Origin of the sequence: Streptomyces sp. BBFR25, assembly GCF_044590125.1 — a bacterium.
Lineage (GTDB): Bacteria > Actinomycetota > Actinomycetes > Streptomycetales > Streptomycetaceae > Streptomyces > Streptomyces canus_D.
In genome coordinates this window covers 4,712,590-4,825,395 of record NZ_CP172447.1, presented here as the reverse complement: position 1 = coordinate 4,825,395, position 112,806 = coordinate 4,712,590, and the positions used below count along the sequence as shown (strand labels likewise).

The window sequence follows — 112,806 nt, the reverse complement described above, 5'->3', positions numbered from 1 at the left end:
CTTACGAGCAGATCCAGCAGCGCACACACGAACAGGGCGATACCGATGAAGCCGTTGACCGAGAAGAACGCCCTGTTCAGGCGGGTCAGGTCGTGCGGACGGACGATGGTGTGCTCGTAGACGAACGCGCCCGCGACGATCAGCAGGCCCAGCCAGAAGAAGACGCCGGCGTCGGTGGCGACGGCGTACCAGGCGAACAGGGCCGTGGTGACCGTGTGGCAGGCGCGGGCGCCCCAGATCGCGGCCGGGACGCCGAAGCGGGCCGGGACGGACTTCACGCCGACCTGCCGGTCGGTCTCGACGTCCTGGCAGGCGTAGATCAGGTCGAAGCCGCCGATCCAGATGCCGACCGCGAGGCCGAGGATCACGGCCTCCCAGGACCACTCGCCGGTGATCGCCAGCCAGCCGCCGATCGGGCCCATGGCCTGGGCGAGGCCGAGGATGGCCTGCGGGAAGTTCGTGAACCGCTTGCCGTACGGGTACACCACCATCGGGATCACCGCGACGGGGGCCAGGGCCAGGCAGAGGGGGTTGAGCAGGGCCGCCGCGCCGAGGAAGACGATCAGGGCGATCAGTGCGCCGGTCCAGGCGTGCTTGACCGACATGGCGCCGGTGACCAGCTCGCGGTGGGCGGTGCGCGGGTTGCGGGCGTCGATCTCGCGGTCGATGATCCGGTTGACCGCCATCGCGAAGGTGCGCAGGCCCACCATGGCGACGGTGACCAGGAGCAGCCTGCCCCAGTGGATGTTCTCGTCCCACAGGTACATCGCGGTCAGCGCGGCGATGTAGGCGAAGGGCAGCGCGAACACCGAGTGCTCGATCATCACCAGGCGCAGGAAGGCCTTGGTGCGCCCCGGCTGCTGCGGCAGGGCGGCGGAAGCCGACGTCACAGTCCGTACTCCTTCCAGCGGCGGTCGACCTTCGCCGCCGTCTCCGGGTCGGACAGCACCATGTCCGGCCAGCCCCCGTCGCGCGTGTACCCCTCCTCGGGCAGCTTCTTCGTCGCGTCGATGCCCGCCTTGCCGCCCCAGAACTGCTGGTAGGAGGCGTGGTCGAGATGGTCGACCGGGCCTTCGACGACGGTGAGGTCGCGGCCGTAGTCGGTGTTGCCGAGCGCGCGCCAGGCGACCTCGTGCAGGTCGTGGACGTCGCAGTCGGAGTCGACGACCACGATCAGCTTGGTCAGGGACATCATGTGCGCGCCCCAGATGGCGTGCATGACCTTCTGGGCGTGCTTGGGGTACTTCTTGTCGATCGAGACGATCGCGCAGTTGTGGAAGCCGCCGGCCTCGGGGAGGTGGTAGTCCACGATGTCCGGCACGATGATCTTCAGCAGCGGCAGGAAGAAGCGCTCGGTGGCCTTCCCCAGCGGGCCGTCCTCCGTCGGCGGGCGGCCGACCACGATCGACTGGAGCAGCGGGCGCTTCCGCATCGTCACGCAGTCGATCTTCAGGGCGGGGAAGGGCTCCTGCGGGGTGTAGAAGCCGGTGTGGTCGCCGAAGGGGCCCTCGGGGAGCAGCTCGCCGGGCTCCAGCCAGCCCTCGATGACGACCTCCGCCTGCGCCGGCACCTGGAGCGGGACGGTCTTGCAGTCGACCATCTCGATCCGCTTGCCCTGGAGGAACCCGGCGAAGAGGTACTCGTCGATGTCGCCGGGGAGCGGGGCCGTGGAGGCGTACGTCACGGCGGGCGGGCAGCCGAAGGCGATCGCGACCGGCAGGCGCTCGCCGCGCCGGGCGGCCACCTGGTAGTGGTTGCGGCTGTCCTTGTGGATCTGCCAGTGCATGCCGATGGTGCGCTTGTCGTGGCGCTGGAGCCGGTACAGGCCCAGGTTGCGGATGCCCGTCTCCGGGTCCTTGGTGTGGGTGAGGCCCAGGTTGAAGAAGGAGCCGCCGTCGTCCGGCCAGGTGAAGAGGGCGGGGAGGCGCTCGAGGTCCACGTCGTCGCCGGTGAGGACGACCTCCTGCACGGGCGCGCTGCCCGGCTTCACCTTCTTCGGCGGTACGTGCGTCATCGCGCCGAGCTTGCCGAAGGCCTCGCGCACACCGACGAAGCCCTGGGGCAGCTCGGGGCGGAGCAGTCCGCCGATCTTGTCGGAGATGTCGGAGTACGACTTCAGGCCGAGGGCCTTGAGCAGGCGCCGGTCGGTCCCGAAGACGTTCATCGCGAGGGGCATGTCGGAGCCCTTCACGTTCTCGAAGAGCAGGGCGGGACCTCCGGCCTTGTTCACCCGGTCGACGATCTCCCCGACCTCCAGGTACGGATCGACCTCGGCCTTGATGCGCTTGAGGTCGCCCTCGCGCTCCAGAGCCCTGAGCAGGGAGCGAAGATCGTCGTAAGCCATGCGGTCCAGTATCCCCGAGCGGCTACCCTGGCCCTGTACCTGGGGGCCCGTGACGCGTCCCCACCCCTCGCTTGAGCTGGAGAGGCCCATGCTCCGGGTGCTGATGTTCCTCGTGCCACTGGCATTGAGCGTCTACGCGTTCATCGACTGCATCAGCACGAAGGACGCCGACATCCGCCACATGCCCAAGCCGCTGTGGGCGATCCTCGTGCTGCTCTTCCCGCTGGTCGGATCGATCTCCTGGATCATCGCCGGGAAGAAGCGGCAGCCCGCCGGCTCCTCGCCCTGGCAGGGCGGCGGCGGGCGGCGGCAGTGGGTGGCGCCGGACGACAACCCCGAGTTCCTGAAGTCCCTGGAGAAGGACGACGAGAGGGACGACGAGAAGGACAGGGACGGGGACAAGGACTAGGGCACGGGGCTAGATCCTGGTCCAGCGCTGGGAGGCCGAGCCGGTGCACGTCGTGGTCGTCAGGCCGATCATGGACGCCCGGCGGTTGAGGTCGAGGCAGCCACCCGTCGTGAGGCTCCTGAGCGAGCCGTCGGCCCCCTGACGCCACTCTCCTCCCGGCTGGCCACACGCGGCCTTGATGAGCCAGGCGTTCGCGCTCCTGGCGTGGATGCACTGGGCCGTGCCCACGTTGAGCATCCGGAAGGCGCCGTCCGAGGTGCTCTGGAAGCGGAAGACGGCGATGTCGCCCGAGCAGGCGCCGTCGTCGACGGGAGTGCCGACGTACATGCACTTCCCGCTCGATCCGTTCTTCAGCATGAAGCTCCCCGACGCGGACCCGCCGCCCTCCGAGCCGTCACCGCCGGACCCGCTCCCCCCGGACCCGCTTCCTGAGCCGGAGCCGGAGCCGGAGCCGGAGCCCGAGCCCGAGGACGACGCACCCGAGTCGGACGTTCCCCCCGAGTCGGACGACCCTCCCGCGTCGGAGGAGCCCCCCGAGTCCGAGGCGCCGCCGGACGCGCCGCCGTCGCCGTTCTTCCCGCTCTCCTCGCCCTCGCCCTCGCCCTTGACCTTGCCCTTGTCCTTGTCGTCGCCCTCGCCCTTGTCGTCCTTCTTCCCGCCGTCGGGGCTGCGGGAGGCGGAGGCGCTCGGGCCGGTCGAGGCGGTGGCGGAGGGGCCCGGGGCGGCCGTTCCGGTGGCCGCGGGCGGCGCGGCCGCGTTCCCGTCCCGGTCCGCGTCGTCCATCGCGTACGGCAGCAGCGTGAAGCCGAGCGTCGCCCCGGTCACGGCGACCGGGATCACGAACGCCAGGATCCTCGTGCGGCGCCGTCGCTCGCGCTTCTCCGGCCGTCCGCCCGCGACCACGGGGGCGGACGGCGCGTCGGGCGCCGCCTCGGCCGGCTTGCTCGGCCGGTCCGGCTTGTTCGGCTCCTCCGGCTCGCGCAGGTGCGCGGGGTCCGGGCGCTTCGCGGCGAAGGCCGCCCGCTCGGACAGCCGCTCGGTGATGTCCTCCGGCCACGGCGCGGCGGCCGACGCACCGTGCGCCGCGGCGCGTTCGACGAGTTCGGCGGCGGTGGGGCGGCCCTCGTGGTCCTTGTCGAGGCAGGCGGCGACGACGTCGGCGAGCGCGGGGTCGAGGTCCCGCAGCGGCTGGAGGTCGGGTTCCTCGTGCACGATGCGGTACAGCACCGCGTGCCCCGACTCGTCGCCGAAGGGCGGGCGGCCGGACGCCGCGTAGGCGATCACCGAGCCCAGCGCGAAGACGTCGACGACGCCGCTGGACGCGCGCTTCCCGGACGCCTGCTCGGGCGACATGTAGGCCGGGGTGCCCACCACCATGCCGGTCCGGGTCAGCTGGCTCTGGTCGGCGGCCCGGGCGACACCGAAGTCGATGAGGGTGAGGCCGTCGAGGGTCAGCATGACGTTGGACGGCTTCAGGTCCCGGTGGACCATGTCCAGGGCGTGCACGGCCGCCAGTCCGGTGGCGGCCTCCCGCAGGATGAGCCACAGCGCCTCGGCGGGCAGGGGCCCGTGCAGGTCGACGGCCTCGCGCAGGGTGAGGCCGGGCACGTAGGCGGTGGCGAACCACGGCGGCCGGGCCTCCCTGTCCCCCGCGAGCAGCGGCGCCGTCGCCTCCTCGGGCAGCCGGGCGAGGTTGTCCAGCTCGTGTCCGAAGCGGCGCAGGAAGTCCTTGTCCTCCCCGGCGACCGACGGCAGCACCTGTTTGACGGCCGCGTACCGGCCCTCGTGGACGCCCAGGTAGACGCGGCCCATGCCGCCGGCCCCGAGCCTGCCCAGCAGCGGGATCGGCCCGATCCGGCGTGGGTCGTCGTCCTCCAACGGCTCGGCACCACTGCCCGTGAGGCCGTCTCCGGCTTCCCCGCTCAACTCTCTCCCCGTTCACCGGCTGCCGCGCGTCCCGTGCGAGACCTCGCGGCCACTGATTGAGAGCTACATCTTTAGCACGGCAGACCCAACTGGCGCCTCGCGGAACGATGGTGAGGACGCATCAGTACTGTCACACGAGTCTCCCGACCTCGGCCGGGGGCAGCGCACGGTCGAAGGCGCGTACGTCCCGGACCGTGCCGGGGAAGAAGTCGGCGGGCGTTCCGCCGTAGGAGGCCCGGCCGATCATGAAGGCGCCGGTGGCGGGGGCCGCGCCGGTGTCGTCGATCTCCGCCTCCTGGACGCCGTTGACGTACAGGCGGAGCTTGCGGGTCCGGCCGTCGCAGACTCCGGTCAGGTGGGTCCAGACGCCGGCGGCCGGTGCGGTGCGGCCGACGGCGCGCAGGCCGGGACGGGAGAAGGCCCAGCCGCCGTCCTCGTGGGCGTACTGGAGGTAGAAGCCGCTGGCGGTGTCGCTGTCCTGGCTGACGGCGGTGGCGAAGGTGCCCGGTACGGCGGTCAGGCGGACCCAGGCCGCGACGGTGAAGCTCCGGCCCTCGCCGGTCTCCAGGACCGGCCCGTCGGTGACGATCTGGCTGCCGGTCCCGTCGAAGGCGGCCCCGCCCCCGTCGGCCTGCCAGGTGACGCCGGTCGCGGTGGCGTCGTGGCCGCCCGCCGTGTCCCGCGCGATCCCGCCCTCGGCCTCGTCGAGGGGCCAGAGCCCGACCGGGCCCGGGGGCGGCGGGGTGGCGGTGGAGGGCGAAGGCGCGGGGGCGTCCGAGGCGGCGGGGCGGTTGAGCCAGAACCCGGTGCCCACGCCGAGCGCGGCGACCGCGCCCGCGCCGGAGAGCAGGAAGGCCCGTCGGCTGCGGCGGCCACCGTCACCGGCCGCCGTGGGGCGCGCGCCCGCCGGTGCGGGCGGCGGGGGCATGGTGTCGACGCGGGTGTGCGGGTGCGCCACCGGCGTCCCGGGCGGCGGTACGACCATGGTGGGTACCGCGTCCGCGCGGGTCGGACGGGCCGCCGGCGTCCACTGGTGGGCGTGCGGCAGGGCCGTCGCGCTCTCGCCGCCCAGCGGGCCGATGCGGGCGAGGATCTCGCGCGGGGCGGGACGGCGGGCCGGGTCCTTGGCGAGGCAGTCGGCGATCAGGGAACGCAGAGCCGGGTCGGCGACGTCGGCGACGTCCGGGGCGTTGTGCACCACGCGGTAGAGCAGCGCGGGCGTCGGTCCGGCGCCGAAGGGATTGGCGCCGGTCGCCGCGAAGGCCAGCACCGCGCCCAGGCAGAACACGTCGCTGGCCCAGGTGACCTCGTCCCCGTTGACCTGCTCCGGGGACATGAAGCCGGGGGAGCCCGCCATGTGCCCGGTGCCGGTGAGGGAGTCGGCGTCGACGCTGCGCACGATGCCGAAGTCGATGACGCGCGGCCCGTCCTCGGCGAGCAGCACGTTGGAGGGCTTCAGGTCGCGGTGGACGAGGTGCGCGGCGTGGATCGACACCAGCGCCTCGGCCAGCCCGGCGGCCAGGGTGAGCACCGCCCGCGGTTCGAACGGCCCCCCTTCGGCCACCGCCTGCTCCAGCGACGGCCCGGCGATGTAGCTGGTGACCAGCCAGGGCAGGGGCGCGTCCGGGTCGGCGTCGACGACCGGGGCGGTGAAGGCGCCGCTGACCATCCGGGCGGCCTGGACCTCGCGTCGGAAGCGGTCGCGGAACTCGGGCCTGCGCAGCAGTTCGGCGTGCACCACCTTGACCGCGACGAGCCGGCCTCCCGGGGACCGGCCGAGGAAGACCCGGCCCATGCCGCCCGCACCCAGCCGGCTCAGCAGCCGGTACTCCCCGACGGAGCGCGGGTCGTCCGGCTCCAGCGCTGACACAGATCCCTCCCGGTCACTCCCCGCGTGCGGTCCTCGCCCTTGCGGGCGAATCCAGCATAGGGGGGCCGTCAGCGGGGGGTGTCGGCGAACTTCTCGACGGCGGCCGGGGTGACCGGGGTGAAGAAGTTGACCAGGTTGCCGTCGGGGTCGCGGAAGAGGAGCGCGCGGTTGCCCCAGGGCATGGTCGTGGGCTCCTTGACGAACTCCGCCACGAAGCCGGTCAGGTTCCGGTGCACGGCGTCCACGTCGTCGACGAGGAACTCGATGATCACGCTGTGGTTGTCGGCCGGGCGGGCGGAGCCGGGGGCGAAGAGCGGCACGGTGCGGGTGCTGCCGATCGCGAGGGTGCCCGAGGGGGTACGCAGTTCCGCGAAGTCCTCGGTGGCCCAGGTCGCGCGCAGGCCGGTGGCGCGCTCGTAGAAGTCGACGAGGCGGGCGACGTCACCCGTGATGACGCGGATCGAGACGAGATTCATGGGTTCACTCCGGTTCGGCGGTGCTGTGCTGTGCTGTGCACTGTCCCTGGCACGCTAGGGGCAATACCGGTCACAATCCGGCCGGTATCGGCGGCAGACTTGGGACATGTCCCGTCCCGTGTCCCGTGTGCTCACCCTGCTCGAACTGCTCCAGGCGGGCGGGGTGCGCACCGTGGCCGAACTCGCCGACCGGCTCGGCGTCGGCGAGCGCACGGTGCGCCGGTACGTCGACCACCTCGTCGACCTCGACGTCCCCGTGGAGTCGGTGCGCGGCCGCTACGGCGGCTACCGGCTCGCCCCCGGCCACCGCATGCCCCCGCTGATGCTGACCGACGACGAGGCGCTGGCCGTCCTGCTGGGCCTGGTCGCCGGGCGGCGGACGGGGATCACGGCGGCGGCGGGCACCGCGGGCGAGACGGCGGCGGCGAAGGTCCGGCGGGTGCTGCCGGAGCGGCTCCGGCACCGCCTGGACGCGGTGCTCGACTCCCTCACCTTCACCACCGCGCCGGCCGAGTCCGCCGCCCCGGAGGCCGCCGTGCTGCTCCCGGTCGCCGACGCGGTGCGCCATCACCGGCCGGTGGCGTTCCGGTACACCGGCGGCCGCGGCGGGGACGGCGAACGCACGGTGTACCCGTACGGGCTCGTCGCGCACGCGGGCCGGTGGTACGTGACGGGCCGGGACCTCTCGGCCGGTGCGGAGCGGACGTTCCGCCTGGATCGCGTCCGTGGTGCGAGGGTCCTGCCCGGCACCTTCGAACCGCCGCCCGGGCCGGGTCCGGCGGAGCGCGTCCTGACGGCGCTGGCCACCGCGCCCTACCGGCACGCCGTGACGGTACGGGTCCAGGGCACGGCCGAGGAGATCCGCACCCGGCTCCCGGCCAGCGTGGCGATCGTGGCCGCGGAGGCCGGAGGTAGCGCCCCCGCAGGTGCGGACCGGGCCGGTGCCGAGGTCTGGTGTCGGGTCGAGATGCGGGCCGAGCGGCTCGACTGGGTGCCGGGGGTGCTCGCCTCGCTGGACCGCCCGTTCGTCGTCGAGCGACCGGACGAGCTGCGCGGTCTCGTCGCCGACCTCGCGGGCCGGCTCCTGGACGCGGCCCGGCAGGCCCCGCCGGGGGACTGACGACGGCGCCGGGTCACAGCCAGGTCGTGGCGAGCCCGACGGTGACCGCGGCGGCGGCCAGGAGGGTGAGGTTGAGGGCGACCCGGCGGTCCCCGAGGCGCAGATGGACCCCGGTCGCGCCGAGTTGCAGGACGACGAAGCCGACGGCCGCGGCCAGGGCCAGCCCGGGCGCGACGCCGGTCAGCGGCGGAAGGACCAGCCCGGCCGCGCCGAGCAGCTCGACCGCCCCGACGGCACGGACGGCGGGCATCGGCGTGCTGTCCACCCAGGCCATCATCGGCCGCAGCCCCGCCCGGCTCCGCACCACCTTCAACGCGCCCCCGTAGAGGTAGAAGGCGGCCAGGAGTCCGGCGACGATCCAGTACGCGACGTTCACGACCCGGCGCCCCGGGCGTAGTCGGTGGCGGGCTCGGTCGCATAGCGGCTCATCGTCCGCAGGCTCTCCCGCGGGGTCGGGGTCCGGCCGTCGGCGTACAGCTCCCTCAGGTCGCGGAAGTACTGGACGTACAGGTCGGGCGTGAAGGTGCTGAGCATGCGGGCCGGTTCGCCGGTGGTGTTGGCGAAGGTGTGCGGTGCGCCGGGCGGGACCATGACGAGCGTGCCCGCCGTCGCGTCGATGTCCTCGTCCCCCACGGTGAACCGCACCGTGCCGGAGATGACGTAGAAGCCCTCGTCGTGCCGGGCGTGGCGGTGCTGGGGCGGCCCGGGGGTGTGCGGGGCGAGCACGGACTCGGCCATGCCGAGGCGGTGGCCGGTGTGGCTGCCGTCCTCGAGGACGCGCATGCGGGTGGTGCCCAGCAGGATCGTCTCACCGTCCTCCGGTCCGACCACGGAGACGGCGGGGTCCGTGCCCGGCCGCGGCGGCTCGGGCTCTCGCTCACTGTTGTGCGGTGCGTCGGTCATGTTCCGATTCCACCGCCGGGGCACCGGGAGCGTCCAAGACCTGTTCCGCGCACTCGATACCGCACGGGTATCGTCGCAGGATGGAGCTACGTACGCTGCGCTACTTCGTGGCGGTCGCCGAGGAACTCCACTTCGGCCGGGCGGCCGTCCGGCTGCACATGAGCCAGCCGCCGCTGAGCCGGGCGATCAGGGCACTGGAGACGGAACTCGGCGCCACGCTGTTCCACCGCACCTCCACCGGCGTCACCCTCACCGCTGCCGGGTCGGTGCTGCTGGACGAGGCGCGCGCCCTGCTCGACCGGGCCGACCGGGTACGCGCCCGCGTTGCCGCCGCGGCCGGTGCCGCGACCCTCACCGTCGGCATCCTCGGCGACAGCGCCGACCCGGACGTGGTCCGGCTGGCCGACGCCTACCGCCGACGCCACCCGCACGCCGAGGTCACCATCCGCGAGACCGACCTGACCGATCCCACCTGCGGGCTGCACGCCGGGCTGGTCGACGTGGCGCTCACCCGGGGCCCCTTCGACCCCACCGGCCTGACCACGCACACCCTGCGCGCCGATCCGGTGGGTGCCCTGCTGCGCGCCGACGATCCGCTGGCCGGGCGCGCGAGCCTGTCCCCGGCCGAGCTGGCCGACCGCCGCTGGTTCCGGTTCCCGGAGGGCACGGACCCCCTGTGGCAGGCGTACTGGCACGGCGGGGAGCCACGCCGGGGGCCCGTGGTGCGTACCGTCCGCGAGTGCCAACAGGCCGTCCTGTGGAACGGCACGGTCGGCATGACCCTCGTCGGCCACGTCCCCGCCGAGGGGCTCGCCGTGGTGCCGCTGACGGGCCTGCCGCCGAGCCCGGTGGTGCTGGTCTGGCCGCGGACCGACCCGAACCCGCTGGTCCGCTCGTTCGTCCGGACCGCGATCGCGGCGTACGACGCCTCGTAGGTACGCGAACGGGGCGCGGGGCGGGGGCGGTTGTCCCCCGGGGGAGCTACGGACAGGTGTCCACCGCGGGGTGACGATCCGGGGCCGGCGGATCCATAGAGTCCTTCTCAGTCGCCGAGCACGACAGGCCGACGGAGAAGGATCCCCCCCACCCGCGCCCCTACCCCGCCCTTGCCCGCTGGAGGCCCCCCATGTTCCGCACCCTCGCCAAGGCGACCGCCGTGATCGCCGTCGTCTGCACCGTGGCCGGCGCGGGACTCGTCCTCCACGAGGAGTACGGCGACGACGACTCCGGCGCGAAGGACACCGGCGCCTCCGCGGGGGCCTCCTTCACCGGTACGAAGAAGATCCGCGTCGACGGCCACACGGTCAACGTCTCCTGCTCCGGCCGCTCCGACGCCGACCGGCCCCTGGTGCTGCTGCTGCCCGGCGGCGGCGAGGGCCTGGACAACATGGCCCCCTTGCAGAAGGCGCTGAGCACGTCGGACCGGGTCTGCTCCTACGACCGCCTCGGCGAGGGCAGGAGCGACAAGCCCGCCCCCGGCGCCCTGCAGACCGTCGACGACGCCGGTGTCCTGCTCACCAAGGTCCTCGACCACCTCGCGGGCGACCGCCCGGTCATCCTGGCCGGACACTCCCTGGGCGGTTACCTCGCCGCCCGCTACACCCCCGACCACACCGACCGCGTCAAGGGCCTGGTGCTCCTGGACGCCACCGTCCCCCACCTCACCCGCGACATGAACCGCACCGTCCCCGCCGACGTCACCGGCCCGGCGGCCCAGCTCCGGGACGGCGCGATCGCCGCCAACGAGGGCCAGAACCCGGAGCGGTTCGTCATCGCCGACGGCCCGGTCCACTCCGCCGGGGACCTCCCCGTCGAGATCCTCAAGCACGAGTCCCAGTACGCCGAGGTCCCCGAGTACGGTCCCGCGCTGGAGAAGATGTGGGCCAAGGGCCAGCAGGAGTGGCAGCAGCTCTCCACCGACGCCGAGCTGACCACCGCCAAGGGCAGCGGCCACTACATCCACACCGACCGCCCCGACCTCGCCCTCAAGGCCGTCCAGAACGTCACCACCCGCGCCACCAAGGCCGCCCACTGACCCCCACCGCCCCCACAGACCGGCCCTGGGCCATGGCTTCCCCCGCCACGGCCCAGGGCCTCCTTCCGTCAGTACCTGAGCCGGGTGCCGACGATCGCGACCAGGTCGGGGGCGAGGCGGAGTTCGGTGGTGTGCAGGGCCGGGTGCTCCAGCCAGTGCAGCCGGGGCCGGTCGGGGGTGCCCTCGAAGCGGGGCGGCCAGGTGGTGGCGGGGGTGAAGTCGTCGACCACCAGAGTGCCGCCGGGGGTCAGAAGACGCGCCGGATCGGCGGCGCCGTCGCCCTTCGCCTGGCCCCCGCCGTCCAGCACCAGCAGGTCGTACGGCCCGAGTTCCTCGACGCGTCGCCAGTCCCCGTGGAGGATCTCGACCTCCGGGTGCTCCCGGAAGACCTCCCTGGCGACACGGACCCGCTCCGCGTCGCGTTCGACGCCGACCAGCCGGGTCCCCGGGCGGGCACCGGAGGCCAGCCAGGCCAGGCCCACGCCGCAGCCCGTGCCCGTCTCGGCGACGGTGTGCGGTGCTCCCGCGGCCAGCAGGTGGAGCAGGCGGCCCTGTTCGGGGCGGCACGAGTGGGCGAAGCCCTGCGCACGTGCCGCCGCCACGGCCCGGACGACCAGCGCCGGCAGGGTGGCGTCGTCGTCCCGGTAGGCGTCCGTCCCCTGAAGCGACATGCGCGCATTATGGCTCCCCACCCCGCATAGGCTGCGCCGGATGAGGAACGGTGAGCGGCGTCTGCGTACCGTTGATCTGGCTCGTGCGGTGGGGCTGTCGACGCAGCAGGTCCGCAATTACGAGGGCGCCGGTGTTCTGCCCCCGGCCGGGCGGACCGATGCCGGGTACCGGGTCTTCGGGGAGCGGCACCGGGACGCGCTGCTGACGTCCCGGGCGTTGCAGCCGGGCTACGGGGCGGTGACGGCGACGCGGGTCATGCGGGCGGTGCACGACGGGGACGTGGCCGCCGCCCTCGCCCTGGTGGACGCCGCGCACGCCGCGCTGCACGAGGAGCGGGGGTCGCTGCGGGCCGCCCGCGAGGCGCTGGAGGCGCTGGCCGGTGGGGAGACCGCCGCGCCGTCGCCGCACCGGCTGCGCATCGGCGAGGTGGCCGCGCTGATCGGCGTACGGACGTCGGCGCTGCGGGTGTGGGAGGAGGCGGGGCTGCTCGTGCCCGGGCGGGAGCACGGCACCGGGTACCGCGTGTACGGGCCCGCCGACGTGCGGGACGCGCGGGTGGTGCGCGCGCTGCGCCGCAGTCACCATCTCTTCGACCGGATCCGGCCTGTCCTCGACGACCTGCGGCGCGAGGGGAGCACCGAGGCGCTGCGGGCGGCGGTCGAGGCACGCGGACAGGCCCTCACCGCGCGGACCCGGTCGATGCTGGCGGGAGCGGCTGCCCTGCACGCGTACCTGGAGTGAGGGGTGAAGGGTGCACGGGGGAAGGGTGAAGAGGCCGCCGCCCCGGGGCCGGATCGGGGCCGGATCGGCGTTCGAGAGGCCATCCGTTCCGTTGAACAGTGCCGACACAGCAGGTGCGCGGCCGTAAAGACGGCATTCCCTTGGTCGGGTCTGTACATCTGCGAACGGAGACCTCCTCGTGCGAATGACCGACATCCAGCGCTGCGAGATCCGGCCCGGGCGCCTCGTCGAGTGGACGCTCAGTCCCGCGACGCTCGACATCGCGGCGGCGCTGCCCGAGGACACGCGGCCGCCCGCGTACATCCAGGAGTCGCACATCCGCACGGCACGGTCGGTGCGCGAGGGCGGCCTGTTCGTGCCGACCTGGCTCGGCGCGGCCTTCGACATCCCGGGCCCGGTCGACCTCGACGTGCTCCAGGAGGCGCTGCGCGCCTGGACCCTGCGGCACGAGACGCTGCGCAGCGGGTTCCGGTGGAGCGGCGAGGGCGGGGACACGATGCGCCGGTTCACGCTCGACGCGGACGCCGTGGCCCTGCACCGCGAGGACGTCGGCGACTTCCCGGACGCGGCGGACCTCGCCCGGCACCTCCAGGACCGCTTCGACCGCGTCGCGGACGCGCTGCGCTGGCCCAACCTCATCTACACGGCGGTCGTCCGCGACGACGGCGTCAGCGTCTACATGGCCTTCGACCACAGCAACGTCGACGCGTACTCCATCTACCGCATCCCCGCCGAGGTCGGCGAGCTGTACGCCGCGGGCGTCGCGGGGCGGACCGTGCCGCGGCCCCGGGTCGGCTCCTACGTCGACTTCTGCGAGGCCGAGCGGGCGGACGCGGACCGGATCGACGGCGACCACGAGATCGTCGCCCGCTGGCGGGAGTTCATCCGGCGCTGCGACGGGCGGCTGCCGTCCTTCCCCGTCGACCTGGGCCTGCGGCCCGGCGGCCCGCTGCCCGAACAGCGGATGCTGCGCGAGCCGTTGGTGGACGCGGCCGACGCCGCCGCGTTCGAGGCGTACTGCCGCCCCTACGGCGGCAGCCTGGTCGGTGTGCTGGCCGCGACCGCGCTGATCGTCCACGAGATCGGCGGCGAGCCGGTCTACCGCACCGTCGTGCCCTTCCACACCCGGTCGCGGTCGCAGTGGGCGGAGTCGGTCGGCTGGTACGTGGGCGGCGCGCCGATCGAGGTCCCGGTGGACCGCGCCCACGACTTCCCCGGCGCCCTGCGCGCCGTCCGGTCCGAACTCCAGGCCAACCGGCGGATGTCCCGCATGCCGATCGACCGGGTGCTGCGCCTGCTCGGCACGGACTTCCGGCCGACCTCACCCGACCTGTACTCGATCGTGTCGTACGTCGACGCCCGCGACGTCCCCGGCGCGGAGAGCTGGCCGGACCGGACGGCGTACGCGCTGCTCCGGGTCTCCTACGGCGACCAGGTGTGCGCCTGGGTGACCCGGCTCCCGGAGGGCCTGTGGTTCGCCAGCCGCTACCCGGACACCGACGTCGCCCACAAGAACCTGCGGCTGTACGTCGAGCGGCTGCGGGACGTCGTCACGGGCGTCGCCCGCGGGGACTTCGGGCCGCCGCTCACCGCTCGGTGAGGGAGACGCCGCCCGCGTGCAGGCGCCCGTCGCCGCCGTCGAAGTAGATCCGGTCCCCGTCGAGGGCCGCGTCGGGATCGCCGGACGACAGACGGGTCTTCGCCGTCGCTCCGGTACGGGCGTCCGCGGCGTGCAGGGCGCCGGCCTTCGTGCTGAAGAGCAGTGAACCGTCCAGCAGACCGTGCAGCTCGGGGTCGCGTTCGGTGTGCTCGCTCCACAGCGGTTTGCCGGAGCTTGCGTCGACCGCGTGCACGGCCCCGGTTTCGGAGTCGCTGGTGACGCCGCCGAGCCCGCCGTACACGACGCCGTCCGCGACCACGAGGGGGTCGAGCCACTGCCGCACGGACTCGGTGTCCGCGTCGTAGATCCACCGCCGTGTGCCCCGCCGGGCGTCGACGGCGTGGAGGACACCGCGGTCGTCACCGAAGTAGACCGTGCCGTCCGACACCTCGACCGCCGACAACTCGCCCGGGTACGGCCGACTCGTTCTCGAGCTGTACCGCCACAGCCGGTCCCCCGTCTCCGCGTCCCAGGCGTAGAAGTAGGTGTCGTCCGGTTCCCGGACCCCGCCGTAGACGACCCCGTCCACGACCGCGAGCGCATTGGACAGGATCTGGTCGATCCTGTGGGTCCACTTCAGCCGCCCGGTGGCGGCGTCCACTGCCGACACGGAGTAGCTGACGGGGAGTTCGGACTCCTCGGACAGGTCGTGCATGGCGCTCGTGTACACGGTGCCGTCGGCCACCACGACCCCCATGTAGAGGTCGAAATCCGCTCCGGGTGGCGTGTGCGTCTGCGCGTCCACGATCCAGACTCGCTTGCCACTGTCCACGTCGATGCCCTGGATCGTGCCCTCCTCGTCGCTGGAGACCACCGCCAGACCGTCGCTGACTCCTTCGAAGGACAACGAGCCCGGACGGTCGTACGTCCACGCGGTGTCACCGTCCGCGGCCGTCAGCGCGTGCAACCGGCCGTCGTCGTCCTCGCCGACCAGTTTTCCGCGGGCGACCTCCGCGTGCCGGAGGCCCATGTCCGACGGCCACAGCTCCCGCACCGTCGGCTGTTTCGCGGCGGCCGTGGGACTGCCGGAGCCCTCGGCGCCGTCGCCCCGGCCGGCGGAGTCCGAGAAGGCACGGGGCAGCAGCAGACCGCCGACGACGGCCAGGGCGACGAAGGCGCCGGCGGCGGCGAGGACCGCCGTACGCCGCCGGGTCGCTCCCCGCGGCCGGGCGGCGGGCGGTGCGCCGAGCCGGGCCGTGGCGACGGCGGTCGGCGCCGGGCCCACCGTGACGGTCGGCAGGTCGGCGTCCACGGGCGCCGCTGCGGTCGCCTGCGCCTGAGGCACCGGCAACGGCTCGGCCCCCAGCGCGGCGACGTCGGCGGCGACCGGCGCGGGCAGCCACGTACCGGCGGCGAACGTGACCCTGGTGCCGTCGGCCGCCTCCCAACGGCCCAGTTCCCCGACGAGTTCGGGGACCTCGGGCCGCTGCCGCGGGTCCTTGGCCAGGCACCGGGCGACCACCTCGGCGAGTCCGTCCGGCACGCGCTCCAGGTCGGGATCCTCGTGGACCACGCGGTAGTTGACGCCGTGCGCGGGCCCGCCCCCGAACGGGCCGGTCCCGGTCGCCGCGTACGCCAGCAGCGCGCCCAGCGCGAACACGTCCCCGGGCGGCCCCACCTCGCGGCCGACCAGCTGCTCGGGCGGAAGGTAGCCGGGGCTGCCGACCACGGCCCCCGTGGTCGTGAGCTTGGTGTCGTCGGCGGCCACCGAGATGCCGAAGTCGATCACCCGGGGTCCGTCCGGCGCCAGGAGCACGTTCGACGGCTTCAGGTCGCGGTGCACCACGTCGGCCCGGTGGATCGCGTCCAGGGCCTCCGCCAGCCCGGACCCCAGGGCCCGCACGGACCGCTCGGGCCAGACTCCGTGCGCCGCGACCGCCGTGCCCAGCGCGACGCCCGGCACGTAGGCGGTGGCCAGCCACGGCAGGTCAGCGTCCGGATCCGCGTCGACCACGGGCGCGGTGAACGGGCCCGCGACCCGCTGCGCCGCCGCCACCTCCCGCCCGAACCGCCTGCGGAAGGCGGGGTCCTCGGCCAGTTCCTCGTGCACCACCTTCACGGCGGCCGCCCGGCCGCCCGGCGAACCGGCCAGGTACACCCGGCCCATCCCGCCCGAGCCGAGCCGGGCAACGATCCGGTACGGGCCGACCCGCTCGGGATCGCCCGTCTGAAGCGGTACGTACGCCTGCACTCCGCCGTCCCTCCCTCGTGCCGTTCTCTCTGCGCCGTCCGCCCGCGCGGGGGCGGGATCAGGTCGCGGCCCGGTAGGCGGTCAGTCGACCGTTGGTCTCGGTCACCACGACGTCGCCGACGACCCGGACGTCCGTCTCGTCGCCCCCGCCCAGCGACTCCCGCCAACGGGGCTCTCCGCTGCCGGTGTCCAGTGCGCTCAGTCCGCCGTCCGAGGCGCCCACGAGGACGGTGTCGTCCACGACGTCCAGGGACGTCACCTCGTCGGCCTCCTGTTTCCGCCGCCACCGCTGCGATCCGGTGTCCGCGTCGAAGGCGGAGATGTAGGCGTCGTTCTCGAAGTACACCGTGCCGTCGGCCACTTGGGGCATGCCCGCACCCTCGCCGAGCCTGCCGTCCCACAGATCGCCCTCGAACGTGCGGCGCCACTCCTCCTCGCCCGTACGCGTGTCGACGGCGTACAGGGCGCCGTCCAGTGTGCCGAAGTAGACTTTGCCGTCCGCCACCACGAGACCGGTCTCCGCTTCGCTCGCGGCCTGGTGGGTCCACTTCTGCTTGCGGGTACGGAGATCGACGGCGATCAGCTTCTTCTTGCTGTGTATGAGGAGCGCGTCGTCGGTGACGGCGATGTTGCTGCCGTCGGCGTTGACTCCGAACCCGTAGTCCCACAGCTTCTTCCCCGTGCGGGTGTCGAGGACGTAGAAGAACGAGACCATGTCCGCGTAGGCCGCGTCGCCCACCACCACCGGGGACGGGTGGAAGGTGTCGTCCATGTACCGCCAGCGGTGGTCGCCGTCGTCCGCGTCCACCGCGTACAGGTGGTCGTTACTGCCGTAGAACAGGAGGCCGCCCGAGACGCCGGTGATCCGGATGTCGTTGCCCACGCTCTTCAGGTGGCCCGTGTCCTGGCTGACGTCGTCGACCCGTACCCGGCGGTCCCAGCGCCGCGAGCCGTCGGTGACGTCCAGGGCGGTGATCCGGTGCCGTTTCTCGTGCTGGAGGTAGAGCATCTCCTCCGTGGAGCCGGCCAGGACTTGCCCCTCGGCCAGGGTGTGCGACCAGAGCTGCTCCAGGTGGGGCGGCCGGGCGGGCCCGTCGTCGTCGGCGGCCACCCTCCACAGCACGGCGCCGGCCACGGTGACGGCCAGGGCGGTCGCGGTGGCGAGCACCGTCCGCAGACGGCGGCGTCGGGTGCCGGGCGGTGCCGGGGCCGGGGCGGGAGCGGTCTGTGTGGTGGCGCTTTCCGGGCGCGGCAGGGGCTCGGTGGGGGTTCTGGCCCGCAACCGGGCGGCCGAGTCGGCGACCGGGCCCGGCAGCCATCCGGCGGTCGTCACGTCCCCGTCCGGCACGGGGGCACCCTGCCGCGCCCGTCGGACGTCGTCGTCATCGGCGGCGGTCTCCGACTCGCCCAGTTCGTCCAGCAGCCACGCCACCGTCGGCCGCCGCGCCGGGTCCTTCGCGAGGCACCGGGCCACCACGTCCGCGAGCGCGGGGGCCAGGGCCCCCAGGTCGGGCTCCTCGTGCACGACCCGGTAGTTGACGGCGTGGGCCGCCCCGCCGCCGAACGGGCCGACGCCCGCCGCCGCGTACGCCAGCACCGCGCCCAGGGCGAACACGTCACCGGCCGGTCCTGAGCCCTCGTGGCGCAGCTGCTCCGGAGGGATGAAGCCGGGGGTGCCGATCACCGTCCCGGTCTGGGTGAGCGCGGTGTCGCCGACCGCCGCCGAGATGCCGAAGTCGATGACCCTGGGGCCGTCCGGTGCCAGCAGGACGTTGGACGGCTTCAGGTCCCGGTGCACCAGGCCGGCGGCGTGGACCGCGGCCAGGGCCTCCGCCAGGGCGGCGCCGAGGCCGCGTACCGCCTCCTGCGGCCACACCCCGTGCCGGGCCACCGCCTCTTGGAGCGAGAGTCCGGGTACGTACTCCGTCGCCAGCCAGGCGGGGTCGCCCTCCGGATCGGCGTCCACCACCGCGGCGGTGAAGAACCCCGTGACCCGCCGCGCCGCCGCCACCTCCCGCACGAAGCGCCGCCGGAACCCCTCGTCCCGCAGCAGTGCCTCCCGCACCACTTTCACCGCCACCGCACGCCCACCGGGCGAACGGGCCAGGTACACCCGGCCCATGCCGCCCTGGCCCAGCCTGGCCAGCAGCCGGTACCGCCCCACCCGTACCGGGTCCCCCGCCGTCAGTGGTACCGACGCCACCGCCCCGCCCTCCCCACACCCGCGACCCCGCGGCCCACCGCCTCAGTGGGCCCTCCCCGCATCGGACTCCGGGTAACACCCCCACGGTTCCCATTCGGCACACCGGCCATCCCCCGTACGGCGGACTCTCCCCGGAAACCTCACGTCCCCGGACGGCACGGCGAAAGGCCGGCCCCGGTGACCTGAGTCACGGAAACCGGCCTGTCGCTGTGCGCGCCTTACTCAGAAGCCCACCGACTGAAGGGCGCCGAGGCCCACGTCAGCGTAGGAGTGCTTGCCCGAGACGAAGATGTTGACGCCGTAGTAGTTGAACAGCCAGCAGCCGAAGGCGACCAGGGCCAGGTAGGCGGCCTTGCGGCCCTTCCAGCCGGCCGTGGCGCGGGCGTGCAGGTACCCGGCGTAGGCGACCCAGGTGATGAAGGACCAGGTCTCCTTGGGGTCCCAGCCCCAGTAGCGGCCCCAGGCGTCGCCCGCCCAGATCGCGCCCGCGATGATCGTGAACGTCCACAGCGGGAAGACCGCGGCGTTGACGCGGTAGGCGAACTTGTCGAGGGAGGCGGCGGCGGGCAGCCGGTCCAGGACGGAGCTGGCGAAGCGGCCGGGCGTGCCGCCGGAGGCGAGCTTGCTCTCGAAGCTGTCCTTGAAGAGGTACAGGATCGTGGCGACCGCGCCGACGTAGAAGACCGCGCCGCAGAAGATCGCCGTGGAGACGTGGATGTACAGCCAGTACGAGTGCAGGGCCGGGACGAGCTGGTCGCTGGCGGTGTAGAGGACCGTGACGGCGAGTCCGAGGTCGAGCAGCACCGTGGTGGTCAGGGGCAGGCCCAGCCAGCGGACGTTCTTCTTCAGGGCGAGCAGCGCGAGGTACACGCCGACGGCGACCGTCGTGAACGTGATGTTGAACTCGTACATGTTGCCCCACGGCGCCCGCTCCACCGACAGGGCGCGGGTGAGGACGCCGCCCGCCTCGACGGCGAAGGCGAGCACCGTGAGCGAGATGGCGACCCGCCCGTACAGGTCGCCCTTCTCGGTGCCGCCGTGCGCGCCGGGCCCGTCGGGCACGTCGCGGGTGCCGGTCGCGGACCGTACGACGACCGCGGGGCGCTCCAGTACGGCGGTGCCGCCGGCCTTCTTCACGGTGACGGCAGGACCGGACCCGGCGCCGGCCTTGGCCCCGGCCGCGCCGTTGGTGAGCGCGGCGGCGGTGCGGCCGACCTTGCTGCGGCTGCCGAAGAGCCACTCGGCGATGTACGCGAAGAAGGCCAGCGTGTAGACGGCCATCGAGGAGTAGATCAGCGTGTTGCTGACGTTCGCGAGATGCTCGTTGGTTGCGGCGGCGAGATTCACTTCTCAGCACTCCTTCGAGTGAACGTCCCGGCACCAGGTGGTCGGGCGGTGGAGTCTGCAGCAGGATGGCGTGCGCGTTACCGGGCTGGTCTCAACCCGGCCGGCGTTGATCGTGGAAGACCCTGAGGGCTGCTGGCCCACTGGGCGGCGTGAGCCGGGAATCTCCCTTGTTCCGCGGGGGAGAGGATTCAATTCTTCTCAGCCCCTTCAGACGCGGAGTCGGAGCCGGACGCATCGTCCGGCTCCGGGGCTGTCCCGGGGGCGGGCGCGGCGGGTGCCTGGTCGTACAGGTCCCCGGCGAGGTCGCCCAGTTCCTCGGGGACCTTCGCGGACTCGCTGCGGCCGAGACCGGCCATCTCCACGACGGTGACGCCGTCGGCGCCGCGCACGGCCCGCACCCAGACCCGGCGCCGCCGGATGAACAGGGAACCGGCCAGGCCCAGGATGGCGATGACGGCACCGCCGAGCGCCCAGCCGCTGCCGGGCTGCTGCGTGACCTGGAAGCCGGCCCACTCCTGGACGCCGTTGAAGGTGACCGAACCGGCGCCGTTCGGGAGGGTCATGGTGTCGCCGACCTCGAGCTGCTGCTTGAACAGCTTGCCGTCGGAGCCCTTGAACTCCTTCAGGTTCCTCTTGTCGAGCTGGTAGACGCTCTGCGGGATGCCCGCGTCGACGCCGAGGTCTCCGTGGTAGGCAGAGAGCGCGAGCATCGGGTTGATCAGCGCCGGGAAGGTGGAGAGCATCGTGCTGCCCTTGCCGCCGTACGTCGGCAGGAAGAAGGCGTTGAAGCCGAGCTGCTCCTTCTCCCCCTTGGCGTTGCGGTAGCCGTCCATGACCTTGACGGCGCCGGAGGAGGTGACGTTGGCGTCCAGCGGCAGCAGGGCCACCGCCTGCTTGTCCATCACGACGTCGCCCTTGGCGTCCTTGACGGTGAGGATGGGGGCGTAGCCGTGGCTGACGAGGTAGACCTTGGAGCCGTCGATGTCCAGTGGCTTGTTGACCTCGATGGTCTTCGACTTCTCGGCGCCGTCGGCACCCTCGCTGTAGGTGACCTTGGCCTCGTAGACGCGCGGGGTGCCGCGGTTGGGGCCGGTCGCCTCGTAGGTGCCGTGGAAGTCCTTCAGGCTGAAGCTGAAGGGGGCCAGGTCGTGGGCCGCGTCGAAGAGGTTCCCGGACTTGAAGTCGTCGTACTGGGTGAGGGTGTTGGAGAAGCCGTCGCCCTCCAGGACCAGCTTGTTGCCCTCGTACTTGAACAGCTGGCCCCAGGCGAAGGCGATCAGCATCACGATCAGCGCGATGTGGAAGGCGAGGTTGCCGACCTCCCGCAGATAGCCCTTCTCGGCCGCGACGGCGTCACCGGCGGCGTCCGCGTCCGCGCGGAAGCGGCGCTTCTTCAGCAGCTTCAGCGCGGCCTCGCGGACCTCCTCGGGCTCGGCGCCGGTGCGCCAGGTGGTGTAGGCGGGCAGCCGGTCCAGGCGCCGCGGGGCGCGGGGCGGGCGGCCGCGGAGCTGGCCGACGAACTGCCAGGTGCGCGGAACGATGCAGCCGATGAGGGAGACGAACAGCAGGATGTAGATCGCGGAGAACCACACCGAGCTGTAGACGTGGAAGAGCCCGAGCTTGTCGTAGACCGGCCCCAGGATGTCGTGGTTGTCCCGGAACTCCTCGACCTTCAGGGCGTCGACGCCGTCCTGCGGGATCAGCGAACCGGGGATCGCGCCCAGGGACAGCAGCAGGAGCAGGAGCAGCGCGACGCGCATCGAGGTGAGCTGGCGCCAGAACCAGCGCGCCCAGCCGACCACGCCGAGCGAGGGGAGGTTGGGCGCCTCCTCCTTGGGGGCGGTGGACAGCTGGGAGCCGGCGGCGCCGAGGTCCTGTTCCTCGTCGGTCGTCGGGGTCTTGCCCGCGGTGGTGTTGCTCATCGGTCAGATCCCTACAGTGAAGCCGTTGGACCAGGTCTGCATGTCCTGCACGATGCTGTCCCAGGCGCCGGTCAGCAGCAGCACGCCGGTCACGATCATCATGGCGCCGCCGATCCGCATCACCCAGACATAGTGGCGCTTGATCCAGCCGAAGGCGCCGAGCGCCTTGCGGAAGGCGACCGCGGCGAGCACGAAGGGCACGCCGAGGCCGACGCAGTACGCGACGGTCAGTATGGCGCCGCGCCCGGCGGTGCCCTGGTCGGCGGAGAGCGCGAGGACGGACGCGAGGGTCGGACCGATGCAGGGCGTCCAGCCGATGCCGAACAGCGCGCCCAGCAGCGGCGCGCCGACCAGGCCGGTCACGGGGCGCTTGTGGAAGCGGAACTCGCGCTGGGTGAACCAGGGCATGAGGCCGACGAAGAAGACGCCCATGAGGATCATGAGCACGCCGAGCACCTTGGTCAGGGTGCCGCGTTCCTCCTGGAGCGTGGAGCCGAAGTAGCCGAAGAGCGCCCCGCTGGAGACGAAGACGGCGGTGAAGCCGAGGACGAAGAGGGAGGCTCCGGCGACCATCCGGCCGCGCCGGGCCTCGCCGAGGTCCGTGCCGGTGACGCCGGTCACGTAGGAGAGGTAGCCGGGGACGAGCGGCAGGACGCAGGGCGAGAAGAAGGAGACCAGGCCGCCGAGCAGCGCGATGGGGAGGGCCACGAGCAGGGCGCCGTTCAGCACCGTGCCGTTGTAGCCCTCGGCGGCGAGGGTGGTCACTGCGGACACGTCACTTCTCCGACTTGCCGTCGTCGGCGAGGTACGGCGCGAGCATCTTGCGCAGCTTCTCCTCGCTGAGCGCCTGGAGGGTGCGCGCGGCGACCTTGCCCTCCCGGTCGATGACGAGCGTGGAGGGGACGGCCTGGGGGTTGAGGGTGCCCTTCTCGAAGCGGAGCATCAGCCTGCCCGCCGGGTCGTACAGGCTCGGGTAGGTGACCCCGTAGTCCTTCTCGAAGGCGCGGGCCGGGCCGGTGGAGGTGTCGCGGGTGTTGATGCCGACGAACTGGACGCCCTGGTCCTTGACGTCCTGGTACACCTTCTCGAAGTTCTTGGCCTCGGCGCGGCAGGGCGGGCACCACGAGCCCCAGACGTTGAGGACGACGACCTTGCCCTTGTAGTCGGCGACGTCGATCCGTCCCCCGTCGACGGTCTCGCCGGACAGCTCGGGGGCGGCGGCGCGCTCGCCCTTCTTCGCGGTGGCGATGCCGTCCGAGCCGGTGATGAAGCCCGTCTGACCTCCGCCGCCCGAGGTTCCGCCGGAGCTGCACGCGGACACCAGCAGCGCCGCGGCGGCCGCGCCGACGGCGGCCCGGACGGCCCGGCTACGGGCGCGGACGCGGGCGTCGGCGGTGCGGTCGGCGGTGCGGTCGGCGGTGCGGTTCGTGCGGTTCGAGCGCAGGGGGGCGCGGCTGGCGGCACTCATGTGAAAAGTTTCGCATGTCCGTTCCGAGGATCTTGCGCACCCCCCTCGCGGCCGGAAACCCGCATTTCAGGCGGCGTTCCCGGAGGGTGTCGAGCCCGGGGAGGAGGTGTTCTTGAGGAAGGCGTTCCAGCCGCCGGCCGGCTGCTGCCCCACCTCGACGGTCCGCAGCTTGGCGAGCACCTCCGGCTTCTGCACGTCCATCCAGTCGGTGAACTGGCGGAAGGAGACCAGCCGGATGTCCTCGCCCTTCTCCTTCTCCCGCGCGATGTGCTTGAGGACGTTCTCCACGGCGTCCATGTAGATGCCGCCGTTCCACTCCTCGAAGTGGTTGCCGATGAAGAAGGGCGCCCGGTTCGTCTCGTACGCCCGCTTGAAGCCGGATATGTACGCCTTCGTGGCCTGTTCGCGCCAGCCCGGGTAGTTGTGGGCGGGGGCCTTGGTGGAGTTCACCGACTGGTTGGCGAGGATGTTGTAGTCCATCGAGAGGACCTCGAAGGAGTGCCCGGGGAACGGTATCTGCTGCAGCGGGAAGTCCCAGATCCCGTCCTTCTTCACCGGCCACACCTGACGGCCGCCGGGCGAGGAGGCGTCGTAGCGCCAGCCCAGCTCGCGGGCGGTGGGCAGCAGGTTGTCCTGGCCGAGCAGACAGGGCGTGCGGCCGCCGACGAGTTCCTTGTCGTAGTCGAAGGGCAGGGCGGGCAGGTCGGTCCAGCCGCTGTTGGTCTTCCACTCCTTGACGAAGGATTTCGCCTGGTCGATCTCGCTGCGCCACTGCGCGGGCGTCCAGTTGCCGACGCTGCCGCCGCCTCCGCAGAAGTGGCCGTTGAAGTGGGTGCCGATCTCGTGCCCGTCCAGCCACGCGCGGTGGACGTTCTTGAGGGTGTCCTTGATGTGGGCGTCGGTGAGGTAGCCGATGTCGGAGGCACCGCGCGGGTTGTTCGGCGGGTCGTAGAGGCGCTTCTTCGACTCGGGCAGCAGGTACAGGCCCGAGAGGAAGAACGTCATGTGCGCGCCGTGCTCCTGGGCGAGGTCCAGGAAGCGCGGGAAGAGTCCGTTGCCGACCTCGCCCGCTCCGTCCCAGGAGAAGACGACGAACTGCGGCGGCGTCTGGCCGGGCTCCAGCGGCACGGGGGCGTCCGGCTGGTGCGGCTGCTTGCCGGTGTACGACGTGGAGCCGTCGCCGATGGGCTTCGCCGGGGCCTTGCTGCTGCCGGAGGGCGACGGTTTCCCGGCGTCCCCGGCCTGGTGCGAGCCGCCCGACGAGGAGTGGGAACCGGTGCCGCAGCCCGCGAGCCCGGCCGCCGCGGCGGCTCCCGCGCCGAGTCCGAGTATCCCCCTGCGGGTGAGAGTGCGGTTGGAAGTGCGCATCGCAACCTCGTTCGTCGCGTCCTGGTGGTCACTGGGTGAGAGGACGCGACGAACGTGCGGGTTCCGGAAATTTGTGCGGGTTGGGTAACAGCGGGGCGCGGCGGCCGTCAGCCCCTCGGGTCCGTCAGGCCCCGTACGCCTTCCCCTGCCCCTTCACGGGCTTGGCCCCCGCGAGGAGGTGGGCCGGGACGAGGTCGCGGGCGGGCTCGGTGTAGCCGACGGACACGATCCGGTCGCCCCGGTAGGTGAACGTCGTCAGGGACGCCAGCGTGCACTGCCGCTTGCGCGGGTCGTGCCACAGCCGGCGCCGCTCCACGTACGACCGCAGGATCCAGATCGGCAGCTGGTGGCTGACGACCACGGCCTCGTGCCCGCGGGCCCGGTCGCGGGCGGCGTCGATCGCGCCCTTCATCCGCACGACCTGGTCGACGTACGGCTCGCCCCAGGACGGCTTGAACGGGTTGACCACGTGCTTCCAGTTGGCGGGCCGGCGCAGGGCGCCGTCGCCGATGCCGAAGGTCTTGCCCTGGAAGACGTTGTCGGCCTCGATGAGGCGCGCGTCGGTGTCGAGGTCGAGCCCGTGCGTCTTGGCGATCGGGGTCGCCGTCTCCTGCGCCCGCTCCAGCGGGGAGGCGACGACATAGGTCACGTCGCGGGGCGCGAGGTGCTCGGCGACCCGCTCGGCCATGCGCCGGCCCAGCTCGGAGAGGTGGTAGCCGGGGAGCCGCCCGTAGAGGACGCCGGTGGGGTTCTCGACCTCGCCGTGCCGCATGACGTGGACGACGGTCAGCTCTTCGTTGTTCTCGTCGCTCATGCCGTCGCCTCCGCGGCCGCGCGGGCCGCCGCCGGGAGGGCGTCGGCGATGCGCTGGACGGCCCGCTCGTCGTGGGCGGTGGACACGAACCAGGACTCGAAGGAGGACGGCGGCAGGTAGACGCCGCTGGAGAGGAGGGAGTGGAAGAAGGCGGTGAACCGGAAGGACTCCTGCGCCTTGGCGTCCTCGTAGTTCACGACCGGCCGGTCGGTGAAGAACACGGAGAACATGTTGGAGGCGGTCTGCACCCGGTGCGCGACGCCCTCCTTGGCGAGCGCCTCGGTCACCAGGCCCTGGAGCTGCGCGGACACGGCGTTGACCGTCTCGTACGCGGCATCGTCGAGGAGCCGCAGCTGGGCGAGCCCGGCGGCGGTGGCGACCGGGTTCCCGGAGAGGGTGCCGGCCTGGTAGACGGGCCCCGCCGGGGCGAGGCGGGCCATGACGTCGGCGCGCCCGCCGAACGCGGCGGCGGGGAACCCGCCCCCCATCACCTTCCCGAAGGTCATGAGATCGGGCACGACCCCCTCCACCCCGTACCACCCGGCGCGGCTGGTCCGGAACCCGGTCATGACCTCGTCGGACACGAACAGCGCGCCGTTGGCCGCGCAGGCGTCCTTGAGCCCCTGGTTGAACCCGGGCAGCGGCGGCACGACGCCCATGTTGCCGGGCGAGGCCTCGGTGATCACGCAGGCGATCTCGCCGGGGTGGGCGGCGAAGGCGGCGTGCACGGCCTCCAGGTCGTTGTACGGCAGCACGATCGTGTCGCTCGCCTGGGCGCCGGTGACGCCGGGGGTGTCGGGCAGCGCGAAGGTGGCGACGCCGGAGCCCGCGGCGGCGAGCAGCGAGTCGACGTGGCCGTGGTAGCACCCGGCGAACTTGATCACCTTGGTGCGCTGGGTGAACCCGCGGGCGAGCCGGATGGCGGACATGGTGGCCTCGGTCCCGCTCGACACGAGCCGGACCTCCTCCAGCGGCCCGACCCGCTCGACCATCGCCTCGGCGAGCGCGACCTCGCCCTCGGCGGGCGTGCCGAAGGACGTACCGCGGGCCACGGCCTCCTGCACGGCGGCGATCACCTCGGGGTGCGCGTGGCCGAGGATCATCGGCCCCCAGGAGCACACGAGGTCGACGTACTCACGCCCGTCCGCGTCCGTCAGGTACGGCCCGGTGCCGGACACCATGAACCGGGGGGTGCCGCCGACGGCGCGGAAGGCGCGCACCGGGGAGTTCACGCCGCCGGGCGTGACGGCCGCCGCGCGGTCGAACAGAGCCTGCGAGGCCGGTGCTTCGTATGGATATGCCAGTTCGCTCATGACCTGCGACTTCTCCGACCTTCTCGACCTTCTCCGACGTATCGGACCCTGCGCGGCGTCAGGTTGCCCAGGGTGACTTCGACAAGGGTAGACAACCGCCCCGAACGCCGTGCCGTCTGCCAGACTGGAGCCCATCCACGCAGCTCACCGGGAGGGCGCGGGCGCGGCTCCCGGCCGTCCCGCACACACATGACGGACATATGTTTCACCGCACGTTTCGGCGAGCGGGCGTGGGGGAGGTCACTGACACGATGATCGGGTTGCGCGGCGGGGGCCACGCGTCCTAGAAAAGCAGTCGGGTGGAGATATGCATCGCGGTGGCGGACTGGGCGAGGGGACCGATGACCTGGGTCCTCGACGTGCCCGGCGGGGAAGGCACCGACGCGAGGCGGATGAAGCGTCCGAAGCACGTCAGACACACGGCACACCGGGCGAGCCCGACCGGCTCGACGGGCGGGCCGGCCGGCTGGGGGCGGGGAGCAGGAATGGTGGTCGGGTGGGGGTGACCTACAAGTACTTCGGCGCGCCCGACGGCGCGACCGCGGCCCGCGTCCCGATCTCGATGCGCCCCGAGGAACTGGGCGGCGACGAGCTCGGGATGAACGGCATGTTCACCAAGATCAAGCCGGAGACCATGGCCGCCATGGTCCTCACCGGCATCGAGGGCGTCCCCCTGCACAAGGTCCCCCCGCTGGAACTGGTCGTCCTGCACCCCGACTACGCGGTCGTGAAGCTCCCGATGACCGTGGTCGACCCCCTGCGCGGCATCGGCGAGGAGGCGGTCGGCGCGGCGGCCTTCATATGGTCCACGGTCCCGGACCGGGGCGGGCCGCGGGACGCGTTCAACGTGTACCAGCTGCTGCACGAGTGGCAGGACTTCTCGCACCGGTTGCACGAGGCGGGGCATCAGCCGTATTGCCTGGTGTGGCCCTGAGCCGGGGTTTCGTGAGGGTCGGGCGGGGTCTTCGGGCCTCGCCCTTTTGCTTGCCGGGGAGGGGGCGTCAGGCGGCCAGGGCACATTGAGGGCACACCGGTCCTGCCAGGGGGCTGCCGAGGTGGAGTCCGGGTGGCGGGCAGGGCGCCGTCGGCTTCGCCTGTGCGGCACATTACGCGGGCAGATCCCATTTTCGGCCGTCCCGGAGCAGGACGGCACGGCACTCGCTCCACAAGCCCTGGATCTGGAAATCTACGGGCCAGCACGACGAATTGGAGCAGGAGGTAGCCCGCTCGTGACGGCGAACGCCAACCCCACCGTCAGGAGACGCCGCCTGGGAGCCGAGCTGCGTCGGCTTCGCCAGGCCAGTGGGCTGAAGGGCTCCGAGGTGGCAGAACGCCTCATGGTCTCCCAGCCCAAGATCAGTCATATGGAGAACGGCAACCGCGCCATCAAACCCCGTGATGTGCGCGATCTGTGCACCATCTACGGGGTGTCGGACCCGCAGGTCGTCGGCTCCCTCATGCGGATGGCTCAGGAGTCCGGACAGCACGGCTGGTGGCACTCCTACGGCGACATCCCCCAGAGCGTCTACATCGCCCTGGAGACGGACGCCGCCTCCCTCCACACCTACGAGTCCCTAGTCATCCCCGCGCTGCTGCAGACCCCCGCCTATGCCACCACGGTCATCGAGGAAACCATTCCCCGGCTCACCGCAGAAGAGGCGGCCGCGCGCCTCAAGGTGAGGTTGCGCCGTCAGCACCGGATCTACGACCCGGCTCGCCCGTTGCGTCTGTGGGCCGTCCTGGACGAATCGATGCTGCACCGCATGGTCGGCAGCCCCGACATCATGCGGGAGCAACTGGAACACCTGAACGTGCTTGCCACCGAGCCGCACATCACGGTGCAGGTTCTCCCCTACACGGCAGGGGCCCACCCAGGCATGTCAGGACAGTTCTCCATCCTGCGCTTCACCGACACGTCGGAGGCTGGGGTGGTGTGCCTGGACCGGCACACCAGCGATCTCTGCCTGGAGAAGCCGTCCGACGTGCAGCACTACAGCGTGCTGTACGACCACCTTCAGGCCCAGGCTCTCAGTCCTGACCGAACGCGCGAACTCATCAACGACGTCATCAAGGGATACATCGACGCGGTAAAGCGGCCCTGAGCGGTTCCCCGGCTCACCGCCGCCAGTCCCCGCGGTTCCGACGCCGGTCGTCACGGATCCGTTCCCGCCGGTCGCGGCGGCGGACGAGCTCGCCCGGCCCAAGGTCGCCCTCCATCAACCGCCCGACCGCGAGACCGACGGCGCCCAGCCCCAGGACCAGCAGGAACGCCCAGGCGTCCCCGAAATAGGCGGCGAAACCCAGGGCCATTCCCGTGATCAGGCCCACCACGGCTCTGCTCATCACGCGCTCCTTCGCCTACGCCGGCCCTTCGACCTCGACTACTGGACGCGCTGCCCCTCTGCCTCCTCTTCCTCCTCATCGGGCAGTTTCACGTCGCTCACCGTGATGTTGACTTCGACGACTTCCCGACCCGCCATCCGCTCCACGGCCGAGACCACGTTCTCGCGCACCTCACCGGCCACGTCCGTGATCGGGAAGCCGTAGTCGACGACGATCTCCAGATCAACGGCCGCCTGCAGCTCTCCGACCTCGACGCTGACTCCGCGGGTGGCGGACCGGCCGCTCCCGGCACCAGGCACCCGTTCCCGCATGGATCCCATCGCGCGGGCGGATCCGCTGCCCAGGGCATGGACGCCGCGCACGTCCCTCGCCGCCATTCCGGCGATCTTCGCCACCACTACATCCGCGATGGTCGTCCGGCCGCGAGACCCGGGCGCTCCACCACGCCTGACGCCGGTGTTCTCAGTCATCGGGACAGTCCTCCCTCACGAGGCCCACACGGCACTCTCGTTCAAATGTACGCCTTTCGTACTTTTTGCTCCAATCGGCATCGGACACCCCTCCACCCCTCAACACGGACCGCGTCGCGCCGCGAAATATCAAATCCCGCGCTTCCCGTCAGCCAACCCGCCGACGTAAATATTAATTGCAGAATACTTGCGCGCATTGGGGTTCCTAATCTTCAACCGGGCACGACCCGCCCGCAATCAATCCTCCTCGGGCACATTTCTGCGTAATATTCCATCAATTCTCAAGCTTCCCGGGCAGAAAGAAGTCCCGGTAGCTCACGGCCCCTCCACAGGAAATGGCCTCTCAAATGAAGCTGAAGATCCCCCGGGCGGCCAGATGCCGCTCTTTGACCGGATGGCTGACCACAGGACTCGCTGCGACGGTTGCCGCCGTGATGGTCGCCGTCGTGCCGACGCCTGCAGAGGCGATCGCCACGCCCGTACCCCTCGGCACAGCTGCCAGTTTCTCGGTTCTGGCAGGCTCCCGGGTCACCAACACCGGCCCCTCATTGCTCAGTCAGGATCTCGGAGTGAGTCCGGGGACGGCCATCACCGGGTTCCCGCCGGGCCAGGTGCTCGGTGCCGTGCACGCGGCGGACCAGGTAGCCAACAACGCCAAGAGCGACCTCGTCACGGCATACAACAACGCCGCGAGCCAGGCCACCGACTTCGCCCTCGCGGCGGGAATCGGTGCCGGTCAGACCCTGCTCCCCGGCGTCTACACCGCTTCGTCCGGTGTGGGCCTCACCGGTGACCTGATCCTGGACGCCGGCGGGAACCCGAACGCCGTCTGGGTCTTCCAGATCCCCGAGGCGCTGACGACGGCCTCCTCCAGCCGGGTGCTGCTCACGAACGGCGCCTCGGCGTGCAACGTGTACTGGCAGATCGGAAGTTCGGCCACGCTCGGCACCAACTCGACGTTCGTGGGCACCCTCATGGCTCTCACCTCGATCAGTGTGACCACGGGGACGAACATCGAAGGTCGGGCTCTCGCCCGCAACGGCGCCGTGACGCTCGACAACAACAGGATCTTCCCGGGCAGCTGCTCGAGCGCGACCTCCGGCACCACGTCCGGGACCACCACCGGCACGACGACCGGGACCACAACGGGCACGACAACGGGGACCACGACCGGTACGACCACCGGCACCACCGTCGGCCTGATCGGTGGCGGCCTCCTGGGCGGACCGCTCGTCACCGGCGGGGGCACCGTGGGGTCCACCTCCGGAAACACCTCCGGCAACACGGCGGGCAACACCGCCGGGAACACCGGTGGGAACAACGTCACCGCCGGAAACACCTCGGGCAACACCGCCGGCAACGCCACCGGCGGCCACGACGGCAAGCCCGGTGGGCCCGGCCACGGGGACGACCACGGCGGTAAGCCCGGCGGTGGCCACGGAGAGGGTCATGACGAGGGCGGCAAGCCCGGCAAAGAGCACGGAGAAATGCCCAGCAAGCCGGACCACGGCTACGGCATGGGATCCGACGAGTTCCCCGGCGGCTACGGCTACGGCGACGCCCCGAAGACCGAGGAGCACGAGGCCGCCAAGGGCTAGACAGCCCATCGAGCTGCGATGAGTCCCTTCACCGGATGACGGCGCGCTGCGGAATCACATCGATTCCGCAGCGCGCCTCCGGTGCGTCCCCAGATGCATACCGATCGGGCAGAAGACATGAAGGCAAGGTGGGCGGTGTCCAGCCGAATCGAACCAGCGGACGTGCAGGACCTCGGGCCGTGCGACTCCGGTCCGCCGCGGGAACGCCACGGCGAAGCGGGCGCTTCCGGATCACGGCCGGTGGGCGTACGACTACTGAACACGATCCTGCATACGACCGTGTTCCTCTGCCTGGCCGTGACGCTGGTCCACGTCGTCCTCGTCTTCTTCCACGTCGCGCCGCCCAACCCCGTCTCTCGGCGGTACAGCCAGCAGATCGACGCATGGGTCTACCCCCTCTTCGAACAGAACTGGCGGCTTTTCGCACCCAATCCCGATTCCGTCAACCGACAGGTCCTGGCGAGAACCGCACACGCCGGCCCCGATGGATCGATGCGGGTCAGTCCTTGGTTCGACCTGTCGGCCGTGGACAGTGAGGCCATCGAGCACCAGGCGTTTCCCAGCCACACGGCGCAGAATCTGCTGCGACGCGCCTGGGCCGCTTACGTGGAAACGCACGGGAAGGACGACACCGCACGCTCGGAGCGGGCCGTGATGCTCCAGAAGTACATGAACAACATCGCCTCGGACCGCATCGTCGAACACCGCGGCGACAGCGTCCGCGACATCGACTTCGTTCAGCTCCGAGTCGTCACTCTCCCCGTCGCGGCGCCCGGCTCCAACGCGACGGCCAGCCCACCGAAGCCTGTCGAGAACCGACTCCTGCCCTGGTGGAAGGTGACCTCTCATGGGAAGTGAACGGCTGCGCAAGCTCCCCGCCGCGGCGATCGCGCTCGTCACCGGCCGGCCGGTATCCCTGTACGCCACGTCGGTGCTGCGCATCGGCTACGGACTGCTCTACCTGGTCTTCCTGCTCCGCGAGTTCCCGCACCGCCACGAGATCTGGGGGCCGGACTCCCCGTGGGCACCCGCGCTGGCCGCGCAGCTCTTCGACCAGACCGGGTGGTACAGCTTCCTGCTCCTGTCGGACGACCGGGCCTACTTCGAGCTGTGCTACGGGATGGCTGTGGTGACGTCCGCGCTGTTCATGCTCGGCTGGCGGACCCGGGCCACGTCCATCGTGTTCGCCGTCGTGGTGACGTCGTTCCACTCACGGTCGATCTTCATGACGGACGGAGGCGACAACCTGGTCCTCCTGATGTCCCTCTACCTCGTGCTCACCGCGTGCGGCCGACACTGGTCCCTGGACGCACGCCGCGAGCGGCGCAGGGCGGCTCGCGCGGCCGGTGCGGCGACCCGAGCGAAGAGTCCCGGCCCGACCGCTCGGCAACTCCGTGACGCCCGCGTCACCTTGACCACCGTGGTGCACAACTGCGGTGTCTTCATCATCGCGGCCCAGGTCTGCTTCCTGTACGGATCAGCCGGCCTGTACAAGGTCCAGGGATCGTACTGGGCCGACGGCACGGCACTCCACTACGTACTGCACCTCGAACTCTTCCAGCCCTGGCCCGCGCTCTCCCTGTTCTTGGACCAGTACCCTCTCGCGATCGCGGCCATCAGCTACCTGACCGTCCTCACCCAGGTCGCCTTCCCGTTCGTACTGTTCGGCAGGCTCAAGTACCCCGTCCTCGCACTCCTGCTGGGCATGCACGCCGGCATCGCGGTCCTGCTGGGGCTGCCGGTCTTCTCGGGCGCCATGATCATCGCGGACGCCGTGTTCCTGCCCGACCGCTTCTACACCTCGCTGCCCCGCCTGGGGCGCCGTACGGCACGACGGCTCGGCGTACGGCTGCCGCGGCCCCGCGGAGAGACCGGGGTGGCGGAGGGTGGTGCCGTGCCTCCGCAGGTCAAGTCCGGGAGCGCCGGCCTGCACCCGCGGTGACGGTTGGCGGAAGGGGGGCGACAGGATGACACGGACGGTCCGCCGGCGCCACCGTCAGCGGCGGCCTGCGGGGAGGGCGCAGGCCGCGGTCCCGCCCGGCAGGCGGTCGCGGTTGTTCGCGACGATCCGGTAGACGCCGTGCGCGGCCCAGCGGAACGGCGGCAGGGTGAGCAGCGCGCCGAGAACGGCCCACCCCTTGCCTGCCCGCAGCAACAGCCTGGCCACCGCCTGCGCACCGCCGTACACGGCCCCGGCGGGCGTGATCCACAGGGCCTCGTACTCGGCCTGACGCTGAGTGGCACCCAGAGTGGCCAGGTCAGCGAACTGCCACGGCGTGACGGAGCAGTCGGGTCGCAGCAGGCGTTCGAGAAAGGTGACCGACGTCGTACAGAATCGGCAATCACCGTCGTAAACCAGTACAGGTCGGGTCTGCATGGCATCAATCCTGCCTCACCAGGGCAGCCGGCCGGGACAGGCCGCCCCATGGCGCTTCCGACGGTCCATCGTCACGAGCCGACGCGGCTGGGGCGGCGACCGCGCCCGCGCCGCCCGCGCCTACGCCCGCCGCACCGGACGCAGCTGACACTCCGGCCAGGGGCCGGTGGTCAGGTGCGGAAGGCGCGCTGTCCACCGGTGGCGGATGCGTTGCCCTGCCCGGAGCGCCGAGGCCGTGGGCGCGATCGCGGGGGCGTTCGTCGCGGCCGGAGGCTCAGGAACCGGCCGCGTCTGTGGGCGCGGTCCAGCCGGTGGCTCGGATCCACCCGGCCAGGTCCAGGGTGGCCGGCTCGATCGAGCGCACCACAGCGGGGTCCGCAGGGTGTTCCGCCGCCTTCGCGAACTCGCGGAACATCACCTGGTCGAGGTCGGTGGGAAGCACGCTCAGCGGGAGGGACTCGTACCGTGCCGGGAGCCCGGCGCGCGCGCCGAACGCCGCGGCGATCTGGGGGCCCGTCAGCTCGTCGCCGACGAGTTCGACGGCTCCGCCGGGTGCCTCCGCGGTGCCGAGCAGGAGCGCGGCGGCGACCCGGCCGATGTCCCTGACCGAGATCATCTTCAGCGGGACGTCCTCCGGCAGCGGCAGCCTCAGCACGATCTCCCCGTGCTCCAGGCTCGGCGCCATCACGCTCGTGAAGTTCTCCATGAAGGCGGTCGCGCGAACCATGGAAGCCCGGAGGCCGGACTTCCTCAGGTACTCCTCGATCGCGTGCTTCGAGTCGTGGTGCGGCACACCCGACTCCCGGTCCGCTCCGAAGACCGAGTTGAACACGACGTGCGGGACGCCCGCCTCGACCGCCGCGTCGACGAGCGCGGTACCGATACGGATCTCCGCCTCGACCTCTTCGAGGCTGTTCGCCTCCGGGGTCATGAAGTAGAACCCCTCGACCGCCGCCAGCGCGGCGGCCAGCGACGCCGGGTCGTCGGCCCGGACGGCCGCCAGCTCGACGCCGCGGGCGGCCAGCGCCTGGGCCCGGTCGGACTGCGGGTCGCGGACCAACGCCCGCACTCGCGCCTTGTGGTCCAGCAGCGCGTCGACCACCGCCCCGCCCTGTTGCCCCGTCGCGCCGAAGACGGCGATCGTGCCGGTCGTCTGTGTGCTCATGGCTGACACCCTTCACTAGTTCACGCCATGAACAAAATTAGTTCACGGCATGAACGTCGTCAAGGGTGCGGGTTCAGCGGGACCTCACGGTGTGAGGGGTTGGTTCGAGGGGGGTGAAGAGAGGTCCGAGGTGTCCACGACGGCGGTGGCCACGCGCTCGAAGTCACGCTGGTCGTCGGCGTCGAGGTTGCTCGCGATCTCGGGCAGGCGCTTGGCGATCGCGGCGTAGACGGCCTCGCCGAGCACCTTCCCCGCGGGCGTCGCACTGAGCATCACGACCCGTCGGTCCTGCGCCGAGCCTGCCCGGCCGACCAGATCGCGCCGCGCGGTGCGATCGACCAGCTGGCTCAACGCGTTCTTGGTCATGCCCAACGACGCGGCGAGGTCAGCCATCTGCCGCGGCTCATTCCTGACCGCGCAGAGCAGCGTGGCCTGCGAGGGGGTCAGGTCGAACTCGGCGCAGATCTGCGCGTACTTGCGTTGAATCACAACCGAGAGCCAGAAGAGCTTGTCGCCATAGTCCACGCCGACCTCCCCGGTCCGAATGACAAACGATCAGCCTACTCGTCGCGGGCCGGCAGCCGCACTGGGCGGCCTTCTGGCCGGTCCTGGCGTTGAGCCGCACACATGAGCCCGGTCTGGCGGGGCCTTCGGGCCTCGCCCTTTTCGTGCCGGGTGGCGGGTCCGGTCAGCCCGGTGCGATGCGGCTGAGGTGTTCCCAGGTCCGGTACAGGTCCGCCTGGGCCCGGTCCATCTCCAGGACGTGGTCGAAGGACTGGCTGCCGACGATCAGCCGTCGGGGCGGATCCGGCAGTGCGGCCAGCTTCATGATGACGGGGGCGGCGGTGTCCGGCTCCGGGGCTACGGCATCGCCCCACATCGCCTCCATCTCGGCGCGCAAGGGCTGATACGGCGCCAGGGGCTCGGTGTTCGTGGTGCCGGCGGTGAACAGGCCGGTGTTGTAGCCGCCCATCTGCACGATGGTGACCTTGACGCCGAAGCCTTCGACCTCCATCGCGAGCGCCTCGCTGACCGAGTCCAGTGCGGCCTTGCCCGCACCGTAGTAGCCGACGGTCGCCATGCCGCCGCCGCTGCCCATCGAGGTGACCTGGAGAAGCCGCCCGCCGCCCTGGGCGCGCAGGTGAGGGAGGACCGCCTGAGCCACCCACACGGCGCCGAAGAAGTTCACGTCCATATGGGCCCTGATCTGCTCCTCCGTGGCCTCCTCCACCATGCCGTAGAGCATCGCGCCCGCGTTGTTGACGACGACGTCCAGTCTGCCGAAGGCGGCCGCCGCGTGCTCCACCGCGTCGAACACCCCCTTGCGGTCGGCGACGTCCAGCGGGAGCGTGACCAGGTGGTCGGGGTACTCCGCGGCCAGTTCCTCCAGCGGCCCGACGTTGCGGGCGGCGGCCACCACGCGGTCGCCGTCCGCCAGGGCGGCCTCGGTGAATGCGCGTCCCAGGCCGCGGGATGCGCCGGTGATGAGCCAGACCCTTGCGTCCGTCATGATGCGTCACCCCAAGTAAGTAAAACGGTCCGTCTCGGTTCGTTTCGAGGTTAGGGCATCGGGAGGATCATTTCAATACGGGCCGTCTCGTTTCCTTTTCTGGGTAGGCTGGGCGCATGTCCATGGAGAAGGGGCCGGACCACTCCCGGCGCAGGGAACGGTCCCGGCAGGCGATCCTCGCGGCTGCCCGCGCCCTGGTTGCCGAAGAGCCGTACGAGAAGGTCACGGTCGAGGCCATCGCCGCCCGCGCCGGCGTCGGGAAGCAGACGATCTATCGGCGGTGGCCGTCGAAGAGCGCGGTCGTCGTCGCCGCCCTCCTGGCTCTGAGCGAGGACGCGGACGGGCAGTCGGTCACGCTGCCGGACACTGGTGACCTCCGGGCCGACCTCGGGCTCGTCATGCGCGCCACGGTCGAGGAGTTCGCCGACCCCTCCTTCGACAAGCTGATCCGCGCCCTGAACACCGAGATCGCCAATGACCCCGCGCTGGCGGCCGAGTACCGCGAGAAGCTGGCCGGGCCGCTGGACGAGGCGAAGAAGGTCCGTCTGCGCAGCGCCCAGAAGGCGGGCCAGCTCGCCCCCGACGCCGACCTCGACCTGGTGCTCGAAGTGCTCTACGCGCCGCTCTTCCTGAGGTGGCTGCACCGGAGCGGTCCGCTGACGGCCACGTACGCGGATTCGCTCGTCGACGCGACGCTCAGAGCTTTCGGCCCCTGAAATCCGGGGTGGCGGGCCGGGCCCCGCGCTACAGACCCACGTCGCGGTTGCGGATGTCGTCCAGGGACTCGCGTCGGACCAGGAGGCGGGCGTGTCCGTCGCGGACCGCGGTCAGGGGCGGGCGGCCGACCAGGTTGTAGCCGGAGGCCATGGACAGGTGGTACGCGCCGGCCACGGGTACGGCGAGCAGATCGCCGGGGTGTACGTCGCGGGGCAGGTCCACGTCGGACGCCAGCACGTCACCGGCCTCGCAGTGCCGCCCCACCACGGTCACCCGGGCCGGGGCGGCGGTGCTGCGCCGGCCGACGAGGCGGGGCGCGTAGCGGACGCCGTACAGGGCGGGGCGCGGGTTGTCGCTCATGCCGCCGTCCACCGCCACGAAGATGTGGTCGCCCGTGTGCTTGACGGCCAGCACGTGGTAGAGGGCGACGCCCGCCGGGCCGGCGATGGCCCGGCCCGGTTCGATCAGCAGGCGCGGTTCGGGCAGGCCGGCCGTGGCGCAGGCGTCGGCCAGTTCCGCGCGGATCCTGCGGGCCAGGGTCGTCAGGTCCAGGGCCGGTTCGCCGGGGCGGTAGGCGATGCCGTGTCCGCCGCCGAGGTCGAGTTCGGGCAGGACCAGGCCGTGCTGCTCGTGCAGGCGCATCATCAGGCCGACCATGCGCCGTACGGCGACGAGGTAGGGCTTGACGGTGCTGATCTGGGAGCCCAGGTGGCAGTGCAGGCCGGTCAGTTCGAGCTGGGGCTGGTCGAGGATGCGGGCGATGGCGTGCTGGGCGTAGCCGTCGGAGATGGACAGGCCGAACTTCTGGTCGTCGGTGCCGGTGCGGATCTTCTCGTGGCCTCCGGCGCTGATGCCGGGCACCACACGGGCCATCACCTTCTGGTGACCGTCCGGGCCCACGGCGGCGGCCAGCCGCGCGATCTCCGAGGGGCTGTCGATGACGATGCGCCCCACGCCCAGACGCAGGGCCGTGTCGAGATCGCGCGGGGACTTGGCGTTGCCGTGCAGCACGATCCGTTCGGGCGGGAAGCCGGTGGTGACGGCGAGTTCCAGTTCGCCGGCGGAGCAGACGTCGAGGCCGAGGCCCTCCTCGTCGATCCAGTGGGCCATGGCCCGGCACAGGAACGCCTTGGCCGCGTAGAGGACCTCGGCTTCGGGGAACGCGTCGCGGTAGGTGCGGCAGCGTTCGCGGACCTCTGCCTCGTCGAGGACGTAGACGGGGGTTCCGAAGCGGTCGGCGATCTCGGTGAGGGGCACGCCGCCCACGGCGAGGTCGCCGTGGGCCGCCCCGGTGGTGGACGCGGGCCACACCGAGAGGTCGGCGGCGGTGGGCCGGGGCGTGGGTACGTGGACGGTGGTCATGGTGTGCGTCCCCTCTCAGCCGACCCGCAGCGCGGGAGCGGGCACCGGTTCGGCCGGTGCGGCCCCGGCCGGTGCGGGTGCCGGGGCCGTGAACTGCGGATCGACCGTGACGGTGGTGACGCCCAGGGGCGCGGTCAGCGCGCGCAGGGCGGGCTCGGCCAGCCGGACCCACGCCTGGTCGGCGCCGAGGGTGGTGACGAGCCGACGCTCGGAGGTGAAGCCGACGGCCGTGCGCCGGCCCAGCGGGGTGCGGAAGAGCCGGGCCGTGCAGCCGGAGGGACCCGGCCGGACCGGGACGTACAGGGGTCCGGCCGGGAAGGGTTCGGAGGGCTCGGGGTCCTCGCCGTACAGCGGTTCTGTCATCGGTACTCCTTGGGCCTGCGGTGGTACGGAGGAGCGTTGAGGGATGTCGGGGGGCCCGGACGCGGGGAGGCGGACCGGGGCACGGTCTCGACGCTAAGCACGCCGTCCCGGTGGCCGGCCGCTCATGACGGTTCGCTGACGACGCGGCGGACGATGTTGACGGGACGCTGACGGCTCGGGCCGGACGGCGTGGGGCCGGACGTCAGAGGCGCGCCAAGAACCGTGGGAGCGGCTTCCGGCGGCTCGGGGCCCGGAGGTGTGATGGCGGGGTTCCGACGGAGATCCGCCGACCGGGGACGGTCCGGGCGGCAGCACAGAACGGGGAAGCCATGTCCGGGTCCGGTCCACGCGCCGCCGCTCGGGTCGTGGTCGGGGTGAGCGGCTCCCTGGGGAGCCTGACCGCTCTGGCCCGGGCCGCCGCCGAGGCGCGCTGCCGAGGGGCCGAGCTGTGGCCGGTGCTGGCCTGGGAGCCTCCCGGCGGTGAACTCACCTCGCGCCGGGCACCGGGCTCTGCCGTGCTTGCCGAGGAGTGGGAGCGGCTGGCGGGCGAGAGGCTGCTCAAGGCGCTGGACGACGTCCTCGGCCCCGGTGGCCGCGGGGTGCCGGTGCGGGCTCTCGTGGCCCGGGGTGTCCCCGGACCGGCTCTGGTCGGGATCGCCCGCGAGGAGAACGACGTCCTCGTCGTCGGCACCGGACGGCGCGGCCGACTGCACCGGGCACTGTGGCCCTCCACGAGTCGCTACTGCGTCGCCCACGCGGTCAGCCCGGTCCTCGCCGTACCGCCGTCGCCGCTCCAGGCGGAGCTGGAGGCCGCGCGGCGCCGCAGCTGGGGCGCCATTCACGACCGGGATGGAAACTTTAGTTTTCCATCCGGGGATCGGTAACTATAGTTGTCGCATGACGGTTTCCGAGATCACCCCAGAAGAGCAGGCAGAGCTGGACAAGGCCCTGTACGACGCCCTGCACCCCCTGGCCTCGGCCATCCGGTCCCGTCAGACCGGGCTGCCCGCGGACCGCGCGTGGGACGCGGACCCCGTCGAAGTGGCGCTGTCCGTCCTGGCCGCCTGGAAGGTCGTGGACGGCGAGGTCAGGCGGCTGGCCGGGCAGGCGGCGGCGACCGCCGGCTCCTACGGCGCCAGTTACGAGCAGTTGGGAGCCGTCTGGGGCATCACCCGGCAGGGTGCGCGCAAGAAGTGGCCCGACGCCGTCGGCCGTCCGGCGTCCGCGGCGGCGGACACCCGCAGGCTCGCGCTCTTCGGAGGGACCGCCGAGCTGGTGCAGGCCTCTGCCGGGGAATGGAGCTGGACGGGCACGGGGGCTGACGGGGCGTCCGGCACGGCCGACGAAGGGGCGCGCTGTGCGACCGCGGAGGAAGCGGCGGCCCACGCGGGCGCGTTCCTCAAAGAACACGCCCTCGGCGTCGACAGCCGCTCCTGAGGGCGCGGACGTGCCGATCACCGCGCCCCGGGGGCTGATGGAGCACGCGGTCGCGGAGAACGCGTACGCCGGTACGGCCATGCCGCGGCGCGGCGTCCGCCACACCGGCGGCAACCCGCCCTCGGGTCCCAAACGACCCCGGACACCGAGGCTCCCTCGAAGATGAACTTCCACCTGCCCGAGCGGCGGGCCCTGTACATGACGGAGAACGCCACCCCACAGCCTGCCCCGCGGGTCTGGTCGCGCCGCCTCACCGAGGCGACCGCCGCCGACCGGACCGGGTGACTCCGGCCCCGCGGAGCGCCCCTTCCGGAGTACGCCCGGTAGTCCCGGACCGCTCCGCGGGTGACAGTGGCGGCGGAGGCCCGGACGCGGTTGCCGTCCGTTTCCGGGACGCCGTTCGTGAGGGAGGGCCGATGGCACGGAACGCGGGGCTCCGGCACGTGCGGCGGTCCGTGGTCCGGCAGTCCGGCGGCGCCTCGTGAGTCACCCGGGGACCCTCGTCCTGATCCTGGCCGCCGCGGTGCTGGCGCCGCTCCTCGTCCACGCCACGGGGCGGCGGATCCGTGTCCCGCTGGTCATCTTCGAGATCGCGCTCGGCATGGTGCTGGGGCCCGACGTACTCGGCTGGGCGCACCCCGACGCCGTCGTCGACACGCTGGCCGACCTCGGCCTGTCCATGCTGATCTTCCTGGCGGGCTACGAGATCGACTTCGCCGCCGTCCGCGGGGACACCCTGCGCCGTTCCCTGTGGTCCTGGCCCCTCGCCCTCGCCGCCGGGATCGCGCTGGCGCTGCTCATCAGCGGCGGGGACGTCTTCGGGGCGTTCGTCGTCGGCACCGCCCTCACCAGCACCACCCTCGGCACCGTACTGCCGATGCTGCGGGACCGCGGAGAGCTGCGCAGCCGGTTCGGGACGGTGATCTCGGCGTTCGGCGCGGTCGGCGAGTTCGGGCCCGTGATCGCCGTGGCGCTGCTGCTCAGCGGACGCCGGCCGGCCGAGTCGGCGGCGCTGCTGGCCGCGTTCGGGGCGATCACGGCCGCCGCCGTGTTCTGGGCGCTGCGCCCGAGGCCGCCCTGGTTCGCCCGGCTGACCGAGCTGACCCTGCACAGCAGCGGCCAGTTCGCGGTCCGGTTCGTGATGCTGCTGCTCGCCTGCATGCTGGGCCTCGCCGAGGTCTTCGGCCTCGACGTGCTGCTGGGCGCGTTCGCCGCCGGGGTCCTGACCCGGCTCGTACTGCACCGGGCGGCGCCCGCGAGCAGCGGGGAGGTGCTCGGCAAGGTGGAGGCCATGGGCTTCGGCTTCCTCGTGCCCCTCTTCTACGTCGTCACCGGCATCGAGTTCGACCTGGACGCGCTGCTGCACGACCCGGGCGCCCTGCTGCTGGTGCCGGGGTTCCTGCTGCTCTTCCTGCTGGTGCACGGCGTCCCGGTGTACGTCCTCGCGCCGCGGGACCTGGACCGCGGGGACCGGGCCGCGCTGGCGCTCTTCACCTCGACGTGTCTGCCGCTGGTCGTCGCCATCACGACCATCGGCGTCGACCAGAAGCTGATCGGCACGGACCTGGCGGCCTCGCTGGTCGGCGCCGCGATGCTCTCCGTACTCGTGTTCCCGCTGGTCGCGGAGCGGGTGCGGGCCGCGGCCCCGGCGGCTGCGACGGCCTCCTCGGCGCAGGAGGCCAAGGACTCGGAAGCCTGGTGACCGTCACCCACCACCGGACCACTGGACTGATACCCCAGGGGGGTATACATTTCCGTCATGGACCACAGCACGCACGACTCCGGTTCCGCGCATCAGCACTCCGCCCCCGCGGGCGGCCACCGCCCCGGGCACGGGCACGGCGCCACCTGGGCGACCGCGATGCGGGCGACGCTGCACTGCCTCACCGGGTGCGCCATCGGCGAGATCCTCGGCATGGTCATCGGCACCGCGCTGAGGTGGGGCAACGCGCCGACCATGGTGCTGGCCATCGCCCTGGCCTTCGTCTTCGGCTACTCCTTCACCCTCTTCGCGGTGGTGCGCGCCGGGGTGTCCATGAAGGCCGCGGTCAAGGTGGCGCTGGCCGCCGACACCGTCTCCATCGCCGTGATGGAACTGGTCGACAACGGCATCATCGCCCTCGTACCGGGCGCGATGGACGCGCACCTGTCCGACGGCCTGTTCTGGTACGCCCTGCTCGGCGGCTTCGCCGTGGCGTTCGTGATCACCACGCCGGTCAACAAGTGGATGATCGGCCGCGGCAAGGGCCACGCGGTCGTGCACGCCTACCACTGAACCGCGGCGTGGGTATGCTCCCCGCCGTGGCCGTCCGCCGACCGAGAGCAGCGAGAAGAGCACTGTGACCCCGTACGACTCCGAGTACGAGTACGAGAAGGACGGCGCGGCCATCTACCGCCAGTCCTTCGCCACCATCCGCGCGGAGGCCGACCTCTCCGGCCTGCCCTCCGACGTCGGCCGGGTCGCGGTCCGGATGATCCACGCCTGCGGCATGGTCGACCTGGTCCGCGACCTGTCCTGGTCCCCCGGCGTCGTCTCCCGCGCCCGCGAGGCCCTGAAGGCCGGTGCGCCCGTGCTGTGCGACGTACGGATGGTGGCCAGCGGGGTGACGCGCGCGCGGCTGCCCGCGGACAACGACGTCGTGTGCACCCTGTCCGACCCCGCCGTCCCCGGCCTGGCGGCCCGGCTCGGCACCACGCGCAGTGCCGCCGCCCTGGAACTGTGGCGCGACCGGCTGGACGGCGCCGTGGTCGCCGTCGGCAACGCGCCCACCGCGCTCTTCCGGCTCCTGGAGATGATCGACGCGGGGGCGCCCCGCCCGGCCGCCGTCATCGGCGTACCCGTCGGCTTCGTCGGCGCCGCCGAGTCCAAGGACGCGCTGGCCGCCCACCCCGCGGGCGTGGAGCACCTCGTCGTACGGGGCCGTCGCGGGGGCAGTGCGCTCGCCGCCGCCGCGATCAACGCGATCGCCCGCGAGGAGGAGTGACGGCGGCCCGGCGACGGCCGGGTGTGTGACTAGTACGGGAGTCGGCACCCCGCCTGTGCCTCGCGGACCCACCGCGCCGCCTGTTCGGGTTCGGCCACGACCGGCACTCCCCCGGGCACCGGCGGCCTGCGCACCACGACCACGGGCAGCCCCGCCTCCCGGGCGGCCGCCACCTTCGGTGCCGTGGCGGCTCCCCCGCTGTCCTTGGTGACCAGGACGTCGATCCGGTGCCGGCGCAGCAGCTCGCGCTCCCCGTCGAGGGTGAAGGGACCGCGGTCCAGCAGGACCTCCATGCGGGGCGGGCAGGGCGCCTCGGGCGCGTCGACGGACCGGACGAGGAACCACGGGTCGGCCAGGTGCGCGAAGGCGGCCAGGCCCGTGCGGCCGGTGGTCAGGAAGATCCGCCGACCGAGCCCGGGCAGCAGTGCGGCGGCTTCCGCCAGGGAACCGGCCTCGTGCCAGACGTCCCCTTCGCCCCGCCGCCAGCCGGGACGGCGCACCGCGAGGAGGGGGACCCGGGCGGTGGCGGCGGCGCGTGCCGCGTGGAAGGGGATGGTGCCGGCGAAGGGGTGCGTGGCGTCGACGAGCAGGTCGACGGCGTGCTCGCGCAGCCAGGCGGCGAGCCCCTCGGCGCCGCCGAAACCGCCGACGCGCAGCTCGCCCGGCGGCGTCCTGGGCGCGGAGACCCGCCCCGCCAGGGAGTTCGTCACCCGCAGCCCCGGCAGCGGCCCCGCCCCGCCCGCCGGAGCGGCCGCCAGCAGTTCGGCGAGGCGGCGGGCCTCTGTGGTGCCGCCGAGGATCAGCACGTGCACGGCAGTCCGTCTCCCTTCCCGGGGGTTCACGCGCGCGTGTCGGGCGCGCGTGTCGAGCCAAGCACACCCTCCGGCCGAGTTGCCGGGCAGTGCCGATGCGAGAAGGTGAGGGGGAAGGCCGCGAAGGGAGCGTGCGGTGACAGGCGATCCCATCGGCGACGCCGCGGTGCTCAACGCGCTGTTCGCCAACTCTCCTCAGGGACTGTTCGTCTTCGACGCCGAGCAGAGGGTCATCCGCTACAACCCGGCCGGCCGGGGCATGCGGGGCCTGTCCGAGGAGGACGTCCTCGGGCGGGGCGTCGACGACTTCGCCCCCGGATTCGAGGCGGGCGCGCTCCAGCGCCTGATCGACGAGGTCCTGGCGACCGGCGAGGCGTTGCGGGGGCGGCTGGTCCGGGGCAAGTCGCCGTCCGACCCGCACCAGGCCCTGGCCGTCGAGGTGTCCCTCTTCCCGCTGCACGACCTCGGCGACGGCAGGCCCGGCCTGGTGGGCGTGGTCGAGGACGTGACCGAGCGGCAGGCCGCGGCGGACCGGCTCGCCGTACTCAGCCATGTGCACGCGGCCGTCGGCTCCACGCTGGACCTGCGGACCACGGGCGACGAGCTGGTGCGGGCGCTGGTGCCCGCCTTCGCCGACGCGGCCACCGTCGACCTGCTGGACGACGGGGCCGTCGCGGCCGAGCGTCCGGCCGGTCCCCCGCCGACGGAGGTTCCGCTGCGCCGGGTGTCGTTCGCCCCGCCGACCGCCGAGGTGAGCCGCCGGGAGGGCGACAGCCGTCCGCTGCCCTTTCCCACCCCGTACACGCAGGTCCTCAACGACCTGCGGGCCCGGCTGGTCCGCGTCTCCTCCGACGACCCCTGGCTGTCCACCGACCCGGCGGCCTTCGAGCCGCTGATCACGGCGGGCGTGCACTCCATGATCGTCGCCCCGCTGATGGCCAGGGACACCCTGCTCGGGCTGCTGACCCTGTACCGGCACCGGACCGACCCCTTCGACGACGCCGATCTGGACGTGGCCCGGCAGGCGGCGTTCACCGCGTCCGTGCACCTGGACAACGCGCACAGCTACCGGCGCGAGCACACCGTGGCGACCGCCCTCCAGCGCAGGCTGCAGCCCGGGGCCATCCCCCGGCTCTCGGCGGTGGAGACCGCCCACGTGTACCTGCCCGAGAGCGCCGGCGGCGACTGGTTCGACGTCGTCCCCCTCTCCGGCACCCGCGTCGCCCTCGTCGTCGGCGACGTCACCGGGCACGGCATCGAGGCGGCGGCCACGATGGGCCAGCTCCGCCTGGCGCTGCGCACCCTGGCCCTGCGGGACCTGGAGACGGACGAGCTGCTGACCCATCTGGACGAGGTCGCCGCCCAACTGTCGGACGCCTCCGGGCGGCCGGGTCCCAACCCTTCCGTGGCGACCTGCGCGGTCACCGTCTACAACCCCGTCTCCCGGCACTGCACCATGGTCCGCGCGGGACACCCCGCCCCCGTCGTCGTCGACCCCGACGGCGTCCCGCGCGCCGTGGACGTTCCGCAGGGGCCGCCGCTCGGGACCGGCGGCGGACACGTCTTCACCCCGGCCGTGCTGGAGCTGGCTCCGGGCACCCTGCTGGCCCTCCACACCAACGGCCTCACCGGGGGCGACGGCGCCCGCGGGGACGCCGCCCGGCGCCGCCTCGAACACATCCTCGCGTCCACCACACGGCCGCTGCAGGACCTGTGCGACACCGCCGTCTACCACTTGGCGCCCTCCCGCCGCGACGACGCCGTCCTGCTGCTCGCACGCACCCGTGCCCTGCCCCCGGAGCACGTCGCGGACTGGACGCTGCCCGCCGACACCTCCGTGGTGGGCACCGCACGGCGGCTCGTCGACCGGCAGCTCGCCTCCTGGGGCCTCGACGAGGCGGCCTACACCACCGGACTCGTCGTCAGCGAACTCGTCACCAACGCCATCCGCTACGGCGACGGCCCGGTACGGCTGCGGCTCATCCGCGACCGGGGCCGGCTGCTGACCGAGGTCACGGACGCCAACAGCACCAGCCCTCACCTGCGCCGCGCCCGGGAGAACGACGAGGGCGGCCGCGGCCTGTTCATCGTGATGCGGCTGAGCACCCACTGGGGCGTCCGGCACAGCCGCCACGACAAGACCATCTGGTCCGAGCAGCGGCTCGACGCAGGGCCCGCGCAGGGTGCGGAGGACCTGATGGACGCCTTCGACGCGGCGGACGCCGCGGGCACCTTGGACGCCACGGGGTCGTGAGCGCCCCCGGCTCGGCACCGGCCGGGCGGGCCATACCGGAAGCCGATCGGAAGCGCATCGGAACTCCCGAAATCTGGTTCCGGAAGCGCCGCCACTGATCGGATCGGTCGATGCACACGGCACATCGGCCCACTCGGGGCGCGTGCCTTATCCGCCCGGCCGGATACCGGCGGCAATGAGGTGACAGATGAGCAGTACCCGCGTCCCGTCCGGCGCCCGGGGTTCCTACCCCGCACCGGGGCTCGCACTCACGCCCGGCCCGCTGCGCAACCAGGCCCTGACCGTGATCGCGATCCCGTTCGTCCTCATAGTCGTGCTGGCCGTCGTGCTCGCCACGAACGGCCCGGACGAAGGGGCACCCTCCACCGACGGGCTCTACGGCAACGGAGCGCTGCCGGGCTGGGGATCGGACACGACCGACGGCACGACCGACGACGGCACCTCGGACGACGGCACCGAACCCGACGGCACGTACGGCGACGACCCGTACGAGGACGACACCTACGACGGCGGCACGTACGGCGACGACCCGTACGGCGACGGCACCACGGACGACACCACGGACGACACCACGACCGACGACACCCTGACCGACGACACCGCCACCGACGGGGCCACCGCCGACGAGACCGGGCCGGAGGCCACCGTGACGGCGTACTTCCACGCCATCAACATCCGCGACTTCGCGACCGCGTGGGAGCTGGGCGGCAAGAACCTCGACCAGGACTACGACTCCTTCGTCGCCGGCTTCGCCACGACCCAGCGGGACGACGTCACCGTGACCGGCACCTTGGGCGACGACGTCTCGGTCACGGTCGTTGCCTGGGAGACCGACGGCACGCAGACGACGTACGAGGGCACCTACACGGTGAGCGGCGGCGTCATCACCGCGGCCGACATGCGGGAAGGGAACTGAACAGCCATGACCACCCACGCCGCCCCGCCGCCCCCGGACGCGACGAGCAAGGCCACCCGCCTGATGTGCGCGGGCACCTACCTCGACCCCGTCTACCGCAAGGGGGTCATCCGGGAGCTGCTGACCCACCGCTACCGGGTGGTGGCCCCCTCCTACGGCTACGACGCCGCGCCCGTCCTGGCGCACGCCCTCGCCGCCCACCACCTGCGCCGCAACCAGCTGATCGCCCTCGGGACGGGCGGGGTCGTCATCGCGCTGCTCCTGGCCACGGACGTGCTGGGGGGCTGGATGGCCGCCCTGTTCGTCTTCTGGCTCGCCTGGGCCACGATGTTCCTGCGCCGGCTCGCCATCCTCCAGACCCTCGCCGAGCACCTGGCGCCCCCGTCGGACGACCGCACCGGCTTCGACGGCTCCCACCCGATCACCTCGCGCCTCACCCCGGAACTGGTCGGCAAGATCAACCGGGAGCAGGCCTCGGAGACCGTGTACTACGGCGGCTACAAGCCGTTCGTCGGCGCGGGTCAGCCGATCAAGCGGTGGGCCAACGCGGAACTGCTGCTCGGCGCCCCGAAGTCCCGGGCCGGCGCGTTCGGCCAGGGCCTGCTCAACGGGCACGTCCCCGCCCAGCACGGTCCCGCGGACGGCGACGGCACGGACGGGGCCGGGCGGACGGAACGCAAGCCGATCATCCCGTTCACGGTCGAGGACATCACCTCCCGGGTCTGCGAGGAGATGCTCGCGGAACTGCGCGACAAGCCCGCCCCGAGCGACCGCGTCGAGCTGCTCTCCGTCGACCGGCGCCGGTTCTCCAAGGCGGTGCGGACCGCCGAGGCCGACGACCCGGTCGCGGTGCTCCTGGACACGCCCGACCCCGACGGGCCCGACCACAGCGCCGGGCACTGGGAAGAGGACTACGACGCCCGCCGCGAGTACCTGTGCGTCCGCATCGGCGCCTGGAAACAGGAGCTGGTCACCTCGGTGTTCATCGGCTTCGACATCAAGGGCAGCACCCTGCACACCGAGTTCTACACCTACGTGCTCAGTCCCCTGCCGAAGAGCTTCCACCTCGCCGACCGGCTGCCGGCCACGATCGGCGGCAAGCTCATGTGGCGCATCGCCTGGGACGTGACCCTCAGCGCGCCCGGCGAACTCCTGCGGCTGATCGCCAACCCGCTGCGTGAACGGCTGCCCAGCCGCTTCGGCACCGACACCGTCGGCAAGCTGGTGAGCCAGCCGGCCGACACCAGCGAGTTCCGGCTCGGCCGCTACGCCCTGGCCTCGGTGGACTGCGGCGCCCTCACCAGCGTCCGCGAGCTGGCGCCCAACCGCGACTTCCACCACTTCTTCCAGGAGTCGGACACGATCAAGTACATCCAGATCATCGAGCGGCACCTGCTGCAGATCGTCGGCGACTTCCTGCGCGACCACGACGTCGACACCCGTGAGCACGAGGCGAACCAGACCAACATCCTCCAGCAGAACTTCGGCGCCAACAGCACCAACAACTTCGGCGGCAACCAGAGCGTCGGCAACACGAAGACCACCCAGACCTTCGGCAACAACTCCGGTGTCACCAGGGAGGCACGGCAGCCATGAGCGGGCAGCGGTTCCACGGCAACAGCTTCGGCCAGGGCAGCACCAACAACTTCGGGGGCAACCAGAGCGCCGGCAACACCGACACCACCCAGACCTTCGGCGACAACTCCCCCGTCCACGCCGCGCCGCCCGCGCCGTCCACCCCGCCCGCACAGCCCTACGGCGACGGGTGGCGGCGCCAGGCCGCCGCGGCGCCCGGGGACGCCGAGCGGGCCCGGAGCGTCTTCGTCGTGCACGGCCGCGACGACCAGGTGCGGCGCGAGATGTACGAGCTGCTGCGCCGCCTCGACCTGCGGCCCAAGGAGTGGGAGGACCTGGTCCGGGCGACCGGCCAGGCCTCCCCCTTCCTCGGCGACGTGGTCGCGGGAGCCCCCGCGCAGGCCCAGGCGGCGCTGGTCCTGCTCACCCCGGACGACGTCGTCACCCTCCACCCCGAGCTGCGCGGCCGCAACGAACCCGACTACGAGACCCGGCCGGTGTGCCAGCCGCGCCCGAACGTCCTGATCGAGCTGGGCATGGTGCTGATGGCCTACCCGGAGCGCACGCTGATCGTCGAGGTCGGCGGGGTGCGGCCGATCGCCGACATCGCGGGCCGCAACGTCATCCGCTTCGACGGCTCCGAGACGGCGCTCGGCAAGGTCGTGGAGCGGCTGAAGCTGGCGGGCTGCACGGTCAACGACACCGGCTCCGACTGGCGCCAGACCTACCCGTTCAAGCACCTGTCCGCCTACCACCGCCGACCGTAGGGGGCGTCGTTTGGATCTTGCCGGGGTCGCGGGGCGGCAACAATGCGCCGTCGACCGGAGCCGGCCTGATCCGAACGACGCCCGCTAACCGCCCGGCGGATCCCGCGCCGCTCGGGGGACCGGCGCAACCGGCCCCCGGGGCACGTCCCGTCACCGCGGTACGTGCCCCGGGGGCCGGCGCCGTCCCGGCGGGGACGCCCTACGCGGCCCCGCCCGAGCCCGCCGCCAGCACCCCGAGGAAGGCCGCCACCTCCGTCAGGTCGACCCGCTCCAGCTCGGCCGGGCGCAGCACGACCCGCAGTTCGCGGCAGATCACCCGCTCCCGGGAGTGGGTGATGAAGGACAGCAGGATCAGGCGCAGCAGGCTCTCCTCGTCGAGCCCGTGCAACCGGGACAGGCCCGAGCCGATCAACGGCACGGCGACCCGGTCCAGTTGGCCGTGCCGGTAGACGGCGTCCCACACCCGGCCGAGGCTGAGCCACAGCTCCTCGGTGCTGGAGCGCGCCACGCAGTCGTTGCCCAGCCGGCTGTGCGCGACCCCGAAGACCAGCCGCGGCCTGCTGCCGAGCACCGCCACCGTGCCGACCGGGTAGCGGTCGAGCTTGCCGTACGGCTTGTCCGCGCGCGTCTCGCGGGCCACCGGCACGGCCGCGCGCAGGGCGGCGTCCAGCTCGTCGTCCAGCATCCGCACGTCACCGTCGTACCGGCGCTCCAGCAGCTGCCCCTGCACGCTGGCGCCGCTGATCACCACGCCGTCGCGGACGTCGGTGTCGAAGGTGTCCGAGAACCCGACGACGAGGTGGGCGGACTCGTCGAAGAGGTCGCCAGGACCGACGGTCACGGACATCCGCGGCCGCCCGAACTCCTGGCACACGGCCACCGTGGGCCTGCTGCGCACCAATCCCCAGGCCAGGCACAGCAGCACCGACGCCACGGTCACCGGCGCCGGGCCGGGAACCGCCTCGGGCCACAGCTGCCCCACGAACTGCAGCACGGCCGACACCCCGCCGAAGGCCGCCATCACGCTGCCGACGAACAGCCGCCGGGTCCGCGCGCCGCCGAACGCGCCGCGCCGGCCCCGGCGGCTCAGCCGCCCGCTCCCCCGCGGCGGACGGACGACCGGACCGGTCCCGCGCGAACCGACCGAAACCACAACTCCCCCAAACGGACAATTGATACGCTGCCGAAACCTCCCCCGCGACCACCGGTCGGGAGAGGGCGAAGCGAGTGGAGACCACTTGTATGGCGCGCATCCGTGTGAGCGTCCTGGGCCCCGCCAGGCTCGAAGTCGACGGCGTACCCGCCCGGTTGACCCCGCTGACGACACGGCTGCTGGTCCGCCTGGTGGCGGCGGACGGCGAGCCCGTCCCGGTGCGGCGACTGCACCGGGACGTGTGGGCACTCGACGGCGAGCTGCCGCACGCGGCCCAGCGCCACCGCAACGAGGTACAGAAACGGGTCCTCGAACTGCGCCGCGCCCTCGATCCCGCGCAGCGCGGTGACGGCGCCCGGGTGCTGCGCACCGAGCAGTTGCTGGCCGGCCCGGCGCCCGAGACGGCGTACCGGCTGGTGCTGGAGCCCGACGAGCTGGACTGCGCGGAGTTCACCGACCTGGTCGACTCGGCGCTGCTCGCGGCCCCCGCGTCGGCCGCCGACCGGCTGGCCGCGGCGCTCGCGCTGGTGCGCGGCCGCCCCCTGGCCGAGGCGGGCGACGAGGACTTCGCCCGGCCGCTGGTCCGCCGGCTCACCGCGCTGTACGAGACCGCCCGCCGCCAGCTGATCCGCAGCCGGATGGACCTGGGCCGCCACGACCTCGCGCTGCCGGTCGCCGAACGGATGGCCCGGGAGCGGCCGGACGACCAGGACGTCGCCGAGCTGCTCGGCGCCCTCCGGGCCCGGCTGCGCGAGCGGCACGGGCGGGAGCTGCTGCGGCAGTCGTTCCCCGGCGGCGGTGACCTCGTGGTGGTGCGCGGCGACCTGTTCGACCAGGAGGACGCCAATCTGGTGGTCGGGTTCACCGACACCTTCGACACCGCCACCGAGCAGGACCTGGTGATCAGCCGGGAAAGCGTCCAGGGCCAGCTGGTGGAGCGGCTGTTCGGCGGCGAGCGCAAGCAGCTGGACGACCGCATCCAGGCCGGGCTGAGGGCGGTCAGGCCGCTGCGCACCGAGCGGGTCCAGGACAAGCCGCGCGGCCGCCGGGTCCGCTATCCGCTGGGCACCACCGTCCCGCTGACGGTGGCCGGGCGCCGGGTCTTCGCCGTGGCCTACTCCCGGCTCGGCAACGACCTCGTGGCCCGCTCCGGTCCGGCCGACCTGCGGGCGAGCCTGGACACCCTGTGGCCGGCCGTCGCCCGCTACGGCATGTACCGGCCGGTCGCGATCCCCCTGATCGGTTCCGGTCTCGCCCGGATCGTGGAGCTGGACCGCACCCGGCTGCTGCTCATGATCGTGGAGAGCTTCGCGGAGCACTGCCGCCGCGATCCGGCGACCGCCCCGGAGCTGCGGATCGTGATCCGCCCGGCCGACCTGGAGCGGACCGACCTGTCGGCGCTCGGCACCTATCTGCGCACCGCGCGGCTCCCCGGCTCCCGCACGGGCCCCGGCCCCGGCAACGGCACCAGCGCCGACGTCGGCGCCGGCACCGGGAGTGAGGACACCGGTGCCGGCGCCGGCGACAGCGGTGGGGCGTACGGCCGCCGGTGACGTCGACATGCCCTCCAGGGCACCAGCGACCCCGCTTCCGGCGCCAGCGGCGCACCGCTTCCGAACCGCTTCCGATCAGGCTCGCGGCGCTGATCGGCGCCGGTCCGCGACCGGACGGCGGCGCCGGTGGCCGACGGCCGCCCTACGGTGCCGGGCTCGGCCCCGGGACGCTGAGCGCGGCGAGCCGTTCCGCGAAGGGCGTGACCTCCTCGAAGGAGTCCCGCTTCGGCGGCGGGGTGCGCCCCTTCGACGGTCCCGCCGGACCCGACAGCCCGGCCATCAGCGCCGCCAGCTCGGTCGCGGCCCGCTCGATCCGGGCGTCGAGCCCCGGCGCGCCCCAGTCCTCGGAGGCGGCGTACACCCCGGTGGGGACGACGACCGCCTTCAGGTAGGCGAAGAGCGGCCGCAGCGCGTGCTCCAGCACCAGGGAGTGCCGGGCGGTGCCGCCGGTCGCGGCGATCAGCACCGGCTTCCCGGTGAGGGCGTCCTCGTCGGTGACGCTCAGCGCGTCGAAGAACGACTTGAACAGTCCGCTGTACGACGCCGAGAACACCGGCGTGACGACGATCAGCCCGTCGGCCGCCGCGACCTCGGCGAACGCGTCCGCGAGCGCCGGTGCCGGGAAGCCGTTGGTGAAGGTGTGCGCGATCTCCACGGCGAGGTCGCGCAGCTCGACCACCCGGACGTCGGCCGGGGCGGGCTCGGGCGCGGTGGCGGCCGGGGCGGCGACCGCGGCCAGCCGGTCGCCGAGCAGCCGGGTGGACGACGGCACGCTCAGGCCCGCGGAGACGACGACGAGCTTCATGCGCGTACTCCTTCCTCGGTCGGGGCGCCCTCCCGGGCGGCCAGCAGGGAGGCGTGGGTCGGCGCGTCCGGCACGTTCGCCGGGCGGTCCTTCGCGAACTCCTCGCGCAGCACCGGCACGACCTCCTCGCCGAGCAGGTCGAGCTGCTCCAGGACGGTCTTCAGGGGCAGCCCGGCGTGGTCCATCAGGAACAGCTGGCGCTGGTAGTCACCGGCGTAGTCGCGGAAGGCGAGCGTCTTCTCGATCACCTGCTGCGGCGAGCCGACGGTGAGCGGGGTCTGCGCGGTGAAGTCCTCCAGCGACGGTCCGTGGCCGTAGACCGGCGCGTTGTCGAAGTACGGCCGGAACTCGCGGACCGCGTCCTGCGAGTTCTTCCGCATGAACACCTGGCCGCCGAGGCCGACGATCGCCTGCTCGGGCGTGCCGTGCCCGTAGTGGGCGTACCGGGCCCGGTACAGCTCGATCATGCGCTTGGTGTGGTCGGCGGGCCAGAAGATGTTGTTGTGGAAGAAGCCGTCGCCGTAGTACGCGGCCTGCTCGGCGATCTCCGGGGAGCGGATCGAGCCGTGCCAGACGAACGGCGCGACGCCGTCGAGCGGACGCGGGGTGGAGGTGAAGCCCTGGAGCGGCGTGCGGAACTTGCCCTCCCAGTTCACCACGTCCTCGCGCCACAGGCGGTGCAGGAGGGCGTAGTTCTCGACGGCGAGGTTGATGCCCTCGCGGATGTCCTTGCCGAACCAGGGGTAGACCGGCCCGGTGTTGCCGCGGCCCATCATCAGGTCCACCCGGCCGTCGGCCAGGTGCTGGAGCATCGCGAAGTCCTCGGCGATCTTCACCGGGTCGTTCGTGGTGATCAGGGTGGTGGAGGTGGACAGCACCAGCCGCTCGGTGCGGGCCGCGATGTAGCCGAGCATGGTCGTCGGCGACGAGGGCACGAAGGGCGGGTTGTGGTGCTCGCCGGTCGCGAAGACGTCGAGCCCGACCTCTTCGGCCTTGAGCGCGACGGCGACCATGGCCTTGATGCGCTCACGCTCGGTCGGCGTACGGCCCGTGGTCGGGTCGGGCGTGACGTCGCCGACGGTGAAGATGCCGAACTGCATGATCGCTCAACCTCCAGGTTGTTTATTGTTCAACTATACCCCTGGAACGGAGCACCGCCGACCGTTATTCCGCAGGTCCGCCGCCCGGCGCGGACGCGGTGCGTGCGAAGCTGCCCGCATGCTCGTGCTCCGCTCCGCCGCCCTCTTCGCCGTCGCCGCCCTGTTCGAGATCGGCGGCGCCTGGCTGGTGTGGCAGGGGGTGCGCGAGCAGCGCGGCTGGCTGTGGGCGGCGGGCGGGGTCCTGGCCCTGGGCGCCTACGGCTTCGTCGCCACCTTCCAGCCCGACGCGCACTTCGGCCGCATCCTCGCCGCGTACGGCGGGATCTTCGTGGCCGGCTCGATCCTGTGGGGCGTGGTCGCCGACGGCTACCGCCCCGACCGCTGGGACATCGCGGGCGCGCTGGTCTGCCTCGCCGGGATGGCCCTGATCATGTGGGCCCCGCGCAACGGCGGCTGACCACGGCTCTGACTACCCTGGGCGGCGACGTCCGCACCGCCCTCCGTACGCACCAGGAGCAGCCCATGGCCACCGCAGCCGCCGCCCCGTCCGCCGCCTCCCGTATCGCCGTCGTCACCGGCGCGAGCAGCGGCATCGGCGCCGCGACGGCCCGGCAGCTCGCCGAGGCCGGGTACCGCGTGGTCCTCACCGCCCGCCGCAAGGACCGCGTCGAGGCGCTGGCGGAGGAGATCCGGGCGGCCGGCCACCAGGCGACGGCCTACCCCCTGGACGTCACCGACCGCGCGGCCGTCGACGAGTTCGCCTCGGCCTTCAAGACCGTCGGCGTCCTCGTCAACAACGCGGGCGGCGCGCTCGGCGCCGACCCGGTGGCCACCGGCGACCCGGACGACTGGCGCCGCATGTACGAGACGAACGTCATCGGCACCCTGAACCTCACCCAGGCCCTGCTCCCCAAGCTGGAGGCGAGCGGCGACGGCACGGTCGTGGTCGTCTCCTCGACCGCGGGCCTGTCCACCTACGAGGGCGGCGCGGGCTACGTCGCCGCCAAGCACGGCGAGCACGTCCTCGCCGAGACCCTGCGCCTGGAGATCGTCGGCCGCCCGGTCCGCGTCATCGAGATCGCGCCCGGCATGGTCAAGACCGACGAGTTCGCCCTGACCCGCTTCGGCGGCGACCAGGACAAGGCGGCCAAGGTCTACCAGGGCGTCGCCGCCCCCCTGACCGCCGACGACGTCGCCGACACCATCACATGGGCGGTCACCCGCCCCGCCCACGTCAACATCGACCTCCTGGTCGTCCGCCCCCGCGCCCAGGCCTCGAACACCAAGGTCCACCGCGAGGGCTGACGCCCGACGGCGCCCCGGGCGTCAGCCCTTCACGCAGACGACCTGCTTCAGCTTCGCCACGACCTCCACCAGGTCGCGCTGCTGGTCGATGACCTGCTCGATCGGCTTGTAGGCGCCCGGGATCTCGTCCACCACACCGGAGTCCTTGCGGCACTCCACACCCCGCGTCTGCTCCTCCAGGTCCTTGGTGGAGAAGCGCCGCTTGGCGGCGTTCCGGCTCATCCGCCGACCGGCGCCGTGCGAGGCGGAGTTGAAGGACTTGGCGTTGCCGAGGCCCTTCACGATGTACGAACCCGTGCCCATGGAACCGGGGATGATCCCGTAGTCGCCGGAACCCGCGCGGATCGCGCCCTTGCGGGTCACCAGCAGGTCCATCCCCTCGTACCGCTCTTCGGCGACGTAGTTGTGGTGCGCGCTGATCTCCGGCTCGAAGACCGGCTTGGCCTTCTTGAACTCCTTGCGGACCACGTCCTTGAACAGGGCCATCATCAGGGTGCGGTTGTACTTCGCGTACTCCTGCGCCCAGAACAGGTCGTTGCGGTACGCGGCCATCTGCGGGGTGTCCGCGACGAACACCGCGAGGTCGCGGTCGATCAGGCCCTGGTTGTGCGGGAGCTTCTGGGCGACGCCGATGTGGTGCTCGGCCAGTTCCTTGCCGATGTTGCGGGAACCGGAGTGGAGCATGAGCCAGACCGAATCGGATGTATCAACGCAAAGCTCCACAAAGTGGTTCCCTGCGCCTAGCGTCCCCATCTGCTTCCCCGCCCGCTCACGCCGGAACCTGACCGCCTCCGCCACCCCGTCGAACCGCTCCCAGAAGTCGTCCCACCCGGCCGTCGCCAGGCCGTGGAAGCGGCCCGGGTCGACCGGGCTGTCGTGCATGCCGCGCCCCACCGGGATCGCCTGCTCGATCTTCGAGCGCAGCCGGGACAGGTCGCCCGGGAGGTCGTTCGCCGTCAGGGACGTCTTCACCGCCGACATTCCGCAGCCGATGTCGACGCCCACCGCGGCCGGGCACACCGCGCCCTGCATCGCGATCACGGAGCCGACCGTCGCGCCCTTGCCGTAGTGCACGTCGGGCATGACCGCGAGGCCCTTGATCCACGGCAGGGTCGCGACGTTGCGCAGCTGCTGGAGCGCGCCCTCCTCGACCGTCGCCGGGTCGGCCCACATCCGGATCGGCACCTTCGCGCCCGGCATCTCCACGTACGACATATCGTCCTCATTCCCCCGGAAAACAAACAGAAGTCTCAAAGCGCAAAACCGGCGCCAAGGGCAGCCAAAGGGACGGCTGACCGGCGTTCACGGCGGCGCGTGCGATACACATTGTCTCCAGGGGACGCCCCCGCGCGGCAAGCGAATAACCAGCGGGGACACTGGAGTACCGACCACAGCCACACCGGCGAGAGGAGCCGCACCGTGCAGCGGAAGGCCTACGTACCCGGCGTCGCCGCCCTCTTGGCGGCGTTGCTGGCCGGCTGCACCGGCGGCTCGGACGGCGGCGCCACCGCCGACGACTCGAACCCGGGCGAGCCCGGGGTCGCGACCGAGGCGGTCGAGCCCGGCAAGTACCGCACCCTTCCGGAGCCGTGCGGCGCGGTCGGCAACAAGGCGCTCGACTCCCTCCTGCCCGGCATCGAGGAGATCGCCGACGAGGAGCAGCGCGAGAAGGCGTACGCGGGCGAGCCGACGCTCGCGTACGACACCGACCGCAAGGTCGGGTGCCGTTGGAAGGTGGAGTCGGCCGAGGCCACCGACCATCTCTTCGTCGACTTCGAGCGGGTGGTGTCGTACGACAGCGCCGTGAGCGACGACAGCGAGGCCGAGCAGCTCTTCGCCGAGCAGGTGGAGGCCGCCGACCTGCCCGAACCCGTCGTCTCGGAGTCCGGGTCAGAGTCCGAGTCCGAGTCCGGGTCCGGGTCCGGGTCCGCCGAGGACTCCCCGTCCGGCAGCCCCTCGGCGTCCTCGGGGGAATCCGGGGAGCCGCCCACCGGCGCGGGCGGCACGCCATCGTCGTCCTCCTCCGCCTCGTCGTCCTCCTCCTCGTCCTCGTCGAGCGCGTCCCCCGATGCCGCGCCCACCGACGTCCAGCCCCGGCTCCTGGACGATCTGGGCGACGAGGCGTTCGTGGACGACGCGCTCAGCAGCTCCGGCTCGACGGCGAAGCGCCGCACGGTGACTGTGGCGTTCCGCACGTCGAACGTCATGGTGACCATCGAGTACGCGGAGCAGTCGGCGACGCTCGGCGTCGTGCCGGACAGCGAGGAAATGCAGGACATGGCGCGGAAACTGGCCTCCCAGCTGGCGGATTCGCTGAGCGGTTGAGTCCCGCCGGGGCTGCTCCGCGCCCGCGCGCGGTGCCCCCGAAGCGGGACCGCACGATTTCTTCACCGCGTACCGTGGCCCCTCGGACCCGTTCCGAACGCAGGAACCACGAGTGCCATGAGTGAAGGAACCATGCAGCTACGAGCCCAGCGTGACCAGCGAGACCCGCAAGCGAAGCGAGCGAAGCGACTCACCCGCGTCCTTGTCGGCGCGGCCGCCGTACCCGTGATGCTGGTGGCAGCCGGCTGCTCCTCGGACTCCGGCTCCGAGGACGGCAAGGACAAGGCGGCCGAGGAGTCCGCGGCCTCCCAGTCCGCGAGCCCCTCCCCCACGGTGCAGGCGGCGGCGTTCCGGAAGCTTCCCGAGCCGTGCTCGGTGGTGACGAAGAAGACGCTGGACGACCTGGTGCCGAAGGGCGACTCCGGCAAGGAGGGCTCCTCCAACGACACGGCGTCGCGGGCCAGTTGCTCCTGGGACAGCCTCGACGACAACGGCGTGAAGGGTTCTCAGTTCCGCTGGCTGAGCGTGTCGATGCTGCGCTTCGAGTCGGACGTGACGCGCGGCGCGGGCGACAAGCTGGCGGGGGACTACTACCAGAAGCAGCTGAAGGACGTGCAGGGCGCGGAGGGCGCGAAGGGCCTGAAGACCACGCCGGTGAGCGGCACGGGCGACGAGGCCTCGCTGGTGCGCTACGACCTGAAGAAGAAGGAAGGCACCTTCAAGCAGCAGACGGTCGTGGCACGGGTCGAGAACGTCGTCGTCACGGTCGACTTCAACGGCGCGGGCCTGGCGGGCGACAAGACCCCGGACGCCGACGACCTGGCCAAGGACGCGCAGAAGGCGGCCAAGGAGGCGGTCGCCGCGGTGACGAAGGCCAACGGCGCCGCCGGCGGCGGCACCTCGAGCGGCAAGCCGTCGCCCTCCAAGTCGTCCTCCGAGGCACCGTCGAAGGAGCCGTCGAAGTCGTCCTCGAAGTCCTCCTCGAAGGCGCCCGCGAAGGACAGCTGACGGTCTCTTCGACCCACCGGCCACCCGTCCCCCGCACACATGTGCCACTCTGTTGCGCGCAACAACACGCAATGGGAGGGGAGTACGGGTGGCCGGCCCACTTCAGCTGACCCGGACGCACCGCGTCCTCATCGGCATGGTCGTCTTCGGTGCCGTCATCATCGCCGGGATCGGCTTCGCGGGGTCGTACGCGGCGGTGCGCGAACTGGCCCTGAAGAAGGGCTTCGGGAACTTCAGTTACGTCTTCCCGATCGGCATCGACGCGGGCATCTGCGTGCTGCTCGCCCTCGACCTGCTGCTGACCTGGATCCGCATCCCCTTCCCGCTGCTGCGGCAGACGGCGTGGCTGCTGACGGCGGCGACGATCGCGTTCAACGGCGCGGCGGCCTGGCCCGATCCGCTGGGCGTGGGCATGCACGGCGTGATCCCGATCCTGTTCGTGGTGTCGGTGGAGGCCGCCCGGCACGCGATCGGCCGGATCGCCGACATCACCGCCGACAAGCACATGGAGGGCGTCCGCCTCACCCGCTGGCTGCTCTCGCCGGTGCCCACGTTCCTGCTGTGGCGCCGCATGAAGCTGTGGGAGCTGCGCTCCTACGAGCAGGTCATCAAGCTGGAGCAGGAGCGGCTGGTCTACCAGGCCCGGCTGCGGTCCCGCTTCGGCCGAGCCTGGCGCCGCAAGGCGCCCGTGGAGTCCCTGATGCCGCTGCGGCTGGCCCGCTACGGCGTCCCGCTGGCGCAGACCGCGCCCTCCGGACTGGCGGCGGCGGGCATCGAGCCGGCCCTGCTCCCCCCGGCGCCCCGGCCGCAGGAACCGGCCCCGCAGGCGGCCCCCGCGGGCGAGCAGCGTGCCGAGCTGGTCAAGGGCACCGAGGCGGACGGGACCGGACCCGCTCCACGGCCGCCGCACGGTGCCGTGGAGGAGGACGGACCCGAGCAGAGCCCCTGGTTCAACACCCCCCGACAGGTCGCCTACCAGGGCGGTTACGACCCCACCTACGACCCGGCCGAGCAGTACGCCCAGTGGTACGAGGAGCAGCAGCAGGCCGACGAGTACCGGGACCAGTACGAGGAGGAGCCCCCGCTGCAGGAGCCCTCGCCGGAGGAGACGGGCAGCTTCCCGATACCGGTCGCCCCGGGCCGCACCCGTGAGCTGGGCGAGGGCGGGGGCACGGCCGAGCCGCCGCCGACCGAGGAGGACTACTACACGGTCTTCCGGAAGTCGATCGACGGCAGCTACCCCACGATCGCCCAGTTCCGCAACGACGTGGAGGCGACCTTCGGGGTGCCGCTGGCCCCGCGTGAGGCCGACCGCATGGTGAAGGCGTTCAGCGAGCGCCACATGCGGGAGCTGCAGGAAGAGCACATCGCCTAGGGGCGGCTACGGCGAAGGGGGCGCCCGGTGTTCGCCGGGCGCCCCCTTGGCCGTGGTACCGGCCGTTCCTACTCCCCGAGCAGGGTCCGCACGCGGTCCTGGCCCACCGCGAGCAGCAGCGTGGGCAGGCGCGGGCCGGTGTCGCGGCCGACGAGCAGGTGGTACAGCAGCGCGAAGAACGTCCGCTGGGCGGTCTTGATCTCCGGCGGCAGTTCCTTGGGCGTGGCGTCGGCGGGGAAGCCCGCCTGGACCTTGGGGACGCCGTAGACGTGGTGGGTGAGCCCGTCCAGGGACCAGTGGTCGGCCAGCCCGTCGAGCAGCAGCCGCAGCGACTGCCGGCTCGGCTCGTCCAGGGACTTGAGCAGCTCGGCGTCGGGCTCCTGGCGCACGATGGTGCGCTGGTCGGCGGGGACGTGGGTGTTGATCCACGCCTCGGCCTTGTCGTAGCGCGGCCGGGTCTCGTCCAGGGAGGCGATCGGGTTCGCCGGGTCCAGCTCGCCGAGGATGCGCAGCGCCTGGTCCTCGTGCCCGGCGGTGATGTCGGCCACGGAGGCCAGCGTCCGGTACGGCAGCGGCCTGGGCGTGCGCGGCAGCTCACCGGCGGCCGTGCGGACGGCGCGCGCGTGGGCGGCGGCGTCGGCGGGCAGGGCCGAGCCGTCGGCGACCTTGGCGTCGAGGCGGTCCCACTCGTCGTAGAGCCGCTGGATCTCCTGGTCGAAGGCGATCTTGAAGGACTGGTTGGGCCTGCGGCGGGCGTACAGCCAGCGCAGCAGCTGGGGCTCCATGATCTGGAGCGCGTCGGCCGGGGTGGGCACCCCGCCCTTGGACGAGGACATCTTGGCCATGCCGCTGATGCCGACGAAGGCGTACATCGGGCCGATCGGCTGCTCGCCGCCGAAGATCCCGACGATCTGGCCGCCGACCTGGAACGAGGACCCGGGCGAGGAGTGGTCCACGCCGCTGGGCTCGAAGACGACGCCCTCGTACGCCCAGCGCATCGGCCAGTCGACCTTCCAGACCAGCTTGCCGCGGTTGAACTCGCTCAGCCGCACGGTCTCGGAGAACCCGCAGGCGGTGCAGGCGTACGTCAGCTCGGTCGAGTCGTCGTCGTAGGCGGTGACCGTCGTCAGGTCCTTCTCGCAGTTGCCGCAGTACGGCTTGTACGGGAAGTACCCGGCGGAGCCGGAGCTGCCGTCGTCCTCGGCGGCGGCGCCGGAGCCCTCGGCGGCCTCCAGCTCGGCCTCGTCGACGGGCTTCTGCGACTTCTGCGGCTTCTTCCCGGGCGCCTTCTTGGTCCGGTACTGGTCGAGGATCGCGTCGATGTCCCGCCGGTGCCTCATGGCGTGCAGGATCTGCTCGCGGTAGACGCCGGAGGTGTACTGCGCGGTCTGGCTGATCCCGTCGAACTCCACGCCCATCTCGGCGAGCGAGGCGACCATCGCGGCCTTGAAGTGCTCCGCCCAGTTCGGGTGCGGGGAGCCCTTCGGCGCCGGGACGGAGGTCAGGGGCTTGCCGATGTGCTCGGCCCAGCTCTCGTCCACCCCGGGGACACCGGCCGGGACCTTGCGGTAGCGGTCGTAGTCGTCCCAGGAGATCAGGTGCCGGACCTGGTGGCCCCGGCGGCGCACCTCGTCGGCGACCAGGTGCGGGGTCATCACCTCGCGCAGGTTGCCCAGGTGGATGGGGCCGGACGGGGAGAGTCCGGACGCGACGACCACAGGTTTGCCCGGGGCACGACGCTCCGACTCGGCGATGACCTCGTCCGCGAAACGGGAGACCCAGTCGGTGGTCTCTGTGCTCTGAGCCACGATCGGCACGTCCTCTTTCCTGAAAACTTCTCTGGAACTGCTCCGGAGCCAGCCGCTGCGGTCGCACGGCTGTCCGTCCCATTCTCCCAGCCCGGCCCGCATCCGCGAAAACCGCTTTTCACCGCATGGGATACTCGGTTCCTGTACTACTTCCAGGAACCCGAGCAGAACGGCAGCCACTCCATGGCCTCGGTCACGTCCCTCACCGACTCCGTCCAGCAGCAGCTCGCGTCCGCCCTCACGGCCACCCGGCCGGAGGCCGCCGGCGCCGACCCGCTGCTGCGACGTAGCGACCGGGCGGACTACCAGGCCAACGGCATCCTCGCCCTGGCCAAGAAGGCGAAGGCCAACCCGCGGGAGCTGGCGACCGAGGTCGTCGCGCACATCACCACCGGCGACGAGCTGATCAAGGACGTCGAGGTCTCCGGGCCCGGCTTCCTCAACATCACCGTCGCCGACGGCGCGATCACCCGGAACCTCGCCGCGCGGCTCGCGGACGGCGAGCGCCTCGGCGTGCCGCTGAAGCAGGACGCGGGCACCACGGTCGTCGACTACGCCCAGCCGAATGTGGCGAAGGAGATGCACGTCGGTCACCTGCGCTCCGCGGTCATCGGCGACGCCCTGCGCGGCATGCTCGACTTCACCGGCGAGCGGACCATCGGCCGGCACCACATCGGCGACTGGGGCACCCAGTTCGGCATGCTGATCCAGTACCTGTTCGAGCACCCCGGCGAGCTGGCCCCGGCCGAGGACGTCGACGGCGAGCAGGCCATGTCGAACCTGAACCGGGTGTACAAGGCGTCGCGGGCGCTCTTCGACGCGGACGAGGAGTTCAAGGAGCGGGCCCGCAAGCGGGTCGTCGCCCTCCAGTCCGGCGACAAGGAGACGCTGGAGCTGTGGCAGCACTTCGTGGACGAGTCGAAGGTCTACTTCTACTCCGTCTTCGAGAAGCTGGACATGGAGATCCGCGACGAGGAGATCGTCGGCGAGTCCGCGTACAACGAGGGCATGCCCGAGACCGCCCGGATCCTGGAGGAGACGGGCGTCGCGGTGCGCTCCGAGGGCGCGCTCGTGGTGTTCTTCGACGAGATCCGGGGCAAGGACGACCAGCCGGTCCCGCTGATCGTGCAGAAGGCCGACGGCGGCTTCGGCTACGCGGCCTCCGACCTGACCGCGATCCGCAACCGCGTCCAGGACCTGCACGCCACCACGCTGCTGTACGTCGTGGACGTGCGCCAGTCGCTGCACTTCAAGATGGTCTTCGAGACCGCCCGCCGGGCCGGCTGGCTCGGTGACGAGGTCACCGCGCACAACATGGGCTACGGCACGGTGCTCGGCGCGGACGGCAAACCCTTCAAGACGCGTGCGGGCGAGACCGTGCGCCTGGAGGACCTGCTGGACGAGGCCGTGCAGCGGGCGGCGCAGGTCGTGCGGGAGAAGGCGCGGGACCTCACCGAGGACGAGATCCAGGAGCGGGCCGCGCAGGTCGGCATCGGGGCCGTGAAGTACGCGGACCTGTCGACGTCGCCGAGCCGCGACTACAAGTTCGACCTGGACCAGATGGTCTCGCTCAACGGCGACACCAGCGTGTACCTCCAGTACGCCTACGCCCGTATCCAGTCCATCCTCCGCAAGGCCGGCGAGGTCCGCCCCGCCGCCCACCCGGCGCTGGAGCTGCACGAGGCGGAGCGCGCGCTGGGCCTGCACCTGGACGCGTTCGGGGACACGGTCTTCGAGGCGGCCGCGGAGTACGCCCCGCACAAGCTGGCCGCGTACCTGTACCAGCTGGCGTCGCTGTACACGACGTTCTACGACAAGTGCCCGGTAATCAAGCCGCAGCCGCCGCAGGACGTGGCGGAGAACCGCCTCTTCCTGTGCGACCTCACGGCCCGCACCCTGCACCGTGGCATGGCCCTGCTGGGCATCCGGACGCCCGAGCGGCTCTGAGCGCCCTCACCGCAGCAGCGTGAGGCCCTCGGGCGCGTCGATGCCGAAGTCGTCGGCCAGCGCCCGGCGGGCCTGCGCCTCGTCGGACAGCTTCCGTTCGGTGACCGTGCCGTCGTCGGTGCGCGTGACGGTGACGCGGTCGCCGTCGAGGAGGAGGTGCGTGTCCGGGGTGAGGCGCTGGACGTAGGGGCGCCGGGCGAAGGGGGAACGCGGGTTCGTGGCGATGTGCCAGTTGATCACCTCGTAGTCGGACGGCTCGAACGGCTCCGGGGTGAAGGCATACTGCGCCTCCCAGCCGCCGCCCCCGTGCGCCTGGAGCACCCACGTCTCCAGCGGCCCCCGGCGCGGCGCGTGCACCAGCCGGTGCCGGCGCCCGGCGTCGTGGAACTCGGTGTCCGCCACCAGCGGCACCGGTTCCAGCAGCGAGCCGAGGGCGCCGAAGCCGACGTCGGCCAGGTGGGGCCGCGGATCGCCGGGCAGCTCGGCGAGGAGGGCCATGTGCGTGCGCGGACGGTCCTCGAAGCGGTCCGCGCCGACGACGACCCGTGCGGTCAGCCGGGTCACCCGCACGCCGAGCGCCTCCAGGGCCGCCGCGAACAGGGTGTTGTGCTCGTAGCAGTAACCGCCGCGCCGACGTCCGTGGACCAGCTTGGCCATCAGGTCGGCGAGGTCGAGGGAGGGTGCCCGGCCGCCGAGCGCGTCGAGGTTCTCGAAGGGGATGGCCCGCAGATGGGCGAGCTGCACCCCGCGGAGCGTGTCCGCGTCGGGCCGCCGCCCGCCCTCCCAGCCGATGCGTTCGAAGTAGGCGTCGAGGGAGAAGGGGGTCGTCGTCCGTGCGCTGTCAGACATGGCCTCACCGTACGTGCGGCGACGGCGACGGCGCCCTCGGTCATTGGTCCTACGACAGTCCTACGACGGGAGCCGCGCCGCCCGGCGCGCCGTGCCCAGTCCCTCCCCCAGCCTGCGCAGCCCCTCCGCGATCTCGTCCGGGGTCTGGGTGACGAAGCAGAGCCGCAGCGTGGCGCGGTCGGGTTCGCCCGCGTGGAAGGGGGCGCCGGGGACGTACGCCACGTTGTGCCGGACCACCTCGGGGAGCAGGGCGGTGGTGTCGTACCCGTCGGGCAGCCGGGCCCACAGGAACATGCCGCCCTCGGGGCGGGTCCACACCGAGCCCGCCGGGAGCGCGTCCGCGAGGCCCGCGAGCATGGCGTCCCGGCGCGCTCCGTAGACGGCGGCGACACGGGTGACGTGGGCGTCCAGGTCCCGGTCGGCCAGATAGCGGGCGGCGGCGAGCTGGTTGACGGTCGGGGTGTGCAGGTCGGCGGCCTGCTTGGCGACCGCGCAGGCCCGCAGCAGCTCGGCGGGCGCCCGCAGCCAGCCCAGGCGCAGGCCGGGCGCCATGACCTTGGAGAAGGAGCCCAGCAGCACGGTCCGGTCCCGGGCCCCCTCGTAGGAGGCGATCCACGGCACCCGCTCGCCCTCGAAGCGCAGTTCGCCGTACGGGTCGTCCTCGACGATCCACAGGCCGCGGCGCCCGGCGACCTCGGCGACGGCGGCGCGGCGGGCGGCGGGCACGGTCCGGCCGGTGGGGTTGGAGAAGGTGGGGACCGTGTAGAGCAGCTTGGGTCGCTCGCGCAGCACCAGCTCCTCCAGCGCGACGGGGTCGATCCCGTCCTCGTCGCCGGGCACCGCCACCACCCGGGCGCCCGCGAAGCCGAAGGCCTGGAGCGCGGCCAGGTAGCAGGGGCGTTCGACGAGGACGGTGTCGCCGGGTTCGAGCAGGGCGGTGGCGAGGAGCGAGAGGGCCTGCTGCGAGCCGGTGGTGACGAGGATGTCGTCGGCGTCCGTGGCCAGACCGCGCGCCGAGGTGCGGGCGGCGAGCGCGGCCCGCAGGGTGGGCTCGCCCTCGGTCGTGGAGTACTGCAGGGCCCGCGCGGGCGTCTCGGCGAGGACGTCCCGGTACGCGGCGGCGATGCCCTCCGCGTCGAACAGCTCGGGGGCCGGCAGCCCGCCCGCGAAGTTGATGACCTCGGGGCGGGCGGTGACGGCGAGGATGTCCCGTACCGGCGAACCGCCGATCGACCGGGCCCGCGCGGCGAGCGGCGGCAGCGGAGCGCTGGGGGCGGTGGTGGCGGCGGACGCGGTCTCAGTCACGGTCATGCGCGCAGCCTAGGCACGTACGTGCCGCCTACAAGGACCCTTCCGCGATCCGGACACCCGTGCGACCCGTGACCGCCCGCGCCCTCATCAGCCCTTGACGCCCAGCCCGCCGTACACGTTGATGTCCGCGTCCGTGACGTCGTTGATGTCCCGGTAACGGACCTTCTCGATGTCGTCCAGCCCGGCGAGATACGACTCCTCCGGCCGCTCCGGCACCGGCGCCGCGTGGTCCGGCCGCCAGTGGTGCACCGGGACGACCCCCGGCTCGGCCGGCTCGAGACCGGTCTCGGTGAAGAAGCGCTCGACGTCCTTGCGGGAGCGCAGCACGAAGGTGAACCCCCGCTCCGTGTACGTCCGCTGGACCGCGCGGATGTTCTCCGGGTTGAGGTCCTCGGTGAGGTGGCTGAGGACGAGCCGGCTGCCGGCGGGCAGCGCGTCCATCAGCTCGCGGACGATCGGGTACGCCTCCGCGTCCTCGACGAAGTGCAGGACGGCGACGAGGCAGAGCGCCACCGGCTGGTCGAAGTCGAGGGTCCCGGCGGCCTGTTCGAGGATCTGCGCCGGACTCTTCAGGTCGGCGTCGATGTAGTCCGTGCGCCCCTCGGGACCGCTGGTGAGCAGGGCGCGGGCGTGGGCGAGCACGACCGGGTCGTTGTCGACGTAGACGACCCGCGACTCGGGGGCGATGCGCTGGGCGATCTGGTGCACGTTCTCGGCGGTCGGCAGCCCGGTGCCGATGTCGAGGAACTGCCGGATGCCGTCCTCCCGGGCGAGCGCGGTCACCGCGCGCCGCAGGAAGTCGCGGTTGTGCCGTACGTCGAGGTAGCCGCGCGGGTTGGCGGCGAGCCCGGCGGCCGCGGCGGCGAGGTCGGCGGGGTAGTGGTCCTTGCCGCCGAGGAAGACGTCGTAGACCCGCGCCGGGTGCGCCTTGCTGCTGTCGATCCTCCTCCGCAGCTCCGCGGGGTCCTGGCTGAGGGCGTCACCGGGCATGCGCGTCCCACCTTTCGGATGTCGCCTGACGAAGCGAACCGGTTTGGTGGTCAACAACCTATCTCCCGCCCGGACTTGCCGGTGCCCCGACGCCCTCCCGGCGGCCGGGCCCGGTCCGGCCCGTCTCAGCCGCCCTCGGCCAGCTCCCAGCCGTCGCTGCCGAGGGGGTACGCGTAGTAGGAGTCGTCCCGGGAGGCGCTGGTGCGGAACGGCTTGCCGTTGTCGTCGATGCGCGTCGTGCCGTGCCGCCCGCCGCTGGACCACTCCAGTTCCAGCTCCCAGCTGACGTCGTGGCCACTGGTGTGCGCGGCGACCTGGAAGACCTCGGGGTCGGACTCGCTGACGCTGTACGGGAAGTCCCGCTGGCCCCCGATCGGTGTCGCGGTCGGGGTGCCGAGGTCGAGCGAGACGTCGAAGGCCGTGGTGTGCACCTGCCCGCCGCAGCCGTTGCCCATCACGTACTGGTTCCAGCCCAGCGGCTGGCCAGTGCTCTTGACCCGGACGTGCAGGTCCTCCAGGACCACCGTCTGCGGGCCGGTGCCCTGCACGGTGAGGACGACCGTCTGCCGGTTCGCGGAGACCGCGTTGAGGGGGGTGGCCCAGCCGACGGCGTCCTGCTGGGCCGGGGGCTCGGGCACGTTCTTCGGGCTGCGGTCGACGAGGAAGGCGTGGTCGCAGGGCACGTCCCAGTAGTACGGGGTGGTCGACACGGTGAGCAGGGGCCCGTCGGCGGGTGCCTCCCGGCTCGGCGTGGCGGTGGCCGGACGCGACGGCGACGCGGAGGGTGACCCGGACCGGGACGCGGAGGCGGACGGGGAGGACGTGGAGGCGCTCGCACTCGGGGAGCCCGGCCCGGTCGCGCTCCCGGACACCGACGTCGAGGTCCGCGCGACGGCCCCGGCCGGACCGCGCCGGCCGTCGTCGTCCGGGCTGGACACGAGGTTGGCGACGAGCGCTACGGCGGCGCTGACGGCGACGACGCCGGTCGCGGCGTAGAGCGCGGCGCGCGGCACCCGGCGGCGGCCCTCCGGGGCGGGCAGAGTCCCCGAAGCCGCCGAGGCACCACCGCGCGCGACCGGGCTCTCCACGCCCTCGGTGCCCTCGGCACCTTCCGAGCCCTTGGCACCTTCCGATCCCTGGGCAGCCTCAGACCCCTCCGGGCCCTCCGCGCCCTCGGCGCTCTCCTCGTCCCCTCCGCCCTCGGTCTCCTCCTTCCGCACACCGCGCAGCGCGTCCGCGCGGATCCAGCGGCGGTGGAGTTCGAGCAGTTCCTCGGGCGTCGCCCGGCACACGCGGGCGAGGCGTTCCACGGGCGCGAACTCGACCGGAACCACCTCCCCGCTGACGTACCGGTGCAGGGTCGAGCCGCTCATGTGCAACCGCTTGCCAAGTGCCCCGTAACTGAGCCCGGACCGCTCCTTCAACTCCCGAAGCAGTCCCGCGAAGTCGTCCCCCGCCACCGTTCCTCCCTCTCCTCGCATCCCCGTACCGCATCCCAGAGGGACGTTGTTCCCGCAGGTCAGAGCGTTCCAGGCGTCCCATCGTCCCGCATGCTCCCCCAGCGCTGGCGGCCGGGACGATCAGGACCGCAAGCTGTGGTCATCCAAGCAGCCGCTCCCGCCGAACGGTCGAGCGGCTCGCCCAACTCCCACATTGACAGGGGACCTTCCATGTCCGCACGCCGCATCACCCGTACCCGTCTGTTCGCCGCCACCACGGTCGCGCTGGCCGCGCTCTCCCTCACGGCCTGCGAGGGCGACGAACTCACGGGCTCCCCGGCGCCCGACTCCGCCACCTCCGCGACGGCGGACGCGAACAACGCCCAGCCGGCGGGCAGCGCGAAGGGCGACACCGGCAAGTCCGGCTCCACCGGCTCCACCGGCTCGAACGGCTCGAACGGCTCAGCCGGAAACGACAAGGCATCGGGCTCCGGTACCGGTTCCGGCTCCGACGCCGCAGCCGGAACCGGAACCGGAACCGGAACCAACGACCGCTCCGATGGCTCCGACGGCTCCGACTCGGACGTCCCCGGCGAGTGCTCCGCGTCCGACGTGAAGATCACCGCGGCGAACGCCCCCCGCCCGATCAACCACCTGCTGCTGACCGCCACCAACACCGGTGCGAAGACGTGCGCGCTGCCGCAGTACCCGGCGGCACGGTTCGGCGAGGCCCAGTCGGTGCCGCCGGTCGCGGAGTCCAGCAAGCCGCAGTCGCTGACGACGCTGGCCCCGGGCGAGTCGGGCTACGCGGGCGTACGGCTGTCCTCCGGCGACGGCAGCGGCGAGAACGGCTACGAGACGAACACCCTCACGATCCCCTTCGGGGACGGCTCGATCGCCACGGTCAAGCTGCCCTCCGGCGGCGTGTACGTCGACACCGCGCTGACGGTCACCTACTGGCAGACCGACGCGTCCAACGCCCTCGAGTACTGAAGGGGTGAGCGCGCCCGCACCCCGTGTACGAAGGGCCGGCACAGGTCGCTCAGCGCAGTGTGCGAGCGACCTCGGTCGCCCAGTACGTCAGGATGTTGCGCGCGCCCGCCCGCTTGATCCCGGTGAGGGACTCCAGGATGGCCCGGTCGCGGTCGATCCAGCCCTTCTCGGCGGCGGCCTCGATCATCGAGTACTCACCGGAGATCTGGTACGCGGCGACGGGCACGTCCGAGGCCTCGGCGACCTTGGCGACGATGTCGAGGTAGGGCCCGGCCGGCTTGACCATCACCATGTCGGCGCCCTCCTCCAGGTCCAGCGCCAGCTCCCGCAACGACTCGCGCGCGTTGGGGGCGTCCTGCTGGTAGGTCTTCCGGTCGCCCTTGAGCGAGGACCCGACGGCCTCCCGGAAGGGCCCGTAGAAGGCGGAGGCGTACTTGGCGGTGTACGCGAGGATCGCGACGTCCTCCCGCCCGATCTGGTCGAGCGCGTCCCGGACGACCCCGATCTGACCGTCCATCATCCCGCTGGGCCCCACCACATGGGCGCCCGCGTCGGCCTGGACCTGCGCCATCTCGGCGTACCGCTCCAGGGTGGCGTCGTTGTCGACGCGCCCCTGGTCGTCGAGCACCCCGCAGTGGCCGTGGTCGGTGAACTCGTCGAGGCAGAGGTCGGACATGACGAGCAGCTCGTCCCCGACCTCGGCCCGTACGTCACGCAGGGCGACCTGGAGGATCCCGTCGGGGTCGGTGCCCGCCGTACCGACCGCGTCCTTGTTCCCCTCCTCCGGCACCCCGAAGAGCATGATCCCGGAGACCCCGGCCTCGACCGCCTCCGCGGCCGCCTTCTTCAGAGAGTCCCGCGTGTGCTGCACGACACCGGGCATCGCCGCGATCGGCACCGGTTCGCTCGCGCCCTCCAGGACGAAGGCGGGGAGGATGAAGTCGGCGGGGTGCAGCCGGGTCTCGGCGACCATCCGACGCATCACGGGGGTGGTCCGCAGCCGCCGGGGCCGGGTGCCGGGAAAGGATCCGTACGTCGTCATACCACCTACGCTACGCCCGCCCCACCCATGCCTTTGCCGACGACGAGTCGGCCCGGCAGGTGTCCGATTCGTTCAAGACGACGGCGGCGACGGCCCGCTACCGTCGCCGCCATGAACAGCACCGGCGACGAGTCGCGCCACCTGAGCATCCGCATCGACCGCACCGCCGACGACGTCTACGCCTACGCCTCGGACCCGGCCAACCTGCCCGCGTGGGCCCACGGCCTCGGGGGATCCATCGAGAGGAGGGCGGACCACTGGGTCGCGGAGTCCTCCCCCATGGGCCGGGTCACGGTGGCCTTCGCCCCGCCCAACGACCTGGGCGTACTCGACCACCACGTCACGCTCCCCTCCGGCGAGACCGTCTACAACCCGGTCCGCGTGATCGCCGACGGCACCGGCAGCGAGGTGGTGTTCACCGTCCGCCGGCAGCCGGGGACGACCGAGGCCGACTTCGAGCGCGACGCCGGCACGGTCGCCGCCGACCTGGCGAGGCTCAAGGCGCTGCTGGAGTCCGAGTCCGACTAGGGCGTGGCAGCCGCCGGGGTCCACCCGGCGACCCGTACGACGTGCTTGCCCCGGACGCCCCCGGCCTCCAGGGCCCGTTGGGCGTCGGCGACCCGGTCGAGCGGGTGGACGGTGTCGACGACCGGGACGAGGTCGCCCCGCTCGGCGAGCCGGGCGGCCTCGGCGAGCAGCGCGCTGTCGGGATTGCCGCTGAAGAAGCGGATGCGCCCCTTCCCGTGCACGGCGGAACCGAGCATCGCGGCGATCCCCGCGAGCGGCCGGGCGAAGTCGACGGTGACGGCGACCATCCGCCCGCCCGGCGCCAGCAGCCGCCGCACCCGGGCCGGTTCGGTGCCGACGGTGTCGAGGACGACGTCGAAGCGGCCGAGGGTGGACAGGGGTGTCTTCCGGTGGTCCAGCGCGTCCTCGGCCCCCAGCTCCCGCACGAAGTCGAGGTTCCTCCCGCCCGCGAGCGCGACGACATGGGCGCCCAGCAGCCTGCCGACCTGCACGGCGACGCTGCCCACACCTCCGCTGCCGCCCCGCACCAGGAGCCGCTCACCGGGTTGCAGGGCGGCCTTGTCCCGCAGCGCGGTCAGCGCCGTGGTCGCGCCCGCGAGCAGCGAGACGGCTTCCTCCGGGGTGAGGTTCCCGGGCGCTGGAGCGATGCGCCGGGGGCTGACGGCGACGTACTCGGCCATGCTGCCGGTGCGCCGCCCCAGCAGTCCCCACACCCTCTCCCCCACCCGCACTCCGGTGACGGCCGCCCCGACCTCGGCGACCTCCCCCGCGAAGTCGATGCCGACCGGCTTGGGAAAGGCCCGCCCGGTCACCAGGCGCACCTTTCCGGTCCGGTCGTGGAGGTCGCCGCCGTTGACCCCGGCGGCCCGCACCCGCACCAGCACCTCGTCGGGGCCGACGGCCGGCACCGGCCGCCGCCCGACGTAGAGCACCTCGGGAGGCCCGTAGCGATCGAAGAGAACCGCCTTCATCTCATCCATGTCCCACCCATGCCTCAAGATCCACATCGCGTCCGGGAAGCACGGAGACGAGGACCGCATCCGCTGCTAATCTCACGCTAGACCCCTAAGTGGACGAGGCCCTCCACTTATCCCGGAAGTGAGAAACATGCCTGCTCAGACCTCTCACAAGCCGCCCGAACCGGCGCCCGGAGCAGCCCCGGCGGACCTGCGCGCCGACGCCCGCCGCAACCGCGCACGCGTCCTGGACGCCGCGCGCGAGGTCTTCTCCGCGCAGGGCGTGGACGCCCCGATGAGCGCGGTCGCCCGCCGGGCCGGTGTCGGCGTGGCCACCCTCTACCGCCGCTTCCCCACCCGCTCGGCACTCGTCACCGCCGCCTTCGAGGACCAGCTGGCCGTGTGCGCGACCGCGTTCGAGGAGGCCCTGGCGGACCCCGACCCGGGCCACGGCCTGTACACCCTCCTCGAAAAGGTTTGCGCCACGCTGGTCACCGACCGCGGCTTCGAGACGGTCTTCATGGCCGGCTTCCCCGAGGCGCTCGACTACGACCGGGAACGCGCCATCGCCGAGGACCGCCTGTCCCTCCTGGTCCAACGCGCCCGCGACTCCGGCCAGCTCCGTGAGGACTTCGACCCGGCCGACATCCCCCTGCTCCTCCTCGCGGTGAGCGGCCTGGCCACCCAGCCCCCAGAAACCGCCCTCCCCGCCGCCCGCCGCCTCCTCACCTACTTCTTCCAGTCCTTCCAGGCCCACCCGCCGTCCCGCCCGGGGCCCCTGCCGCCCGCCCCGGCGCTGGACCTGAGCGGGCTGCACCGTCCGGCGGAGCGCCCCCAGCGGCCCCCGGCAGCTCCTCTTGCCGCGGCTACTCGGGGAACGGACCGCGGACCGAGACCCCGCCGTCCAGCACGATCTGCTGGCCGGTGATGTAGCGCGCCTCGTCCGAGGCCAGATAGACGGCCGCGGCGGCCATCTCCTCCGACGTGCCGTAGCGGCCCGCCGGGATCTCCGGAACCCAAGCGGCCGAGGGACCGGCGTTGACGGCAGTACTGATCGCCCCGCCCGCGACGACGTTCATCCGGATGCCGTCGGCCGCGTACTCGGCCGCGACGGTCCGCGCCAGGCTGTGCAGGCCGGCCTTGGCCGCACCGTAACCGGCCTGCATCGGCGCGGCCATGAAGCCGGTGACCGAGCCGATGCTGACGATGCTCCCGCCGGTGCCCTGCTCCAGGAACAGCCGCAGCACGCGTCGCACCGCGCGAGCCACGTAGCGCAGGTTCAGTTCGTAGACGGTGTCCCAGTCGGCGTCGGCCATCTCGTGCAGTTTGACCGAGGGTACGAACGCCACCTGCCCGCCGACCACGGTGATCAGGACGTCCAGCCCGCCGAGCCGTTCGGCCGCGCCGACGATCATGCCTTCGAGCTGCTCGGGGGAGCGGACGTCGCCGCTCAGCGCATGGGCGACGTGTCCGGCCGCCAGCAACTCGTCCGCCGCCTCGGTCGCCCGTGCGGCAGCCACGTCGGCCACCGCGACCGCGGCTCCGGCGGCCGCACAGGAACGGACGACGCTGCGGCCGATGCCCGCCCCGCCACCGCCGATCACCAGAATCCGCTTGCCGTCGAGCCTGCCCACCCCGGTCATGCGCCCTCCACCCTCGTCAAGTCGCCCAAGGCTAGTCGCACCAGGTGAAGTGGAGGCCGGTCCTGTCGCGGGCCACACGAAATGAGCGGGGCGCCCCGCACAGGGCGCCCCGCGTCACCTCACGCAGCAGACCAGCTCAGGTCGAAGACCGCCGCCTCCGCGCCCCCGGCCGCCGCTCGCTCGGCCGGGTCACCGGGTCACCCGCCTCCAACGCCGCCGCCCGGCGCCGCAGGCCGAAGTCGGCCAGGGCCTCCGCCAGCTTGGTGACGGACGGCTCGGGGGACATGACGTCGACCCGCAGCCCGTGCTCCTCCGCCGTCTTGGCGGTCGCCGGGCCGATGCAGGCGATCACCGTGACGTTGTGCGGCTTGCCCGCGATGCCGACCAGGTTGCGGACCGTGGAGGACGAGGTGAAGAGCACCGCGTCGAAACCGCCGCCCTTGATGGCCTCCCGGGTCGTGGCCGGCGGCGGCGAGGCACGCACCGTGCGGTAGGCCGTGACGTCGTCGACCTCCCAGCCCAGCTCGATCAGACCCGCGACGAGGGTCTCCGTGGCGATGTCCGCCCGCGGCAGGAAGACGCGGTCGATCGGGTCGAAGACCGGGTCGTACGGCGGCCAGTCCTCCAGCAGACCAGCGGCCGACTGCTCGCCGCTCGGCACCAGGTCCGGCTTCACACCGAAGGCGATCAGGGCGTTCGCCGTCTGCTCGCCCACGGCCGCGACCTTGATCCCGGCGAAGGCGCGGGCGTCGAGGCCGTACTCCTCGAACTTCTCGCGGACCGCCTTCACCGCGTTGACCGACGTGAACGCGATCCACTCGTAGCGGCCCGTCACCAGGCCCTTGACCGCCCGCTCCATCTGCTGCGGGGTGCGCGGCGGTTCCACCGCGATGGTCGGGACCTCGCTGGGGACGGCCCCGTAGGACCGCAGCTGGTCGGAGAGCGACGCCGCCTGCTCCTTGGTGCGCGGCACGAGGACCTTCCAGCCGAACAGCGGCTTGGACTCGAACCACGACAGCTGGTCGCGCCGGGCGGGGGCGGAGCGCTCGCCGACCACGGCTATCACCGGGCGGCCGCCGTCCGGGGACGGCAGCACCTTCGCCTGCTTCAGCGTCTGCGCGACCGTGCCGAGCGTCGCCGTCCAGGTGCGCTGCCGCGTCGTCGTACCGGCGATCGTCACCGTCAGCGGGGTGTCCGGCTTGCGGCCCGCCGACACCAGCTCGCCGGCCGCCGCGGCCACCGAGTCCAGCGTCGTCGACACGACCACCGTCCCGTCGGAGGCGCCCACCTCGGTCCAGCAGCGGTCCGACGCCGTACGGGCGTCCACGAACCGCACGTCGGTGCCCTCCGCGTCCCGCAGCGGCACACCGGCGTAGGCGGGCACGCCGACGGCGTTCGCGATACCGGGGACCACCTCGAAGGGCACCCCGGCCGCGGCGCACGCCAGCATCTCCTCGGCGGCGTACGCGTCGAGCCCGGGGTCCCCGGTCACCGCACGCACGACCCGCCTGCCGCCCCGCGCGGCCTCCATGACAAGATGTGCGGCATCCCGCACAGCGGGGGTGCCGACGGCCGTTGACGCACCGTCAACAACCGTCAGCTGGGGCGCGCCTGTGCCCGGATCCGACGGATCGGCATCCGTGTGCACTTCCGACACGCCCTGCCTCGCATGCGTGCGTACGACGTCGAGCACCTCGTGCTCGGCGACGAGGACGTCCGCGTGCGCCAGCGCCTCGACGGCGCGCAGAGTCAGCAGTCCCGGATCTCCGGGTCCGGCACCGAGGAAGGTGACGTGCCCGTGTTCAGGACCGGCGGGAAGGGTGGTGGGGCTCACTGTGCTCGCTCCCCCATCAGACCGGCCGCGCCCTGGGCGAGCATCTCGGTGGCGAGTTCGCGACCGAGTGCGAGTGCCGCCTCGTGCGTTTCAGGCACGGGACCGGTGGTGGACAGCTGCACCAGCGTCGAGCCGTCGGTCGTGCCGACGACGCCGCGCAGGCGCATTTCCTTGACAATCTGCCCGTCGGCCAGAAGGTCGGCCAGCGCACCCACGGGCGCGCTGCAACCGGCCTCCAGGGCGGCGAGCAGTGACCGCTCGGCCGTGACGGCGGCCCGCGTGAACGGGTCGTCGAGTTCGGCGAGCGCGGCGATCAGCGAGGCGTTGTCCGCCGCGCACTCGATCGCCAGTGCCCCCTGGCCGGGGGCGGGCAAAACCGTGTCGACCGACAGGAAGTCGGTCACCTCGTCGATGCGCCCCACCCGGTTGAGCCCGGCGGCGGCCAGCACGACCGCGTCCAGCTCACCGCTGCGGACGTATCCGATGCGCGTGTCGACGTTGCCCCGGATCGGGACCGTCTCGATCTCCATCCCGTGGGTGCGGGCGTACGCGTTCAGCTGCGCCATGCGGCGCGGCGCCCCCGTACCGATGCGCGCCCCGCGCGGGAGGTCGGTCAGCTTGCGCGCGTCCCGGGCGACGACCACGTCCCGCGGGTCCTCGCGCTCCGGGATCGCGGCCACGACCAGGCCCTCGTGCTGCGCGGTGGGGAGGTCCTTGAGCGAGTGAACCGCGAAGTCCACCTCTCCCTGGAGCAGCGCGTCGCGCAGCGCGGCGACGAACACGCCGGTGCCGCCGATCTGCGCCAGGTGCTCGCGCGACGTGTCGCCGTACGTGGTGATCTCGACCAGCTCAACGGGCCGACCGGTCACCTGGCTCACGGCGTCCGCCACCTGGCCGGACTGGGCCATGGCGAGTTTGCTCCGCCTGGTCCCCAGCCTCAGTGCCTTCTCAGTCATGCCGGCCCTCGGTTCTTCTCAGTGGTGCTGTTCCCGGCGCGGGAGACGGAGGCCACCGTCTCCTGGTCGAGGTCGAACAGGGTGCGCAGCGCGTCCGCGTACCCGGCGCCGCCGGGTTCGGCGGCGAGCTGCTTGACCCGCACCGTAGGTGCGTGCAGCAGCTTGTCGACCACACGCTTGACGGTCTGGGTGATCTCGGCGCGGTGCTTGTCGTCGAGCCCCGGCAGCCGCCCTTCCAGGCGGGCGATCTCACCGGCCACCACGTCCGCGGCCATGCTGCGCAGCGCGACCACGGTGGGCGTGATGTGCGCGGCGCGCTGGGCGGCGCCGAAGGCCGCGACCTCGTCGGCGACGATCCGGCGGACCATGTCCACGTCGGCGGCCATCGGCGCGTCGGCGGAGGCGTCCGCGAGCGACTCGATGTCCACCAGGCGCACCCCGGCCAGCCGGTGCACGGCGGCGTCGACGTCGCGCGGCATCGCGAGGTCGAGCAGGAAGAGCACGGGCTCGGGGCGCGGCACCTCGGCAACCGGCTCCGGGCGGCGGCGCTCGGGGATGCGGCCGACGCGCGTCGCGGTCGCGGCGAGCGCGCCGATCAGCTCGGCCTCCGCCTCCGCGCCGGTCCGGCCGGTCTCGCGCGGCCGGTCCACCGCCGTACCGCCCGCGGCCCACGCCCCGTGCTGCTCCAACGTCGCGGCGTCCATGCCGGCCACGGCGGCCTCGCCCATGACGGAGAAGCCGGAGGGGACGGAGGACAGGTCCAGGGGGCAGTTCTCGTCGCCGCCGACCGCGGTACCGGAGCCCGGCAGTGGCGTTTCCGCACTCTGCCGCTCCTCCCGTACGCCGACGGAACCGGCGGCGGCCGCCGCGTCGGACTCGACGGCGGGCGCGCCGGTGCGGCCCGCCAGTGTCGCCGCCACGGAGTCGGCCGTGAGGACGAGTCCGGTCGCACCGGTGCAGGAGACGGCCACGTCGGCACGTGTCAGCTCGACCGGCACCGAGTCCATCGGTACCGCGCGGGCCAGCACGTCCGTGTCGTCGCCCTCGGACAGGATCTGCGCGAGGCGCTCGGCGCGCTCGAAGGTGCGGTTGGCGACCACGATCTCGGCGACCCCGGACCGCGCCAGCGTCGCGGCGGCCAGCGAGGACATCGAACCGGCGCCGATGACCAGCGCCTTCTTGCCCCGGGCCCACTGCTGGACGTCGGCTCCGGCGGACAGCTGCTCCAGGCCGAAGGTGACCAGGGACTGCCCGGCGCGGTCGATGCCGGTCTCGGAGTGGGCGCGCTTGCCGACCCGCAGCGCCTGCTGGAACAGGTCGTTCAGGAGCCGCCCGGCGGTGTGCAGGTCCTGGGCGCGGGCCAGCGAGTCCTTTATCTGGCCGAGGATCTGCCCCTCGCCGACGACCATCGAGTCGAGCCCGCAGGCCACCGAGAACAGGTGGTGGACGGCCCGGTCCTCGTAGTGCACGTAGAGGTGGGGGGTCAGCTCCTCCAGGCCGACGCCGCTGTGCCGGGCGAGCAGCGTGGACAACTCGGCGACACCGGCGTGGAACTTGTCCACGTCGGCGTACAGCTCGATGCGGTTGCAGGTGGCGAGCAGCGCGGCCTCGGCGGCCGGTTCGGCGGCGACCGTGTCCTGGAGCAGCTTGAGCTGCGCGTCCGCGTTCAGCGAGGCCCGCTCCAGCACGCTGACGGGGGCGCTGCGGTGGCTCAGCCCGACGACAAGGAGGCTCATGCCGGCATCACGGCGGGTACGTCCCCGTCGGGTCCCTGGTCGGTGGAGGGCTGCTGCTTGCGGGCGGCGACGGGCGGCATCACGTCGCCCGCGGCCTCCTCACCCGCCTTGCGCTGCTCGTGGAAGGCGAGGATCTGCAGCTCGATGGAGAGGTCGACCTTGCGCACGTCGACGCCCTCGGGGACGTTCAGCACGGTCGGCGCGAAGTTCAGGATGGAGGTGACACCGGCGGCCACGAGGCGGTCGCACACCTGCTGGGCGGCACCGGCGGGGGTCGCGATCACGCCGATGGAGACACCGTCGTCCTGGATGATCTTCTCCAGCTCGTCGGTGTGCTGCACCGGGATGCCGGCGACGGGCTTTCCGGCCATCCCCGGATCGGCGTCGATGAGCGCGGCGACCCGGAAACCGCGGGAGGCGAACCCGCCGTAGTTGGCGAGCGCGGCGCCGAGGTTGCCGATTCCTACGATCACAACCGGCCAGTCCTGGGTCAGGCCGAGTTCACGGGAGATCTGGTAGACGAGATACTCGACGTCGTAGCCGACGCCCCGCGTCCCGTAGGAGCCGAGGTAGGAGAAGTCCTTGCGCAGCTTCGCGGAGTTGACCCCCGCGGCGGCCGCCAGCTCCTCGGACGAGACCGTGGGCACCGAGCGCTCGGAGAGCGCGGTCAGTGCGCGGAGGTACAGCGGAAGCCTGGCGACGGTGGCCTCGGGAATCCCTCGGCTGCGGGTCGCCGGTCGGTGTGCTCGGCCAGTTGCCACGGTGCTCCTGCGGGTAGAGCGGGGCTGTAGGCGGTCATACGTCCCTACATGACCGCCCCGTCGAATGCAGGCTATGTCTTTGTGAACGCGTGCACAAAGATGGTGTCCGATTTGCCCGGCCAACGTGACCGGGGTCACGCGCCCCCGGCGCACGGGACGGGAACCGGCGCACACACGCCCTCGTTCCTCACTCATCGGGGGCAAAGCCGCACACACTCCTCACGATCAACGCCCCCGAGACCTGGTCGCCATCGATCCTAAGCGACCATACGGACTACTTGTACTGATCGGTCAGTGCCTTGCGCAGCCGTTCCTCGTTCACACGCCAGAAGGTGTGCTGCCGCCCGTCGATCAGCACGACCGGAATCTGTTCCCAGTACTGGTCGTGGAGCCCGCGGTCCTCGGTGATGTCCTTCCCCTCCCAGGGGACGCCGAGTTCGGCGCAGACCTTCTCGACGACGAGCTGTGCGTCATCACACAGATGACAGCCGGGTTTGCGGATGAGGGTGACGAGATGGTTCTCGGAGTGCTCAGGGGGCTGCGCGGGCTTCCGGCGGAAGAGGGGGCTCATGCCGGCCATTCTCGCGCGCGCGGGCGTTCCCCGGGCCGGACGCCCTTTAACGGCACGGTCGCCCAGAGTTCACAGCCCGCGAACCTCTCGACTCCGAAGCATCCGAACAAACTGGCTATGCTCACGGGCATGGCCGCTCTTCGATGGCTCACTCCCCGTAGGCGCTCCGCCACGGCGCGGAGCGTGTTGGCAGGCGAGGCCTCGGCGGAGGCGGCGCGCAAGTCCGCGGAGGCCGCCGAGACCGCACAGAGAACACGGGAAGCCGCTCCCGACACCGGCACCACGGAACCGGAGTTCCCGGTGCACGGCGACGACCGGGCGGCCGCCTTCTTCGACCTCGACAACACCGTGATGCAGGGCGCCGCGATCTTCCACTTCGGCCGGGGCCTGTACAAGCGGAAGTTCTTCGAGACCCGCGACCTCGCCCGCTTCGCCTGGCAGCAGGCGTGGTTCCGGCTGGCCGGGTTCGAGGACCCGGAGCACATGCAGGACGCCCGCGACTCCGCGCTGTCGATCGTCAAGGGCCACCGCGTCTCCGAGCTGAAGTCGATCGGCGAGGAGATCTACGACGAGTACATGGCCGAGCGGATCTGGCCCGGCACCCGCGCCCTCGCCCAGGCCCACCTGGACGCGGGGCAGAAGGTCTGGCTGGTCACCGCGGCCCCGGTGGAGATCGCCCAGGTGATCGCCCGCCGCCTCGGCCTGACCGGCGCGCTCGGCACGGTGGCCGAGTCGATCGGCGGCGTCTACACGGGCAAGCTGGTCGGCGAACCGCTGCACGGCCCCGCGAAGGCGGAGGCGGTGCGCGCCCTGGCGGCGGCGGAGGCCCTGGACCTGTCCCGCTGCGCCGCCTACAGCGACTCCCACAACGACATCCCGATGCTCTCCCTGGTCGGACACCCGTACGCCATCAACCCGGACTCCAAGCTGCGCAAGCACGCCCGCGAGCTCGAGTGGCGCCTGCGCGACTACCGCACCGGCCGCAAGGCGGCCAAGGTCGGCATCCCCGCGGCCGCGGGCGTCGGCGCGGTGGCGGGCGGCACCGCGGCGGCCATCGCGCTGCACCGCCGACGCCGCTGATCCGGCCGTCGCCCCAATCGGGATGACGTACCCCCTCGGCCGGCTCTCCAGTCCCCTGTACTCACATCGAGCACAACACGCTCTGTAGTCATACGGAATCCGAACCGTTCCGGTCACCAAGCGATCATTCTGGCGCAGCTGATCGAGCGTCAATCGGGCACAGAAGCGACGTAATCGATGATTTGAGCAACTGGGCGTAGCAGTGCCTGCACGAAGCGTTATTCTCCTCAGACGCATTCCGGTACCCCACCTTCGCTACGACGGGTGAATGGTTCCGTACTGCACGTGATGGAAGCTCTGCCTCTGGGAGTCCCGTGTACCCACACGTCGGGGTTGACGCCTCGGGCCTGGCTACGCTGCGCGCAACGGTCAAATCAGCCCAAGACCTGTTGCGCGGCTTCGTCCCCACCGCGTATGCCGTCCCCGCCCTCGCCGCGGCCGCCGCGCCCGCCGGTCCGTGCTACGCACTGGCCGAAGGAAGCGCCGCCGTCGGCAGACGCGCGCGGTCGTCCTCGTCCGGGGCCGCCGCCACCACCCACCGCCGCCCCGCCGCGGACAGCGACAGCGCCCGCATGATGGAGCTGGTCGAGCGGGCCCAGGCCGGCGAGGCCGACGCCTTCGGCCGGCTCTACGACCAGTACAGCGACACCGTGTACCGCTACATCTACTACCGCGTGGGCGGCAAGGCCACCGCCGAGGACCTCACCAGTGAGACCTTTCTGCGGGCCCTCAGGCGCATCGGCACCTTCACCTGGCAGGGGCGCGACTTCGGCGCCTGGCTCGTGACCATCGCCCGCAACCTGGTCGCCGACCACTTCAAGTCCAGCCGCTTCCGCCTGGAGGTCACCACCGGCGAGATGCTCGACGCCAACGAGGTCGAGCGCTCCCCCGAGGACTCCGTCCTCGAGTCGCTGTCCAACGCCGCCCTGCTGGAGGCCGTACGGCGGCTCAACCCGCAACAGCAGGAGTGCGTGACCCTGCGCTTCCTCCAGGGCCTCTCGGTCGCCGAGACCGCCCGTGTCATGGGCAAGAACGAGGGCGCCATCAAGACGCTCCAGTACCGGGCCGTGCGGACCCTCGCCCGGCTGCTCCCGGACGACGCCCGCTGAAAGACGCCCACCCGAGGGCGCTCACCCTTCGCGTTCCCCAAGTCACCACCGGTGAGGGTCTGTTGAGTCCGCGGTCCGAGCACCCACTGTCCGTAACCCAAGTGCCGCGCCGCTCGTTGTGCGGGATGCAGGCTCCCTGTGGTCACTCCCTGGCCGACTCCGGTCACCCGATCGGATGGTTCCGGCCTGGGCGTGCAACCCTCAGGACCCCCTGGGGAGTCGACCGTGATGACGAGAGGAGGTGCCGCCAGTGATCGCGAACGTATCGGCACACCGGCGGGCGAACGCCTTCGCCCAGGCCCTGGAGGAGCAGTCGGATCCCGGGGCGGCGGCCGAGCAGTCCGGAGGGCCGGCAACCGCCGGGGCCACCGCGGAACCGACCGAGCAGGGTCGCCTGACGACCCTCGCCCATGGTCTGGAGACGCTGCCCCGGCCGGTGCTGGATCCCGAGGTCAAGGTCGTCCAGCGGGCCCAGCTCGTGGCCGCCTTCGAGGCCATGTTGCAGGAGGGCACCGCAAGCGGCGGGGCGGCGGACACGTCGGTACCGGAGCAGCGCCGGGCGCGCGGCGCCCATCGGGCGGCACCGCTGAGCAGGTTCCGGCCGCGCTCGCGGCTGGCCAAGGGCCTCACCGCGGGCGGGCTGAGCGTGAGCGTGGCCGCCGGGGCCTTCGGCGGAGTCGCCGCCGCCAGTTCGGACGCCCTGCCCGGCGACTCGCTCTACGGCCTCAAGCGCGGCATAGAGGACTTCCGCCTCGGCCTCGCCGACGGCAACGACGAGCGGGGCCGGGCCTACCTGGACCTCGCCTCGACCCGGCTCAGCGAGGCACGCCGGCTGATGGAGCGCGGCCGCAGCGGCCCCCTCGACCACGAGTCCCTCGGCGAGGTCCGCCGCGCCCTGTCCGGCATGCAGCACGACGCCTCGGAGGGCCACCGCCTGCTCAGCGCGGCCTACGCCCACGATCCGGACTCGCTTGCCCCGATGCAGGCCCTCTCCGCCTTCTCCCAGTCCCATAGGGAGACCTGGGGAGCACTGCGCGAGCGGCTGCCCGTGCAGCTCGGGGACGTCAGTGAGCAGGTGTCGTCGGTGTTCGACGCCATAGACGACGATGTGGCCCCGCTGGAGTCCATGCTGCCCCGGCCGCCCGCCGAGGATGGCGACGGCGGGGACGGCGGCCGCCCCGGCGGTTCCGGCTCGACGACCACCGACACTCCCGGCTCCGGTCACTCGTCGCCGCCCCGCACCGGTGACGACGGCACGTCCGAGCGCGGGCGTTCCCAGTCCGACCGGCCCAGCGAGTCCGCCGACTCCGGTGACGAGAGCGACGGCCTGCTCGGCGGCGGCACCGGCGGCCTGCTCGACCCGCCGAAGGACGACACCGGCACCGCCTCCCCGCCCGCGGGCGGCAACACCCCGCCCCCGGAGCCGGACGTCACCCTCCCGCCCCTCCTCCCGGGCCTCCTGCCCGGCCTGGGCATCGAGGCGGAGGACGCGGACTGAGCGGTGGGGCGCCCCGGCACCCGGGGCGCCCCACCGCCGTACCACCCGTCAGAAGAACACCGACCGCCGCTGCACCAGCAGTTTGTAGAGCGTGTGCTGGATCTGTTCCCGCACCTGGTCGGTCAGGTTGAACATCAGCACCGGGTCCTCGGCCGCCTCCGGGGCGTAGCCGTCCGTCGGGATCGGCTCACCGAACTGGATCGTCCACTTCGTGGGCAGCGGCACCGCACCCAGCGGCCCGAGCCAGGGGAAGGTCGGCGTGAGCGGGAAGTACGGGAAGCCCAGCAGCCGCGCCAGGGTCTTGGAGTTGCCGATCATCGGGTAGATCTCCTCCGCCCCGACGATCGAGCACGGAACGATCGGCGCCCCCTGCCGCAGGGCCGTGGACACGAAGCCGCCCCGCCCGAACCGCTGGAGCTTGTAGCGCTCGCCGAAGGGCTTGCCGATGCCCTTGAAGCCCTCCGGCATCACCCCGACCAGCTCACCCTGCGCCAGCAGCCGTTCGGCGTCCTCCGCGCAGGCCAGGGTGTGGCCCAGCTTGCGGGCCAGCTCGTTGACCACCGGCAGTACGAACACCAGGTCCGCCGCCAGCAGCCGCAGGTGCCGGTCGGCCGGATGGTGGTCGTGCACGGCGACCTGCATCATCAGCCCGTCCAGCGGCAGCGTCCCGGAGTGGTTGGCGACGATCAGCGCACCGCCCTCGGCCGGGATGTTCTCCACGCCCTTCACCTCGACCCGGAAGTACTTCTCGTACACCGGCCGCAGCAGGGACATCAGCACCTGGTCGGTCAGCTCGGCGTCGTAGCCGAAGTCGTCGACCTCGTAGTCCCCGGTGAGCCGACGGCGCAGGAAGGACAGTCCGGCCGCGACGCGCCGCTCCAGGCCGCCGTCCTCACCGCCGTCCTCACCGCCGCCGTCCACCACAGGCGACTGGTCGGGCTCGGGAGCGGGCTCCTCGGCGGCGGCCCCCCGTACGGGCAGCGGCTGCACCTCGCCCACCGGCCCCTCGCCCACCGGCGCGGACTCCGCCGCACCGCCCCTGCGCCGGTTTCCCGCGCCGCGGCTCCCCCGCGACCGGTCGTCGTCGAACGGAATGACCTTGGCGTCCGCCATCGTTGATGCGCTCCTCAGTTGGCGCTCTGCGTCGGGAGGTGACCGCTGCCCCGCACGGACAGCTCCGCGATCCGGTCGACGGCCCCCGCGAGGGCCTCGGGCGGCAGCAGCCCGGCCCCGCGGCCGCGGGCGAAGTCCGCGAACGCCCCGGCCGTCGAGTACTTCGGCCTGAAGCCCAGCGTCTCGCGCATCTGCGTGGTGTCCACCACCCGACCGTGGGTGAGCAGCCGGATCTGCTCGGGCGAGAAGTCCGTCATCCCCAGCGTACGCACGAGCGAGCCCGCCCAGGTGACCGCCGGCAGCAGCAACGGCACCGTGGGACGGCCGAGGCGCCGCGAGCACTGGGAGAGCAGCAGCACACCATCACCGGCGATGTTGAACGTCCCGCTGTTCAGCGTGCCCCGCCGCGCCTCGTGCGAACAGACCCGCAGCACCTCGATCACGTCGTCCTCGTGCACGAACTGCAGCCGCGGGTCATAGCCGAACACCGTCGGCAGCACCGGCAGTCCGAAGTACGAGGCGAGCGGCGTGTCCGCGGCCGGGCCGAGGATGTTGGCGAACCGCAGCACGGTCACCGACACGTCCGGCCGACGGCGCGCGAAGCCCCGCACGTACCCCTCGACCTCGACCGCGTCCTTGGCGAAGCCGCCGCTGGGCAGGGACTTGGGCGCGGTGGTCTCGGTGCAGACGGCCGGATCGCGCGGGGCGGACCCGTAGACGTTCGTACTGGACTTCACCACCAGCCGCCGCACCGTCGGCGACTTCTGGCAGGCGCCGAGCAGCTGCATCGTGCCGATGACGTTGGTCTCCTTCACCGACGTGCGGCTGCCGCTGCCCAGCGGCGTCCCCGTCACGTCCAGGTGCACGACCGTGTCCGCCCGCGTCTCGGCGAGCACCCGGCCGATGGCCGACTGCCGGATGTCCGCCTGCACGAACTCAGCGCCACCCAGATGGTGCTCGGGCGCGACGGCGTCCACACCGACGACCCGCTCCACCTCGGGATCACGCTGGACCCGCCGGACGAACCGGCCGCCCAGCTGCCGGGCCACTCCGGTGACGAGCACGACCTTGCCCAAGATCAGCGCCTTCCTTCCGCCTGCTCCAGCCCTGCTCCGGCCAACTTAGCCGCTAGGTGTTGTGCGGTGATGCCCGACGGACACGGCAGATGCCGAAAAAGCGCGGCCGGATGCGCGCCAAGTGCGCGACCGTACGACTGTGGCCCCCCACCGGATCGGTGGGGGGCCACAGGACACGCTGACGGCGCAGCGTCGCTTACTTCTTGTTGCGACGCTGAACGCGCGTGCGCTTCAGCAGCTTGCGGTGCTTCTTCTTGGCCATCCGCTTGCGCCGCTTCTTGATAACAGAGCCCACGACTATCCTCGCTCACTTCTCATCACTCGGTTGGTGAGCGCCATGGGCCCACACGACCTACGAGGGGCCAGCCTACCGGTCCGAGCGCTGAGGGTGTAATCGAGGGCCGTCAGGCCGTTTCCACCCCCACGTAGCTCTCGCGGAGGTACTCGTGAACCGCTTGCTCCGGGACACGGAACGACCGTCCCACCCGGATCGCGGGCAGATGACCGCTGTGCACCAACCGGTACACGGTCATCTTGGACACGCGCATCACCGAGGCGACCTCCGCCACGGTAAGGAACTGAACCTCGTTCAGAGGCCTTTCGCCAGCTGCAGCCATGACACACCTGAACCTTCCGCACTCGACGGCCACCGGCTTCCCCTTCCGGTGACTCTTCGTCGCTGCGTGCTCACTCCCCAATGTAGGGGCGGGTGATGCGAATGGGGAAGAGGTGCACCCATCGCTTCCCTACCGTGACAGACACGCCCGATTGAGTACGTAGCGGGTAAGCGGTCGGTAGTACTCAGACCGCACAGCGTCATCAAGTGGAACGGCGACGGACACGAACCCCTCGGCCTGACCGACGAAGAGCGCGGGATCGTCCGTATCGGCCGGACCGATGGCCTCGAACCCGAGCTGACCTGCACCGCAGACCCACCCGTGGTCCCCGATCACCAACTCGGGCAGCGGCCCGCCCCCCTCGGCCGCAGCGGCCAGCGCGGCCCGAACCGGCAGCGGCGAGTGGGTGTGTGCGCCGGGCTCACCACCGGCGCGCCCGGCGCCGGGCTCCCGCACCAACGCGACTCCGCGGACGTAGTCGAGACGGTACGTGCGTAGACCGAACCGGGTCGTTATGTCGACAGAGCGACCCTGCGCCGGGGTGAGGACAGCACATCCCGCCGCCGACAGCGCCTCGGCCAAGGCGACGTAGAAACCGAGCAGTCGATGCGGGTGCCCGGTGCCGAGCAGCACCGGGGCACGCCGCCCGGCGGCCGCCGCGAGCCGGTCGGCGAAGGCGTCCAGCGCCGCGAGGGTCCGGTCCGGGTCGATCACGTCCTGCCCCGAGGTGTCGCGCGGATCGGCCGAGACCCCGCACCTCTCCGCCATCAGTCCCAGCAGCTCCCGCGGCCCCCAGGCCCGCTCCGGGTCGATCCCGATCAGCACCCGGGGATCCCGCGCGGCGAACAACCGGTAACTCCGCAGACTCACCTCCCGAGAAGTCGCCACCACCCCGGCCAGCCGAACATCAAGAAGATGAGCCCGAAGAGCTCCACGGGTCAGCACACCCCCGATGCTGCCGTGTCGCTCGGCCAGCGGAGCAGGAAACGGCAGAATCCACCCACGGTCGGCGTAATCCCCCAGCTGCGGGCAGTCGTGCCTCCCCCAGTGCCTGAACGGCCTGGGAGGTACCCCCAGGCGGCACGGGTGGGCGCAGCGGCACCCCGCAACGCCGGGCTGCGCACCCACCCCCGGCCCAGCCCACGGCCGGGCAACCAGGAAACCGCCCTACGCCAACAACCCCCGCAACGGAAACACCGCCCGCCGAGCCGCCCGCACCGCCTGGTCCAACCGATCCGCAGGGTCGTACCCCGCCTCCCACGGGGCGTACGACACCGGCCACCGCCCATCGGTCATCCGCTGCGGCCCCAGCTGCCGCGTCCGCGCGAACACCTCCTGCCGCCACCCCTCCGGAATCACCGTCTCCGGCTCCACCGGCCGCCCCGCCGCGATCCCCACCAGATGCGTCCACGACCGCGGCACCACCTCCACCACGGCGTAGCCACCCCCGCCGAGCGCCACCCACCGCCCCTCGGCGTACTCGTGCGCGAAGTCGTGACAGGCCACCTGCACCGCCCGCTGCGCGTCCAGCGACACCGCCAGATGCGCCAGCGGATCCTCGAAGTGCGTATCGGCCCCGTGCTGCGTCACCAGGACCTGCGGCCGGAACTCCGCGAGGACCTCCGGCACCACCGCGTGGAACGCCCGCAGCCACCCCGCGTCCCCGGTCCCCGCCGGCAGCGCGACGTTCACGGCCGACCCCTCGGCGCGGTCCGCCCCCGTCTCCTCCGGCCACCCGGTCTGCGGGAACAGCGTCGCCGGATGCTCGTGCAGCGACACCGTCAGCACCCGCGGGTCCTCCCAGAACGCCGCCTGCACCCCGTCCCCGTGATGCACGTCCACATCGACGTAAGCGACCCGCTCGGCCCCCAGCTCAAGGAGCCGCGCGACCGCCAGCGCCGCGTCGTTGTACACGCAGAACCCGGACGCCGCGCCCGGCATCGCGTGGTGCAGCCCGCCCGCGAAGTTCACCGCGTGCAGCGCGTCCCCCCGCCACACCGCCTCCGCCGCCCCCACCGACTGCCCGGCGATCAGCGCGGACGCCTCGTGCATCCCCGCGAAGGCCGGATCGTCGATCGTCCCGAGCCCGTACGAGCCGTCCGCCGCACGCGGATCGGCCGACGCCGCCTTCACCGCGTCGATGTAGTCCTCGCGGTGGACGAGCCGCAGCGTCGACTCCCCGGCCGGTCGCGCGGCGACGACCTCCATCTCCCGGTCGAGCCCGAGGGCACCGACCAGACTCCGGGTCAGGGCGAGCCGGACCGGGTCCATCGGATGCTCCGGCCCGAAGTCATAACCCGTTACTGCCTCGTCCCACATCAGCTGTGCGTGGCCGCTCATGCCCGCCACCGTATCGGTCCGGCCCGGCCTCGAACGACCTGGCGTACACGACCGTCACCAGCACCAACACCATCGGCACGAGCATCGCCCCGCGATAGCTCCAGGCGTCCCCCAGCGCCCCCACCAACGGCGAACCGATCAGAAAGCCCACGTAGTTGAACACATTGAGCCGCGCCACGGCGGCATCGGACGCCCCCGGACGACCGTCCTTCTCCGCCGCCAGCCGCCCCGCCGCCGCGAACGTCTGCGGGACCAGCACGCACAGCCCGAGTCCCAGCAGCGTGAACCCGAGCATCCCCACCCAGGCCCCCGGCGCCGACGCCACCACGGCGAACCCGCCCGCCGCGACCACCGCCCCGCCCCGCACCACCGCCACGGCACCGAACCGCCGCACCCCGAAGTCCCCGACGGCCCGCCCGACCAGCGTGGTCACCATGTAGACGTTGTACGGCACGGTGGCCAGCTGCTCCGAACTCCCCAGCACGTCCTGGAGGTACTTCGCGCTCCAGTTGGAGACGGTCGAATCCCCGATGTACGCGAACGTCATCACCAGACACAGCGGCAACAGCACCTTGAAGCCGACGCCGCCCCCGGCTCCGCCCCCGCCCGTACCCTCACCCTCCGCGCCGGCCCGCTCCCCGTCGACGTACCACCGGCTCCCCACCAGCGCGGCCGGCAACAGCACCACCACGACCGGCAGATACGACACCCACAGCGCCAGGTCCCAGTGCGCGCCCGCCCATGCCAGCGAGGCCCCCAGAATCCCGCCCAGGCTGTACGCCGCGTGGAACCCGAGCATGATGCTGCGCCCGTACGCCCGTTGCAGGCTCACCCCGAGCATGTTCATCGAGGCATCCAGCGCACCCACGGCCAGTCCGAAGACGGCCAGGGCGACGGCCAGCACCGCCACCCGGTCCCCCGCCCCGACGCCGAGCAGCGCCAGCAGCACCACCGGCTGGGACCAGCGCAGCAGCCGGCTCGGCCGCACCCGCCGCACCAGGCGCTCGCTCACCACACTCCCGACACCGGCCAGGATCGGCACGGCGGCGAGGAAGACGGGCAGCAGCGCGTCGGAGACGCCGTACCGGTCCTGGATGGCCGGGATACGCGTCACCAGCAGCGCGAAGGCAACCCCCTGGGCGAAGAAGCCGAACGCGAGCGAAGCCCTGCCGTGCCGCAGCACATCAGTCATGGCGGCGAGCGTAGGGCTCCGGCCTACCCGTGGGTAGATCCAGTCAAAGATGAATTCCGCTCAGCTTCCGGGACCCCGTCGCCGTGGTCCACCAAGTCGGCACCGCTGCCCCCGGCTCCGATCATCTGGACCATCATCCGGGCCATGGGCACCGCCCCCAGCGCCCCGCTCACCAGGAACGCCACGACCATCGTGACGATCATGACGACCGTCCCGAGCCACACCATCGTGTCGACGGACAGCGTGTAGACCCCCACGATCCGCAGCCCGCACTCCCCGACGAAGGCGATGCCCCACACCGCCGAGAACCGCAGCTCCGCCCGCCTGAACGCCGGCGACCCCCGCCGCAGCCTCCCCCAGGCCGCCTCCCGACCCGCGTCTCCCTTGATCAGCCACGGCTTGAGCGTCGCCGTCATCATCGGCCGCCCGAGCACCACCGACCCCAGCAGCGCGAACCCGACCAGGCTGGTGACCGCGCTGTCCTTCACCAGCATCAGCCGGGCGTCGCCCGTCCCGAAGCTGAGCAGCAGCCCGGCCAGATTGGCCAGCAGGATGAGCGGGGGCAGCGCGTTCACGTCCCGCTGCCTCAGCATTCCCCACCCGGTCCGCAGCACCGGCACGACACTGCTCCAGCCCAGCGCCGCGACCGCGCTCAGCCCGAACCCGTCCTTCAACAGGTAGTACGACCCGACGGGTACTCCCACGTCCAGGAGCAACGACACGAAGATCCGAGACTTGCGAGGCTTGGTCATGCACTCAGAATCGCGGCCGGGCAGGGCCCCGCAGTAGAAACAACCGTCCAGAACAGCCCATGACAAATGTCAGGCGTCGGAAGTCAGCCGCGCAGCAGGTCGGCCAGCTCCCCCATGTCCCCGAAGAGCAGAGTCGCCCCGGCGAGCTTGTCGGCGGGCGTCATCGCGGTGAACCCGTACACGTCCATCCCGGCCGCGACGGCTGCCCGCACACCGAGCGGACTGTCCTCGACCACGACACACCGCTCCGGCGCCACTCCCATCCGCTCCGCCGCGTACAGGAACAGATCCGGCGCCGGCTTCCCCCGTCCCACGTCCTGGGAACTGAAGATCCGCTCATCGTCGAACCACCGGTCCAGCCCGGTCTTCCGATGCCCCACCCGAATCCGCTCATGGCTCCCGGACGAGGCCACGCAGTACGGCACCCCGTCCGCGGCCAGCTTCTCCAGTACGCCCACGGCTCCGGGCACCGGCTCCAGCTCCCGCTCGAAGGCGGCGAACACCCGCCCGTGGAACACGTCGTCGAAGTCCACGGGCAAGCTCCGCCCCGTCCGCTCCAGGACGAGGTCGTGCACGCGGTGCATGGCGGCACCCATGTAGTCCCGCAGCGAGTCCTCGTAGGACGTCGGGTGCCCCAGCTCGGTGAGATAGCCGGCGAGCAGCCGATTGGAGATCGGCTCACTGTCGACGAGAACACCGTCGTTGTCGAAGATAACCAGGTCGTAGCGCATACAAAGACCCTAAACGCAGAAAACCCCGCACCGTTCCCGGTGCGGGGTTTCCTCGCAATAATTGTTCGGCGGCGTCCTACTCTCCCACAGAGTCCCCCCTGCAGTACCATCGGCGCTGTAAGGCTTAGCTTCCGGGTTCGAAATGTAACCGGGCGTTTCCCCTACGCTATGACCACCGAAACACTATGAAACAGACAACCAACCGGTGACCAACACGGTCTGATTGTTCGTGGTTTCAGAACCAACACAGTGGACGCGAGCAACTGAGGACAAGCCCTCGGCCTATTAGTACCGGTCACCTCCACACCTCACGGTGCTTCCAGATCCGGCCTATCAACCCAGTCGTCTACTGGGAGCCTTAACCCCTCAAGGGGGTGGGAGTCCTCATCTCGAAGCAGGCTTCCCGCTTAGATGCTTTCAGCGGTTATCCCTCCCGAACGTAGCCAACCAGCCATGCCCTTGGCAGGACAACTGGCACACCAGAGGTTCGTCCGTCCCGGTCCTCTCGTACTAGGGACAGCCCTTCTCAAGACTCCTACGCGCACAGCGGATAGGGACCGAACTGTCTCACGACGTTCTAAACCCAGCTCGCGTACCGCTTTAATGGGCGAACAGCCCAACCCTTGGGACCGACTCCAGCCCCAGGATGCGACGAGCCGACATCGAGGTGCCAAACCATCCCGTCGATATGGACTCTTGGGGAAGATCAGCCTGTTATCCCCGGGGTACCTTTTATCCGTTGAGCGACGGCGCTTCCACAAGCCACCGCCGGATCACTAGTCCCGACTTTCGTCCCTGCTCGACCCGTCGGTCTCACAGTCAAGCTCCCTTGTGCACTTACACTCAACACCTGATTGCCAACCAGGCTGAGGGAACCTTTGGGCGCCTCCGTTACTCTTTAGGAGGCAACCGCCCCAGTTAAACTACCCATCAGACACTGTCCCTGATCCGGATCACGGACCCAGGTTAGACATCCAGCACGACCAGACTGGTATTTCAACGACGACTCCACCCACACTGGCGTGCGAGCTTCAAAGTCTCCCAGCTATCCTACACAAGCCGAACCGAACACCAATATCAAACTGTAGTAAAGGTCCCGGGGTCTTTCCGTCCTGCTGCGCGAAACGAGCATCTTTACTCGTAGTGCAATTTCACCGGGCCTATGGTTGAGACAGTCGAGAAGTCGTTACGCCATTCGTGCAGGTCGGAACTTACCCGACAAGGAATTTCGCTACCTTAGGATGGTTATAGTTACCACCGCCGTTTACTGGCGCTTAAGTTCTCAGCTTCGCCCCACCGAAATGGAGCTAACCGGTCCCCTTAACGTTCCAGCACCGGGCAGGCGTCAGTCCGTATACATCGCCTTACGGCTTCGCACGGACCTGTGTTTTTAGTAAACAGTCGCTTCTCGCTGGTCTCTGCGGCCACCCCCAGCTCACGGAGTAAATCCGGTCACCGGGTGTGGCCCCCCTTCTCCCGAAGTTACGGGGGCATTTTGCCGAGTTCCTTAACCATAGTTCACCCGAACGCCTCGGTATTCTCTACCTGACCACCTGAGTCGGTTTAGGGTACGGGCCGCCATGAAACTCGCTAGAGGCTTTTCTCGACAGCATAGGATCATCCACTTCACCACAATCGGCTCGGCATCAGGTCTCAGCCGTATGTGCGACGGATTTACCTATCGCACGGCCTACACCCTTACCCCGGGACAACCACCGCCCGGGATGGACTACCTTCCTGCGTCACCCCATCACTCACCTACTACAGGTCTGGATCATCGGCTCCACCACTCCCCCTCACTCCGAAGAGATCAGGGGCGGCTTCACGGACTTAGCATCGCCTGGTTCAATGTTTGACGCTTCACAGCGGGTACCGGAATATCAACCGGTTATCCATCGACTACGCCTGTCGGCCTCGCCTTAGGTCCCGACTTACCCTGGGCAGATCAGCTTGACCCAGGAACCCTTAGTCAATCGGCGCAAACGTTTCTCACGTTTGTATCGCTACTCATGCCTGCATTCTCACTCGTGAACCGTCCACAACTCGCTTCCGCGGCTGCTTCACCCGGCACACGACGCTCCCCTACCCATCACAGCCGGCGTTGGCCGTATTGCTGCAATGACACGACTTCGGCGGTACGCTTGAGCCCCGCTACATTGTCGGCGCGGAATCACTAGACCAGTGAGCTATTACGCACTCTTTCAAGGGTGGCTGCTTCTAAGCCAACCTCCTGGTTGTCTGTGCGACTCCACATCCTTTCCCACTTAGCGTACGCTTAGGGGCCTTAGTCGATGCTCTGGGCTGTTTCCCTCTCGACCATGGAGCTTATCCCCCACAGTCTCACTGCCGCGCTCTCACTTACCGGCATTCGGAGTTTGGCTAAGGTCAGTAACCCGGTAGGGCCCATCGCCTATCCAGTGCTCTACCTCCGGCAAGAAACACACGACGCTGCACCTAAATGCATTTCGGGGAGAACCAGCTATCACGGAGTTTGATTGGCCTTTCACCCCTAACCACAGGTCATCCCCCAGGTTTTCAACCCTGGTGGGTTCGGTCCTCCACGACCTCTTACAGCCGCTTCAACCTGCCCATGGCTAGATCACTCCGCTTCGGGTCTTGAGCGTGCTACTAAAATCGCCCTATTCGGACTCGCTTTCGCTACGGCTTCCCCACCCGGGTTAACCTCGCAACACACCGCAAACTCGCAGGCTCATTCTTCAAAAGGCACGCAGTCACGACGCAAGGACAAGTCCTTGCGCGACGCTCCCACGGCTTGTAGGCACACGGTTTCAGGTACTATTTCACTCCGCTCCCGCGGTACTTTTCACCATTCCCTCACGGTACTATCCGCTATCGGTCACCAGGGAATATTTAGGCTTAGCGGGTGGTCCCGCCAGATTCACACGGGATTTCTCGGGCCCCGTGCTACTTGGGTGTCTCTCCAACGAGCCGCTGATGTTTCGACTACGGGGGTCTTACCCTCTACGCCGGACCTTTCGCATGTCCTTCGCCTACATCAACGGTTTCTGACTCGTCCTGTTGCCGGCAGACAACAGAAGAGAGATCCCACAACCCCGCACACGCAACCCCTGCCGGGTCTCACACGTATACGGTTTAGCCTCATCCGGTTTCGCTCGCCACTACTCCCGGAATCACGGTTGTTTTCTCTTCCTGCGGGTACTGAGATGTTTCACTTCCCCGCGTTCCCTCCACACTGCCTATGTGTTCAGCAGCGGGTGACAGCCCATGACGACTGCCGGGTTTCCCCATTCGGACACCCCCGGATCAAAGCCTGGTTGACGACTCCCCGGGGCCTATCGTGGCCTCCCACGTCCTTCATCGGTTCCTGGTGCCAAGGCATCCACCGTGCGCCCTTAAAAACTTGGCCACAGATGCTCGCGTCCACTGTGCAGTTCTCAAACAACGACCAACCACCCATCACCCCGGGAACAACTCCCGAGTGCACTGGGGCCGGCAACTGAGGGTTCATTCCCTCAGATACCCAACAGCGTGCCCGACCAGGTTCCGTCCGGAGATCGTGCTTTCCACGCTCCGAAGAGCAGTACTTGCAGCCTCCGACCCGTGAACCAGGCCGAGTAGTCAACGTTCCACCCATGAGCAACCGTGCAGGACATTTGCCTGCAGTCGGCTATGTGCTCCTTAGAAAGGAGGTGATCCAGCCGCACCTTCCGGTACGGCTACCTTGTTACGACTTCGTCCCAATCGCCAGTCCCACCTTCGACAGCTCCCTCCCACAAGGGGTTGGGCCACCGGCTTCGGGTGTTACCGACTTTCGTGACGTGACGGGCGGTGTGTACAAGGCCCGGGAACGTATTCACCGCAGCAATGCTGATCTGCGATTACTAGCGACTCCGACTTCATGGGGTCGAGTTGCAGACCCCAATCCGAACTGAGACCGGCTTTTTGAGATTCGCTCCACCTTGCGGTATCGCAGCTCATTGTACCGGCCATTGTAGCACGTGTGCAGCCCAAGACATAAGGGGCATGATGACTTGACGTCGTCCCCACCTTCCTCCGAGTTGACCCCGGCGGTCTCCCGTGAGTCCCCAACACCCCGAAGGGCTTGCTGGCAACACGGGACAAGGGTTGCGCTCGTTGCGGGACTTAACCCAACATCTCACGACACGAGCTGACGACAGCCATGCACCACCTGTACACCGACCACAAGGGGGCGCCCATCTCTGGACGTTTCCGGTGTATGTCAAGCCTTGGTAAGGTTCTTCGCGTTGCGTCGAATTAAGCCACATGCTCCGCCGCTTGTGCGGGCCCCCGTCAATTCCTTTGAGTTTTAGCCTTGCGGCCGTACTCCCCAGGCGGGGCACTTAATGCGTTAGCTGCGGCACGGACAACGTGGAATGTTGCCCACACCTAGTGCCCACCGTTTACGGCGTGGACTACCAGGGTATCTAATCCTGTTCGCTCCCCACGCTTTCGCTCCTCAGCGTCAGTATCGGCCCAGAGATCCGCCTTCGCCACCGGTGTTCCTCCTGATATCTGCGCATTTCACCGCTACACCAGGAATTCCGATCTCCCCTACCGAACTCTAGCCTGCCCGTATCGACTGCAGACCCGGGGTTAAGCCCCGGGCTTTCACAACCGACGTGACAAGCCGCCTACGAGCTCTTTACGCCCAATAATTCCGGACAACGCTTGCGCCCTACGTATTACCGCGGCTGCTGGCACGTAGTTAGCCGGCGCTTCTTCTGCAGGTACCGTCACTTTCGCTTCTTCCCTGCTGAAAGAGGTTTACAACCCGAAGGCCGTCATCCCTCACGCGGCGTCGCTGCATCAGGCTTTCGCCCATTGTGCAATATTCCCCACTGCTGCCTCCCGTAGGAGTCTGGGCCGTGTCTCAGTCCCAGTGTGGCCGGTCGCCCTCTCAGGCCGGCTACCCGTCGTCGCCTTGGTGAGCCACTACCTCACCAACAAGCTGATAGGCCGCGGGCTCATCCTGCACCGCCGGAGCTTTCGAACCGCCTGGATGCCCAGGCGGATCAGTATCCGGTATTAGACCCCGTTTCCAGGGCTTGTCCCAGAGTGCAGGGCAGATTGCCCACGTGTTACTCACCCGTTCGCCACTAATCCCCACCGAAGTGGTTCATCGTTCGACTTGCATGTGTTAAGCACGCCGCCAGCGTTCGTCCTGAGCCAGGATCAAACTCTCCGTGAATGCTTTACATCACGGGAGCGGAACAGTCGGAGGAATAATCCGACCGTTCACAGCGTCCTCGCTGTTGTGTTACTTCAAAGGAACCTCAACCCGAACGGAGATCCGATCAGGTCGGGGTATCAACATATCTGGCGTTGACTTTTGGCACGCTGTTGAGTTCTCAAGGAACGGACGCTTCCTTTGTACTCACCCTCTCGGGCTTTCCTCCGGGCGCTTCCCTTCGGTCTTGCGTTTCCGACTCTATCAGATCTTTCCGATCCGATTTCCTCGGTGCTTTCCAGGTTCCCGCTTTCGCGTTTCCCTTTCCGGCGGTTCCGACTCTATCAGATCCTTTCGGCCCTGATTCCCCGTCAGAGGGGGTTGTCTCCACAGCCCGTTGGGCCGTTTCGACGAAGTGAGACTCTAGCGGACTCCCGGCTCCCGAGCTAATCGGGGGCCGCGTTCTTTCGAACGTGGATTCCTCATTCCGTTAATACGCACACCGACAGGACGACGACGCCGACAACGCGACTGTTCGTCGAAGAGTGGTGGGTACTTGCGGAATCGCTGTCCGGGGACCGACCGGGGTCGGCGCTCACGTCGGACAACTCGGAGAACACTAGGAGTGCGGGGCGGTCGTGTCAAATCCCGGGTCGTGCGGGCTGCGCGGGGGTACTGTGGGGCTCGTGATGACGCGTACGTGTACCCAGCTCTGGCGGGCCGCCTGACGGCGGCCGTACACACGTATGCACTCGACGGCCGCCGCTTCGGCGGCCGTTCTCGTATCTCCCTCCAGGAGGGGCGGCCGGCGGGTGGCGGCGGCCCTGACCAGGAGGTGGAGAGATGACACGGGTCTTCAGTGGGGTCAAGCCGACCGGGCATCTGACGCTGGGGAACTATCTGGGCGCCATGCGGCAGTGGGCCGCGGTGGACCAGCACCGGTCGGACGCGTTGTTCTGCGTCGTCGACCTGCACGCGCTGACCGTGGACCACGATCCGGCGCGGGTGCGCAGACTCAGTCGGCAGTCGGCGTCGCTGTTGCTGGCGGCGGGGCTCGATCCCGCGCTGTGCACCGTGTTCGTGCAGAGTCACGTGGACGAGCACGCGCGGCTGTCGTACGTACTGGAGTGCGTGGCGACCGACGGCGAGATGCGGCGGATGATCCAGTACAAGGAGAAGGCCGCGCGGGAGCGGGAGCGAGGTGGGAGTGTGCGGCTGTCGCTGCTGACGTATCCCGTACTGATGGCGGCGGACATCCTGGCGTACGGGACGGACGAGGTGCCGGTCGGGGACGACCAGACCCAGCATGTGGAGCTGGCGCGGGATCTCGCGGTGCGGTTCAACCAGCGGTACGGGCACACGTTCGTGGTGCCGCGGGTGACGAGTCCGGCGGTGGCGGCGCGGGTCATGAACCTGCAGGAGCCCGCTTCGAAGATGGGCAAGAGCGACGACGTCGGGCCGGGGATCGTCTATCTGCTGGACGAGCCGGACGTGGTGCGGAAGAAGGTCATGCGGGCCGTGACCGACAGCGGGCGTGACGTCGTGTACGACCGGGAGGAGCGGCCGGGACTGGCGAACCTGCTGGAGATCCTCGCCGCCTGCTCGGGTGGGGACCCCGCGGAGCTGGCGGACGGGTACGACTCGTACGGCGCCCTGAAGAAGGACACCGCGGAGGCGGTCGTCGAGGTGCTGCGGCCCGTGCGGGAGCGGCACGGGGAGCTGTGCGCCGACCCCGGGTACGTCGAGGGTGTGCTCCGGGAGGGGGCCGAGAAGGCCCGGGCGACGGCGCGGCCGACCGTGGACGCCGCCTACCGGGCGATCGGACTGCTGCCCCCGGTGAACGCGGCCGGGTAGGCGTCGGGGCCGGCTCGGCGGTGCGTCAGTCCTTGGTGCCGGAGGCCAGTTCTCGGCTGCGGTCGCGGGCGGCTTCCAGGGCGGCGATGAGGGCGGCGCGGACGCCGTGGTTCTCCAGTTCGCGGATGGCGTTGATGGTGGTGCCGGCGGGGGACGTGACGTTCTCGCGGAGCTTGACCGGGTGCTCGCCGCTGTCGCGGAGCATCTTCGCGGCGCCGATCGCGGACTGGACGATCAGGTCGTGGGCCTTGTCGCGGGGCAGGCCGAGGAGGATGCCGGCGTCGGTCATGGCCTCGACCAGGTAGAAGAAGTACGCCGGGCCGGAGCCGGAGAGGGCGGTGCAGGCGTCCTGCTGGGACTCGGGGACGCGGAGGGTCTGGCCGACGGCGCCGAAGATCTCCTCGGTGTGGGTCAGGTGGGCCGGGGTCGCGTGGGTGCCGGCCGAGATCACGGACATGGCCTCGTCGACCAGGGCCGGGGTGTTCGTCATGACGCGGACGACCGGGGTGCCGGGGGCCAGGCGCTCCTCGAAGAAGGAGGTGGGGATGCCCGCCGCACCGCTGATGACCAGGCGGTCGGCCGGGACGTGCGGGGCGAGTTCGTCGAGGAGGGTGCCCATGTCCTGCGGCTTGACCGTGAGGATCAGGGTGTCGGCGGTCTTGGCGGCCTCGGCGTTGGTGACCGGGGTGACTCCGTGGCGGGCGCGGAGTTCGTCGGCCCGTTCCCGGCGACGGGCGGTGACCAGGAGGTCGGCGGGGGCCCAGCCGGCTCCGATCATGCCGCTGAGAAGGGCTTCGCCGATCTTGCCGGTGCCTAGGACTGCGACTTTCTGGGTCATGGGTTCGGTGCCCCTTCGGTGCCCTGGCTCTTCTTGGGTGCGTGGTGCGTGGTGCGTTTTCGTCATCCTCGCATTCAGGAGGGTGGGTGGGGTGTTGCGTCCAGTCCGCGGGACGGTGGTGGAGGGCGCGCTGGAGGATTTTCGCCCCCGCCGCCCCTTCCCGTTCCCGACCCTGGGGGCTGCGCCCCCAGACCCCCCTTTCGGCCTGGACGGCCTCGTCCTCAAACGCCGGACGGGCTGACTATGCCGTTCGGCGTTTCAAGGTTGCCGCGCCCAGGGTCAGGACCAGCAACGCGCAGCCCGCGACGATCAGGGCGTCGCGTACGAAGGCGGTGGTCATGTCGGTGTGGCGGAGGACCTCGTTCATGCCGTCCACCGCGTAGGACATGGGCAGGACGTCGGAGACGGCCTCCAGGGCGGGGTGCATCTTGTCGCGCGGGGTGAAGAGGCCGCACAGGAGGAGCTGGGGGAAGATCACCGCCGGCATGAACTGGACCGCCTGGAACTCCGAGGCCGCGAAGGCCGAGACGAACAGGCCGAGCGCGGTGCCCAGGAGGGCGTCGAGCAGGGCGACCAGGAGGAGGAGCCAGGGGCTGCCCGTCACGTCCAGGCCCAGGAACCAGACCGCCAGTCCGGTGGCGAGGGCCGACTGGACGATGGCGAGAGCGCCGAAGGCGAGGGCGTAGCCGGCGATGAGGTCGCCCTTGCCGAGCGGCATGGCGAGGAGGCGTTCGAGGGTGCCGGAGGTGCGCTCGCGCAGCGTGGCGATCGACGTGACCAGGAACATCGTGATCAGCGGGAAGACGCCGAGGAGCGAGGCTCCGATGTTGTCGAAGGTGCGCGGGCTGCCGTCGAAGACGTAGCGCAGCAGGAAGAGCATCACGCAGGGGATCAGCATCAGGAGCGCGATGGTGCGGGGGTCGTGGCTCAGCTGGCGCAGGACGCGGATCGCGGTGGCCGTGGTGCGGGAGAGGCTCAGGGGGCGGGTGGGCGCCGGGGTGAGGGTGGGCGCGGGGGTCGTGGGAGCCGTGGGCGTGGTCATCGGGTGGTCTCCTTCGTGCGGGCCGCCGCGCTGGCCTTCGCCTCGTCGACCAGGTGGAGGAAGGCCTCCTCGACCGTCTCGGAGCCGGTACGGGTGCGCAGGGCGTCGGGGGTGTCGTCGGCGAGGACCTCGCCCTCGCGCATCAGGAGCAGCCGGTGGCAGCGCTCGGCCTCGTCCATGACGTGGGAGGAGACGAGGAGGGTGGCGCCGCGGTCGGCGGCGAGGGTGTGGAAGAGGGTCCACAGGTCTCGGCGGAGTACGGGGTCGAGGCCGACCGTGGGTTCGTCGAGGACCAGGAGTTCGGGGGCGCCCAGGAGGGCCACGGCGAGGGAGACGCGGCTGCGCTGGCCGCCGGAGAGGTTGCCGGCCAGGGCGTCGGCGCGGGTGGTGAGGTCGACGTCGGCGATGACCCGGGTGACGTCCTCGCGGCGGCGGTCGGCGGCCGACCGGCCGGGGTCGAGGATCTCGGCGAAGTAGTCCAGGTTCTGGCGGACGGTCAGGTCGTCGAAGACGGACGGGGCCTGGGTGACGTAGCCGACGCGGGTGCGCAGGGCCGGGTGGCCGGCCGGGCGGCCGAGGACGTCCAGGGTGCCGGCGACCTTGGACTGGGTGCCGACGATCGCCCGCATCAGGGTCGACTTGCCGCAGCCGGAGGGGCCGAGGAGGCCGGTGATCCGGCCGCGCAGGACGGTGAAGCCGAGGCCCCGCAGGACGGTGCGGGTGCCGCGGACGACGGTGAGGTCTTCGGCGTGGACGGCGGGCGGGGCGGGGTGGTCGCCGCGCCCTTCGGGGGGCCGGGGGGAGTGCCCCGGTGAGTAATTCATCATGTGATGAATACTGCTCCCGGGTGCCCGTGGCGTCAAGGGCCGCCGGGCGTCCTCGGCCTTCGGGTGTCCTCGGCCTTCGGATGTCTTGAGACTTCGGGCGTCCTCAGCCTTCGGGAGTCCTGGCGACGAGGAGGTGGACGTCGTACGTCTCCTCGACGATGCCGTCCGGGAAGACGGTCCGCAGGTGCCGGCGCTCGTCGGCGAAGAAGGCCGCGGCGCGTTCCTCGGTGTCGGTCAGGAAGACCGAGTGGCTGCCGAGGTTGGCCAGGTGGGTGTCGAGGGGGACGCGGCGGGCCCAGCGGATCTCGCGGTGGACGAAGGCGAGGGTGCCGGTGGGGTCGGCGAAGCGGACGTCGAGGTCGCGTTTCTCGGCGGAGAGGTTCAGGCCCGCGAAATGCCGGTCGACGCGTCGTGCCGACTCCGCGATCCACGGCACGTCGAGGGCGTCGGTGTTCCACCACAGCGCCAGCGCGCCGCCCGGACGCAGCACGCGCAGCGCCTCCGGGACGGCCAGGGCGGGGTCGGTCCAGTGCCAGGCCTGGGCGTAGGTGAGGAGGTCGGCGCGGTGGCCGGCGAGGGGGAGGGCGTTGCCGTTGCCGCGGACGACGGGTACGCCGGGGAGGGTGCGGCGGAACTCGGCGGCCATGCCGGCGCCGGGTTCCACGGCGATCACGTCGGCGCCGCGCTCGTGCAGGCGGGCGGTGGCGAGGCCGGTACCGGCGCCGACGTCCACGACGCGGGCGCCCTGGAGGGGGCGGCCGGTCAGCTCCTCCAGCGCGTCGAAGAGGGCGGGCGGGTAGGAGGGGCGGTTGGCGGCGTACTGGGCCGCGGCGGCGTTGAAGGAGTGGGCGCGGGCGCCGTGGTGGGCCGCCTGGGCCGGGGCGTTTTCCGCAGTGGCCCGGTCGTCCGGGGTCAGGGGTGTCGTCATACGGCCATGGTGGCCGGGCGGGCTCGGACGGGAAGGGGGTTTCGGGAGTGCCGTGGACGGGAGGGCTCCCCCGGATTACTTCCCGCGGCGCTTCCGCGACGGGTTGCCCGAGCGGCGGGTGGTGCGCTTCTCGTACTCCTCGCGGGCCTTCTCGTACTCCTCGCGGTGCAGCTTCTCGCCCGGCGCCTCGGTGAAGGTGCGGAAGAAGTACGCGAGGAGGGAGCCGACGAAGCCGATGGCGAGCAGGCCGCGCATGGAGGCCTGGCGGTCGGGGTCGGGGCGGCTGGTGAAGCCGGACCAGGTGTGGCGGAAGGCCAGGGCGCTGCAGATCGCGAACATCACGATCATCAGCAGCGAGACGAAGCTGCCGATGTCGGCGATCTGGAGGCCCTGGTAGGCGACCCGGAGCACGAAGCAGGCGGCGGCCGCCACGGCGAGGGAGCCCAGGGCGAGACCCGCCCGGCGGGCGGTGTAGCCGTGGTCGTGGTCCACCCAGGTCGTGCCGTAGAACCGGAGGGGTTCGGGGCGGGGGCCCGCCTGGGTGTCCGGGGTGCCGTTGGTGCCGTTCGCTGCGCTCACGGGTCGATTATGGCGCGCGCCTTGCGGGGCGTGCCGCGCGGTCAGCCGCCCTGGCCGGCGCTGCCGAGCGGGCCGACCCGCACCGGGGTGCCGGAGCCGTCCGTGACGGGCAGCGTGGCGGCGCCGGGCCAGTCGAGGGTGACGGACTTGGTCTCGTTCGGCGGGGTCACCACCAGCCCGGTGATGCGGACGCCGGAGCCGCCCGAGTCGTTCATCGGGTAGGTGATGCCGAAGGTCACCGTCTCCCCGTCCGCGAGGACGACCGAGGGGGCCGACTCGCCCGTGCGCTCGGCGGACAGGGTGCCGGAGTTCGTCTTCAGGTCGACACCGGCGTAGCCCGCGAGCGAGCACTCCCGGCCGCCGCCGTTCCTCAGGTCCACGGCGACGGTGCCCTCGGTGTCGCCGCCGACGGTGGCGTCGATCGCCGTGATCTCCAGCTCGTCGGTGCGGCACCGGTCGGACTTGCCGTCCTCGTCGGCTCCGCCCGTCCCGCCCGTGCCGCCGGTCCCGTTGGGGGACTTCCCCGCGGAGTCCGTCCCGCCCTGCTGGTCCGAGCCCGCCGATCCCGAGCCGCCGTTCGACGAGGACGCGGTGGAGGCGGCCGGCGGCGCGGCGCCCTGGTCCGAGCCGCCGTCATCGTTCTGGCAGGCCGTGAGCGAGAGACCGGCGGCGAGGGCCATGGCGGCGAGGGTCAGCTTGCGAACGCGCATCGTTGTCTACCTCAGAGTCGGTTGGCGTGCCGGGCCGCTCGTACCGTTCGGTCCGAGCGGGTGTTTCTGACTACCAAGAGCCACTCGGCCCGGCACGCCGTTCCTCTCGGCAACCTCCTAATACGCCCCTGGGACAGCCCCGTTACAAGGTCAGCAGCGAGGGGCCACGTAGCCGTCGCTGCCGGTGCGGACGTACGCGTCCGAGACGTACTGGCCGCCGCCGATGTTGTCCCAGATGTTCGAGGTGCCGTAGGGGCCGGAGACCCGCTCCCCCGTGCGCTGGCAGTTGATCGTGACTCTGGAGCCCTCGGCCAGGACCCGCACCACGGAGTAGTTGGTGCCCGGGCCGCTGCGGACGTTCAGGCGGTAGCCCGGCGCGACCGGGTAGGAACTCAGGGCCGCCGCCGCGACGGCTCCCCCGGCCTGCCCCGCTGCTCCCTCTTCGCCGCCGCCGCCGATGTTCTGGACCTGCTCGACCGACATGGTTGAACTCCCCCCGTTGCACCCCGCGGCTTTCGCGGGGCAGCGTTGATACCCCAAGAACAAGCCATGAAACACCAGTTCGCAAGTCGCACACGCGAGTCGGCAGGCCGTCTCTGTCCCGTACGCCCCATCGACTAGGCTCCGAGCATCGCTCGCGCGAACGAACAGCACGGGGGTGGTTCCATGGCGCCGCAGCGGGATGCCGGAGCGGACGCGGAAGCGGAACTTCCGGAGTACGCCGGCCACTACCGGCTGGAGTCCCGCCTCGGCTCGGGCGGCATGGGCGTCGTGCACCTGGCCCGCAGCACCTCGGGGATGCGTGTCGCGGTCAAGGTCGTGCACGCGACGTATGCCAGGGACCCCGAGTTCAGGGGGCGTTTCCGGCAGGAGGTGGCCGCGGCCCGGCGAGTGAGCGGGGCCTTCACGGCACCGGTCGTGGACGCCGATCCGGAGGCCGGGCGGCCCTGGATGGCCACGCTGTTCATCCCCGGCCCCACCCTCTCGGAGCAGGTGAAGCGGAACGGGCCGATGGACGAGCCCCAACTGCGTCGGCTGATGGCCGGGCTCGCCGAGGCGCTGCGCGACATCCACCGGGTCGGCGTCGTGCACCGGGATCTGAAACCGAGCAACGTCCTGCTCGCCGAGGACGGTCCGAAGGTCATCGACTTCGGCATCTCCCGGCCGAAGGACAGCGAACTGCGCACCGAGACCGGGAAGCTGATCGGTACGCCGCCGTACATGGCGCCCGAGCAGTTCCGGCGGCCCCGGGAGGTGGGGCCCGCGGCCGACGTCTTCACCCTCGGCTCGCTGATGGTGCACGCGGCCACCGGGCGGGGCCCCTTCGACTCCGACAGCCCGTACGTCGTCGCCTACCAGGTCGTGCACGACGAGCCGGATCTGACCGGCGTACCGGACTCGCTCGCGCCGCTGGTGCTGCGGTGTCTGGCCAAGGAGCCCGAGGACCGGCCGACGCCGGACGAGTTGATGCGGGAGCTGCGGTCGGTCGCGGCGGCCTTCGACACGCAGGTGTTCATACCGGCACCGCGGGCGGAGCGGGCCGGGAGCCCGAAGGAGCCCCCCGGTGGGGCGGCCGTCCCGGAGGCCGACGCCGAGCCGTCCGGGGGGCCCGGGCGGCTCGTGCGGCGGCTGGGGAAGCGGTCGGCGCTCGTCGCCGGGGCGTTGGGGCTCGCCGTGGCCGGGAGCCTCGTGGCGGTGCAGGCGTTCGGTGGTGCCGAGCCCGCGGGCACGCCCACCGCGCAGAGTGCGGCGGGCGGGTTCGGGGCGTGGGAGGCGGGGCCCGCGGCGAAGGACGGCGGGATGCCGCAGTGCTCGTACGCGGCGCGGCGGCTGCTGTGCGCGCGGCCCGGTCTGGTCTTCGCCCTCGACCCGGCCGACGGGAGCACGCTGTGGCGGCACGCCGTCGAGGAGGCCGTGCGCAACGAACCGCCGGTGGTGTCGGGCGGGCTCGTGCAGCCCGAGGTCGGCCTGCTGGGCCCGCTGGAGGCGCTGGACCCCGCGACGGGTGAGCCGAAGTGGCAGGAGGACATGCCCGCGTACGACGGACTGCGCACCGTCGGCGACATGCTGCTGCTCACCCGCGCCGACGGGATGGTCACCGGCGTGGACAGCGCCACGGGGCGGACGAAGTGGACGCGCCGGGTCCCCGGACAGGCGGTGCCGTACTTCACCTCCTTCGCCGGGGAGCGGCGTCCGGCGGCGTACGCGACGAGCCCGAGCGCGGACGGGCGGCGGACCCGGGTCACCGCGGTGGACCCGGTGAGCGGGGACGTGCGCTGGGACGCGGAGCTGGCGGGGGCGCTGACGCCCGTGGGGGCGGCGGACGGTTCCGTGTTCCTCGTCGCCGAAGGGGCGACCTACAGCGACGTGAAGGCCGTGGTCCGCTACACGCCCGCCACCGGGGCGACCCGCCGGGTGACGCTGCCGATCCCGGTCGAGCAGGCCGCGGCGTCGGCGGGTGTGCGTGGGGACACGGTGTACCTCATGGGCGCGGGCGGCTCGCTGGTCGCCGTCGACATGGCGGCGGGGAAGCAGGCGTGGCGGCTGGAGACGGGCGTGAGCCGGGGTTCGGCGCCGGTCTCCGACGGGCGGCACGTGTACGTCACCGCGCCCGACGGGCGGCTCCTCGGTGTCGACGCGGTCGGGGGCAGGCTCCTCGGGCAGACCCGGCCCCGGCTCGGTGCCGACTCCGACAAGGTGCCCGCGTCACTGCCGGCGCCGCTGCTCGCGGGCGGGCACGTGTACGCCGGGGCACCGGACGGGACGGTGTTCGGGGTGGCGGGGCGGGACCCCGGGGCCTGGTAGACCGCCGCCCCGGGCCCCCGGCGGGACTCAGCCCAACCTGCCGACATCGCCCTCAGGCAGACCCGGCCCCGGCAAAGTGCCCGCGTCACTGCCCGCGCCGCTGCTCGCGGGCGGGTACGTGTACGCCGGGGCACCGGACGGGACGGTGTTCGGGGTGGCGGGGCGGGACCCCGGGGCCTGGTAGACCGCCGCCCCGGGCCCCCCGGCGGGCCTCAGCCCAGCTTGCTGACGTCGCCCTCGGGCAGACCCGGCCCCGGCAAAGTGCCCGCGTCGCTGCTCGCGGGCGGGTACGTGTACGCCGGGGCGCCGGACGGGACGGTGTTCGGGGTGGCGGGGCGGGACCCGGGGGCCTGGTAGACCGCCGCCCGGGTCCGGTCCCCCGGCGGGACTCAGCCCAACCTGCCGACATCGCCCTCGGGCAGACCCGGCCCCGGCAAAGTGCCCGCGTCGCTGCCGGCGCCGCTGCTCGCGGGCGGGTACGTGTACGCCGGGGCGCCGGGGTGGCGGGGCGGGACCCGGGGGCCTGGTAGACCGCCGCCCCGGGTCCCCCGGCGGGCCTCAGCCCAGCTTGCTGACGTCGCGGACCGCGCCCTTGTCCGCGCTGGTGGCCATCGCGGCGTACGCCCTCAGGGCGGCGGAGACCTTGCGGTCGCGGTTCTTCGGGGCGTACACGCCGTTCAGGGCCTGCTCGCGGCGGGTCAGCTCGGCGTCGTCCACGAGCAGCTCGATGGAGCGGTTCGGGATGTCGATGCGGATGCGGTCGCCGTCCTCGACCAGGGCGATGGTGCCCCCGGCCGCCGCCTCCGGGGAGGCGTGGCCGATGGACAGGCCCGAGGTACCGCCGGAGAAGCGGCCGTCGGTGACCAGGGCGCAGGCCTTCCCGAGGCCGCGGCCCTTGAGGTACGAGGTCGGGTAGAGCATCTCCTGCATGCCGGGGCCGCCCTTGGGGCCCTCGTAGCGGATGACGACGACGTCGCCCTCCTTGACCTGCTGGGTGAGGATCTTCTGGACGGCCTCCTCCTGCGACTCGCAGACGACCGCCGGGCCCTCGAAGGTCCAGATCGACTCGTCGACGCCGGCCGTCTTGACGACGCAGCCGTCCACGGCGAGGTTGCCGCGCAGCACCGCGAGGCCGCCGTCCTTGGAGTAGGCGTGCTCGACGGAGCGGATGCAGCCGCCCTCGGCGTCGTCGTCCAGGGAGTCCCAGCGCTCGGACTGGGAGAAGGCCTCGGCGGAGCGGACGCAGCCGGGGGCCGCGTGCCACAGCTCGACGGCCTCCTGGGAGGGGGAGCCGCCGCGGATGTCCCAGGTCTTGAGCCAGTCGGCCAGGGACGGGCTGTGGACGGAGTGGACGTCCTCGTTGAGCAGGCCGCCGCGGTGCAGTTCGCCGAGGAGAGCGGGGATGCCGCCCGCACGGTGCACGTCCTCCATGTAGTACGTGCGGTCCTTGGCGACGTTCGGCGCGACCTTGGCCAGGCACGGGACGTGGCGCGAGAGGGCGTCCATCTCGGTGAGGCCGTAGGCGACCTCCGCCTCCTGGGCGGCGGCCAGCAGGTGCAGGATCGTGTTGGTGGAGCCGCCCATCGCGATGTCCAGCGCCATGGCGTTCTCGAAGGCCGCGGGGGTGGCGATGTTGCGGGGCAGGACCGAGTCGTCGTCCTGCTCGTAGTAGCGGCGGGTCAGGTCGAGGACCGTGCGGGCCGCGTTCTCGTAGAGCGCCTTGCGGGCGGTGTGGGTGGCCAGCACCGAGCCGTTGCCGGGCAGGGAGAGGCCGATCGCCTCGGTCAGGCAGTTCATCGAGTTGGCGGTGAACATGCCGGAACAGGAGCCGCAGGTGGGGCAGGCGTTCTCCTCGATGCGGAGGATGTCCGCGTCGGAGATCTTCTCGTTGACCGCCTCCGACATCGCGTCGACCAGGTCCAGCGTGCGGACCGTGCCGTCGACCAGGGTGGCGCGGCCGGACTCCATCGGGCCGCCGGAGACGAAGACCGTCGGGATGTTCAGGCGCAGCGCCGCGTTGAGCATGCCCGGGGTGATCTTGTCGCAGTTGGAGATGCAGATCAGGGCGTCGGCGCAGTGGGCCTCGACCATGTACTCCACGCTGTCCGCGATCAGGTCGCGGGAGGGGAGGCTGTAGAGCATGCCGCCGTGGCCCATGGCGATGCCGTCGTCCACGGCGATCGTGTTGAACTCGCGCGGGATGCCGCCGGCCGCGGTGACCGCCTCGCTGACGATCCGGCCGACCGGCGCCAGGTGCGTGTGGCCCGGCACGAACTCCGTGAAGCTGTTGGCGACGGCGATGATCGGCTTACGCCCGATGTCCGCGCCGGGTACACCGGAGGCACGCATAAGGGCGCGGGCGCCCGCCATGTTGCGGCCGTGGGTGACAGTGCGGGACCTCAGTTCGGGCATCGTCGCTCGCTCCTTCGGAGAGTTATGACTGCCGTCGAGCGTACGCCGGTCATCCAGGGGTCGGGACAGGGTGTCCGGAATGCGGGACGTCCGTCTCGCCGCACGTGGTGGGCGGGTGCCCTCAGGGGCCGGTGAGGTGGCCCTGGACGACCGGTGCCAGACGGGCGACGATCTGCTCCGGGTCCGCCGAGGCCAGCGGCTCCACCTTGATCACGTAGCGGAGCATCGCGCAGCCCACCAGCTGTGCCGCGGCCAGTTCGACGCGCAGTTCCGCGTCCGGCAGGCCCACCTGGGCGGCGACCCGGCTCAGCACCTGGGCGGCGATCAGGCGGCGGAAGACGGCGGCGGCGGTCTCGTTGTTCACGGCGGAGCGGACGATGGCCAGCAGGGGCGTCCGGCTGGCCGGGTTCTCCCAGAGACCGAGGATGAAGCGGGTCAGGCGCTCGCCGACCTCGTCGAGGGGGCCGTCGCCGATCGCGTCCGGTGCCCTCAGGGCCGGAGCGAAGGCGACCTCGATGGCCGCTTCGAAGACCTGCTCCTTGGTGCCGAAGTAGTGGTGGACCAGCGCCGGGTCCACGCCCGCGGCCTTGGCGATGCCGCGCACGGAGGTCTTCTCGTAGCCGCGCTCGGAGAACTCCTCGCGGGCGGTGGTGAGGATGCGGTCGCGGGTGTCACCGGACTCCGTGCGCGGCGGGCGGCCGCGGCGCCGGGTGGTCCCGTCGGCGTCGCCGTTCACCGGCGGTCCGTCCGCGTCGCCGGGCCGCCCGGCACCGAGGACGCGGTCTGCGCCAGGTGCAGGCGGGTGAAGGCGAGCGCCTCGGCGAGATCGGCCTCACGTTCGGCGCTGGACATCGCGCGCCTGGTGTTGACCTCGATGACGACGTGGCCGTCGAAGCCGGTGTGCGCGAGGTGCTCCAGCACTTCGGCGCAGGGCTGGTTGCCGCGGCCGGGGACGAGGTGCTCGTCCTTGGCGGAGCCCCTGCCGTCGGCCAGGTGGACGTGGCCGAGGCGGTCGCTCATGCGGTCGATCATGTCGAGGGCGTCGGTGCGGGAGGTCGCGGCGTGGCTGAGGTCGATCGTGAAGTGCCGGTAGTCGTCCTTCGTCACGTCCCAGTCGGGGGCGTACGCCTGCATCTCGCGGTCGCGGTAGCGCCAGGGGTACATGTTCTCCACGGCGAAGCGGACGTCCGTCTCGTCCGCCATCCGCCAGATGCCGTCGACGAAGTCCCGCGCGTACTGGCGCTGCCAGCGGAACGGGGGGTGGACCACGACGGCGGACGCGCCGAGCTTCTCGGCGGCGGCGCGGGCGCGCTGGAGCTTGACCCAGGGGTCGGTGGACCAGACGCGCTGGGTGATGAGCAGGCACGGTGCGTGCACGGCGAGTATCGGCATGCGGTGGTAGTCGCTGAGTCTGCGCAGCGCCTCGATGTCCTGGCTGACCGGGTCCGTCCAGACCATCACCTCCACGCCGTCGTAGCCGAGGCGCGCGGCGATCTCGAAGGCCGTCGCCGTCGACTCCGGGTAGACGGAAGCCGTCGACAGGGCGACCTTCGTGTCCGGGGTGCGGACGTCGTCCCTTGGTTTTGCCACGGGGGTCAGGGTACGGGGTGTGCGCTGGGGGGTGCGGGGTGCCCATTCGCCGTTGTGGTGATTGCCATAGGGCGGCTGCGCGACGGTTCGTGGCCGCTCGCGCCCACGCGGCGGAGCCGCACATCGATACAGCCCCGCGCCCCTGTCGGGGCGCTATCCCTGGCCCATGTGGTCCAGGCGACGCAGGATCACGCCCTCTCTGAGGGCCCAGGGGCAGATCTCCAGGTTCTCCACGCGGAAGAGGTCCATCGCGGCCTCGGCCACCAGGGCACCGGCCAGGAGCTGGTGCGCCCTGCCCTCGGAGACGCCGGGGAGTTCGGCGCGCTCGGTGCTGGTCATGGCGGCCAGGCGGGGCACCCAGGCCTCCAGCGAGGCGCGCTTCAGCTCGCGCTGGACGTAGAGGCCCTCGGCGGAGCGGGCGGCACCGGCGATGCGGGCCAGCTGCCGGAAGGTCTTCGAGGTGGCGACCACGTGGTCGGGGGCGCCCAGGCGGCTGAACTCGCCGACGGTCCGGGCGATCTCCGTACGGACGTGGCGGCGCAGCGCCCTGACGTCGTCCGGGTGGGGCGGGTCGTCGGGCAGCCGGGCCGCGGTCAGCCGGCCCGCGCCGAGCGGCAGCGACACGGCGGTGTCGGGCTCCTCGTCCATGCCGTAGGCGATCTCCAGGGAGCCGCCGCCGATGTCGAGGACCAGCAGCTTGCCCGCGGACCAGCCGAACCAGCGGCGGACGGCGAGGAAGGTGAGCCGGGCCTCCTCGGCGCCGGCGAGGACGGTCAGCTCGACGCCGGTCTCGGCGCGCACCCGGGCGAGGACGTCGTCGGCGTTGGTCGCCTCGCGCACGGCCGAGGTGGCGAACGGCAGGAGGTCCTCGACACCCTTGTCCTCGGCGGCCCGGAGGGCGTCATGGACGACGGCGACCAACTGGTCGACGCCGTCGGGGCCGATCGCGCCGTCCTCGTCGAGGAGCTGGGCGAGGCGCAGGTCCGCCTTGTGCGAGTGGGCGGGGAGCGGGCGGGCGCCGGGGTGCGCGTCCACCACCAGCAGGTGCACCGTGTTCGAACCCACGTCGAGGACACCGAGTCTCATGTACGGAACGCTACTGCCAGCGGCGCTCGCGGTGGTGTCGTCCTCGCGCTCGGGCGACTTACCCTGGAGCCGTGCCAAAGACGAAAAAGGCGAAGGACGAAAAGTCGGCCAAGAAGGATAAAAAGCGCGTACTGGGCGAAGGTGCGGGCGACGAGAAGGGGCTCGACTTCGCGCGCGCGTGGGTGGAGTTTCCCGATCCGGCGGACGACGAGCAGGTCTTCCGGTGCGATCTGACATGGCTGACCTCCCGCTGGAACTGCATCTTCGGCAGCGGCTGCCAGGGCATCCAGGCGGGCCGCGCGGACGACGGGTGCTGCTCGCTGGGCGCGCACTTCTCCGACGAGGACGACGAGAAGCGGGTCGCCGGGCACGTGGCGAGGCTCACGCCGGACATCTGGCAGCACCACGCCGAGGGCACGCGGAACGGCTGGACCTCCGAGGACGACGAGGGCTCCCGGCAGACCCGGCCCTTCGAGGGCTCGTGCATCTTCCAGAACCGGCCGGGGTTCTCCGGGGGTGCGGGCTGCTCGCTGCACATCCTGGCGCTGAAGGAGGGCCGGGAGCCGCTGGAGACGAAGCCGGACGTGTGCTGGCAGCTGCCGGTCCGGCGGACGTTCGAGTGGATCGAGCGGCCCGACGACACGCGTGTGCTCCAGGTGTCGATCGGTGAGTACGACCGGCGGGGGTGGGGGCCGGGCGGGCACGACCTGCACTGGTGGTGCACCTCGGCGACCTCGGCGCACGGCGCGGGGGACCCGGTGTACGTGTCCTACCGGCCGGAGCTGATCGAGTTGATGGGCAAGGCGGGGTACGACCGGCTGGTCGAGCTGTGCGAGGAGCGGCTGGCCTCGCAGCTGCCGCTGCTGGCGCCGCATCCGGCGGATCCGGCTCGCTGAGACCGCGCCCCGGGCGTCCGCGTCCTCTAGGAGCCGGACGGGCTCGGAGCGCCGCTGTCGCCGTTGCCCGGCGGGGGTGACGAGCCGCCCGTGCCGCCGGTCGGGGACGGCTCGTTCGGCGTCGGGTCCGGGTCGGGCGGTGTCGGCGACGGGTCGTCGGTGGGCGTCGGGTCCGGATCGGGATCGGGGTCGGGGTCGGGGTCGGTGGGCTGCGAGGTGGACGGGTCCGGGTCCGGGTTCTGGCCCGGGTGGGACGGGGTCGTGGTGCCGCCGGGCGTGCTGGGGCGCGGGCCCGGGCGGGGCGGGGTGGGCGCGGGCCCGTGCCCCTTGATGGCCACGACGGCTCCGGCGGGCGATACGGCCACCCGTGCGCGCCAGTGGCCGGACGGCTCGCGCAGGTGGTCGACGTACACACGGACCGTCACGGCCTCGCCGGGGCGCAGGGTGCCCGAGGACTGGCTCAGGTAGAGCCAGGAGGCGCCGACGGACACGGACCAGCGCACCGGGGCGTCGCCGGTCGCGGTCAGGGTGACCAGTGTGGTGTCGCCGTCGTGGCCGGCCGTCACCCTGAGGTGGCCGGCGCCCTTCTCGGCGGCGCCGGGGACGCCGACGACCTCCACGGAGACGTCGGCCTCGCCGTTCTTGCCGAAGCCGGTGCCCGGGGTGGTGCTCGCGTTGCCGGTGTTCTCGTACCCGTAGCCGCCCGCCGATTCGTCCTCCAGGCCGTCCGGGGTCTGCGCCTCGCTGGCGCTGGCCGAGCGGCCCTCCTCGCCCTCGACGACGGGGGTGCCGCGGTAGGCCGCCCACAGGGCGAGCACGGGGGCCGCCACGACGGTGGCGACGACGGTGGTGGTGACGGCACGGGCGCGCAGGCGGTCCCGCCGGGCCGCACGGTCCTTGGGGTCCATCGGGAAGCCGCGCCGGTCGAAGCGGGGGGCGGTGCCCCGCGCGCGCGGGGTGTGGGTCGGGGCGGCGTGCAGCGCGGTGCGGGGGGCTTCCAGGACGGGGAGTTCGGCGGGGGTGACGCTGGTGCCGGGCCAGCGGCCGGGGACCGCGCGCTCGGCGGTGCGGCGGCAGCGGGGGCAGTCGTCGACGTGCCGGACCAGCTCGCGGCGCAGGGCGCTGCTCAGGACGTAGCGGT

104 protein-coding genes and 3 rRNA genes (2 of these 107 cut by a window edge) are annotated in these 112,806 nt (G+C 71.6%); 39 read left to right on the top strand and 68 right to left on the bottom strand.

Annotated elements, in window-relative coordinates; translation table 11 throughout:
* Window positions 1–890, bottom strand: the 5' portion of a protein-coding gene (mqnP, locus tag ACGH52_RS22035) for a menaquinone biosynthesis prenyltransferase MqnP (protein WP_399941721.1). It extends 16 nt beyond the left edge of the window; 890 of the gene's 906 nt are visible here — the first part of the coding sequence; its start codon is at window positions 888–890; its stop codon lies beyond the left edge, outside the window.
* Window positions 887–2,344 (bottom strand): menaquinone biosynthesis decarboxylase, encoded by a 1,458-nt coding sequence (locus tag ACGH52_RS22030; RefSeq protein WP_399941718.1) that lies wholly within the window; start codon window positions 2,342–2,344, stop codon window positions 887–889. The genes mqnP and ACGH52_RS22030 overlap by 4 nt, the downstream gene beginning before the upstream one ends.
* An 88-nt stretch (window positions 2,345–2,432) precedes the next feature.
* Between ACGH52_RS22030 and ACGH52_RS22025 the strand changes: the two genes are divergently transcribed.
* The gene (locus tag ACGH52_RS22025; protein ID WP_121701894.1) at window positions 2,433–2,753 is read left to right on the top strand and encodes a PLD nuclease N-terminal domain-containing protein; all 321 of its coding nucleotides are present in this window, start codon (window positions 2,433–2,435) and stop codon (window positions 2,751–2,753) included.
* Window positions 2,754–2,762: 9 nt separating this feature from the next.
* Here the strand turns inward: ACGH52_RS22025 and ACGH52_RS22020 are convergent, their stop codons facing one another.
* The 3 genes from ACGH52_RS22020 to ACGH52_RS22010 form a co-directional block, all read right to left on the bottom strand.
* On the bottom strand, window positions 2,763–4,679 hold the full coding sequence (locus ACGH52_RS22020; RefSeq protein WP_399941715.1) for a serine/threonine protein kinase: 1,917 nt from the start codon (window positions 4,677–4,679) through the stop codon (window positions 2,763–2,765).
* A gap of 130 nt (window positions 4,680–4,809) precedes the next feature.
* Window positions 4,810–6,549 carry a LamG-like jellyroll fold domain-containing protein gene (locus ACGH52_RS22015; RefSeq protein ID WP_121701896.1) on the bottom strand — a complete coding sequence of 580 codons (1,740 nt, stop codon included), beginning with the start codon at window positions 6,547–6,549 and terminating at the stop codon, window positions 4,810–4,812.
* 68 nt (window positions 6,550–6,617) lie between these two features.
* Window positions 6,618–7,025, bottom strand: a complete 408-nt coding sequence (locus ACGH52_RS22010) for a VOC family protein (RefSeq protein ID WP_059299873.1) — start codon at window positions 7,023–7,025, stop codon at window positions 6,618–6,620.
* Window positions 7,026–7,131: 106 nt separating this feature from the next.
* Here ACGH52_RS22010 and ACGH52_RS22005 point away from each other — a divergent pair, with 106 nt between their 5' ends.
* A complete protein-coding gene (locus ACGH52_RS22005) occupies window positions 7,132–8,145 on the top strand; it encodes a helix-turn-helix transcriptional regulator (RefSeq protein WP_399941711.1) in 1,014 nt (337 codons plus the stop codon).
* Window positions 8,146–8,158: 13 nt separating this feature from the next.
* On the opposite strand, the gene ACGH52_RS22000 is transcribed toward ACGH52_RS22005, so the two are convergent.
* Both ACGH52_RS22000 and ACGH52_RS21995 read right to left on the bottom strand, forming a co-directional pair.
* Window positions 8,159–8,521 carry a DoxX family protein gene (locus ACGH52_RS22000; protein WP_076975712.1) on the bottom strand — a complete coding sequence of 121 codons (363 nt, stop codon included), beginning with the start codon at window positions 8,519–8,521 and terminating at the stop codon, window positions 8,159–8,161.
* On the bottom strand, window positions 8,518–9,048 hold the full coding sequence (locus ACGH52_RS21995) for a cupin domain-containing protein (protein ID WP_399941708.1): 531 nt from the start codon (window positions 9,046–9,048) through the stop codon (window positions 8,518–8,520). Before ACGH52_RS21995 ends, ACGH52_RS22000 begins: the two co-directional genes overlap by 4 nt.
* A gap of 80 nt (window positions 9,049–9,128) precedes the next feature.
* Between ACGH52_RS21995 and ACGH52_RS21990 the strand changes: the two genes are divergently transcribed.
* Both ACGH52_RS21990 and ACGH52_RS21985 read left to right on the top strand, forming a co-directional pair.
* The gene (locus ACGH52_RS21990) at window positions 9,129–9,983 is read left to right on the top strand and encodes a LysR family transcriptional regulator (protein ID WP_399941705.1); all 855 of its coding nucleotides are present in this window, start codon (window positions 9,129–9,131) and stop codon (window positions 9,981–9,983) included.
* A gap of 191 nt (window positions 9,984–10,174) precedes the next feature.
* Complete coding sequence (locus tag ACGH52_RS21985; RefSeq protein WP_399941702.1) at window positions 10,175–11,083, top strand: alpha/beta fold hydrolase; 909 nt, start codon at window positions 10,175–10,177, stop codon at window positions 11,081–11,083.
* Between the two features lie 68 nt (window positions 11,084–11,151).
* On the opposite strand, the gene ACGH52_RS21980 is transcribed toward ACGH52_RS21985, so the two are convergent.
* On the bottom strand, window positions 11,152–11,754 hold the full coding sequence (locus tag ACGH52_RS21980) for an O-methyltransferase (RefSeq protein ID WP_399941699.1): 603 nt from the start codon (window positions 11,752–11,754) through the stop codon (window positions 11,152–11,154).
* A gap of 40 nt (window positions 11,755–11,794) precedes the next feature.
* Between ACGH52_RS21980 and ACGH52_RS21975 the strand changes: the two genes are divergently transcribed.
* Both ACGH52_RS21975 and ACGH52_RS21970 read left to right on the top strand, forming a co-directional pair.
* A complete protein-coding gene (locus ACGH52_RS21975) occupies window positions 11,795–12,496 on the top strand; it encodes a TioE family transcriptional regulator (protein WP_399941696.1) in 702 nt (233 codons plus the stop codon).
* 178 nt (window positions 12,497–12,674) lie between these two features.
* Window positions 12,675–14,096, top strand: a complete 1,422-nt coding sequence (locus ACGH52_RS21970; RefSeq protein WP_399941693.1) for a condensation domain-containing protein — start codon at window positions 12,675–12,677, stop codon at window positions 14,094–14,096.
* Here ACGH52_RS21970 and ACGH52_RS21965 read toward each other — a convergent pair.
* The 9 genes from ACGH52_RS21965 to hemL form a co-directional block, all read right to left on the bottom strand.
* Window positions 14,083–16,347: a PQQ-binding-like beta-propeller repeat protein gene (locus ACGH52_RS21965; RefSeq protein ID WP_399941690.1), complete on the bottom strand. Its 2,265-nt coding sequence runs from the start codon at window positions 16,345–16,347 to the stop codon at window positions 14,083–14,085. The two genes, ACGH52_RS21970 and ACGH52_RS21965, sit on opposite strands and share 14 nt — an antisense overlap.
* 58 nt (window positions 16,348–16,405) lie before the next feature.
* The gene (locus tag ACGH52_RS21960; RefSeq protein ID WP_399941687.1) at window positions 16,406–18,550 is read right to left on the bottom strand and encodes a PQQ-binding-like beta-propeller repeat protein; all 2,145 of its coding nucleotides are present in this window, start codon (window positions 18,548–18,550) and stop codon (window positions 16,406–16,408) included.
* A 222-nt stretch (window positions 18,551–18,772) separates the two neighbouring features.
* Window positions 18,773–19,897: a c-type cytochrome biogenesis protein CcsB gene (gene ccsB / locus ACGH52_RS21955; RefSeq protein WP_361462254.1), complete on the bottom strand. Its 1,125-nt coding sequence runs from the start codon at window positions 19,895–19,897 to the stop codon at window positions 18,773–18,775.
* A 188-nt stretch (window positions 19,898–20,085) separates the two neighbouring features.
* Complete coding sequence (locus ACGH52_RS21950) at window positions 20,086–21,819, bottom strand: cytochrome c biogenesis protein ResB (protein WP_059299864.1); 1,734 nt, start codon at window positions 21,817–21,819, stop codon at window positions 20,086–20,088.
* Window positions 21,820–21,822: 3 nt separating this feature from the next.
* Window positions 21,823–22,593 carry a cytochrome c biogenesis CcdA family protein gene (locus tag ACGH52_RS21945; protein WP_059299863.1) on the bottom strand — a complete coding sequence of 257 codons (771 nt, stop codon included), beginning with the start codon at window positions 22,591–22,593 and terminating at the stop codon, window positions 21,823–21,825.
* Window position 22,594: 1 nt separating this feature from the next.
* The gene (locus ACGH52_RS21940; RefSeq protein WP_399941682.1) at window positions 22,595–23,287 is read right to left on the bottom strand and encodes a TlpA family protein disulfide reductase; all 693 of its coding nucleotides are present in this window, start codon (window positions 23,285–23,287) and stop codon (window positions 22,595–22,597) included.
* 66 nt (window positions 23,288–23,353) lie between these two features.
* The gene (locus ACGH52_RS21935) at window positions 23,354–24,655 is read right to left on the bottom strand and encodes a hypothetical protein (protein ID WP_399941679.1); all 1,302 of its coding nucleotides are present in this window, start codon (window positions 24,653–24,655) and stop codon (window positions 23,354–23,356) included.
* Window positions 24,656–24,779: 124 nt separating this feature from the next.
* Window positions 24,780–25,469 carry a histidine phosphatase family protein gene (locus ACGH52_RS21930; RefSeq protein WP_059299861.1) on the bottom strand — a complete coding sequence of 230 codons (690 nt, stop codon included), beginning with the start codon at window positions 25,467–25,469 and terminating at the stop codon, window positions 24,780–24,782.
* The gene (gene hemL, locus ACGH52_RS21925) at window positions 25,466–26,782 is read right to left on the bottom strand and encodes a glutamate-1-semialdehyde 2,1-aminomutase (protein ID WP_399941676.1); all 1,317 of its coding nucleotides are present in this window, start codon (window positions 26,780–26,782) and stop codon (window positions 25,466–25,468) included. The genes ACGH52_RS21930 and hemL overlap by 4 nt, the downstream gene beginning before the upstream one ends.
* A gap of 307 nt (window positions 26,783–27,089) precedes the next feature.
* Between hemL and ACGH52_RS21920 the strand changes: the two genes are divergently transcribed.
* Complete coding sequence (locus ACGH52_RS21920) at window positions 27,090–27,716, top strand: hypothetical protein (protein WP_174256425.1); 627 nt, start codon at window positions 27,090–27,092, stop codon at window positions 27,714–27,716.
* Between the two features lie 295 nt (window positions 27,717–28,011).
* A complete protein-coding gene (locus ACGH52_RS21915; RefSeq protein ID WP_210974220.1) occupies window positions 28,012–28,884 on the top strand; it encodes a helix-turn-helix transcriptional regulator in 873 nt (290 codons plus the stop codon).
* A gap of 13 nt (window positions 28,885–28,897) precedes the next feature.
* Here ACGH52_RS21915 and ACGH52_RS21910 read toward each other — a convergent pair whose 3' ends face one another.
* The 3 genes from ACGH52_RS21910 to ACGH52_RS21900 all read right to left on the bottom strand — a co-directional run bounded on the left by ACGH52_RS21910 (window position 28,898) and on the right by ACGH52_RS21900 (window position 30,070).
* Window positions 28,898–29,125: a hypothetical protein gene (locus ACGH52_RS21910; protein ID WP_210974221.1), complete on the bottom strand. Its 228-nt coding sequence runs from the start codon at window positions 29,123–29,125 to the stop codon at window positions 28,898–28,900.
* 38 nt (window positions 29,126–29,163) lie between these two features.
* Window positions 29,164–29,595: an Asp23/Gls24 family envelope stress response protein gene (locus tag ACGH52_RS21905; protein ID WP_399941671.1), complete on the bottom strand. Its 432-nt coding sequence runs from the start codon at window positions 29,593–29,595 to the stop codon at window positions 29,164–29,166.
* Between the two features lie 343 nt (window positions 29,596–29,938).
* Window positions 29,939–30,070, bottom strand: a complete 132-nt coding sequence (locus tag ACGH52_RS21900) for a hypothetical protein (RefSeq protein ID WP_308293441.1) — start codon at window positions 30,068–30,070, stop codon at window positions 29,939–29,941.
* Here ACGH52_RS21900 and ACGH52_RS21895 point away from each other — a divergent pair.
* From ACGH52_RS21895 to ACGH52_RS21885, 3 genes are all read left to right on the top strand, one after another.
* A complete protein-coding gene (locus tag ACGH52_RS21895) occupies window positions 30,042–31,193 on the top strand; it encodes an ice-binding family protein (RefSeq protein ID WP_399946837.1) in 1,152 nt (383 codons plus the stop codon). The two genes, ACGH52_RS21900 and ACGH52_RS21895, sit on opposite strands and share 29 nt — an antisense overlap.
* A gap of 240 nt (window positions 31,194–31,433) precedes the next feature.
* A complete protein-coding gene (locus ACGH52_RS21890; RefSeq protein ID WP_399946834.1) occupies window positions 31,434–32,051 on the top strand; it encodes a DUF5819 family protein in 618 nt (205 codons plus the stop codon).
* Window positions 32,041–33,135, top strand: a complete 1,095-nt coding sequence (locus ACGH52_RS21885; RefSeq protein WP_399941668.1) for an HTTM domain-containing protein — start codon at window positions 32,041–32,043, stop codon at window positions 33,133–33,135. The genes ACGH52_RS21890 and ACGH52_RS21885 overlap by 11 nt, the downstream gene beginning before the upstream one ends.
* A 54-nt stretch (window positions 33,136–33,189) precedes the next feature.
* Here the strand turns inward: ACGH52_RS21885 and ACGH52_RS21880 are convergent, their stop codons facing one another.
* Entirely contained in the window at window positions 33,190–33,570 is a 381-nt protein-coding gene (locus ACGH52_RS21880) for a thiol-disulfide oxidoreductase DCC family protein (RefSeq protein ID WP_059299854.1), read from the bottom strand.
* Here ACGH52_RS21880 and ACGH52_RS21875 point away from each other — a divergent pair.
* On the top strand, window positions 33,569–33,718 hold the full coding sequence (locus ACGH52_RS21875) for a hypothetical protein (protein ID WP_210974224.1): 150 nt from the start codon (window positions 33,569–33,571) through the stop codon (window positions 33,716–33,718). The two genes, ACGH52_RS21880 and ACGH52_RS21875, sit on opposite strands and share 2 nt — an antisense overlap.
* A 126-nt stretch (window positions 33,719–33,844) precedes the next feature.
* On the opposite strand, the gene ACGH52_RS21870 is transcribed toward ACGH52_RS21875, so the two are convergent.
* The 3 genes from ACGH52_RS21870 to ACGH52_RS21860 form a co-directional block, all read right to left on the bottom strand.
* Window positions 33,845–34,735 (bottom strand): NmrA family NAD(P)-binding protein, encoded by an 891-nt coding sequence (locus tag ACGH52_RS21870; protein ID WP_399941664.1) that lies wholly within the window; start codon window positions 34,733–34,735, stop codon window positions 33,845–33,847.
* Window positions 34,736–34,819: 84 nt separating this feature from the next.
* The gene (locus ACGH52_RS21865; RefSeq protein ID WP_121702780.1) at window positions 34,820–35,260 is read right to left on the bottom strand and encodes a MarR family winged helix-turn-helix transcriptional regulator; all 441 of its coding nucleotides are present in this window, start codon (window positions 35,258–35,260) and stop codon (window positions 34,820–34,822) included.
* Between the two features lie 163 nt (window positions 35,261–35,423).
* Window positions 35,424–36,245, bottom strand: coding sequence for an SDR family NAD(P)-dependent oxidoreductase (locus ACGH52_RS21860; protein ID WP_399941660.1), 822 nt, complete (start codon window positions 36,243–36,245; stop codon window positions 35,424–35,426).
* Window positions 36,246–36,361: 116 nt separating this feature from the next.
* Here ACGH52_RS21860 and ACGH52_RS21855 point away from each other — a divergent pair, with 116 nt between their 5' ends.
* On the top strand, window positions 36,362–36,961 hold the full coding sequence (locus tag ACGH52_RS21855) for a TetR/AcrR family transcriptional regulator (protein ID WP_399941657.1): 600 nt from the start codon (window positions 36,362–36,364) through the stop codon (window positions 36,959–36,961).
* 28 nt (window positions 36,962–36,989) lie between these two features.
* On the opposite strand, the gene lysA is transcribed toward ACGH52_RS21855, so the two are convergent.
* A complete protein-coding gene (gene lysA, locus ACGH52_RS21850; RefSeq protein ID WP_399941654.1) occupies window positions 36,990–38,324 on the bottom strand; it encodes a diaminopimelate decarboxylase in 1,335 nt (444 codons plus the stop codon).
* Between the two features lie 15 nt (window positions 38,325–38,339).
* A complete protein-coding gene (locus ACGH52_RS21845) occupies window positions 38,340–38,687 on the bottom strand; it encodes an SAV_915 family protein (protein WP_076975664.1) in 348 nt (115 codons plus the stop codon).
* A 329-nt stretch (window positions 38,688–39,016) separates the two neighbouring features.
* On the opposite strand from ACGH52_RS21845, the gene ACGH52_RS21840 reads away from it, so the two are divergent.
* From ACGH52_RS21840 to ACGH52_RS21815, 6 genes are all read left to right on the top strand, one after another.
* Entirely contained in the window at window positions 39,017–39,571 is a 555-nt protein-coding gene (locus tag ACGH52_RS21840; protein WP_399941650.1) for a universal stress protein, read from the top strand.
* 13 nt (window positions 39,572–39,584) lie between these two features.
* Entirely contained in the window at window positions 39,585–40,124 is a 540-nt protein-coding gene (locus ACGH52_RS21835) for a hypothetical protein (protein WP_076975662.1), read from the top strand.
* A 162-nt stretch (window positions 40,125–40,286) separates the two neighbouring features.
* A complete protein-coding gene (locus ACGH52_RS21830; RefSeq protein ID WP_399941647.1) occupies window positions 40,287–40,409 on the top strand; it encodes a hypothetical protein in 123 nt (40 codons plus the stop codon).
* Between the two features lie 196 nt (window positions 40,410–40,605).
* Window positions 40,606–41,826 (top strand): cation:proton antiporter, encoded by a 1,221-nt coding sequence (locus ACGH52_RS21825; protein WP_210974231.1) that lies wholly within the window; start codon window positions 40,606–40,608, stop codon window positions 41,824–41,826.
* Window positions 41,827–41,883: 57 nt separating this feature from the next.
* Window positions 41,884–42,399, top strand: coding sequence for a DUF4396 domain-containing protein (locus ACGH52_RS21820; RefSeq protein WP_399941644.1), 516 nt, complete (start codon window positions 41,884–41,886; stop codon window positions 42,397–42,399).
* Window positions 42,400–42,463: 64 nt separating this feature from the next.
* Entirely contained in the window at window positions 42,464–43,108 is a 645-nt protein-coding gene (locus ACGH52_RS21815) for a precorrin-8X methylmutase (protein WP_059299843.1), read from the top strand.
* Window positions 43,109–43,137: 29 nt separating this feature from the next.
* Here the strand turns inward: ACGH52_RS21815 and ACGH52_RS21810 are convergent, their stop codons facing one another.
* On the bottom strand, window positions 43,138–43,920 hold the full coding sequence (locus ACGH52_RS21810; RefSeq protein ID WP_399941641.1) for a cobalt-precorrin-6A reductase: 783 nt from the start codon (window positions 43,918–43,920) through the stop codon (window positions 43,138–43,140).
* A gap of 136 nt (window positions 43,921–44,056) precedes the next feature.
* Here ACGH52_RS21810 and ACGH52_RS21805 point away from each other — a divergent pair, with 136 nt between their 5' ends.
* From ACGH52_RS21805 to ACGH52_RS21790, 4 genes are all read left to right on the top strand, one after another.
* Window positions 44,057–46,174 (top strand): SpoIIE family protein phosphatase, encoded by a 2,118-nt coding sequence (locus ACGH52_RS21805; protein ID WP_399941639.1) that lies wholly within the window; start codon window positions 44,057–44,059, stop codon window positions 46,172–46,174.
* A gap of 187 nt (window positions 46,175–46,361) precedes the next feature.
* Entirely contained in the window at window positions 46,362–47,090 is a 729-nt protein-coding gene (locus tag ACGH52_RS21800; RefSeq protein ID WP_399941636.1) for a hypothetical protein, read from the top strand.
* Between the two features lie 6 nt (window positions 47,091–47,096).
* Window positions 47,097–48,686, top strand: coding sequence for a hypothetical protein (locus ACGH52_RS21795; RefSeq protein ID WP_399941633.1), 1,590 nt, complete (start codon window positions 47,097–47,099; stop codon window positions 48,684–48,686).
* Window positions 48,683–49,432, top strand: coding sequence for a TIR domain-containing protein (locus ACGH52_RS21790; protein WP_121700822.1), 750 nt, complete (start codon window positions 48,683–48,685; stop codon window positions 49,430–49,432). Before ACGH52_RS21795 ends, ACGH52_RS21790 begins: the two co-directional genes overlap by 4 nt.
* Window positions 49,433–49,631: 199 nt before the next feature.
* Here ACGH52_RS21790 and ACGH52_RS21785 read toward each other — a convergent pair whose 3' ends face one another.
* Complete coding sequence (locus tag ACGH52_RS21785) at window positions 49,632–50,585, bottom strand: macro domain-containing protein (protein ID WP_399941629.1); 954 nt, start codon at window positions 50,583–50,585, stop codon at window positions 49,632–49,634.
* Between the two features lie 89 nt (window positions 50,586–50,674).
* Between ACGH52_RS21785 and ACGH52_RS21780 the strand changes: the two genes are divergently transcribed.
* Window positions 50,675–52,138, top strand: a complete 1,464-nt coding sequence (locus ACGH52_RS21780; RefSeq protein WP_121702411.1) for a macro domain-containing protein — start codon at window positions 50,675–50,677, stop codon at window positions 52,136–52,138.
* A 142-nt stretch (window positions 52,139–52,280) separates the two neighbouring features.
* On the opposite strand, the gene ACGH52_RS21775 is transcribed toward ACGH52_RS21780, so the two are convergent.
* The gene (locus tag ACGH52_RS21775; RefSeq protein WP_059299836.1) at window positions 52,281–52,943 is read right to left on the bottom strand and encodes a CE1759 family FMN reductase; all 663 of its coding nucleotides are present in this window, start codon (window positions 52,941–52,943) and stop codon (window positions 52,281–52,283) included.
* Window positions 52,940–54,043 (bottom strand): LLM class flavin-dependent oxidoreductase, encoded by a 1,104-nt coding sequence (locus tag ACGH52_RS21770; RefSeq protein ID WP_076975650.1) that lies wholly within the window; start codon window positions 54,041–54,043, stop codon window positions 52,940–52,942. Before ACGH52_RS21770 ends, ACGH52_RS21775 begins: the two co-directional genes overlap by 4 nt.
* 118 nt (window positions 54,044–54,161) lie before the next feature.
* Here ACGH52_RS21770 and ACGH52_RS21765 point away from each other — a divergent pair, with 118 nt between their 5' ends.
* On the top strand, window positions 54,162–54,500 hold the full coding sequence (locus ACGH52_RS21765) for a YnfA family protein (RefSeq protein ID WP_399941625.1): 339 nt from the start codon (window positions 54,162–54,164) through the stop codon (window positions 54,498–54,500).
* A 65-nt stretch (window positions 54,501–54,565) separates the two neighbouring features.
* On the top strand, window positions 54,566–55,348 hold the full coding sequence (locus tag ACGH52_RS21760) for an SDR family NAD(P)-dependent oxidoreductase (protein WP_076976239.1): 783 nt from the start codon (window positions 54,566–54,568) through the stop codon (window positions 55,346–55,348).
* 21 nt (window positions 55,349–55,369) lie between these two features.
* Here the strand turns inward: ACGH52_RS21760 and ACGH52_RS21755 are convergent, their stop codons facing one another.
* Window positions 55,370–56,563 carry an RtcB family protein gene (locus ACGH52_RS21755; RefSeq protein ID WP_399941622.1) on the bottom strand — a complete coding sequence of 398 codons (1,194 nt, stop codon included), beginning with the start codon at window positions 56,561–56,563 and terminating at the stop codon, window positions 55,370–55,372.
* Between the two features lie 204 nt (window positions 56,564–56,767).
* Here ACGH52_RS21755 and ACGH52_RS21750 point away from each other — a divergent pair, with 204 nt between their 5' ends.
* The 3 genes from ACGH52_RS21750 to ACGH52_RS21740 all read left to right on the top strand — a co-directional run bounded on the left by ACGH52_RS21750 (window position 56,768) and on the right by ACGH52_RS21740 (window position 60,056).
* Entirely contained in the window at window positions 56,768–57,673 is a 906-nt protein-coding gene (locus ACGH52_RS21750; RefSeq protein WP_399941619.1) for a DUF3558 domain-containing protein, read from the top strand.
* A gap of 117 nt (window positions 57,674–57,790) precedes the next feature.
* Entirely contained in the window at window positions 57,791–58,681 is an 891-nt protein-coding gene (locus tag ACGH52_RS21745) for a DUF3558 family protein (RefSeq protein ID WP_399941616.1), read from the top strand.
* A gap of 88 nt (window positions 58,682–58,769) precedes the next feature.
* A complete protein-coding gene (locus ACGH52_RS21740; RefSeq protein WP_121702406.1) occupies window positions 58,770–60,056 on the top strand; it encodes a DUF2637 domain-containing protein in 1,287 nt (428 codons plus the stop codon).
* A 68-nt stretch (window positions 60,057–60,124) separates the two neighbouring features.
* Here ACGH52_RS21740 and lysS read toward each other — a convergent pair whose 3' ends face one another.
* Window positions 60,125–61,873: a lysine--tRNA ligase gene (gene lysS / locus ACGH52_RS21735; RefSeq protein ID WP_121702405.1), complete on the bottom strand. Its 1,749-nt coding sequence runs from the start codon at window positions 61,871–61,873 to the stop codon at window positions 60,125–60,127.
* 174 nt (window positions 61,874–62,047) lie between these two features.
* On the opposite strand from lysS, the gene argS reads away from it, so the two are divergent.
* Window positions 62,048–63,811: an arginine--tRNA ligase gene (gene argS / locus ACGH52_RS21730; RefSeq protein ID WP_399941612.1), complete on the top strand. Its 1,764-nt coding sequence runs from the start codon at window positions 62,048–62,050 to the stop codon at window positions 63,809–63,811.
* A gap of 6 nt (window positions 63,812–63,817) precedes the next feature.
* Here argS and ACGH52_RS21725 read toward each other — a convergent pair whose 3' ends face one another.
* The 4 genes from ACGH52_RS21725 to ACGH52_RS21710 form a co-directional block, all read right to left on the bottom strand.
* On the bottom strand, window positions 63,818–64,660 hold the full coding sequence (locus tag ACGH52_RS21725) for an arylamine N-acetyltransferase (RefSeq protein ID WP_210978123.1): 843 nt from the start codon (window positions 64,658–64,660) through the stop codon (window positions 63,818–63,820).
* Window positions 64,661–64,720: 60 nt separating this feature from the next.
* Window positions 64,721–65,971: a PLP-dependent aminotransferase family protein gene (locus ACGH52_RS21720; RefSeq protein WP_121702403.1), complete on the bottom strand. Its 1,251-nt coding sequence runs from the start codon at window positions 65,969–65,971 to the stop codon at window positions 64,721–64,723.
* An 87-nt stretch (window positions 65,972–66,058) separates the two neighbouring features.
* Window positions 66,059–66,961: an SAM-dependent methyltransferase gene (locus tag ACGH52_RS21715; RefSeq protein ID WP_076975640.1), complete on the bottom strand. Its 903-nt coding sequence runs from the start codon at window positions 66,959–66,961 to the stop codon at window positions 66,059–66,061.
* 125 nt (window positions 66,962–67,086) lie between these two features.
* A complete protein-coding gene (locus tag ACGH52_RS21710; RefSeq protein ID WP_399941607.1) occupies window positions 67,087–68,421 on the bottom strand; it encodes a helix-turn-helix domain-containing protein in 1,335 nt (444 codons plus the stop codon).
* Window positions 68,422–68,631: 210 nt separating this feature from the next.
* On the opposite strand from ACGH52_RS21710, the gene ACGH52_RS21705 reads away from it, so the two are divergent.
* Window positions 68,632–69,393, top strand: a complete 762-nt coding sequence (locus ACGH52_RS21705; protein ID WP_399941604.1) for a DUF4232 domain-containing protein — start codon at window positions 68,632–68,634, stop codon at window positions 69,391–69,393.
* Between the two features lie 49 nt (window positions 69,394–69,442).
* Here the strand turns inward: ACGH52_RS21705 and hemB are convergent, their stop codons facing one another.
* A complete protein-coding gene (gene hemB, locus ACGH52_RS21700) occupies window positions 69,443–70,435 on the bottom strand; it encodes a porphobilinogen synthase (protein WP_059299822.1) in 993 nt (330 codons plus the stop codon).
* A gap of 111 nt (window positions 70,436–70,546) precedes the next feature.
* Here hemB and ACGH52_RS21695 point away from each other — a divergent pair, with 111 nt between their 5' ends.
* Window positions 70,547–70,963, top strand: coding sequence for an SRPBCC family protein (locus ACGH52_RS21695; protein ID WP_210978125.1), 417 nt, complete (start codon window positions 70,547–70,549; stop codon window positions 70,961–70,963).
* Here ACGH52_RS21695 and ACGH52_RS21690 read toward each other — a convergent pair.
* On the bottom strand, window positions 70,960–71,943 hold the full coding sequence (locus ACGH52_RS21690) for an NAD(P)-dependent alcohol dehydrogenase (protein WP_210978126.1): 984 nt from the start codon (window positions 71,941–71,943) through the stop codon (window positions 70,960–70,962). The genes ACGH52_RS21695 and ACGH52_RS21690 overlap by 4 nt on opposite strands.
* A gap of 127 nt (window positions 71,944–72,070) precedes the next feature.
* Here ACGH52_RS21690 and ACGH52_RS21685 point away from each other — a divergent pair, with 127 nt between their 5' ends.
* Window positions 72,071–72,847 carry a TetR/AcrR family transcriptional regulator gene (locus ACGH52_RS21685; RefSeq protein ID WP_399941599.1) on the top strand — a complete coding sequence of 259 codons (777 nt, stop codon included), beginning with the start codon at window positions 72,071–72,073 and terminating at the stop codon, window positions 72,845–72,847.
* On the opposite strand, the gene ACGH52_RS21680 is transcribed toward ACGH52_RS21685, so the two are convergent.
* The 6 genes from ACGH52_RS21680 to ACGH52_RS21655 form a co-directional block, all read right to left on the bottom strand.
* Entirely contained in the window at window positions 72,786–73,562 is a 777-nt protein-coding gene (locus ACGH52_RS21680) for an SDR family NAD(P)-dependent oxidoreductase (protein ID WP_121701233.1), read from the bottom strand. The genes ACGH52_RS21685 and ACGH52_RS21680 overlap by 62 nt on opposite strands.
* A gap of 136 nt (window positions 73,563–73,698) precedes the next feature.
* Window positions 73,699–75,396: a bifunctional uroporphyrinogen-III C-methyltransferase/uroporphyrinogen-III synthase gene (locus ACGH52_RS21675; RefSeq protein ID WP_076975633.1), complete on the bottom strand. Its 1,698-nt coding sequence runs from the start codon at window positions 75,394–75,396 to the stop codon at window positions 73,699–73,701.
* Complete coding sequence (gene hemC / locus ACGH52_RS21670) at window positions 75,393–76,352, bottom strand: hydroxymethylbilane synthase (RefSeq protein WP_059299816.1); 960 nt, start codon at window positions 76,350–76,352, stop codon at window positions 75,393–75,395. The genes ACGH52_RS21675 and hemC overlap by 4 nt, the downstream gene beginning before the upstream one ends.
* Window positions 76,349–78,088: a glutamyl-tRNA reductase gene (locus ACGH52_RS21665; RefSeq protein WP_399941595.1), complete on the bottom strand. Its 1,740-nt coding sequence runs from the start codon at window positions 78,086–78,088 to the stop codon at window positions 76,349–76,351. Before ACGH52_RS21665 ends, hemC begins: the two co-directional genes overlap by 4 nt.
* Window positions 78,085–78,849, bottom strand: coding sequence for a redox-sensing transcriptional repressor Rex (locus ACGH52_RS21660; RefSeq protein WP_059299814.1), 765 nt, complete (start codon window positions 78,847–78,849; stop codon window positions 78,085–78,087). The genes ACGH52_RS21665 and ACGH52_RS21660 overlap by 4 nt, the downstream gene beginning before the upstream one ends.
* Window positions 78,850–79,123: 274 nt before the next feature.
* A complete protein-coding gene (locus ACGH52_RS21655) occupies window positions 79,124–79,429 on the bottom strand; it encodes a glutaredoxin family protein (RefSeq protein WP_076975631.1) in 306 nt (101 codons plus the stop codon).
* A gap of 120 nt (window positions 79,430–79,549) precedes the next feature.
* On the opposite strand from ACGH52_RS21655, the gene ACGH52_RS21650 reads away from it, so the two are divergent.
* The 3 genes from ACGH52_RS21650 (at window position 79,550) to ACGH52_RS21640 (ending at window position 83,107) form a co-directional block, all read left to right on the top strand.
* The gene (locus tag ACGH52_RS21650; RefSeq protein WP_171987328.1) at window positions 79,550–80,500 is read left to right on the top strand and encodes an HAD family phosphatase; all 951 of its coding nucleotides are present in this window, start codon (window positions 79,550–79,552) and stop codon (window positions 80,498–80,500) included.
* Window positions 80,501–80,814: 314 nt separating this feature from the next.
* Window positions 80,815–81,609, top strand: a complete 795-nt coding sequence (locus ACGH52_RS21645) for an ECF subfamily RNA polymerase sigma factor, BldN family (protein WP_059299812.1) — start codon at window positions 80,815–80,817, stop codon at window positions 81,607–81,609.
* Between the two features lie 250 nt (window positions 81,610–81,859).
* Complete coding sequence (locus ACGH52_RS21640; RefSeq protein WP_059299811.1) at window positions 81,860–83,107, top strand: DUF5667 domain-containing protein; 1,248 nt, start codon at window positions 81,860–81,862, stop codon at window positions 83,105–83,107.
* 48 nt (window positions 83,108–83,155) lie between these two features.
* Here the strand turns inward: ACGH52_RS21640 and ACGH52_RS21635 are convergent, their stop codons facing one another.
* From ACGH52_RS21635 to ACGH52_RS21580, 12 genes are all read right to left on the bottom strand, one after another.
* Window positions 83,156–84,220: a lysophospholipid acyltransferase family protein gene (locus tag ACGH52_RS21635; RefSeq protein WP_210978253.1), complete on the bottom strand. Its 1,065-nt coding sequence runs from the start codon at window positions 84,218–84,220 to the stop codon at window positions 83,156–83,158.
* Window positions 84,221–84,234: 14 nt separating this feature from the next.
* The gene (locus ACGH52_RS21630; RefSeq protein ID WP_059299809.1) at window positions 84,235–85,296 is read right to left on the bottom strand and encodes an NAD-dependent epimerase/dehydratase family protein; all 1,062 of its coding nucleotides are present in this window, start codon (window positions 85,294–85,296) and stop codon (window positions 84,235–84,237) included.
* Window positions 85,297–85,492: 196 nt separating this feature from the next.
* Entirely contained in the window at window positions 85,493–85,591 is a 99-nt protein-coding gene (locus ACGH52_RS21625) for a 30S ribosomal protein bS22 (protein WP_003948845.1), read from the bottom strand.
* 109 nt (window positions 85,592–85,700) lie between these two features.
* Window positions 85,701–85,913, bottom strand: a complete 213-nt coding sequence (locus ACGH52_RS21620; protein WP_004984898.1) for a helix-turn-helix domain-containing protein — start codon at window positions 85,911–85,913, stop codon at window positions 85,701–85,703.
* Between the two features lie 129 nt (window positions 85,914–86,042).
* Window positions 86,043–86,858: a phosphatase gene (locus ACGH52_RS21615; RefSeq protein WP_121700594.1), complete on the bottom strand. Its 816-nt coding sequence runs from the start codon at window positions 86,856–86,858 to the stop codon at window positions 86,043–86,045.
* A gap of 222 nt (window positions 86,859–87,080) precedes the next feature.
* Window positions 87,081–88,253: an acetoin utilization protein AcuC gene (locus ACGH52_RS21610; protein ID WP_399941588.1), complete on the bottom strand. Its 1,173-nt coding sequence runs from the start codon at window positions 88,251–88,253 to the stop codon at window positions 87,081–87,083.
* Window positions 88,204–89,445: an MFS transporter gene (locus ACGH52_RS21605; protein ID WP_210978251.1), complete on the bottom strand. Its 1,242-nt coding sequence runs from the start codon at window positions 89,443–89,445 to the stop codon at window positions 88,204–88,206. Before ACGH52_RS21605 ends, ACGH52_RS21610 begins: the two co-directional genes overlap by 50 nt.
* A 23-nt stretch (window positions 89,446–89,468) precedes the next feature.
* Complete coding sequence (locus tag ACGH52_RS21600; protein WP_399941584.1) at window positions 89,469–90,197, bottom strand: VC0807 family protein; 729 nt, start codon at window positions 90,195–90,197, stop codon at window positions 89,469–89,471.
* Window positions 90,198–90,280: 83 nt separating this feature from the next.
* Window positions 90,281–90,928, bottom strand: coding sequence for an HAD family hydrolase (locus ACGH52_RS21595; protein ID WP_399941581.1), 648 nt, complete (start codon window positions 90,926–90,928; stop codon window positions 90,281–90,283).
* 63 nt (window positions 90,929–90,991) lie between these two features.
* Window positions 90,992–91,108 (bottom strand): 5S ribosomal RNA (rrf, locus tag ACGH52_RS21590).
* Between the two features lie 85 nt (window positions 91,109–91,193).
* Window positions 91,194–94,316: ribosomal RNA gene (locus ACGH52_RS21585) — 23S ribosomal RNA — on the bottom strand.
* A gap of 276 nt (window positions 94,317–94,592) precedes the next feature.
* Window positions 94,593–96,119 (bottom strand): 16S ribosomal RNA (locus ACGH52_RS21580).
* Together the 16S, 23S and 5S rRNA genes form the textbook arrangement of a ribosomal RNA operon.
* 822 nt (window positions 96,120–96,941) lie before the next feature.
* Between ACGH52_RS21580 and trpS the strand changes: the two genes are divergently transcribed.
* On the top strand, window positions 96,942–97,952 hold the full coding sequence (trpS, locus tag ACGH52_RS21575) for a tryptophan--tRNA ligase (RefSeq protein ID WP_399941578.1): 1,011 nt from the start codon (window positions 96,942–96,944) through the stop codon (window positions 97,950–97,952).
* Between the two features lie 25 nt (window positions 97,953–97,977).
* Here trpS and proC read toward each other — a convergent pair whose 3' ends face one another.
* From proC to ACGH52_RS21540, 7 genes are all read right to left on the bottom strand, one after another.
* Window positions 97,978–98,790 carry a pyrroline-5-carboxylate reductase gene (gene proC, locus ACGH52_RS21570; RefSeq protein WP_076974883.1) on the bottom strand — a complete coding sequence of 271 codons (813 nt, stop codon included), beginning with the start codon at window positions 98,788–98,790 and terminating at the stop codon, window positions 97,978–97,980.
* 241 nt (window positions 98,791–99,031) lie between these two features.
* Window positions 99,032–99,832, bottom strand: a complete 801-nt coding sequence (locus ACGH52_RS21565; RefSeq protein WP_361469300.1) for an ABC transporter permease — start codon at window positions 99,830–99,832, stop codon at window positions 99,032–99,034.
* Window positions 99,829–100,659 (bottom strand): ABC transporter ATP-binding protein, encoded by an 831-nt coding sequence (locus ACGH52_RS21560; protein WP_399941574.1) that lies wholly within the window; start codon window positions 100,657–100,659, stop codon window positions 99,829–99,831. The genes ACGH52_RS21565 and ACGH52_RS21560 overlap by 4 nt, the downstream gene beginning before the upstream one ends.
* Before the next feature lie 103 nt (window positions 100,660–100,762).
* On the bottom strand, window positions 100,763–101,587 hold the full coding sequence (locus ACGH52_RS21555; protein ID WP_399941571.1) for a class I SAM-dependent methyltransferase: 825 nt from the start codon (window positions 101,585–101,587) through the stop codon (window positions 100,763–100,765).
* A gap of 75 nt (window positions 101,588–101,662) precedes the next feature.
* Window positions 101,663–102,166, bottom strand: coding sequence for a hypothetical protein (locus tag ACGH52_RS21550; RefSeq protein WP_059302140.1), 504 nt, complete (start codon window positions 102,164–102,166; stop codon window positions 101,663–101,665).
* Between the two features lie 41 nt (window positions 102,167–102,207).
* On the bottom strand, window positions 102,208–102,876 hold the full coding sequence (locus ACGH52_RS21545; protein WP_399941567.1) for a DUF4232 domain-containing protein: 669 nt from the start codon (window positions 102,874–102,876) through the stop codon (window positions 102,208–102,210).
* Window positions 102,877–103,026: 150 nt separating this feature from the next.
* Window positions 103,027–103,359: an SH3 domain-containing protein gene (locus tag ACGH52_RS21540; RefSeq protein ID WP_059302142.1), complete on the bottom strand. Its 333-nt coding sequence runs from the start codon at window positions 103,357–103,359 to the stop codon at window positions 103,027–103,029.
* A gap of 183 nt (window positions 103,360–103,542) precedes the next feature.
* Here ACGH52_RS21540 and ACGH52_RS21535 point away from each other — a divergent pair, with 183 nt between their 5' ends.
* Window positions 103,543–105,681, top strand: a complete 2,139-nt coding sequence (locus ACGH52_RS21535) for a serine/threonine-protein kinase (RefSeq protein ID WP_399941564.1) — start codon at window positions 103,543–103,545, stop codon at window positions 105,679–105,681.
* Between the two features lie 558 nt (window positions 105,682–106,239).
* Here the strand turns inward: ACGH52_RS21535 and ilvD are convergent.
* The 4 genes from ilvD to ACGH52_RS21515 form a co-directional block, all read right to left on the bottom strand.
* A complete protein-coding gene (gene ilvD / locus ACGH52_RS21530) occupies window positions 106,240–108,093 on the bottom strand; it encodes a dihydroxy-acid dehydratase (protein ID WP_076974890.1) in 1,854 nt (617 codons plus the stop codon).
* Between the two features lie 121 nt (window positions 108,094–108,214).
* Window positions 108,215–108,829: a TetR family transcriptional regulator gene (locus ACGH52_RS21525; protein WP_076974891.1), complete on the bottom strand. Its 615-nt coding sequence runs from the start codon at window positions 108,827–108,829 to the stop codon at window positions 108,215–108,217.
* Window positions 108,826–109,683, bottom strand: a complete 858-nt coding sequence (locus tag ACGH52_RS21520) for a sugar phosphate isomerase/epimerase (RefSeq protein WP_076974892.1) — start codon at window positions 109,681–109,683, stop codon at window positions 108,826–108,828. The genes ACGH52_RS21525 and ACGH52_RS21520 overlap by 4 nt, the downstream gene beginning before the upstream one ends.
* A gap of 153 nt (window positions 109,684–109,836) precedes the next feature.
* Window positions 109,837–110,769, bottom strand: a complete 933-nt coding sequence (locus ACGH52_RS21515; RefSeq protein WP_059302147.1) for a Ppx/GppA phosphatase family protein — start codon at window positions 110,767–110,769, stop codon at window positions 109,837–109,839.
* 71 nt (window positions 110,770–110,840) lie between these two features.
* On the opposite strand from ACGH52_RS21515, the gene ACGH52_RS21510 reads away from it, so the two are divergent.
* Window positions 110,841–111,665, top strand: a complete 825-nt coding sequence (locus ACGH52_RS21510; protein WP_210978158.1) for a hypothetical protein — start codon at window positions 110,841–110,843, stop codon at window positions 111,663–111,665.
* A 26-nt stretch (window positions 111,666–111,691) separates the two neighbouring features.
* On the opposite strand, the gene ACGH52_RS21505 is transcribed toward ACGH52_RS21510, so the two are convergent.
* Window positions 111,692–112,806: the 3' portion of a hypothetical protein gene (locus ACGH52_RS21505; RefSeq protein WP_399941558.1), read on the bottom strand. It continues 688 nt past the right edge of the window; the window shows 1,115 of its 1,803 coding nt (coding positions 689–1,803); its start codon lies beyond the right edge, outside the window — the gene reads right to left on this strand; its stop codon occupies window positions 111,692–111,694.

Bases quoted from the DNA above. Each gene is read 5' to 3' on its own strand.
- ACGH52_RS21770 (WP_076975650.1), bottom strand. From the start codon at position 54,043: ATGCAGTTCGGCATCTTCACCGTCGGCGACGTCACGCCCGACCCGACC.
- ACGH52_RS21595 (WP_399941581.1), bottom strand. From the start codon at position 90,928: ATGCGCTACGACCTGGTTATCTTCGACAACGACGGTGTTCTCGTCGAC.
- ACGH52_RS21870 (WP_399941664.1), bottom strand. From the start codon at position 34,735: ATGAGCACACAGACGACCGGCACGATCGCCGTCTTCGGCGCGACGGGG.
- ACGH52_RS21705 (WP_399941604.1), top strand. From the start codon at position 68,632: ATGTCCGCACGCCGCATCACCCGTACCCGTCTGTTCGCCGCCACCACG.
- ACGH52_RS21605 (WP_210978251.1), bottom strand. From the start codon at position 89,445: ATGACTGATGTGCTGCGGCACGGCAGGGCTTCGCTCGCGTTCGGCTTC.
- ACGH52_RS21545 (WP_399941567.1), bottom strand. From the start codon at position 102,876: ATGCGCGTTCGCAAGCTGACCCTCGCCGCCATGGCCCTCGCCGCCGGT.
- ACGH52_RS21995 (WP_399941708.1), bottom strand. From the start codon at position 9,048: ATGACCGACGCACCGCACAACAGTGAGCGAGAGCCCGAGCCGCCGCGG.
- ACGH52_RS21610 (WP_399941588.1), bottom strand. From the start codon at position 88,253: ATGAGCGGCCACGCACAGCTGATGTGGGACGAGGCAGTAACGGGTTAT.
- ACGH52_RS21655 (WP_076975631.1), bottom strand. From the start codon at position 79,429: ATGGCCGGCATGAGCCCCCTCTTCCGCCGGAAGCCCGCGCAGCCCCCT.
- ACGH52_RS21935 (WP_399941679.1), bottom strand. From the start codon at position 24,655: ATGCGCACTTCCAACCGCACTCTCACCCGCAGGGGGATACTCGGACTC.
- ACGH52_RS21860 (WP_399941660.1), bottom strand. From the start codon at position 36,245: ATGACGGACGCAAGGGTCTGGCTCATCACCGGCGCATCCCGCGGCCTG.
- ACGH52_RS21665 (WP_399941595.1), bottom strand. From the start codon at position 78,088: ATGAGCCTCCTTGTCGTCGGGCTGAGCCACCGCAGCGCCCCCGTCAGC.
- ACGH52_RS21800 (WP_399941636.1), top strand. From the start codon at position 46,362: ATGAGCAGTACCCGCGTCCCGTCCGGCGCCCGGGGTTCCTACCCCGCA.
- ACGH52_RS21975 (WP_399941696.1), top strand. From the start codon at position 11,795: ATGAGGAACGGTGAGCGGCGTCTGCGTACCGTTGATCTGGCTCGTGCG.
- ACGH52_RS21775 (WP_059299836.1), bottom strand. From the start codon at position 52,943: ATGAAGCTCGTCGTCGTCTCCGCGGGCCTGAGCGTGCCGTCGTCCACC.
- ACGH52_RS21600 (WP_399941584.1), bottom strand. From the start codon at position 90,197: ATGACCAAGCCTCGCAAGTCTCGGATCTTCGTGTCGTTGCTCCTGGAC.
- ACGH52_RS21985 (WP_399941702.1), top strand. From the start codon at position 10,175: ATGTTCCGCACCCTCGCCAAGGCGACCGCCGTGATCGCCGTCGTCTGC.
- ACGH52_RS22025 (WP_121701894.1), top strand. From the start codon at position 2,433: ATGCTCCGGGTGCTGATGTTCCTCGTGCCACTGGCATTGAGCGTCTAC.
- ACGH52_RS22030 (WP_399941718.1), bottom strand. From the start codon at position 2,344: ATGGCTTACGACGATCTTCGCTCCCTGCTCAGGGCTCTGGAGCGCGAG.
- ACGH52_RS21620 (WP_004984898.1), bottom strand. From the start codon at position 85,913: ATGGCTGCAGCTGGCGAAAGGCCTCTGAACGAGGTTCAGTTCCTTACC.
- ACGH52_RS21795 (WP_399941633.1), top strand. From the start codon at position 47,097: ATGACCACCCACGCCGCCCCGCCGCCCCCGGACGCGACGAGCAAGGCC.
- hemB (WP_059299822.1), bottom strand. From the start codon at position 70,435: ATGACGACGTACGGATCCTTTCCCGGCACCCGGCCCCGGCGGCTGCGG.
- ACGH52_RS21830 (WP_399941647.1), top strand. From the start codon at position 40,287: ATGAACTTCCACCTGCCCGAGCGGCGGGCCCTGTACATGACGGAGAAC.
- ACGH52_RS21920 (WP_174256425.1), top strand. From the start codon at position 27,090: ATGCATCGCGGTGGCGGACTGGGCGAGGGGACCGATGACCTGGGTCCT.
- lysA (WP_399941654.1), bottom strand. From the start codon at position 38,324: ATGACCACCGTCCACGTACCCACGCCCCGGCCCACCGCCGCCGACCTC.
- ACGH52_RS21755 (WP_399941622.1), bottom strand. From the start codon at position 56,563: ATGTCGTACGTGGAGATGCCGGGCGCGAAGGTGCCGATCCGGATGTGG.
- ACGH52_RS21780 (WP_121702411.1), top strand. From the start codon at position 50,675: ATGGCGCGCATCCGTGTGAGCGTCCTGGGCCCCGCCAGGCTCGAAGTC.
- ACGH52_RS21765 (WP_399941625.1), top strand. From the start codon at position 54,162: ATGCTCGTGCTCCGCTCCGCCGCCCTCTTCGCCGTCGCCGCCCTGTTC.
- ACGH52_RS21540 (WP_059302142.1), bottom strand. From the start codon at position 103,359: ATGTCGGTCGAGCAGGTCCAGAACATCGGCGGCGGCGGCGAAGAGGGA.
- ACGH52_RS21650 (WP_171987328.1), top strand. From the start codon at position 79,550: ATGGCCGCTCTTCGATGGCTCACTCCCCGTAGGCGCTCCGCCACGGCG.
- ACGH52_RS21820 (WP_399941644.1), top strand. From the start codon at position 41,884: ATGGACCACAGCACGCACGACTCCGGTTCCGCGCATCAGCACTCCGCC.
- ACGH52_RS21760 (WP_076976239.1), top strand. From the start codon at position 54,566: ATGGCCACCGCAGCCGCCGCCCCGTCCGCCGCCTCCCGTATCGCCGTC.
- ACGH52_RS21990 (WP_399941705.1), top strand. From the start codon at position 9,129: ATGGAGCTACGTACGCTGCGCTACTTCGTGGCGGTCGCCGAGGAACTC.
- trpS (WP_399941578.1), top strand. From the start codon at position 96,942: ATGACACGGGTCTTCAGTGGGGTCAAGCCGACCGGGCATCTGACGCTG.
- ACGH52_RS21720 (WP_121702403.1), bottom strand. From the start codon at position 65,971: ATGACCGTGACTGAGACCGCGTCCGCCGCCACCACCGCCCCCAGCGCT.
- ACGH52_RS21635 (WP_210978253.1), bottom strand. From the start codon at position 84,220: ATGGCGGACGCCAAGGTCATTCCGTTCGACGACGACCGGTCGCGGGGG.
- ACGH52_RS21715 (WP_076975640.1), bottom strand. From the start codon at position 66,961: ATGCCCGGTGACGCCCTCAGCCAGGACCCCGCGGAGCTGCGGAGGAGG.
- ACGH52_RS22010 (WP_059299873.1), bottom strand. From the start codon at position 7,025: ATGAATCTCGTCTCGATCCGCGTCATCACGGGTGACGTCGCCCGCCTC.
- ACGH52_RS21885 (WP_399941668.1), top strand. From the start codon at position 32,041: ATGGGAAGTGAACGGCTGCGCAAGCTCCCCGCCGCGGCGATCGCGCTC.
- ACGH52_RS21950 (WP_059299864.1), bottom strand. From the start codon at position 21,819: ATGAGCAACACCACCGCGGGCAAGACCCCGACGACCGACGAGGAACAG.
- ACGH52_RS21880 (WP_059299854.1), bottom strand. From the start codon at position 33,570: ATGCAGACCCGACCTGTACTGGTTTACGACGGTGATTGCCGATTCTGT.
- ACGH52_RS21875 (WP_210974224.1), top strand. From the start codon at position 33,569: ATGGCATCAATCCTGCCTCACCAGGGCAGCCGGCCGGGACAGGCCGCC.
- ACGH52_RS21695 (WP_210978125.1), top strand. From the start codon at position 70,547: ATGAACAGCACCGGCGACGAGTCGCGCCACCTGAGCATCCGCATCGAC.
- argS (WP_399941612.1), top strand. From the start codon at position 62,048: ATGGCCTCGGTCACGTCCCTCACCGACTCCGTCCAGCAGCAGCTCGCG.
- ACGH52_RS21745 (WP_399941616.1), top strand. From the start codon at position 57,791: ATGAGTGAAGGAACCATGCAGCTACGAGCCCAGCGTGACCAGCGAGAC.
- ACGH52_RS22005 (WP_399941711.1), top strand. From the start codon at position 7,132: ATGTCCCGTCCCGTGTCCCGTGTGCTCACCCTGCTCGAACTGCTCCAG.
- ACGH52_RS21685 (WP_399941599.1), top strand. From the start codon at position 72,071: ATGCCTGCTCAGACCTCTCACAAGCCGCCCGAACCGGCGCCCGGAGCA.
- ACGH52_RS21845 (WP_076975664.1), bottom strand. From the start codon at position 38,687: ATGACAGAACCGCTGTACGGCGAGGACCCCGAGCCCTCCGAACCCTTC.
- ACGH52_RS21515 (WP_059302147.1), bottom strand. From the start codon at position 110,769: ATGAGACTCGGTGTCCTCGACGTGGGTTCGAACACGGTGCACCTGCTG.
- ACGH52_RS21855 (WP_399941657.1), top strand. From the start codon at position 36,362: ATGTCCATGGAGAAGGGGCCGGACCACTCCCGGCGCAGGGAACGGTCC.
- ACGH52_RS21555 (WP_399941571.1), bottom strand. From the start codon at position 101,587: ATGACGACACCCCTGACCCCGGACGACCGGGCCACTGCGGAAAACGCC.
- ACGH52_RS21835 (WP_076975662.1), top strand. From the start codon at position 39,585: ATGACGGTTTCCGAGATCACCCCAGAAGAGCAGGCAGAGCTGGACAAG.
- ACGH52_RS21905 (WP_399941671.1), bottom strand. From the start codon at position 29,595: ATGACTGAGAACACCGGCGTCAGGCGTGGTGGAGCGCCCGGGTCTCGC.
- ACGH52_RS21980 (WP_399941699.1), bottom strand. From the start codon at position 11,754: ATGTCGCTTCAGGGGACGGACGCCTACCGGGACGACGACGCCACCCTG.
- ACGH52_RS21940 (WP_399941682.1), bottom strand. From the start codon at position 23,287: ATGAGTGCCGCCAGCCGCGCCCCCCTGCGCTCGAACCGCACGAACCGC.
- ilvD (WP_076974890.1), bottom strand. From the start codon at position 108,093: ATGCCCGAACTGAGGTCCCGCACTGTCACCCACGGCCGCAACATGGCG.
- ACGH52_RS21790 (WP_121700822.1), top strand. From the start codon at position 48,683: ATGAGCGGGCAGCGGTTCCACGGCAACAGCTTCGGCCAGGGCAGCACC.
- ACGH52_RS21535 (WP_399941564.1), top strand. From the start codon at position 103,543: ATGGCGCCGCAGCGGGATGCCGGAGCGGACGCGGAAGCGGAACTTCCG.
- hemL (WP_399941676.1), bottom strand. From the start codon at position 26,782: ATGAGCGAACTGGCATATCCATACGAAGCACCGGCCTCGCAGGCTCTG.
- hemC (WP_059299816.1), bottom strand. From the start codon at position 76,352: ATGACTGAGAAGGCACTGAGGCTGGGGACCAGGCGGAGCAAACTCGCC.
- ACGH52_RS21560 (WP_399941574.1), bottom strand. From the start codon at position 100,659: ATGATGAATTACTCACCGGGGCACTCCCCCCGGCCCCCCGAAGGGCGC.
- ACGH52_RS21910 (WP_210974221.1), bottom strand. From the start codon at position 29,125: ATGAGCAGAGCCGTGGTGGGCCTGATCACGGGAATGGCCCTGGGTTTC.
- ACGH52_RS21565 (WP_361469300.1), bottom strand. From the start codon at position 99,832: ATGACCACGCCCACGGCTCCCACGACCCCCGCGCCCACCCTCACCCCG.
- ACGH52_RS21690 (WP_210978126.1), bottom strand. From the start codon at position 71,943: ATGGATGAGATGAAGGCGGTTCTCTTCGATCGCTACGGGCCTCCCGAG.
- ACGH52_RS21725 (WP_210978123.1), bottom strand. From the start codon at position 64,660: ATGTCTGACAGCGCACGGACGACGACCCCCTTCTCCCTCGACGCCTAC.
- ACGH52_RS21680 (WP_121701233.1), bottom strand. From the start codon at position 73,562: ATGACCGGGGTGGGCAGGCTCGACGGCAAGCGGATTCTGGTGATCGGC.
- ACGH52_RS21930 (WP_059299861.1), bottom strand. From the start codon at position 25,469: ATGAGCGACGAGAACAACGAAGAGCTGACCGTCGTCCACGTCATGCGG.
- ACGH52_RS21840 (WP_399941650.1), top strand. From the start codon at position 39,017: ATGTCCGGGTCCGGTCCACGCGCCGCCGCTCGGGTCGTGGTCGGGGTG.
- proC (WP_076974883.1), bottom strand. From the start codon at position 98,790: ATGACCCAGAAAGTCGCAGTCCTAGGCACCGGCAAGATCGGCGAAGCC.